Below are 113,599 nucleotides of genomic sequence, written 5' to 3'. Positions count from 1 at the left end.
TTTCCCGGATTTTCATTTGCTCTTTACCGACCGTTAACCCTAACGGATCGATAACGACAGCAGTGTCCTTCCCTTTCTAATGAGCGCGAAATGCCCTTCGCAAAGCCAAAGATTGTCCTTGCACTCGGCATGGCTGCCGTGAGCGCCGCGCTCACCGGCTGCAACACCTATCAACCGGCTCCCAAGGCCTTCAATGAGGCCACGATCCAGCCCTATACCCTTGATAGCGGCGACCGGTTGCGCGTGACCGTGTTCGACCAAGCCGGCTTGACCAACACCTATACTGTCGACCAAGCCGGCTATATCGCCTTCCCGCTGATCGGCCAGGTCGCTGCCCGCGGTCGCACGCTGCAGCAGCTCTCCGGCCAGATCGCGCAGAAACTTCGCCAGGGGTATATTCGCGATCCCGACGTCACCATCGATATCGACCGCTATCGCTCCGTCTACATCATGGGTGAAGTCGGCCAGCCGGGCCAATATTCCTATGTGCCGGGCATGACCATCCAGAATGCCATCGCGGTCGCAGGCGGGTTCACCAGCCGGGCCAACCAATCCAACGCGGATGTCACCCGCAAGATCAACGGTCATGTCATGACTGGACGGGTCGGCATTTCCGATCCGGTGCTAGCGGGCGACACCATCTATGTCAGAGAGCGGTTGTTCTAACCGCGACCGCTCATGACCCGACCGCTTCGAATCCTTCATTGCTTTAGGTCGCCGGTCGGCGGGGTCTTCCGCCATGTCCGGGATCTGGCGGAGGAACAGAGCAAGGCGGGGCATGAGGTTGGCATACTTTGCGACAGCCTGACGGGCGGTGAGCATGAGGATCGCCTGTTCGACGACATAGCACCCTTCCTCGCTCTCGGCATCGTTCGCCTGCCGATCCGGCGGCAAATTACCCTTACGGATGCCACGACACTTTGGAGCAGCTACAAGGAAATCAAGAGTTTGCGGCCAGATGTGCTGCACGGGCACGGCGCCAAGGGCGGCCTGCTTGCGCGCGTTCTCGGCTCGATCCTGCGGGTCAACAGGTATCGCGTAGCCCGCCTTTACACCGCGCATGGCGGAAGCCTGCATTTTCCCCGTCGCTCCTTCCAGGGCGTACTTGTCCATAGTCTGGAACGGATGCTGGAATTTTTGACCGACGGGCTAATCTTCATTTGCGATTTCGAACGCCGCACCTATGAAGCAAAGATCGGCAAACCGCGCACCCGCTCGGTTATGATCTATAACGGCATCAGCGAAAGAGATTTCCGCATCATACCGACACGATCGGACTCCGTGCACTTCGTCTATATCGGCATGCTGCGGGACCTCAAAGGTCCCGATCTGTTCGTTGACGCCTTTGCGAAAACGGAACGGCGGATCGGCAGGCCGCTTTCCGCTCTGATGATCGGCGACGGGCCGGACAGAGACAAATATCACCGGATGATGGTGGAGCGGGGGCTTGGTCACCGAATTGGAATGCTGCCGGCCATGCGCGTGCAGGAAGCCTTTGCGGTGTCCCAGAATGTCGTGGTTCCCTCGCGCGCCGAAGCCATGCCTTATATCGTTCTGGAAGCACTCGCAGCCGGGAAGACCGTGATTGCTTCGCGGGTCGGCGGCGTTGCGGAAGCGCTTGGCGATAACAGTCCCGCACTCGCCAAACCGGAAGATGCCGACGACCTCTCACGCATCATGGCTGAAGCGATCACAGAACCGCTATGGGGCGCTCGCAACATGCCCGATATCGGGACGATCCGATCGATTTTTTCCGCCTCAGCCATGGCACGGGATACTTTGCACCTGTATCAAAATATACTTGGCCTGGATAGCGACGGTTAGAATACAGCTAAGTGTTGTAAGTGTTTCTTAGCTGATATCTGGTAGGCCTTGTCCGATAACGATCGGATAAGCTGTCATGAACACTACCGAAAAGTCCGAGCAGCTCAACTTGGACAATCTTCGCAAGCAGGTTTCGGAAATCCGCACGCGCGGTGCCGGCGAAACGCCGGGCGATCGTCCCGGCGGAATGAATATCTATGCGCGCCAAATCGCCGAACAGTTTCGCGAAACCAACCAGTCCCCGTCCATCATCGTCGGACAATACCGGTTGTTCGAATTTCTATCGCTGCTCGCATTCGGGCTTGCAATTCTCCTTTTCGGCACATCGGGCAATCATCCCTTCCTCTCCAAGGGTGTGGTGACGCTCGCACTCTGCGGCCTCGCCATTGCCTTCCTGCAGATTGCGGATGCCTATCAGATCCCGGTTCTGCGCTCGCCTCACCATTATCTGCACAGGATTCTCGGGGCTTGGGCGGCGGCCTTTGCGGTCATGGTCATCGCCCTGATCCCGTTCGACATCAATAATATCTATTCTCTCCCCCTCCTCGGTCTGTGGTTCGCAGCCGGCGCAGGGTTCCTTCTCGTGGCACGCCTGCTTTTCGCCTATGGCATTCGCCACTGGGCCCGCAACGGCGTCATGGAACGGCGCGCCGTCATCGTCGGCGGCGGTGAACCGGCAAAGGAGCTCATTCGCGCCCTCGAACATCAGCCTGATAACGATATCCGTATTTGCGGCATCTTCGACGATCGCGGCGAAAAGCGTTCTCCCGTTATGGTGGCCGGCTATCCGAAACTCGGCACGGTAGCGGAATTGGTCGAGTTCGCGCGGCTCGTGCGCATCGACATGCTGATCATCGCGCTGCCAATCAGCGCCGAAGACCGCATTCTGCAATTGCTGAAAATGCTTTGGGTGCTGCCCGTCGACATCAGACTGGCGGCGCATGCCAACAAGCTGCGCTTCCGCCCCCGCGCCTATTCGCATGTCGGCGCCGTGCCGATGCTCGACATCTTCAACAAGCCGATCCGGGACTGGGATGGCGTTGCCAAGCGCATCTTCGACATCTTCTTCAGCGTGGTCGCGCTCGCCCTTGTCTGGCCGATCATGCTGGGGGCTGCGATTGCCGTGAAGGCGACATCGAGGGGACCAGTGTTCTTCATGCAGAAGCGCCACGGGTTCAACAACGAGATCATCAACGTGTTCAAGTTCCGCTCGATGTACACGCATATGAGCGATCCGTCGGCTCGCAATGCCGTGACCAAGAACGACCCGCGCGTGACCCCCGTCGGCCGCTTCATCCGCAAGACGTCGATCGACGAGTTGCCGCAGCTCTTCAACGTGCTGCTCGGAAGCCTCTCGCTCGTCGGCCCGCGGCCGCATGCCGTGCTTGCCGCCAGCCATAACCGCACCTATGCCGACGTGGTCGAAGGTTACTTCGCGCGCCATCGCGTAAAGCCGGGCGTGACTGGCTGGGCGCAGATCAACGGCTGGCGTGGCGAGATCGACAGCGACGACAAGATCAAGTTCCGCACGGCCTACGATCTCTACTATATCGAGAACTGGTCGCTGCTGTTCGATCTGAAAATCCTGTTCCTGACGCCATTCCGTCTGCTCAATACGGAAAATGCATATTGAGCGCGATCGACCTGCCATCACCCCGCGTCGCGCAGCCGCAGCTTGTTGCATTGCGACTGATAGGCACGGCGAGCGTTGCTGTGGGCGTATTCCTGTCGGGCTTCGTCATCGCGGAACCCGCGCCCTACGAGCTGTGGCTCGCCTTTTTGATCGGCACATGGTTCATTCTCGGGCTGAAAATCTCGCGCAGCGTCGCGCCGCTTCTGGCCTTGTTCCTGACGTTCAATGTCGGCGGGATGCTCTCGATCACGCAGATGCATGACCTCGCCGCCGGTAACCATCTCGGTGGCCCCATCTACATTGCCGTTTCCACCTTCCTCGCGTTGAGCTCAATCTTCTACGCGGCCATCATCGAAGATAGCGAACGACGGCTGAAGCTGATTTTCAATACGTGGGTGGTGGCGGCGCTGATCACTGCCAGCCTCGGTATCCTCGGCTATTTTCATGCCGTTCCGGGCTTCGACATCTTTACCCTCTATGATCGTGCCAAGGGCGCCTTCCAGGATCCGAATGTCTTCGGGCCCTATCTGGCAGCACCTAGTCTCTATCTGGTCCACGGCCTTTTGATCGGCGATTTGAAAAAGGCCCCCATCAAGGCGGCATGCCTTCTCGTCCTGGCCTTCGGCATCTTCCTGTCCTTTTCGCGCGCAGCCTGGGCTCTGTTTGCCTTCTCCTCGGCGATGCTGATCTTCTGCATGCTGTTGAAGCACCGCAGCAACAAGTTCCGGCTGCGCATCCTGGTGATGTCGCTGACGGCGATCATCCTCATGGTCGTCCTGCTCGTCATTGCGCTGCAGTTTCCGCAGGTCAGCGACCTGTTTTCCACGCGCCTGCAGCTGGTGCAGGAATATGACGGCGGACATCTCGGCCGCTTCGAGCGCCATAGTCTGGGCTTCTCTCTGTCGATGGAGCGGCCGTTCGGCATAGGGCCGCTGGTTTTCGGCCAGATGTTCGAAGAAGACGAGCACAATACTTGGCTGAAGACGCTGACGACCTATGGCTGGCTCGGCTTCTTCTGCTGGGTCAGCATGATCTGCTGGACCATCTATATCGGCTTCCGCAACCTGCTGAGGGAGCGTCCCTGGCAGCCCTACCTGATGATCGCCTGGATCGTCATTCTCGGCCATGTCGGCATCGGCAACGTCATCGATACCGACCATTGGCGCCATCTTTACATGCTGATCGGCATCGTCTGGGGCTGCGGCGCCCTGGAGCAGAAATATCAGCGTGACTTGAGCAGAAGGGAAGCTGCGCGGTGAACATTCGCACCAACGTCAAACGCCTGTCGTTGCTGCAGGTTCTCGAACCGAGCGGCGGCGGCTCCGGGCGACATTTTCTCGATCTGTGCCGGGCCATGCAGCATCGCGGCCATTTCTTGACCGCCATCTATTCCCCGGTGCGTGCCGAGCCCGCCTTCGTCGCTGAGCTGGAAAATATGGGCCTGGACAATGTCATTCCGCTTGCCATGCGGCGCGCTCCCGGCCCCTGGGACCTGACGGCATGGTGGCAGCTCCGCAAGCTCGCCGCCATTCACGGGCCGTTCGATCTGATCCACGGTCACAGTTCCAAGGCCGGCGCTCTCACGCGCTTGCGGCTGCCGGGGCGGCATGTGCCTGTTCTTTACACACCGCATGCCTTTCGTACCATGGACCCGACGCTAGGTTCGAAAGGCCGCCTGATCTATGGCGGCATCGAGCGTCTTCTCGGGACTTTTTTGACGGATCGGCTGATCTGCGTTTCCCAGGACGAATATGATCATGCCCTGTCGCTCGGCATCCCGGAAAAACGACTGCGCGTCGTCGTCAACGGCGTAAATGCGCGGCCCATCAGCCAGCGGACGGCCATCCGCAGACGCTATGGCATTCCACAGGACGCCCTGCTCTTCGGCTTTGTCGGACGGATGACGCGACAGAAGGCGCCGGAGCGCCTAGTCGAAGCTTTTGCGCGGATAGCACCCCACTTACCGCAAGCGCATCTGCTGATGATCGGGATCGGCGAGCTCGCCGATACAACAAGAGAGATGATCCGGGCAGCCGGGCTTGAAGATCGTGCCCGCATCGATGGCAGCGTACGTGGTGTGACCGCCATAGACGCCGTCGATGTCGTCGTCATGCCCAGCCGCTATGAAGCTATGTCCTATGTGATGCTGGAAGCGGCTGCCGCAGGCAAGCCGCTGTTGCTCGCCGATGTCGGGGGCGCGCGCACGGTGCTGGAACACGGCAGAAACGGGTATATCGTGCCAAACAGCGATGATCCTGAAGCATTGGCGGCCGCGATGGCGAGGCTTGCTGACCCGGCACGGCTTGCAAGTTTTACCGCTGAAGCCCGTCGCCGCAAGGATGGCTATACGCTTGCCGGCATGGCCCATGCGACCGAGAAGATCTATTACGACCTGCTCGGTCAACCCTTCCCCGCCCCGCTGGAACTGGCAAGTTCCCACTTTAGCGATGCAATCAAAGGCCGGAAGAAAAGCGCGTCGGCCCTCTAAACTCGCATCGGATTTTCGTGCGAAATCGGTTCCGCTTTTCGAGCCGATGCGATAGACTTAACTCATGATTACTTCAGCACAATTGCGCGGCGCGCGCGCCATGCTCGGACTGACGGTGGAGACGCTTGCCAGTGAGAGCAAACTACCGGCTTCGACGATCGAAGCCTTGGAAACAGAGGGCAGTTCGGCGGACATGAGAGCGCTTGCGGCAATCCGCTCCGTCCTCGAGAACCATGGCGTGATTTTCCTCGCTGGTGGCAGCGACGGCCCGGGCGGCCCCGGCATTCGCTTCAAGCACTGGTCCGACGATGATGGCATTCGGCCTGAGAACCTGAATGCCACCAATGACGATTGAGGGCTGAGGCACGTTGCGACCTCCAGAGCGGATCAGCTTTTCGCGCAGGCTCCGAACCGCTTGACCTCTTTGTTTCTAGCAATTCCAGACGTAAGGCAGCTGCACGATTTCGCTTATCTGCCTCAGGCTCCAAGCTTCCAGCTTTTGACAAGCTCTTCAGGCGCCGACAGAGCAGCCGGCAAGATGTAGCGTTCAGTATCGTTGGCCGGTTCCCAACCTTCAACGATCGAGCCGACGGGCAGGCCATGCCCGAGGTCGGTCAGCGTCACCAGTTCCAAAATCAGATGACCGTAATCGTCGCGCCACTCGCGCCGTTCGCCGCCCTCGAAGAGACGCAGTCGACCCTTGGTGCGCGGACGCTCGCGTGCGGCAAGCCATTGCGCCACGGAGGCCTCCGCATTGGCAAAAGATACCACCTCGTCGGCGTCGCCATGCCAGATGGAAACGACCGGAAAGCGAGCGGCATCGGGCGACACTTCGCTCACAAGCTCGCCCCACTTTTCGGCCGGGCGGCTTGAGCCGCGCTTCATAACGTCGAGCGCGGACATGGCGTCCCGGGCAGCGCCGAAAGGCAGACCGCCGATGATGGCACCCGCGGCAAACAGCTCCGGATAGGTCGCGAGCAATGCGGCGGCCATAGCACCCCCAGCCGAGAGGCCCATGACGAAAACCCTGCTGTCGTCGATCGCATGCAGACGGCGGCTGAAATCGATCATTTCTTTGATAGAGCCAAGTTCACCGCGATCGCGCGTGACCAGGCTCGGGCGAAACCAGTTGAAACAGAGATTGGGATTGTTCGAAGCCTTTTGCTCTGCAAAAAGCACCGCAAACCCATGCTGACGGGCAAGTGCCGTCCAGCCGCTCGCGCGATCGAAATCCTCTGCATTCTGATGGCAGCCGTGCAGAACGACAACGAGCGGCATCGGCCCCTTCACACCAGGCGGCACATATTCGAGCATGCGCAGATTGCCGGGATTGCGGCCGAACCACAGAACTTCGGTCAGCCGCTGGGCGGAAGGACGTGTGGAAACACGACGGCGTGCCGGCTGAGATTGCGGCTGCGTCATCGGAAACTGGAGCCGCGGCAGCTCAGCGGAATCGACAAGCAGGCGGCGAAGCCGGCTCGGAACTTTAAAATTCATCATGGACCTTTCCATCCACGTCAGCCGCGATCGGTATTATCCCGCTGCCGGCTGACGCGCACTGTTCCTTTCCAGAATCAGTGATATCGAGAAATCGAATCTCTTTGTGCAATGCAGCAAATATAAGGAACCTTGTCCGCCTAGAACAGGCACAATGCATCATTGCAGCTATGTGAAATCAGCTTAAATCGATTAGATTTTCGGCCATAAAAAACCGCAGCTGTGTCAGAAATAAGCCCGCGCAAGGGCGAGCAGCTTTGCGTCATCCTTCACGCCCTGGCGATAGAGCTGGATGATCAGCGCGCCGAGGCGCTCTGCCTCAAGGCTGCGAGGGTTCATGCCACGGTCCTTGCAGACGGTGTCCAGTACCTTCTCGAGACGGTCCAGATCGTCTGAAAACAGCGGCAGATCTCGTGGATGTATAGGTGTGTCCAGCATTTGCGCGTCTCGTTGTCCGTTCGGGCAAAAGCACGCAGTACTTCGCCGGCACCCGTTTCACTTCCGACGATAAGGCTGGACTATGCGCCTTGCGTATTGGGTTGGCAAGGAAGCATTTCGGCGCGAAGTATTTCTGATTCGCAAATTTTACGGAAAGTCGAGCGAAGGTACAATTTTAAGTTATGGCATCACCGAGCCTTTATCTGCTTATGCGACAAGCGGAAAAACGGAGGCACAATGATGACCAAATTTCTGATTCGGACCGCTCTCGGCGCGACGCTGGCAACGATGGCCCTGCCCGCCGTCGCACAAAACTTCTCAAACCTTCCCCTACGCAATCCTCGCCAGCCGCCCGAAGGATATATTTCCGTTCAATCCGGAATATCGATTTCCTATCCGGTGGCGGATGGAGACAGCGAGGAGCAGCAGGAGAAGGCCTTGAAATCCTTCTACAAGATTGCGGCCGGCAGCTGCGCCACCCTGCTCGACACCATTGCGGATGCCTGCGAGATCAGTGCTCTGTCGAGCAATAGCGCGGTCAACAATCTCGACAATCGCGGCACGAGACTTTCCATCAATGGACAGGTGACGATGTCGGTGAAACTGAAGGCGCCGACAGCGGCCGCGAAGTAGCCTTGCCCATCGCAGTTCATGATCTCCGCCAAAGCCAACGGATCGGTAAGAAATGGCGGCGATAATCCCCCTCGCAATTGAGGGACGATACCATGGCGAAAGCGAAACGACGCACGCGGCGCAAGCCGCAGTCCAAGGCGGGCAATTCGATGTGGCTATGGGGCGTTGTCGGCCTGGCAACGGTAGCCGGCCTCTACGCCTATGAGCATCGCAAGGATATGCCGTCGATGCTGGCGCATGCCGGAGCAGTTGCCGGCATGCCTCATATGGCTAGGGACGCGCCGGTGCCGGCTGCGAAGCCGCAGATAAAGACGGCAGCGATCACACCCGAGCCTCGAGCCGAATCTTCCCTGCCAGTGCCGCCCGCCGCCATTCCGGTGGCGATGCTGGTCAACAAGATACCGGTCGAACGGCCCATACCCAGCTTGCGAGCCCAGTCCGGCGGCCGCTTCGTGCTTTGCGGCGCCGGCTCCGGGACCAATTGCGTCGTTGACGGCAATACTTTCTGGCAGGACGGCATCAGAATCCAGCTGGCCGATATCGACGTCCCGGATGCCGGTACCGCGCGCTGCCCCAGCGAAAAGCAGCGAGGCGTGGCCGCAAGGCTTCGCCTGCAGGCCATTCTCAACGATGGAAATTTCGTGCTTTCCGGCAGCAACCGCCGCGACGACCCGAATGGCGGCAAGCTGCGCATTGCCATGCGCGCAGGGCGCTCGCTCGGGGACCAGATGGTGTCGGAAGGCTTCGCACGCCGCTGGACCGGCCAGGCGACATCCTGGTGTAGCTGATTTTCAAAAATTCGATTGGGAGTTCAAGGAGATAAATGGTCGGGGCGACTGGACTCGAACCAGCGACCCCTTGACCCCCAGTCAAGTGCGCTACCGGGCTGCGCTACGCCCCGACCTGCCGAAACGGCTTGTTTCGTTTAGAGTTTAGCGTTTCCCGACGCAAGCGAAAAGTAGCGGCCTGCTCAGAAAAAGTTGCCGTTCAGCGGCACAGCCGCCTCGGTCCATGGCTTGGCTGATAAGTGTTATCCGAGGCGCGATAGGAGCGGTAGCGGCTTGCGCAGTCACGCGTATAGGCACCGTAATAGCTCTGCGAGCGCTGGCCGTTAAACAGAGTGCCGGTCACGAACGATTTGAAAAGCACGCCGCTGTCCGAATCGTCGTCATAATAGCTGTCCGAGCCGTGCAGCCGGTGGCCGCTGCGCCAACGATTATGGTGGTGATGATGCCCATGACCGTGGCCGTGATCGCGAACTTGGATGATCTCAGGCTGTTCGGTTGCAAGGACGGTTAGGGCCGGCATGGTGATGGCATTCGCCGGCATGACGGCGCCAGCCGCCAGTAAAAGACCAAAGCCAGCGGCAGTTATCGATCTGGCAATCGTAAACATATGCGACTCCTTCGAAATTCGGCGGCGCTGCGAAGTAAATCTGCATGCAAACCTTGCTGCGGAGCACGCCGTCATTATGTCTATATAGTGATTTGAAGCCACTCTCATAGATGCCCTTCCGCCTTTGTTGCGCGACAGATTGCGCAAGGTGGGAAGTGCGCGGAAAGTCAAGGCAATGAAGCCCCTCTTAGCTCTCATCATATGCGCACCGCTGCTTGCCGCGTGCAACACAACGGACACGGTGCAGCCCATTCCAGGCAGCATCACCTACGGCGGCCAACCGCATATGAAGCTGACACTTTCACCCCCCGGCTCGCAATTCCAGCACCATTTCACCAACCAGTGGGGCCAGGATGTGCTTGAAACCTACATCGTCCAGCCGGACCGAAGCGTGAAGCTCGTCAACCGCCAGGAAATGAGCCCGCCAGACTAACCGCCCGCTGTGACCCGGACGTGAAAACTCCGTCAGCGCGAGCTGACGGAGCTTGGCATGGTGCGGATAAAGATCACACTTACCAGCAGCGATAGCAGCGGCGATAATAGGGACGGCCGTAATAGCCGCGATGGTGGTGATTGTCGCTGACGGCGGCGCCGACGAGAACGCCGCCGATGATGCCGGCGGCAGCCAAAGCGGCGGCCTGGTTTTCAGCCTGTTGCGCCTGGGCGCGATTGGATTGATAAGTCGCGCCGACACAGCGATTGTAACGCTGCGTTCCCGGACGGAACCCTTGCGACTGGCAGGTCATTTCCGCATTCATCGCCGATTCCTGCGGTGTCTGACAGCTCGATAGAATGGTCGATATAGCGACGAGACTCGCCGCCATTGTGGCACGTATGCGCATGTTCCCTCCGGCAATTTTAGATACAACCCTAGGGAAAGCGAAATACAGCTAAAGGTAAGCTTTAGCAAGCCGACCCCACCAAGCATAAGATGAAAATCCGCCGAATGATGGTAAAACTGCACGCAGAGATCGTATCGTGCTTAACAGCGGGATAGCGGGTTAGCACAAAATGAAAAGGCCTCGCTGGATGACGAGGCCCATCTCCGATTAGCAGGCCCGCACTATCCAGGCCGGGGAGCGTTTTCGATCAGAAGTTCCGCTCGAAACGAAGGATGCCGGCGACCGTGTCATCCTTGATGTAGTCGTAATGCACATAGGTGAGTTCCGGCTCGACCAGGAAATCCTTCACCGGATAGATCTTGAGGTTCGTGGTCGCCTCGAACATCTTGGACTCGGTATAGGCAAGCTGGAGGTTCCACTTCAGCTTGTCGTTGATCGGGACGCCGACGCCGCCCCATACTGCCCAGTCACCCCAGCCACATTTGGCGGCATTGACGGTGCCGTTGGATTTCGTGCAGGCCGAGATATCCTGGTTGGTGCCGGCATATTTGTTCAGCTTGTCGCCGTCCGTATTCCAGCCCCCCATCAGGAAGGCTTCCACGCCACCGAATTTGGCGTCAAGACGAGCCTTGATGGCACCTTCCTCGACGATCGAGTCATAGCCGCCGACAACCTTGATGCCCCAGTTGCCTGCCTTGTAACCAAGGCCGGCAACGACGTCGGGAGCATAGTGGTTGGATTTGTCATCCGTCCACCAGCCGGCACCGTAAGAGGCCTCACCGTCGGAGGTGGAATTGGAATCTTCCAGGGAGATCACAGCCGAGAAGCCATTGTCTGGCTCGTATTTATAGGTCAACTGATTGAGCTCGTACGGGCCGTCATAAATCACGTCGTCGTTGACGACGTCACCGGCATAGCCCACGTAAAGATTGTATTGAGAGTCGAGCTTGCCGACCGTGAAGCCGCCGAGGCTGATATTGGCGAACAGCAGCTTGGAGTTGGTTGCGCCTCCATCGTTCCACTCCCAGCGGAAAATGGTGTTGGTCTTCAGCGGACCGTATTCGGTGTCGGTCGCGGTATCGACATTGAGCTCGACACGCTCGTGCCAGAGGGTGCCGACCCTGCTGCGCGGATTGTAAGCGTCATACCACTCGCCCTCGGTGCGAACCTTGCCGCCGATCTTCAGGCAGGTTTCCGTGCCGGGAATATAGAAATAGCCTGTGCCGTATCCATCGCAGATGCGGACATATTCAAGCGGTTCGGGTTGAGCGGCGACAATGGCGTCTGCGGCATGGCCAGCGCCTGCTGCGGCGACAGCAGCGGCGGAGCCAAGAAGAAGGCTCTTGATGTTCATGATATCTCCATTCGACTATTCGTCAGAGATGGAGTCTCCCGGCATACAACAACGTGCCCCTCCATGGCCTGACTGTTCCCTCAAAACAGGGCGAAGCCATAAGCTTCGCCGCCAAACTGGACCTGTGATCTCCACTCATCAAGTTAATAAGGTTTACGAACTAATTTTTACGGCGCAGAAGGGGGAGTGATGTGACAATAATGTCACTCAGCCTTCGCGATAAGAAAACCACCGGCTTGCGCGCATCCAATGCGTGCATGAACTCCATCGCCACAGTTCTCGAATGTCATTTGGAAGAGGCAATATGCTTCAGCAGCAATCCAGCGTAGCTGCCAGCCTCATCGCACCTGGTCAAGAAGGCGCTTGCATTCCAGAAGATCGTAAAGCGTCTCCTGAAGCAAAGCGCGATCTTCCTTGCCGACACTCGATTTTCCGATGGAAACATCCGGCACGCCGTCGTCCCCGCTGACGAAATTGAAGAAGCGGCGGCTGATCGGCGCCTTGGCGCGGCCGACGATCTGATCTTCCTCGGAATTGGCAGAGGCAACGCGGGGCTCGACGGCGGCGGGCTCCTGCGCAGCGGCAAGCGCTTCCACACTGGCGAGATCGCCATGCCCGACGGCGATTACGAACTTGTTGCCATTGGTCTTCAGGAGCTTCTGGACGCCCTTGATCGTATAGCCGTGATCGTAGAGCAGATGGCGGATACCATTCAGCAGGTCGACATCCTCGGGGCGATAATAGCGCCTGCCGCCGCCCCGCTTCATCGGCTTTATCTGCGGAAACCGAGTCTCCCAGAACCGTAGGACATGCTGCGGCAGATCAAGGTCTTCCGCGACTTCGCTGATCGTGCGGAACGCATCCGGGCTCTTGTCCATCATCATACTCCCACACTGCACATGCGGTGCCGTTTAGCCGGATCACACATAAGCGGATTTCGGCATTCGTATCGCTCGATGATACGACTCACCATATTTCAACGGTTTGGCGGAGGAAATTCAAGTCAGATATTCAGCCGTTACACAAGCTTGCGACAAATCGGCAAGCAGATCGGCCTAAAACGACGGCGTCACAAGGCATGTAGCCGGCCGAAATCGAAATCGCGAGGATAATCAGGAGGCGGGATTTGCCGGCTTGGTCTTTGCCTTGCGGCTCGTATGAGCCTTCAGGATACGGGTCTTCAGAACGTTCGACGCCTTGAAGGTCATGACACGCCGCGGGGAAATCGGCACTTCTTCACCGGTCTTCGGATTGCGGCCGATGCGCTCATTCTTGTCGCGCACCTGAAATGTCGCGAACGAGGAGAGCTTTACCGTTTCTCCACGCACGATGGCGTTGCAAATTTCATCGATCACAGTCTCGACGAGTTCCGCCGACTCCGTTCTGGAGAGACCGACTTTCCGGAATACCGACTCCGCCAGGTCTGCGCGCGTCACTGTCTTGCCCGTCATAGCTCCCCGCCCATTTTGCTGCGTAATCTTCTTCAAGTTTTGCGAGACTATTGCCGTTGCGCCGAACGGTCAAGCTCTTGTTCGGAACGGCTTTTAGAGATGCGGCGCTACCAGCGCAGCAGGACCGCGCCCCAGGTGAAGCCACCTCCCATGGCCTCCAGCATCACCAGATCGCCTTTCTTGATCCGTCCGTCACCAGCGGCCACGGCAAGCGCAAGCGGGATGGATGCAGCCGACGTGTTGCCGTGAAGGTCCACGGTGACCACAACCTTCTCGGGAGCAATTCCGAGCTTCTTGGCGGAACCATCGATGATGCGGCGATTGGCCTGATGCGGCACGAGCCAATCGAGATCGTCGGGCGTGGTACCCGTCGCATCGAATGCGGCCTGAATGACGTCGGTGATCATGCCGACGGCGTGCTTGAAGACTTCGCGGCCCGCCATATGGAGAACGCCGACCGTTCCCGTTGTCGACGGGCCGCCATCGACATAGAGCTTGTCCTTGTGCGAACCGTCGGAGCGCAGGCTTGCCGTCAGCACGCCGCGATCGGTATTGGCGCCAGTCCCCTCGCCGGCTTCCAGGATCAGCGCACCGGCACCGTCGCCGAAGAGAACGCAGGTCGTACGATCGGTCCAATTGAGGATGCGGGAAAATGTCTCGGCGCCGATGACGAGCACGCGCTTGGCAAGCCCGCCGCGAATATAGGCGTCGGCCGTGGTTACGGCATAGACGAAGCCGGTGCAGACGGCCTGAACATCGAAGGCAAAGCCATGATGCATGCCGAGCCGGTTCTGGATATTCACCGCCGTCGCGGGAAAAGTATTATCCGGCGTCGAGGTGGCAACGATGATCAGATCGAGATCATCCGGCGTCATGCCGGCATTGGCAAGGGCAGCACGCGCCGCCTGCTCGCCGAGCGAAGCCGTGGTTTCACCTTCGCCGGCGATATAGCGCTGACGGATGCCCGAGCGCTGGACGATCCAGTCGTCGCTGGTATCGACGACCTGCTCCATCTCGGCATTGGTCATGACGCGCTTGGGGAGCGCCGCCCCAAAACCGCGAACAACTGAACGGATCATTCTGCTTGTACCCCGTCTCTCATGCCGCTTCCGGCCCGATAGGGGGCAGCCGTTTGGCATGATATCTCTTCAAATCGTTTTCGATTTTCTGCGTGAGCCCATTCTTGGCCATATCATAGCCGACATCAATGGCGGCTGCGAAGGCTTCTGCATTGGCTCCGCCATGGCTCTTGATGACGATACCGTTAAGGCCGAGGAATACGCCGCCATTGACCTTGCTGGGATCGAGCTTCTCGCGCAGCAGGTCGAAGGCCCCCTTGGCTAATACATAGCCGATACGTGCAAGCAGCGTGCGCGACATCGCGGCGCGCAGATAAGCGCCGATCTGCTTTGCCGTGCCTTCGGCCGCCTTCAGCGCGATATTGCCGGAAAACCCTTCCGTGACGACGACATCGACGGTGCCTTTGCCGATATCGTCGCCTTCGACGAAGCCGTAATATTCAAGCGATTCGAGATTGGCTTCGCGGATCAGGCGCCCGGCGTCCTTGACCTCTTCCTGACCCTTGATTTCCTCGACGCCGACATTCAGCAGGCCGACCGTCGGCCGTTCAATCTCAAAGAGCGCGCGTGCCATGGCGCCGCCCATCAGGGCGAAATCAAGCAATTGCTGGGCATCGGCGCCGATCGTAGCGCCGACATCGAGCACGATGCTTTCGCCGCGCAGCGTCGGCCAGATCGCCGCAATTGCCGGGCGTTCGATATTGGCCATGGTGCGGAGGCAGAATTTCGCCATCGCCATCAGCGCGCCGGTGTTTCCGGCGGATACGACGACATCGGCGTCGCCCGTCTTTACCGCCTCGATCGAGCGCCACATGCTGGAGACGTAGCGACCGCGGCGAAGCGCTTGGCTCGGCTTCTCATCCATACTGATGGCAACTTCGCATTCGTGAAAGACCGATTTCTCGCGAAGCTTGGGATATTTGGCGAGGACCGCCTCGCAGCGTTCCTTCTGTCCGTACATCACGAACGTGATATCGGGATGCCTATCCAGCGCCTTGGCCGCGCCGGGAACAACAACCTCAGGGCCGAAGTCGCCACCCATTAGGTCAAGAGAAATTCTGATCACGCGTCCCTAGTCCTTTTTCTCCGCCGCGACGGGCGAATTTGGCGTCAAAATACCGTTTTCTCCCCCGGTGACAACTGAATTGTGCTCGAACGGCACCGGGGCCTATTCCTTTTTCCAATCTTTCAGAACGGCAAAGGGCGAAGGCTTTCTGTCGTCTTCACCGGTATCTTCAATATGCGCTTCGAACTCGACGCCAGGCTTGCGCGGATAAGGGTCGATGGCCAGGGCGGCAAATTCCGCAACGGCCGCGCCAGCGTCTATCGTATCGCCGGTGAAGGTCTCCGGAAGATCCGGACCATCGGGATCAAGTATCATTTCTCCGGCATCCACAGAAGGCGCACGCGCCAGTTTGGAATCCTCGGGCACGAAGATGTGCTCGAAGTCCTCATCGATATCAGATTCGACCGGCTCGAGTGTGACAACGCAAGCCTGAACGATCTTTGCCTTCACGTTGCCCTTGATGCGCACGCCGTCGCGCTTCCAGCGCGAAATCTTGAGATCGGCTTCGAGCTTGCTGACCAAGAGAACATCCCAAAGGGCTGCGAGCCCAACCAGTTCGCGGTCATCAGCCTCGATGTGCACATCCACCGGATTGGCCGAGATATGCCCTACCTTCACGGGATAGGATAACGGCGTTTCATCGGAGTCGTGTCTTTTCATTTTTATCTCCTAACCGGCCTGTTGACCGACTTTGTCTGGCACCGGCAGCGTCGCCGAGCCCGTGGCGATCTGATCTTCCGTGACGGTCGCCAGATGCGCTTCCGCGATCATCATCCAATCGGCCAATGCACTCATGGAAGCCGCGGCCTCATTCGCCCTGGGATAGATGTTGCGCTGTAACGCCACGGCGAGCGCGGCGCGATCATCGACATCCATGGCGCTCGCATAGCTTTCGAGGCGTCCATAGAACATGCCGGCCAGCTTCTTCATGCGCTTTGGCACGCTATTGTCGCCTATACCAAGCTCGCGGATCGAATAATCGATATCCTCGAAGAAAGCATCCACAATTTCCTGCGCCAGTTCCTGACCGCTTGTCGCCGAAGACCGCGTGCGTCGAAAGAACAGGATCATCATGACAGACAGTAACTCGAAACGCCCCATCACCGTATCCGGCACGTTGTAATCGGTATAAAAAACCGGCTGCCGCGCCACGGAGGTCAAGGTTTCGTACTGCCTGACGACGATGATCTGATTGTGATTTCTTTTGCGGAAGAGCCCAAAAATCATGAAAATTCCCGGAATTGGCTCCCTCGGAGCGCCCCGTTTTTGCTTGGCCTTGTTGCATCCACGCAAAAGCTGGTTTACCGAAGCAGGCGCGAATTGCAATGCCGTTTGTGCCCGCTTCGAGGCTCCAGCCCTTACCGTCGTCACGTTGTGCATGATCGGTGACGAAGAGTGCCGAACAACATGATTGTGCCTTTTGCCATCGCGGAAAGGACACAATGATGTGTACAGCAAGGTCATACCGGCCGTCCGGCCATCGGATTGATTCATTAGGGGAGATGAGATGTCGTTGACCAGACGGTATTTCAAGTCTGACATTACTTTCAGCAGCACTGCCGCCATCGCCCTGGTGATTGCGACCATGGGCCTTTCCGGTTGCAAGACCAGCGAGGTCATGAACAACGGCTACATCTTCGATCCGCAGTCGCTGGCGCTTGCGCCGGTCGGTTCGAGCCGCGAGCAGGTTCTGCTTTCGCTCGGTACGCCCTCGACCACAGCGACCTTTGACGGTGAAGTCTTCTATTATATCTCCCAGAAGCGCACGCGTGCCGCCGCCTTCATGAAGCCGAAGCTGGTAGACCAGAACATTCTTGCGATCTATTTCGACAAGGACGGCGTGGTGAAGCAGGAAGCCAACTATACGCTTAAGGACGGCAGGGTCTTCGACATGATCAGCCGCACGACCCCAACCGGCGGCCGCGACATCACCTTCCTGCAGCAGATCCTCCAGGGCAGCGGCAGCGGCGTCAACGGCGCGAGGAACTTCCTCAACAACCTCAACCCGGGCCAATAAGCCGGGATACCGCTTCAACGAAAAACCCGCGAGGCATAGCGTCTCGCGGGTTTTCTTTTGCATTCAGTTTGCTTAGCCGGCGAGAATAGCAAGCAGAAGCAGGGCCACGATATTCGTGATCTTGATCGCCGGATTGACTGCCGGGCCTGCCGTGTCCTTGTAGGGATCGCCGACGGTGTCACCCGTGACTGAAGCCTTGTGGGCTTCCGAGCCCTTCATATGACGCGTGCCGTCCTTGTCGACGAAACCGTCCTCGAAGCTCTTCTTGGCGTTGTCCCAGGCACCGCCGCCCGACGTCATCGAAATGGCGACAAAGAGGCCGTTGATGATTACGCCGAGCAAGGAAGCGCCGAGAGCCGCAAAGGCCGATGCCTTGGAGCCGGAAAGCAGCAGGACACCAAAATAGACGACGACCGGCGCCAGAACCGGCAGCAGCGACGGGATGATCATTTCCCGAATAGCGGCCTTGGTCAGAAGGTCGACGGCGCGGCCGTAATCGGGACGCTCCGTGCCCTGCATGATGCCGGGTTTCTCACGAAACTGCCGGCGCACCTCCTCCACGATCGAACCGGCGGCGCGGCCGACGGCCGTCATTGCAATCCCGCCGAAGAGATAGGGAATGAGGCCGCCGAACAGCAGACCGGCAACGACATAGGGGTTCGAAAGCTCGAACGAGATCGTGCCGATATTGGCGAAGTACGGATATTTGTCACCGTGAGCCGCGAAATACTGCAGGTCGTTCGAATAGGCAGCGAACAGCACGAGCGCGCCGAGGCCGGCCGAGCCGATGGCGTAACCCTTGGTAACGGCCTTGGTGGTATTGCCGACCGCGTCCAGTGCGTCGGTGGATTTGCGCACCTCCGGCGGAAGATGCGACATTTCCGCGATGCCGCCGGCATTGTCCGTGACCGGGCCGAAGGCATCGAGAGCGACGATCATGCCGGCAAGGCCGAGCATGGCGGTAACCGCAATACCTGTGCCGAATAGACCGCCAAGCTGGTAGGTGGCGATGATGCCGCCAACGATGACGATCGCCGGCAGTGCCGTCGATTCCAGCGAGACGGCAAGGCCCTGGATGACGTTGGTGCCGTGACCGGTGACCGACGCCTGGGCGATGGAATTGACCGGCCGCTTGTTCGTGCCGGTGTAGTATTCGGTGATGACGACGATCAGCGCCGTAACGATCAGGCCGACGATGCCGCAAGCGAACAGCTTTGTCCCGGTGACGTCGAAGCCGGCCACCGTGCCGACAGAACCCCAACCGATGGTCAATGACGTCGCTGCGGCCAGACCGACGATCGACAAGACGCCGGTTGCGATAAGCCCCTTGTAGAGGGCACCCATGATCGAGCCATTGACACCGAGCTTCACGAAGAAGGTGCCGATGATCGAGGTGATGATGCAGGCGCCGCAGATTGCCAGCGGATAGATCATGGCCGAACCGAGGAGCGGCGAGCCGGCGAAGAAGATCGAGGCGAGAACCATGGTCGCGACAACCGAAACCGCGTAAGTCTCGAACAGGTCGGCCGCCATGCCGGCGCAATCGCCGACATTGTCGCCGACATTGTCGGCGATGGTGGCGGGATTGCGCGGATCGTCTTCCGGAATACCGGCCTCGACCTTGCCGACCAGGTCGCCGCCGACATCCGCACCCTTGGTGAAAATGCCGCCGCCGAGACGGGCGAAGATCGAGATCAGCGAAGCGCCGAAACCAAGGGCGACGAGCGCATCGATCACGTCACGCGAACCGGCTTCATGACCGAGGATGCCGGTCAGGACGTAGAAGTAGATGGAAACGCCGAGCAAAGCGAGACCCGCAACCAGCATGCCGGTGATGGCACCCGACTTGAAGGCGATATCGAGGCCTGCGGATAGGCTCTGCGACGAGGCTTGCGCGGTGCGGACATTGGCGCGCACGGAGACATGCATGCCGATGAAACCTGCGGCGCCCGAGAGGATTGCGCCGATCAGGAAGCCGAAAGCGGCTTCGGCCGACAAGAGGAGCCAGGCCGCGATGAAAACGATGATCCCGACGATGGCGATGGTTCTATATTGGCGCGCCAGATAGGCTTGCGCTCCTTCACGAATATACCCGGCAATCTCCTGCATGCGGGCGTTGCCCTGATCGGCAGCGAGCACCGACCGGGTTGCCCATACGGCGTAAATCACCGAGAGCAGTCCGCATGCGATTACTCCTAAAAGAATCGACATTTCGCTTTTTCCCTCCAAAAAAGCCGGCGGTTCACTCCTCCCCCGGCCGCCTGCGACAACGGTCGATCCCCTCCTCCAGGAGATCGGCTGATGTGCAGTTGCGAGATTGATGGTGGGAAAACGTCGCGTCAAGACCGTCCGCGGGTAAAACACCCGCAGAAGGTTCAAAAGAATATTCGAAGATGAAATCAGGCGCGAACGAAGGAAACGAAAATGCGTTATGCCGCGATCCCAGCGTCCGGCGCGGTTTTATTTCTTCGCTTCGCCGCGAATCTGCTTGGCGATTCGGTCGAGCACGGCATTCACGAGCTTGGGCTCGTCCTCCTCGAAGAAGGCATGCGCGATCTCGACATATTCGGTGACGATGACCGGGACCGGCACGTCCTTGCGGTCGATAAGCTCGAAGGTGCCGGCGCGCAGGATGGCGCGCACTGTGCTGTCGAGACGCGACAGTGCCCAGTCGTCCTGAAGCGCGGAGCCGATCAGCGGATCAAGCCGCGTCTGCTCACGCACGACACCCGATACGATAGAGCGGAACCAGGATGCATCGGCCTTCAGATAGGTCTCGCCATCCAGCTCCTGCCCCAAGCGGTGCGCCTCGTATTCAGCCACAACCTCCAGAACGCCGGTTCCGCCGATATCCATCTGATAGAGCGCCTGAACCGCCGCTAGACGTGCGGCACCTCGCTGATTGGCGGGCTTGGCCGGTCGCTCGTTATCCTGATTGCTCATGTATTATGCACCCAACTTCTCTTTCAGCGCGATCATGGTCAGCGCCGCACGGGCGGCAAAGCCGCCCTTGTCCTTGTCCGAACGGCGCACACGCGCCCATGCCTGTTCATCGTTCTCGACGGTAAGAATACCATTGCCGATCGCGAGGGATTCGCTGACCGCCAGATCCATCAGTGCCCGCGAGGATTCATTGGCAACGATATCGAAATGATAAGTCTCGCCGCGGATAACCATACCGAGAGCCACATAGCCGTCATAAACAACATTACCATTGTCCCCGCCATCAAGCGCCATGGCAATTGCCGCCGGAATCTCCAGCGCGCCGGGCACTGTCACGATATCGTAGGTCGCCCCAGCCGCGTCGAGGGCTGCCTTGGCGCCATCGAGCAGGGCATCGGCCATATCGTCATAGAAGCGGGCTTCGACGATAAGGATATGAGCGTTGGAAGAGCTGGTCATACATCACCTGCGATTTGAGAGGGCGCGGCACCTTGTTAGGCCCGGGTCAAACCACGGCAGGCCTCGCTTGGCAAGTGTTTTTCAATGGCCCGCGCCGATTCCGACCCTATTTGGAAATGATCGGCACACCGCGGAAATTGTGGCTTCCGCACACGCAACCGCTTCGATAATAATTTGGAGCCTGCAAGGGGGAGGTTCATGACGAAGAAATCCGCACCCGCCGTCAACGTCGGCGAACTCGAGCTGGAACACTGGCAGCAAGGCAGCTTCTTTGCCGGCAGCGACACCTCCTTCGGGGCGAAGCTCGGGCTGAGGCAGCTCGGCATCAGCTACAACGAAGTGCCTCCGGGCAAATCCGGCTGTCCGTTTCACAATCATCACGTCGAGGAGGAGATGTTCGTCATTCTCGACGGCGAAGGCGAATATCGCTTCGGCGACCAGCGCATCGCGGTCAGCAAAGGCGATGTTCTTGGAGCTCCGGCCGGCGGCCCCGAAACAGCGCATCAGCTGATCAATGTCGGCCCCGGCGTGCTCACCTACCTAGCCATTTCCACCAAGGCTCGAACCGAGATCGTCGAATATCCCGATTCCGGCAAGTTCCTGGCCAAAACCTATAGCGACGGCAAGACGGCGTTCCGTGCCATCGGCCGCGCCGCTGCCACCAACCTCGACTACTGGGACGGCGAGCCCGGCGCCTCGAACAACTGACCATCACCAAAACCATTTTCAGCAAAGATTTAATCCGATGACCCATATACCGACACTGACGACCGACCGGCTTCTGCTGCGCGGCCATACGCTTGATGATTTCGACGAATTCCTCGAGCTCTGGAAACACAAGGAGATCGTGCGCTTCATCGGCGGCGAGATGCCGACACGCGAGCAGGTTTGGGCCCGCCTGTTACGCTATGCCGGCCTGTGGCATCATCTCGGCTTCGGTTTCTTTGCCGTCGAGGAGCGTCAAAGCGGCCGGCTGATCGGCGAAGTGGGATTTCTGGATCTGCATCGCGACATGACGCCGATGACGGAAGGCACGCTGGAAGCCGGCTGGGGCATTACGCCGCCGATGCAGGGCAAGGGCTATGCGACGGAGGCCATGAACGCGGCCATCGCCTGGGCGGACAGACAGTTCGCAGGACGGCGCATGACCTGCATCGTAGACCTTGAGAACCTACCGTCGTTGCGGGTTGCCGAAAAGATCGGCTTCCGGCGTATCGATAAGCTCATGCTCAAGGACAGATCCAACGCCATCTTCGAACGTTAGCCGTTGCAGGGGTGAACCATCGTGCCGGTTTCGCAGAAAAGGTTTTCTGTCAAACGCTACGAACCAAGCGACGCCCGAGCCACAATCGAGATTTTCCTGCGGGCCGTTCGTGAGGTCGCATCGAAAGACTACAGTCCGGAGCAGGTCGCTGCTTGGGGCAAAGGTCGATGATGCCGGAGTCTGGGCACAGTATCGGGCAAGCCGACCGACCTGGCTTGCTGTCGATGGTTCTACACCCATCGGTTTTACCGATCTACAATCGGATGGATGCCTGGATATGATGTTCGTTTCGCCGGATTATCAGGGAAAGGGCGTCGCCAGCCTTTTACTAGAGACGGTCGAAAGGGCCGCTCGCGAACAGGGCTTGCAACGGATTTTCACCGAAGCAAGCTTGACCGCCCGCCCATTCTTCGAGCGCAGAGGCTTTATCACCTTAGCTGCGCAGCAGGTGGAAAAGCGCGGCCAGATATTGTCGAATTTTCTTATGGAAAAAACACTTGCTTAGGCCGGAAAGGCGCCGATCGACGCCTTCTTGCGGCGAGCTTACGAAACTCAGGATTCGCGGACCGCGGGGAATTCCGCCAGACGAGCGGCGTAGCGTGCCATGGTGTCGACTTCGAAATTGACAAAGTCGCCAGCCTTACGCTCGCCCCAGGTCGTGACCTCCAGGGAATGGCGGATCAGCAGCACGTCGAACTCCGTACCCTCGACGGCATTGACGGTCAGCGAGGTGCCATCGAGCGCGACCGAACCCTTCGGCGCGACGAACCTGGCAAGATGTTTCGGCGCGCGCAGACGGAAGCGCGTGGCCTCACCCTCTGATGTTACCGACAGGATTTCCGCCTTGCCATCGATATGGCCGGACACGATGTGACCGCCGAGTTCGTCGCCGATCTTCAGCGAGCGTTCAAGATTGATCTTGGCGCCTGCTTCCCAGGTGCCGATGGTCGTCAGGCGGAGAGCCTCTTCCCAGGCCTCGACCTCGAACCATCGTCCGTTGCTGCCCTGTTCAGGCAGACCCGTAACCGTCAGGCAGACGCCGGCGTGCGAGATAGATGCGCCCATATCGATCGTCGCGGGATCGTAATTGGTGGCAACGCGCAGCTTGATGCCTTCCTTCAACGGGGAAATGGATTCGACCGTGCCGACGTCGGTGATAATTCCGGTAAACATCAAAAACCTCTTTCGTATTCGTCGCAGAGATCGTCGCCGAAGCGGCTCTGGCCAACATGAATAAAATCAGCTGGGATATTGGATTTCAGAACCGGCGATTCAATACCACCCTCGCCGATCTCGGCAGGACCTTGAAACAGCAGGATACGGTCGACCATTCCAGCGTCGAGGAAGCGCCGTGCCGTCTTGGCGCCTCCCTCCACCAGCAGCGACGAGATACCACGGGTGCCTAATGCCTCCAGTAGCTCGCCCGGCTCGCGCGAATTGGATTGCAAGACCTCGACGCCGGCGGCATCCAGCGCTGCGCGGCGTCCGAGGAATGCGGCGTCGGTATTCTCGTCAAACGGCGGCGGATGGCCGGCGACCGCGATCACCGGATATTGCCGGGCCGTGCGGACCAGCTTGCTGCCAAGGGGAAGCCGCAGCTCGTCGTCAATGACGATGCGCAGCGGCGTGCGATCCTCCAGGCCGGGGAGCCGACAGGTCAATTCCGGATCATCTGCTATCGCCGTACCTATGCCGACAAGAATGGCATCGCTTTCCGCCCGCAGCATCTGCACCTCAGCGCGTGCGGCATCGCCGGTGATGCGAACCTGCCCCGCACCCCTCTTGCCAATCATGCCATCGGCGGAAATCGCAAGCTTGAGAGTCACATAGGGGCGGTTTCTCGTCTGGCGCATGAGATAACCGGCGAGAGATCGCCTGCCTTCCGTCTCCAGAACACCGGTGTCGACCTCAATGCCAGCCTCGCGCAGCATGGTGATGCCGCGCCCGGAGACGCGCTGGTCGGGATCGGTGACGCTGATGACGACGCGTGCAACGCCGTAAGCGATCAGCGCCTCGGCGCATGGCGGCGTCTTGCCGTAGTGCGAGCAAGGCTCAAGCGTCACGTAGGCGGTGGCACCTCTGGCCCCCTCACCTGCCTCGGCCAGCGCCTGAGGCTCGGCATGCGGGCGCCCGCCAAGCGCGGTCACACCGCTGCCGATAATTACGCCATCCTTGACGATAAGGCAGCCGACGGATGGATTGGTGGAAGTCAACCCCAGATGCCGGCGCGACAGTCGGATGGCCGCGGCCATGAAATGCTCGTCCTCGGGCCGCAGCGCCATGGTTCAAGGGTCCAGCGGATCGCGAGCGATCTTGGCGTTGATCTCGTCGATCACGTGCTCGAAATCCTCCGCATGCGAAAAATCGCGGTAGACGGAGGCGTAGCGTACAAAGGCGACGTCATCGAGGCTCTTCAGCGCTTCCAGCACCTGCAGACCGATCTGCTCGGAGCTGATTTCGGTCTCGCCCGAGCTTTCGAGGCGGCGCACGATGCCCGATACGGCCCGCTCGATCCGGTCACGATCGACCGGGCGCTTGCGCAGCGCGATCTCGAAGGAGCGCACCAGCTTGTCGCGATCGAACAGCACCTTGCGGCCCGTCTTCTTGATAACCATGAGCTCGCGCAACTGCACGCGCTCGAAGGTGGTGAAGCGGCCGCCGCAATCCGGACAAATGCGCCGACGGCGGATGGACGTATTGTCCTCCGCCGGGCGCGAATCCTTGACCTGGGTGTCTTCTGAGCCGCAATAGGGGCAGCGCATGCGCTCTCCTTAGCCCATGTAGCCGTACATCGGGAAGCGGTCGGTGAGCTTGACCACTTTCTCGCGCACGGCAGCTTCGACGGCAGCATTGCCTTCGTCGGAATTGGCGACCTTCAAGCCATCGAGCACTTCGATGATCAGATTGCCGATTTCACGGAATTCGGCTTCCTTGAAGCCGCGCGTCGTGCCAGCCGGCGTGCCGAGACGGACACCCGAGGTGACGAAGGGCTTCTCGGGGTCGAAGGGAATGCCGTTCTTATTGCAAGTGACGTAGGCGCGGCCGAGGGCGGCTTCCGCGCGCTTGCCGGTGGCGTTCTTCTTGCGCAGATCGACCAGCATCAAGTGGTTGTCGGTGCCGCCGGAGACGACATCGACGCCGCCGGAGATCAGCGTTTCGGCAAGCGCCTTGGCGTTCTTGACGATCTGGGCAGCGTAGTCCTTGAACTCCGGCTGCAGCGCTTCACCGAGCGCAACCGCCTTGGCGGCGATGACATGCATCAGCGGGCCGCCCTGGAGGCCGGGGAAGACGGCCGAGTTGAACTTCTTCGCCAGATCCTCATCGTTGGTGAGGATCATGCCACCGCGCGGGCCACGCAGCGACTTGTGCGTGGTCGTCGTGGCAACATGGCAATGCGGGAACGGCGACGGATGCTGACCACCGGCAACCAGACCGGCAATGTGGGCCATATCGACCATCAGATAGGCACCGACGCTGTCGGCGATCTCGCGGAAGCGCTTCCAGTCCCAGATGCGGGAATAGGCCGTGCCGCCGGCGATGATGAGCTTCGGCTTGGTTTCCTCGGCCTTGCGCTGCACCTCGTCCATATCGAGCAGGTTGTCGCCTTCGCGCACGCCGTAGGACACGACGTTGAACCACTTGCCGGACATATTGACCGGCGAACCATGCGTCAGGTGACCGCCCGAATTCAGGTCGAGACCCATGAAGGTGTCGCCGGGCTGCAAGAGCGCCAGGAACACGGCCTGGTTCATCTGCGAACCGGAATTCGGCTGAACGTTGGCGAAGTTGACGCCGAACAGCTTCTTGGCGCGCTCGATGGCGAGTTCCTCGGCGATATCGACATACTGGCAGCCGCCATAATAGCGCTTGCCTGGATATCCCTCGGCGTATTTGTTGGTCATGATCGAGCCCTGCGCTTCCAGCACGGCGCGCGAGACGATGTTTTCCGAGGCGATCAGTTCGATTTCGTGCCGCTGGCGACCGAGTTCCTTGCCGATCGCACCAAAGATTTCCGGATCGGTATCGGCAAGCGAGCGATTGAAGAAGGGTTCGGTGGACGCGTTGGTCATCGTGAAAGCTCCTGAACGGGCCGGAAGGGCAATGCAAACGGTATTAACGTCAGGGTCGCCGGAGAGCAATACGACCAGCGACATTTGCGCGCATAATCCCGAAATCCTGCTGGATTTCGGAAAAGATTATGCGCCATTTCAAAGCGTTACTGCGTCCTTTGCGCGTCCAGGGACGCGCGGCGCAGTAAGCATTCTACGCAGAGCGACCCCGGCAAACGAAAAAGCCGCATCCTGAGATGCGGCTTCCATGCAGATGGGATCCGAACAATGCCGATTATTGAACCGGCTGCTCCATGCCCTGGGTTGTATTGAGCGCCAACTGGGAATTGCCGTCGAGATTATAGATGTCGTCGCGGAACTGGACGATGCCGTCGCGGGCGCTCCAGGCCGAAATATAGACGAAATAGACAGGCACTTCCGACGCCAAGGTGATCGGCGTATTGACGCGGGTGGAGATGACCTGCTCGATATGCTGACGCGGCCAGCCGGGCGTTTCGGCCAGCAGCCAGGTCGCGAGGTCGCGCACGTTCTGAACGCGCACGCAGCCTGAGCTATCGAAACGCATCAACTTGTTGAACAGGCCCTGTTCCGGCGTGTCGTGCATGTATTCGTTGTTGGGGTTGTGGAAATTGATCTTCGTGGACGCCATAGCGTTGGTCTTGCCCGGGTCCTGACGGAACATCAGGTCTGGCGCCTTGTCCGAATTCCAGTCGATCGTTTCGGGTGCCACTTCCTGGCCCTTGCCGTCAATAAGGCGAATGTTGTTCTTCGTCAGGTAGGTCGGATCCTTGCGCATCAAGGGCACGATGTCCTTGACGACGATGGAGCGCGGTGCCGTCCAGTATGGATTGAGGATGACCTCGTAGATCTTTGAATTGATGATATGCGTCGGCCGCGATTCCCGGCCGACGATCGCCTGGTGGCGCAGCGCCACCTGACCGTCCTCGACGGCTTCGACACGTGTCGCCGGGATATTGACCATGACGTGACGACGGCCGAGGTCGGACGGGAACGTCTGGAGGCGGACGAGATTGGTGTTGAGCTGCTGCAGACGGACATTGGCGGGAATGTTCATCGCCTTCAGCGTGAAATCTCCGAGAACGCCATCTGCCGGCAGTCCGTGACGGGCCTGGAAACGCTTGACCGCACCGTCGACATAGGAGTCGAAGGCGGAAGATATACCCGCCTCACGCGGCAGGTCGCCGGTAATCATCAAATGCTGACGCAGCGACTGTACGGCCGGATCGGTCGCACCGAGCTGCAGCGCCTGCTGGCTTGTCGGATTGATCTGCGGCCATCCGCCGTTGGCGGCAATGTTCTGATATTGCGCGATCGCCTGCTGAATGTTCGGTACGGAATCCGGCCCGAGGATTGGCGCGTTCGACTGGACAGCAGCGGCGGTGCGCGCCGCAGCCTTGGCGTCGAACTGGTCGTCCCAATTGCCACGGGAGCGATCGTTGATCAACGCCTCAAGCGGAGTTGCGTTTTGCGCAAGGGCCGGAGCAGCCAGTGCGGCAGCGCCAAGAGTTGCGGCCGACCGCAGGAAAGAGCGGCGCGAAAAGGGTTCAATTCCGTTTTTCTTCGACATATCCCAACCGTTCAACACTGCGATCCAAATCATGCGCAGCCAAGAGAGGAAGCAGTAAATAGCGCTAGCTCGCGCCAAGTAACGCCGCTCAGTATCAATCCGCAGCCTTAACGCACCACCAAAAACTTCGCCATGAACTATCACAATATTGCGAAGCGAAGACTTTCAGGCCTTAAGATCGAAATTCGAGAACGCCGCTTGCCGTCAGTTTCCGCTGTCATAGCAATATGGCCAATTCGTGTCGTCCGGCACGGAACTTGCGCTGCCGAGCGACCTTGAGGAAAAGCCAAACCGCATTTGCTAAAATACCACAACTGCGCGTGGTTCATAGCGCGTCTTGAACCGGCGTCAATGGCTTAGCTACTCTGGACGTTACATGTGACGAAAGGTGACGCACGGACGTGGCAAAAAACGCACAACAGCCGCGCCGGTAACGCATTAAAGCCGGACACGCAGGGAACGTGTCCAGCTTGCTTTTACCGGAAGGTCTTATGATGGATCCGCCACCGCTACTTACATGCGGTAAGCGATGCTGTCGTTCCAGAAGCGGTCGAGGCGCTGCAGGAGCTTGTTCATCTGGGTGAACTCGTCGGTGCCGATGCCGCCGACCTTGTCGATCGAGCCAATGTGGCGCTCATAGAGCTTGGCAACGGTTTCGGCGATATCCTGGCCGGTTTCCGTCAGGCTGATGCGGACCGAGCGGCGGTCGATGCGCGAGCGCTGATGGTTGATGAAGCCGAGATCGACCAGCTTCTTGACGTTGTAGGAAACGTTGGAGCCGAGGTAGAAACCGCGCGAGCGCAGTTCGCCGGCCGTCAGCTCGGAGTTGCCAATATTGAAAAGGAGCAGCGCCTGGACGGCGTTGACGTCGTCGCGACCCTGACGGTCGAACTCGTCCTTGATAACATCAAGCAGGCGGCGGTGCAGACGCTCGACCAGGTGAAGGGATTCCATGTAGAGAGCCCGGATGTCATCAACCTGCTGATCCCGAGCGTTTGCAACTGCCTGCGGCTTGATTTTCGTGTTCATCATGACTTGGCCTCACTCTGTTTTGTTTGGCGGTGTCGTTTTCTTCCCGCCTTGAGTGAGACCCTATCGAATACACATAAAATTCTACTTAAACTGCAGGCTTAACAGCATCTTACCAGGAAGTGTTGCTGTCTCAGGGTAAATCAACCATTACCTGCTGCTGCCGACGCCGGCGTTTCTCCTGCCATAAGAGAATGCGGAAAAGGCAATAGATCACGGCGACGCAGGCATGCAAGATCATGATCAGCGGATTGGATCCAAATATCTCCGGCCATACGCCATACATCAGTGCCTGCCCACCTGCCGCCACCACCCACATGACCGGCCCCCATGAGACGGTGAGCCATAAGCCTAGGGCGGCCACCGGGAAAACCACCGCAAGCCCGGCGCCCGCGACCTTCCAAGGGAGAGCGAGTAGATCGAAGCGGGCATGACCTTCCAGGGAGTAGCCGACCAGCATGGCCCAATATTGCAGCCCGAGCCAGAAGCAGGCGATCGCGATCAGCCGCAGGAACAGCACGAACAGGATGTCCGTCAGCGTATTCTTGGGTACGGTCGAAGAATCAGGTTCCATGCGCGAACAATACGTAGGAGGCACGTGCCTCGCCAGAATATAATGGCTGCGGCCTTTCGCCTGGTTTTGAATCCTGGGGACGGCATGATAGGTACGCCCCCAATATAGAATGCCATAAATAGACGAAGAAGGATGGCGGCATCATGGAGAACAAGACGCATCTCGTTGACGAGATCACCGGCCATCGGCGCATGCGGCGTAACCGCAAGGCCGATTGGACGCGCCGTCTCGTGCAGGAAAACCGGCTGACGGTCGACGATCTCATCTGGCCGATCTTCGTGATCCCGGGCACCGGCATCGTCGAGCCGATCCCTGCCATGCCTGGCGTCAACCGCATGACCGTGGACATGGCGGTAGAAGCGGCGAAGGAAGCGGCCGATCTCGGCATACCCGCGCTTGCCACCTTCCCCAACATCGAAATGGAGCTGCGCGACGAGACCGGCTCCAACAGCCTCGAGAAGAACAATCTCATCAATCTCACCACTGCCGCAATCAAGAAGGCCGTGCCGAACATTGGCGTCATCACCGATGTCGCTCTCGACCCTTTCACCAGCCACGGCCATGACGGCATCCTGCGCGGCAATGAAATCGTCAATGATGAAACGGTCGAACAGGTGGCGCGTGCCGCGGTCTACCAGGCGGATGCCGGCGCAGACATCATCGCGCCTTCGGAAATGATGGACGGTCGCATCGGCGCGATCCGCCAGGCGCTCGATGCTGCCGGACACCAGAGCGTGGGCATCATGAGCTACGCGACGAAATTCAGCTCGGCCTTCTACGGCCCCTATCGGGAGGCCATCTCGACCGGCGGCCTGCTGAAGGGCGACAAGAAGACCTATTACATCGATCCGGCGAACGGCACCGAAGCCGTGCGCGACGCCACGCTCGACGTCGAAGAAGGCGCCGATATGCTGATGGTCAAGCCTGGCCTGCCCTATCTCGACATCTGCTGGCGGCTGAAGGAAGCCTTCGGTCTTCCGACCTTCGCCTATCAGGTCTCCGGAGAATACGCGATGATCAAGGCTGCCACCGCCAACGGCTGGATCGACGGCGAGAAGGTAATGCTCGAAACCCTGCTCGCCTTCAAGCGCGCCGGCTGCGACGGCATCCTCACCTATTTCGCTGTCGACGTGGCGAGACATCTGGCGAAGAAATAGCTTCGGGCTGCCGGCTTATTGTATTTGCCGCACCTGATACCATATCTTCGGCGAATGTTTCCCAAGGAGGAAAGCAATGAGCCTAAACCCCAGCCCGCTCTATGCAGCACCGGACGACTGGCGCGCCTATAGTGGCGTGCTGAGCCGGCGCATCTTTGCGTTCATCGTCGATTACATCATCGTCGCGCTGCTGTGCATTCCCGCGGCCGTACTGCTGTTTTTCGTTTCGATCCTGACGCTGGGGCTCGGCTTCTTCCTTTATCCGGTGCTGTTCGTTCTCGTTGCGGGCCTCTATTTCGGCTGGACGCTCGGCGGTCCCTACCAGGCTTCGCTCGGCATGCGCGCCATGGGCCTCACCATGGTTCGTGTCGATGGCCGGCGCATGGATTTCCTGACGGCGATCGTCCATCTGGCACTGTTCTGGATTCTGAACTCCGTCCTGACGCCGCTGATCCTGCTGGTGGGCCTTTTCACCGACCGCAGCCGGCTGGTGCATGACCTGCTGCTTGGCACGGTCATCGCACGGACGGCCTAAAACAACGCATAAGCATAGGAGACCCTATGATTTCCCGCGCGCCTGATGGCCCGCGGGAGATATTTCTGTGCATGGTCCATTAGGAAACTTCGATCTTTACCGAAGGACGTAGTTGACGTTTTCTAAACTTGGGCCATGCTTGTAGAAAACGGGTGCCGAAAGAAAGGTCAATCAACGGCAGATGAACACGCAGTCGACGCCATCTCCGCAGTTTTATCTGACGGCACCGGCTTCCTGCCCGTACTTGCCGCATGAGATGGAACGCAAGGTCTTCACGCACCTTGTGGGGCCTCGTGCCGCCGAGATGAACGATATACTGACGCAGGGCGGCTTCAGGCGTTCTCAGAACATCGCCTATCGTCCCGCCTGCGAATCGTGCCGAGCCTGCATATCGGTCCGCATCCTGGCGCAAGAGTTCGAGCCCACCCGATCGATGAAACGGGTGCTCACGGCCAACAGCGATATCATCGCCACCGAATTTCCGGCGCAGCCCTCCAGCGAGCAATATTCGCTCTTCCGCCGCTATCTCGACTATCGTCATCAGCAAGGCGGCATGTCCGACATGACCGTGCTCGACTATGCGATCATGGTCGAGGACACGCATGTGAACACGCGCATCATCGAATATCGCCGTCGCGAGGAAGGTTCAGGGCTGGAGCAGCGTCCGAAGGGCGAACTGCTGGCTGCGGCTCTGACCGATGTGATGAGCGACGGGCTGTCCATGGTCTATTCCTACTTCAATCCCGATCTTGACGAGCGATCACTCGGCACCTTCATGATCCTCGATCATATCAAGCGGACGAAGGCGCTGGGGTTGCCGCACGTCTATCTCGGCTATTGGGTCAAGGGCTCGCGCAAGATGGACTACAAGACCCGCTTTCAGCCGCAGGAACATCTGACGCCGCGCGGCTGGGAACGTTTCGACCCCGCAGCCGACGGCGACAAAGATACCTTCCGCTGAATGTTTTCCCATCTCTCGGACCATAAGAAGGGCCTGCTGCTGACGACGCTCGGCGGTCTGGCGCTGTCGATGGATATCCCGCTGATACGGCTTTCCAGCGGTGAAGTCTGGTCGGTGCTGTCGGCTCGCAGCCTTGCGACCATCGTCGTGGCGCTGGCCGCCCTTTTCGTCATCCACCGGGTCACTGGCTCGCTGAAGAGTGTGCTGCCGGGCTGGCTCGGAATTCCCGTTGGCTTCTTCTATGGGCTGACCACCATCACCTTTCTTCTCGCCGTCTATTATACCAAGGCGGCAAATGTGGTCTTCATCATCGCGCTCAACCCGATGTTCACCGCCCTGCTCTCGTGGATCTTCCTCAAGGAGCGCCCTGCCCTTTCCACATTAATTACCATGGCTGTCATGATCCTCGGAGTTGGTCTGATCGTGGGAGATGGTATGGAGAGCGGCCATCTGCTTGGCGACGCACTTTCCGTGCTCGCATCGCTTTCCATCGCCTGTGCCATCACGATCAGTCGCGCCTCGGGCCGGGACATGGGTTTTGCTTCCTTGCTGGCGGCCGTCATTCCGGCGGCAGTCGGGCTCTATCATGTGGTGCCCTCGGGCTTTTCCATCGACCATCCCGGCTGGATCCTTTTCGACGGCGCCGTGCTGATGCCGCTTTCCTTCTGGTGCCTTGCGACGGGCACGCGTTTTCTTTCGGCACCGGAAGTGGCGATGTTCTACCTCCTGGAAACGATCTTGGCGCCGATCTGGGTCTGGCTGATCTTCTCGGAGGCCCCGACCAACATGACGCTAGCCGGCGGGGCGATACTGATCCTGGCACTGGCCGCGCACTCGCTATGGCAAGCTCGGGTCAAGGCGAGAGCGGCAATCATCGCGCAAACTCTCGCGCCCTGAAGCAACGCCCATCCAATGTTATAACCAGGTTATTACATTGGAGCTGCAATATGAACGTCACCATCCGCAAGATCGGCAATTCCGAAGGCGTTATCATTCCGAAAGAAGTCCTGGATCAGCTCGGTCTCGGAGACGGTGACAGCTTGGAACTCAGTTTGAAAGATGGCGGATTGCTGATGCAGCCGGCTGACGCGGATTTTGCACGCCAGATGGAGCATGCGCAGCGCTTCATGGATCAATACAAAGTTGCGCTGAAGAAGCTGGCAGAATAATGCCCTTTATCTTCCTGACTAGGCCGCTCATTGAGCAATTGCATAAGATGCAAATCAAAAGGTTCGGCGGCTCCTATGGTCTACGAGACGAGGGCTCCCTTGAATCCGCCTTGGCACGCTCGATTAACAAAGCTCAATACGGCAGTGATGATATCATCGAACTAGCGGCCGCTTATCTATTCGAGCTCGCGAAAAACCACGCTTTCATAGATGGCAACAAGCGCATCGCCATCGTGGCGACAGCAGTTTTTCTTATGGAAAACGGCCACCGTATTCAAACGACAGACGCCAATCTTTACAGCTTCGTCGTAGCAGTGGCCGCCGGAGAAATCGATGAAGAGGGAGCGACACGTTTCCTGCGAGACGTCTGCGTTCCCTACACAGATTGAAGCCCTCAGGCGTCGATCCGCCCTCGTCAAGGTTCCGCCCAGACGCAGTCGAGACGACGCACCACTCGGCCCTTCGCTAGGGCTCAGGGCGTTCATCGCTACAATCGACCCACTGGGCCGATTGCTCGGGCTTTGCCCGACTGCTCCTCACCCCGAAAACCGGCCACTTCTGGGGAAGCCCTTCGGCACGGCACGGCCGGCGCCGGCGCGATCGCCCAGCCATTCCACCAACTCGTCCTTGGTCTTGGTGAAGGTGCGGCCGGCACTGTCTTCCCATGTCAGGCCATCGACAATCGCGAAGCACCTGACATCGGCGATGCCGCCATCCTTGTATTTCTGAAGGCGCACGCCCTTGCCGCGTGACATTTCCGGCACCTGCGCTAGTGGGAAGATGAGCATCTTGCGGTTCTCGCCGACCACGGCAACGTGATCGCCTGATATCGGGACGAGAAGCTTGGTCTCGTCGGGATAGGAGACGTTCATGATCTGCTTGCCCTTGCGGGTATTGGCGACCAGTTCCGCCTCGGCAACGATGAAGCCGTTGCCCGCCGTCGATGCGATCATCTGCTTGCGCTGGGGATCGTGGACGAAGGCGGTCAGCACATCCTGATCGTTTTCCATGTCGACCATGATGCGCAGCGGTTCGCCATGACCGCGGCCGCCGGGCAGCTTGTCGCCGCCGAGCGTATAGGCCTTGCCGCCCGTCGTGATGATGAGGATCTTGTCCGTGGTCTGCGCCGGGAACGCAACCTTGAGACCGTCGCCCTCCTTGAAGGTCAGCGAGGACGTATCGGAAATGTGGCCCTTGAGGGCACGGATCCACCCTTTTTCCGAGACGACGACGGTGATCGGCTCCTTCTCGATCATCGCCTGCTGGATAGCCTCATCATCAGCTTCAGGCGCTTCGGCAAACTGCGTGCGGCGGCGACCGATCTCGGTGGCCTTGGCGAATTTTTTCTTCACCTCGCCAATTTCCCATGACACCGTCTGCCACTGCTTTTCTTCCGAAGCCAGCAGTGCCTCGATGTCGGCCTTCTCCTTCGTCAGGCCGTCGAATTCCTTGCGAATCTCGAACTCTTCCAGCTTGCGCAAGGAGCGCAGGCGCATGTTGAGGATAGCTTCGACCTGATTGTCAGTAAGGCCAAATCGCTCCATCATCACAGTCTTCGGCTCATCCTCCTCGCGGATGATGGCAATGACCTCATCGATGTTGAGATACGCGACCAGCAAGCCGCCGAGAATTTCGAGCCGCTTTTCGATGGCGGCCAGACGGAAGCGGGAGCGGCGCAGCAACACCTCGCGGCGATGATCAAGCCACTCCTTCAACACTTCGTTCAGCGCCATGACCTTTGGGATTCGGCCCATGGACAGAACGTTCATATTGAGCGGGAACCGGCTTTCCAGCTCCGTCAGCTTGAACATCGATTCCATCAGGATCGTCGCGTCGACGGTGCGGCTCTTCGGCACGAGAACGACGCGGATATCCTCAGCGGATTCGTCGCGAACATCCTCGAGCAACGGCAGCTTGCGCGCCAGCAGTAGTTCGGCGATCTTTTCGATCAGCCGCGACTTCTGCACCTGGAACGGAATTTCGGTGACAACGATCTGATAACCGCCGCGACCGAGATCCTCGATCTCCCATTTGGACCGGACACGGAAGCCGCCACGACCGGTCTTGTAACTTTCTATAATGCTCTGGCGATCATCGATAATGATGCCGCCGGTCGGGAAGTCCGGCCCGGGAATATAGAGTTCCACCAGCTTCTCGACCGTCGTATCGCGATCCTTGATCAGATGCAGCGCGGCGTCGCAAAGCTCGTGAGCATTGTGCGGCGGGATAGAGGTCGCCATGCCGACAGCGATACCCGAAGAGCCGTTGGCGAGCAGATTGGGAAAAGCTCCAGGCAGAACGATCGGTTCAGAATTCGACTCGTCATAGGTGTCGCGGAAATCGACCGCGTCCTGATCGATACCCTCGAGCAGCAGTTCGGAAACCGCCGTCATCTTGGATTCGGTGTAACGCATCGCGGCCGGGCTATCGCCGTCGATGTTGCCGAAATTGCCCTGGCCGTTGACCAGCGTGTAGCGCTGCGAGAAATCCTGAGCCAGGCGCGCCAGCGCATCATAGATCGATTGGTCGCCATGCGGGTGATAGTTACCCATCACCTCGCCGACGATCTTGGCGCATTTGCGGAAAGCTGCATTGGGGCGAAGCCCCATCTCGCTCATCGCATAGACGATGCGGCGATGCACCGGCTTCAGCCCATCGCGAACGTCCGGAAGCGCGCGTTGCGTAATCGTCGACAAGGCATAGGCCAGGTAGCGCTCTTCGAGCGCCGCCTTCAGATCGACCGGAAGGATATTGTCGTCGCCGTCACCGGGCGGCGGAGTCAGATTTTTTCCCATGGCTCTTGACTATAAGAGATGGCGATTCACAGCAAGAAATCGGTGGAAAGCACCTGTGGATGAAGGCGTTTCAGCACCCTTGCAAGATGACAACCGAGACATTTTTGCCGCGCCTGCCTTCAACGTTCATTGTCATTGGATTTTCAGAGAAAGATCAATATAAGTCAGCGCAGCACACGCTCAATCTGTATGCTCCCGCCCATACCACCGGCTTAAAGAGGAAACGCCATAATGACTTTCTACCGGACTACGCGGCTGATGCTTTGCAGCGCCGCCATGCTGTCTTTCGCCAGCTCCGCTTTCGCGCTCGACGGCAATGATCTGCTGAAGAAGATCAACGACCTCTACGGCCAGCAGGGCGGTTCGATTGCCGCTACCGGCATCGATGTCGACGGCAGCACAGTGACGCTGAAGGGCGCAAGCTTCAAGGCAGCCGGCATGGACGACAGCATTCCGCTCGGCGACATCACCCTTGATGGCGTCGAGGAAAACAATGGTGGCTACACGATCGAGGAAATCGATTTTGCGGATGTCGATTTCACCAAGGACGGCGCCTCTGTTTCCGCTACCGACCTCAAGCTGACCGGTGTCGAGATTCCAGCCGACGCGAGCAAGGGTGACGTAAGCTCACTGTTCTACTACCAAAGTGCCCATGCCGGCGCCGTTTCCGTGACCAAGGATGATGTCGAGGTATTCTCGATCGAGGGCGCCGACGCCAACACGAAGAAGCGCGATGACAAATCAGGCCTCGATTTCGATGCCAAGATCAACGGCATCAAGGCGGATCTCAGCAAGGTCGACGATGCGAAGACCAAGGAAGCCATCGAGGCGCTGAAGCTGCAGCAGATCGACGGCACTGTCTCCATGAAGGGCAGCTGGGACATGGGACCCGGCACGATCAACATCAGCGAATATTCCTTCGACTTCAGGGACATCGGCAAGCTGAACCTCGCCTTCAGCATTTCCGGCTACACGCCCGCCTTCGCCAAGTCGCTGCAGGATGCGTTGAAGACGGTTCGCTCCAATCCGAACCAGCAGGAAGCACAGCAGTCCGCCGGCCTCGCCATGCTTGGCCTGCTGCAGCAGCTCACCTTCAACAGCGCCCAGATCCGCTTCGACGATGCGTCGATTACGGCACGCGCGCTTGACTTCGCCGGCAAACAGCAGGGTGTCACGGGCAAGCAGCTCGCCGACACACTGAAGGCAATGACGCCGATCATGATGGCGCAGCTCAACATTCCGGAACTGCAGAACGCCGTCTCATCGGCAGTCAATGCCTATCTCGACAATCCGAAGAGCCTGACCGTCACCGCCGCCCCCGGCAAGCCGGTGCCGGTGCCGATGATCATCGGCGCTGCCATGGGCGCGCCGACGACGATCCCGCAGGTTATCGGCCTCAAGGTTTCCTCGAACGACTAAGCCGTCGTTCGTTCCCGATACTATCGAGAAACCCGGCGATCTCGGTCGCCGGGTTTTTCTTTGCCTTGGCTCAGGCTTCCTGCCGCATCTGATAGGTTTTCAGTTCGCTGAGCGCATGAGACAAGAGGGCGAGCAATTCGTCCGTGGTCGCGCCGTCGCGCGCCTGAACGGACATGCCCTGCACGATTGCTCCCAGAAAGCGCGCAAGCGACCGGGGATTGGCCTCCGGCCGAATATCGCCCTCCGCAATACCGCGCTCGATGCGGGCGGTGAATATATCCAGCGTCTGCAGGCGCATCGATGCGACATGATGGGCGATCGGCTCGTTCTCCTCCGCACAATTCAGCACCGCCGTGGATATCATGCAGCCCTTTGGATGCTCCGGCGCCGTGAAGATTTTGGCGGAGTTCGTCAGAAAGCGCTCAAAGGCTGTCACCGTATCGATCTTGTCTTGAAAGGGATTGCCGGGTTCCGGACGAGGCATGCGCCGATATTGATCAAGCGTCTCGCGATAGAGCTCGGCCTTAGAACCAAAGGCGGCATAGAGGCTTTGCGGCGTGATGCCCATCGCCGCCGTCAGATCGGCAATGGAGGAACCGTCATAGCCATGCTGCCAGAAAGTATCCCGCGCGGCGGCAAGAACCGTTTCGCGATCGAAGGCAGGGGGGCGCCCACGCTTGCGCGGCGAAGAATTTTTCTTCTCTTCAATATTTTTCACAATGGTCACTCTAGAATTATTTCCCGATCTGGCTTATTCAGGAATGGTCATTGTGATTATAGAAGGTTTTGCGCCATGAGTCTTCCCCTGGAAAATTCCGTTCCTCTCGGCAACGGCAGCCTTGCTGAAGGCGTCGATGCTGCAATCGATTCCGCCCTCGCGGACAAAAGGCTGGTCGGAACCGTCGTTCTGATCGCTCAGGATGGAGAATTGGTCTACGCTCGCTCCGCCGGTCTGGCGGATCGCGAAAACAAGGTAGCAATGCGGGAAGATGCCATCTTCCGTCTCGCCTCCGTCACTAAGCCGATCGTCACCATTGCCGCCATGCGGCTCGTCGAACAAGGCCGCATCGGTCTCGACGATCCGATCACCAAGTGGCTGCCGGATTTCCGGCCGCGCCTGCCCGATGGCGGCGAAGCCGTTATCCGCATCCGGCATCTGCTCACCCATACCTCCGGGTTGGGCTACACATTCGCCGAGCCGCAGGACGGCCCTTATCAACGCGCAGGCGTATCCGACGGTCTGGACACGCCGGGCCGATCATTGGCAGACAACCTCCAGCGCCTTGCCAGCGCGCCCCTTCTCTTCGCGCCCGGTGAAAGCTGGCAGTATTCCCTGGCGATGGATGTCCTCGGCGGCATCATCGAGAAGGAAACAGGCGGACCGCTCGGCGATGCGGTTGCCGATCTTGTCATGAAGCCGCTCGGCCTTTCCGACACCGGTTTCTACGTGCGCGACCGCAGCCGCCTGGCGGCCGCCTATATGAACGGTGCTCCCGAGCCGCGGAGGATGGGAGACGAGGCGCTCGTTCCGATATTCGACGGCACGATCCGCTTTGCACCCGACAGGATATTCGATCCTGCTTCCTACCACTCCGGCGGCGCCGGCATGGCCGGAACGGCAAGCGACATCCTTGCCATTCTGGACACGATCAGGAAGGGCGGTGCACCGCTGCTATCGGCCGATACGGTGAAAACCATGATGGCCGATCAGGCGGGCGGGCATATGCAGGCGCAGCAGGCCGGTTTCGGGTTCGGCTACGGCTGGTCCATTGTCCTCGATCCCGTGGTCGCGCAGGTTCCCTTCTCGGCTGGCACGATCAAATGGGGAGGCGTCTACGGGCATAGCTGGTTCGTCGACGCCGAAAAGGGCCTGACGGTGGTCGCCCTGACCAATACGACCCTTGAGGGCATGTGGGGTCAGTTCACCACGGATCTGGCAAAAGCGGTCTATGCCGCAATCTAGCTGAGATCAGCTTCTCAAACAAAAACCCGGCGATTTCGGTCGCCGGGTTTTGCGTTTTGACAAACCTTGGAGGACTTAGTCCTTCTTGACCGGCGGCACAGGGCGGATCGCCAGTTCGCGCAGCTGCGTCGGCGTTGCGGCCGAGGGAGCACCCATCAGGAGATCCTGCGCCTGCTGGTTCATCGGGAACAGCGAGATCTCGCGCAGGTTCTTGGCGCCGACCAGCAGCATGACGATACGGTCGATACCGAAGGCAGCGCCGCCGTGCGGAGGCGCACCATACTGGAAAGCGCGGTAAAGGCCGCCGAAGCGCTCTTCGACGTCTGCCTGGCTGAGGCCCACCTTTTCGAAGGCGGCGACCATGGTCTCCGGCGACTGGTTACGGATCGAGCCCGAAGCGATTTCGAAGCCGTTGCAGACGGCGTCGTACTGGAACGCCTTGATCGTCAGCGGGTCCTGGGTCTGCAGCGCCTCGAGGCCGCCCTGCGGCATCGAGAACGGGTTATGGGCGAAGTCGACCTTCTTTTCTTCCTCGCTCCATTCGAAGAACGGGAAGTCGACGATCCAGCAAAGCTCGAAACGGTCGCGGTCGACCAGGTTCAGCTCTTCGCCAGCCTTCGTGCGAGCCTCGCCGGCAAACTTGTAGAACTTGGCGGGATCGCCGGCGACGAAGAAGCAGGCGTCGCCGTCATCGAGGCCGAGCTGGATGCGGATCGCATCCGTGCGCTCTTCGCCGATGTTCTTGGCAAGCGGACCTGCGCCTTCGAGCTTCTCGCCTTCCTTGCGCCAGAAGATGTAGCCGAGGCCCGGCTGGCCCTGGCTCTGCGCCCAAGCGTTCATGCGATCGCAGAAAGCACGCGAACCGCCGGTCTTGGCCGGGATGGCCCAGACTTCGACCTTCGGGTTGGAGGCGATCATGTTGGCGAAGACCTTGAAGCCGGAGCCGGCGAAATGCTCGGTTACGGCTTCCATGACGATCGGGTTGCGCAGGTCCGGCTTGTCGGAGCCATACTTGCGGATGGCGACGTCATAGGGGATGCGCGGCCATTCCTTGGTGACCGGCTTGCCCTCGGCAAACTCTTCGAACACCTGGGTCATCAGCGGCCCCATCGTGTTCCAGACGTCTTCCTGGGTCACGAAGCTCATTTCGAGGTCGAGCTGATAGAATTCGCCCGGCAAACGATCAGCGCGCGGGTCTTCATCGCGGAAGCACGGGGCGATCTGGAAGTAGCGGTCGAAACCGGCAACCATCAGCAGCTGCTTGTACTGCTGCGGCGCCTGCGGCAGCGCGTAGAAGGTGCCGGGGTGGATACGGCTGGGCACGAGGAAGTCGCGCGCACCTTCCGGCGACGAGGCCGTCAGGATAGGGGTCGTGTATTCGGTGAAACCGACTTCGCCCATGTGGCGACGCATGGAGGAGATGATCTGCGTGCGCTTGACGATGTTCTTGTGCAGCGTTTCGCGGCGAAGATCGAGGAAGCGATACTTCAGGCGAACGTCTTCCGGATAGTCCGGCTCACCGAAAACGGGCAGCGGCAACTCTTTGGCGGCGGAGAGCACTTCGATCTCCTGAGCGTAAAGCTCGATCTCGCCGGTCGGCATGTTCTTGTTGATCGTGTCTTCGGTACGCGCCTTCACCAGGCCGTCGATGCGGATGACCCACTCGCCGCGAACGGTTTCGGCGAGCTTGAAGGCCGGAGAATCGGGGTCGGCAACGACCTGGGTGATGCCGTAATGATCGCGCAGGTCGATGAACAGCACGCCGCCATGATCTCGGACGCGATGAACCCAGCCGGCAATACGGACGGTCGAACCGACGTCGGACTTGCGCAGGGCGGCGCATGTGTGGCTGCGATAGCGATGCATAGTATATATCCTGGACTTGGCGGGCCGCGGCGAAAGGACATGCAAGCCCCTCGCCTGCCGACGAGAAAATCGGGCGGAAAAGCGCATGGCGCGCCCGATTTGTCAAGGCTCGAACACCGGAAGTCAGCTTAAAGCTGTTTCAGTCGCTATCCAATACACTACGCGCAAGTAGCCGCTGCGGCGGTTTGGCTACTTCGATGCTATTGCTGAACGCTCCAGTCAACTTTAAACAGGCACTCATATATCTTCGCCCCCGGAGCCCGACATGCCAATCCTCACCCGCCGCAATCTCCTGAAAGCTTCAGCCGTTGCCGGCGCCTATGGCGTCGGCCTCGGGATCGCCGGTAAGTTTGCGGGCAAGGCAGCGGCGGCCGAGCCACTCACGCTGAAGACTGCCAAGATCGAGGCCAGCCTCGCCGACGGCGGCAAGACCAGGAATGTGCTCACTTATGGCGATGCCGGCATGCCGCCGGTCGTGCGCATGAAGAAGGGCGAGCCCTTCGCGGCGAGACTGATCAACGGTATAGACGATCCGACGACTATCCACTGGCACGGCATTCGTCTGCCCAACAATATGGACGGCGTGCCGTTCCTCACCCAGCCCTATGTCTATACCGGCGATCATTTCGATTATGCCTTTACGCCCCCGGATGCCGGTACTTTCTGGTATCATCCGCATTGCAATACGCTGGAGCAGATGGGCCATGGCATGACCGGCGTCATCGTGGTCGAAAACCCCAAAGATCCGGCGTTCGATTCGGAAGTCGTGCTCAATTTGCGTGACTGGCGACTGGGGGGAGACGGACAGTTCATTGCGCAATTCAGGCCGCGGGATGCCGCGAAATCCGGCACCTACGGCACCGTCCGGACCGCCAACTGGCAACAGGAGCCGCGATATGACGCGCCTTCCGGTGGGCTGGTGCGGCTGCGCATTGCCATTACCGATGTCACGCGCATCTATTCCTTCCGCATGGACGGCGCCGAGGCGACAGTGATCGCGATCGACGGCAATCCCGTGCCACAGCGCTTTCCGCTCGATCTTCTGCAGCTTGGGCCGGGGCAGCGGCTGGAGCTTGCCGTACGCATGCCCGACAGCGAAGGCGCAGTCGTCAAGCTCGAAGACATCAAGGGCACCAATCCGAAAGTGCTGGCGACGCTGCGCGCCGTGGGCGCATCATTGAAGCGCGACGTGCGCGATCTGGCGCCGCTCGAAGATAATCCCGTGCTGAAGGCAGACCTCGGTTCCGCCACCCATATTCCGCTGATCCTGAGCTCGACGGCGGAGAACACCGCCGACAACAGCATATGCGGCTCGCTCGGCTACAGCTTCTGGGCTATCAACAAGGTGCCTTGGCCGGGCGATACGCCCGATCCCACGGCGCCGCTTGCCGAGCTCAAACTCGGCAAGAGCTATGTCATCGACATGGAAAACGTCACGCCGCATAGCCACCCGATCCACCTGCACGGGATGAGCTTTACGGTCCTCTCCTCTTCGACTCGGCAGGTGCAGCCCTTTGTCTCCGATACCTATCTGATCCAGCCGGACGAAAAGGTGCAGCTGGCCTTCGTTGCCGACAATCCCGGCGATTGGCTGCTGCATTGCCATATCATCGAGCACCAAAAGACTGGCATGACGAGTTACGTGCGGGTGGCATAGCCGATCGTAAGCCACCCCAATTGCATGCGGTTTCAATGGAAGCTGCCGCAGTCCCCGGCAATTTCAGCGAAAAGCGAAATGCGGCGAGGGCTTTGTCCGCGAAAGTATTGACATATCGGGCTGAAAGGAGAAGGAAGTTAAGGAAGTATTTTACCATTGAATGTGTTGATATGATCGAAACTACCGCCCAATTGGAGGCGGCCTGCCAAGAGCTGGCCAAGTCGGAATTCATTACCATCGATACGGAATTCCTGCGAGAAACGACCTTCTGGCCGGAGCTGTGTTTGATACAGATGGCAAGCCCCACCACCGAAGTGCTGGTGGACCCGCTGGCCAAGGGGCTGGATCTGGCACCCTTCTTCGAACTGATGGCCAACTCATCGGTTTTGAAGGTGTTTCATGCTGCCCGCCAGGATATCGAAATCATCTTCCATCGCGGCAATCTCATTCCGCATCCGATCTTCGATACGCAAGTTGCGGCAATGGTTTGCGGCTTCGGTGATTCGGTTTCCTACGATCAGCTCGTCAGCCGCATCAAGAACGTCCATATCGATAAATCCTCGCGATTTACCGACTGGAGCCGGCGGCCGCTTTCGGAAAAGCAGCTGGACTACGCGCTTGCCGACGTGACGCATCTGCGCGACGTCTATCTCTCGCTCCAGGAGCAATTGCAGCGCGAAGGACGCGCCTCCTGGCTGCAGGAGGAGATGGCGATCCTGGAGGCGCGCGAGACCTACGACCTGCACCCCGACGATGCCTGGCAGCGGCTGAAGATGCGGCTGCGCAAGCCGCAGGAACTGGCCGTCCTTAAATTTGTGGCCGCCTGGCGCGAGCGCGAGGCCCGCGCACGCAATGTCCCGCGGGCACGCGTACTGAAAGATGATGCGATCTATGAGATCGCGCAGCAGCAACCGAAGGACACCGAGGCGCTTGCGCGGCTGCGCACCATCCCGAAGGGGTGGGAGCGCTCTGCCGCCGGTACGGCGGTGCTTGAAGCGATCAATGCGGCGCTGGCGCTGCCGAAGGCCGAAATGCCGCATCCGCCGCGCCACCAGCAGGCTCCCGAGGGCACGGCAGCGGCTTCCGAACTGTTGAAGGTCCTTTTGAAGCTGATTGCCGAAAAGCACGGCGTTGCGCCGAAGGTCATCGCCAACAGCGACGATCTCGACAAGATCGCCGCCGAGGGGGAGAAGGCCGATGTCGCGGCTCTGACCGGCTGGCGTCGAGATCTCTTCGGCGAGACGGCCCTGCAACTGATCCAAGGCCAGGTGGCCCTGCGCTTCGTCGGCAAGCGGATCGAGACCATCGCCCTCTAGCCGCGATTCCCCTTTCCCGGCGCGTTGCGATTGCGTATGATTCGCGAACCGAGAGGCCCGCCGCGATCACGATTGCGCCGCAAATCTCGTGGAATGAACGTCCTGTGTAATCGTTCTATTCGATGACGTTCCAGTTTGCTGGCGCAATCCCGCGTCGATGACAGGCGTCGTTTCTCGGCGGAAAAGTGAATGGGCATCTTCCATTCGATACGCAACTGGATCCTGATATCGCTCCTTGTCGCTTCGACTGGCGTCATCTACGGCAAGATATTCTTCCCGCAAGCGCCAATGTATATCGGTGCGATCTTCGCTCTGTTCTGCGGCATGCCGCTACTGGCCTTTGAGCGTCGAATGATCCTGCCGCGGCTGAACGTCTGGATGCATCTCCTGCCAACGCCGGCCTTCATCCCTTCGGCTCTCATCGTCGATTTCCTGCTGATGAGCGTTGGCTATGCCACGGCGGGCAGCCTCATGAAACTGCTGGGCCTGGTCGACGGCTCCTGGGAAGATCTCACGCTGCTGAAGATCGACGTCTATCTCTACGCTGTCGTTGTGACCGCCATCATCATCTTCATCGGCCGTGTGCGGGAACTGCTCGGCCGCGACGTCTTTCTCAGCCTGCTGACCGGCCGGTACCGCAATCCGGTACAGGAAGAGCGCGTGTTCCTCTTCGTCGATCTCGTCGGCTCGACTGCCTTCGCCGAGGAGCATGGCGACCTGAAAACACAGGAATTCCTGGGCGCGGTGTTCGCCGCCATGGCTGAACCCGTACGGCGGCACAAGGGCGCGATAGACGATTATATCGGCGATGCCGCGATCATCACCTGGCCGCTTCGACGCGGGGTCAAGAATGCCAATTGCGTCCGCTGCGTCTTCAATATCCTCGACGATATCGAAAGAAACGCCGAAGCATGGCTGAAATCTTACGGCAGGGTGCCGCGTCTTAGAGCCGCTCTCCATGGCGGCAGCATCGTGACGGCGGAAATCGGCGTCGAGCACCACAAGATCGCCTATTTCGGCGATACGGTGAATACGACCGCAAGGCTGGAGTCTCTCTGCAAAACGCTGGAGCGCCAGGTGCTGATTTCCAGCGACCTTGCCAGACGGATGGAGCTTCCCGAAGGGATCATCAAGGAAGAGCTCGGCGAACATGCCGTTCGCGGCCGCGATCAGCACCTTGGCGTCATCGCCCTTCATACGCAGGACCGGCAAGCGTTGAAGACCGTTCGCGGCAGATCGTAAGCAATACGAATTTTAGGCTGCATTTCGCTATTGATGCACGCCTGGGCTTCACAGCCTATGGGTTGTCCACAGTCACCAAATCTTCACCTAAGCGTTAATTTGCAGATATGGGTCGCCTGTTAAGCGGAGTTGTTTTTGCCACTCTCCACCACAAGGTGACACGATGACTCGAATCCTTTCCGCTTCCACGGCACTCTTCATTCTGCTTGCCGGCTCGGCCCTAGCAGACGAGCAGCAGTTCAAGGCAAAGCTCGTCGGCCAGGCGATCCTGCCGGCCAACACCATCACTGCCGCTCCTGCCGATGCACCAGATTTCCTGAAGACTTCAGGCAAGTTCACCACGCCGGATCGCAAGCGCACGGACGCTCTCGGCACCGTGCCGGGCAAGGATGGCGCCCGCGTCACCGACCTGAAGCTGCCCTTCGCGGGCCAGCCGATCCAGGGGTTCTCTGGCATCAAGACCATGCCCGACGGCACATTCTGGACACTCTCCGACAACGGCTTCGGCTCCAAGCAGAACTCGTCGGACGCGATGCTCTTCCTGCATCAGCTGAAATTCAACTGGGACAGCGGCAAAGTCGAGGTCGTCAAGAACCTGTTCCTGTCCGACCCGAACAAGAAGGCTCCCTTTCCGATCGTTATGGAAGGCGCCGAAAAGCGTTACCTGACGGGCGCCGACTTCGACATCGAATCGGTTCAGCCGGTTGCCGACGGCTTCTGGATCGGCGACGAGTTCGGTCCTTACCTGCTGAAATTCGACACGGATGGCCAACTGACCGACGTCTTCGCAACGACGCTCGACGGCAAGCCGGTCATGTCGCCCGACAATCCGCTGATCCAGCTGCCGGGTAACCCCACACAGAAGATGCCGGCCTTCAATCTGAAGCGCTCGGGCGGCTTCGAAGGTCTCGCCATGTCGAAGGACGGCTCCAAGCTCTACGGCCTGCTGGAGGGCCCGATCTACAAGGATGACGGCCAGATGGAGAGCGTCGATGGCAAGACGGCCATCCGCGTCATCGAATTCGACGTCACCTCGAAGAGCTGGACCGGCCGCAGCTGGCTCTATCCCTTCGCGGACAAGGGTGTGTCGATCGGCGATTTCAACATGCTCGATGAAAAGACTGCCCTCGTCATCGAACGCGACAATGGCGCCGGCACGAAGGACAAGGCTTGCGCCGATCCCAAGCAGCCGAAGCCGGATTGCTTCGAGGCCCCGGCAGAGCTGAAGCGCGTCTACAAGATCGAATTCAGCGACGCCAATGTCGGCAAGTCCGTTCGCAAGATCGGCTATATCGATCTGATGCGCATCGAAGATCCGGACCATAAGCGTCGCCAGGGCGGCGGTGAAGGCTTCTACGACATGCCGTTCGTCACCATCGAGAATGTCGATCGGGTCGATGCCACGCATATCGTCATCGGCAACGACAATAACCTGCCCTTCTCCGCCGGCCGCGCCGTCGACAAGGCTGACGACAACGAATTCAGCCTGCTGGAAGTCGGCGATTTCCTGAACGCGAAGTAAGCACAATGAAACCGCCTCTCCCTGCCGTGCAGGGGGAGGCTTCAATCCCATGCAACACAAAGCTTATTCGAAGCAGAAAGCCAGGCGGCGATTGGTGAGCTTGCCGAGCTGCTGCAGGCGGCCGTCCAGCCTCTCGCCGGCAAAGTCGTGATATTCAGAGGGAACGACGAATTCGAGATCGAGATCAGGCTTTGTCGAACGGCGGAACGACAGATTGCGCACGATACCGGGCATCGACGCCGAGAAGAGATAGACGACGCGCAGCAGGCCGCCGAGCAGCTTGGCGCGTTCGATGTAGAGCGGCGTTGCGATCGTCGCCAGTGGCTCGGTCGCTCCGTCGTCGTTCAAGCCCTCGAAACGGTAGTAGTTGGCAAGCGCGATGAAGGCGCGGCCGGCATGGGTAATGCCGACAAAGGAGGTATGCGCGATGATGTTCAGCGCCTGCAGGCCGCGATAATCCGGATGGGCGCGCCAGCTGATATCGGCAAGCAGACAGGCTGCCTGACGATAGCGGCTTTCCTCGTCCGTCTCGGTGATGCCGAAGAAGGGCATCATTCGTCCGGTCCAATCGGCAAGCTCGCGAGCATGTTCCGGGGAGCGCGCACGCAGGATGGCAAGCTCGCCGGCGGCGGTGAGCAGCGGGTCGCTGTTGCGCTCGGCCTCGGTCAGCAGCGAATAGAGATAACCTTCACGAACGCCCTGAGCGGAGAAGGAGATGACGGACGGCTTCATGGCCGTCAGCACTTCGCGCATGGCGACTGCGCCGAAAGGCAGCAGCGAACGGCGATGCTTGGACACCGCCTGAAATGCCGGATCCTTCGAATCCTTCGCTTCGACGATCTGATCCAGGAACCGCAGCATCTCATCGAGCGGCACTTCATAGCCCTGCATCATGTGGAGCGGATATTTGCGGATTTCCATGTGCAGCTTGGCGACGCTTCGCCATGTGCCGCCGACCGCATAGAACGTGCGGCCCTCGCCCTTGCTCAATAGTTTCGCGGTCTTGACATGCTTGCGCGCGAAGCTGCGCGCCTTATCGATCGAGCCGCCGGCATATTCGGACAGGCGCAGGCCGCCGAGCGGCAGCGTGATGCCCTTGCCGATCTCGTGGTCCTTGATGTCGATCAGCTCCAGCGAGCCGCCGCCAAGATCCCCGGCAATGCCATCGGGATGGAAAAAACCGCTGATGATGCCGAGCGCGGAGAAGCGTGCTTCCTCTTCGCCAGACAGCACGCGCACTTTGCGCTGGAGGATGGCTTCGGCCTGATGGATGAACTGCGGACCGTTGCTGGCTTCGCGTGCCGCGGCCGTTGCCAGGACGTATATGGTGGAGGCACGCGCCTGATCCGACAGCGCCTTGAAGCGATGCAGGGCTGCAAGCGCCCGCGCCACGCTTTCCTCGTCCATCTTCCCCGTCAGTGCTATGCCTTTGCCGAGGCCGCACAGCACTTTTTCGTTGAAGAGGATTGTTGGCGACCGCGAGTGGCCTTCATAGACGACAAGACGGACCGAGTTCGACCCGATATCGACAACGGAGACAGGGGCGATGCCCGGAAGACGCCCCTGGGCTTCTGATTCAACCATGCAGGTCCAATTTATTTGTTGCGGCCCGACAGCAGTCCAGCGATGAGTTTCGGAGCACTGGATTTCAAGGCTTCACCACGGCCAGACAGGCTGGGATTGGTCATGAAATATTGCTGCGCATTGAACGGCTCTTTTCCCTGACGCACTTCCATGCGCCGTGAAGTCCCGTCCGGCAATATCTCGTAGCTTTGCTGATTGTCAATGATATTGCCCAGCATGATCTGTGAAAGCACCTGTTCATGCACGGTCTTGTTGGTGAGCGGCACGAGCGTTTCGACGCGGCGGTCGAGGTTTCTCGGCATCATGTCGGCGGAGCCGATATAGACCAGCGCCTTGTCCGACGGCAGGCCCTGACCGTTGCCGAAGCAGAAGATGCGGCTGTGCTCGAGGAAGCGGCCGATGATCGACTTGACGCGGATATTTTCCGATAGACCCGGTACCTGCGGACGCAGGCAGCAGATGCCGCGCACCACCAGATCGATCTCGACGCCTGCATTGCTGGCGCGATAGAGCGCGTCGATGATGTCGGGATCGACAAGCGAGTTCATCTTCATCCAGATCGCGGCAGGATGGCCGTTCTTGGCGTGCTCGATCTCGCCTTCGATATGCTGGAGGATGCGGGGACGCAGCGTATAGGGCGAGACCGCGATCTTCATGTCGTGTTCCGGCTCGCCATAGCCGGTGATGAAGTTGAAGATATTCGCCATGTCGTGGGCGATCTTCGGATCGCAGGTGAAGTAGGAAAGATCGGTGTAGATCTTGGCGGTGACCGGATGGTAGTTGCCGGTGCCGAGATGGCAATAGGTGCGCAGCTTGCCGTCCTCTCGGCGCACGACCATGGACATCTTCGAATGGGTCTTCAGCTCGATGAAGCCGAAGACGACCTGCACACCGGCGCGCTCCAGATCGCGCGCCCAGCGGATGTTCGCCTCTTCGTCGAAGCGGGCCTTCAATTCCACCAGCGCCGTAACCGATTTGCCGAGATCGGCTGCATCGATCAGCGCGCGGACGATCGGGCTGTCGTTGGAGGTGCGGTAAAGCGTCTGCTTTATCGCCAGAACATCAGGATCCCTAGCAGCCTGGAGAAGGAACTGGACCACCACGTCGAAGGATTCATAGGGGTGGTGGACGACCATGTCCTTTTCACGGATCGCGGCGAAGCAATCGCCGGCATGTTCGCGGACGCGCTCAGGAAATCGGGCATTGTAGGGCTCGAAACGAAGATCGTCGCGCGGCGCCTTGCAGATTTCCGACAGTGTGTTGAGCGCTAGTAGGCCCGGCAGAACCGCGATGCGGTTTCCCGGCACGTTCAGCGACTCCACCACGAACTGGCGAAGCTCGAGCGGCATTTCGGAGTCGGTCTCGATGCGGATCACCGAACCGCGGCGGCGGCGCTTCAGCGCGGTTTCGAAGAAGCGCACCAGGTCTTCGGCCTCTTCCTCGACTTCGATATCGCTGTCACGGATGATGCGGAAGGTACCCGAGCCCTGAACCTCGTAGCCCGGATAGAGCCGATGGATGAAGATGTTCACCACATCTTCCAGCGTGATGTATCGGATGACGTTGCTGGCGTCCGGCAGGCGCACGAAGCGGTCCAGCGCCGGCGGCAGGCGCAGCAGCGCCGTCATCGGTTCGCGGCCGTTCATGCTTTTGAGCTGCAGCGCAATCGAGAAACCCAGGTTCGGAATGAACGGGAACGGATGGGCCGGGTCGATGGAGAGCGGCGTCAGGACCGGGAAGATCGCCTGCTCGAATTCGGTGTGCAGCCACTGGCGATCGGCATCGGAAAGGGCAGCCGGCCGGACGATCAGAATATCTTCCTTGGCGAGATATTGCTGCAGGACCGCCAGCGAGGCCTGCTGCTCCATCTGCAGGTTGTCGATCTCGCGCAGGATATCGTCAAGCTGTTCGGCGGGTGTCTTGCCGTCTGGAGTGCGCACGAGGATCTTCTGGCGCACCTGGCCTTCGAGGCCGGCGACGCGCACCATGAAGAATTCATCGAGGTTGGCGGCGGAAATCGAGAGAAAGCGGACACGTTCCAGCAGCGGGTGAGCGGTGTTCAGCGTCTCCTCAAGGACGCGGCGGTTGAACTGCAGCCAGGAAAATTCGCGGTTGATGAAGCGCTCGGGGCTGGTCATCAATTCGCTGACCGCAGGTGCCGCCTCCGGATTTTCCTGGTTGGCGTCCTGATGTTCCGTGAGTGCCGAGTCCATGTTCCACCTACCCTCTTTCCAATCTTGTGCCACCTATATCAGTTTGACGACGGAACTGTGACAGTCGCAGCCAACTCAATCCGACTGGCCGGAACTGCCCAACTCGTTCAGGACCTCGGCGGCCAACAGGCGCGTGATCCTTGTTCCCCGTCCAAGCGCCAGCCGGTCCAGCCTGTCGACGATCAGCTGCGCCGCGTTCAGGGAACGCTCCATACGATTGACGATATAAAGGACGAGTTTGTCATCGATATAAAGCTGGCGGTCGGCGAAGAGCTTGACGATCACCTGCGACAGCAATTCCTCGTCCGGCTCGCCGATCTCGACCACCGTTGCCGCCTTCAGGCGGGAGCGCAGGTCGGGCAGTGTCACCGGCCAGGACATCGGCCAAAGCCTGCTCGTCATCAAAAGACTGGTGCCGTTTTCGCGAACGCTGTTGATGACATGGAAGAGTTCGGTATCGTCAAAGCCGATGCGATCCACGTCTTCGAAGATGACGGGGCCGTTCGCCGCTGCGACTGCCGCATCGGAGCCGGCGACAGGATGAATGTGGACGGCGCCGCACCGCTCGGTCCAGATGCTGGCGAGATGCGATTTGCCCGAACCGACAGGCCCCGCCAGTATCACCACCGGCGACGGCCAGTGTGGCCAGGAATCGATGATCCTCACCGCCGCGCTCAAGGGATCGGCGACGAGTAGATCGTCGCGCCCGTTTGCGGGGTCATGCGTAAAGGCCAAGGGCAGCTGCTCGGCGGCCTTGCGCCTTAGATCAGCGTTCTTTGCGTCGGTCATGTCTAGCTATTCTCGATCTTGCCGGCCTTGGCTCTGCGCGCCTTGCCCGCTTCCGAGCGTCCGTAATAGAGATCGCTCTGAAGGTAGCGCGAAAGGGCGAAGCGGACAAGGACGCCACAGGCGGCAGCGGCCGGAACCGCGATCAGCAGCCCGACGAAGCCGAAGAGCGCGCCAAAGGCGAAAAGCGCGAACATCAGCCAGACCGGATGCAGGCCGACGCTTTCGCCGACGAGCTTCGGCTGCAGCACATTGCCTTCCAAGAACTGGCCGGTGAAGAAGACGACGAGCGTCAGACCGACCCAGAGATAGTCCGGCCAGAACTGAACGAGCGCGACGCCGACGGCCAGAACGAGGCCAACCATCGAGCCGACATAGGGAATGAAGCTGATCATGCCGGCAAACAGGCCGATCAGCAGGCCAAAGTTCAGGCCGACCAGCGACAGACCGACGCCGTAGTAGACGCCGAGAATGATGCAGAGCGAGCCCTGCCCGCGGATGAAGCCGGCGATCGCCTGATCGATCTCGCGGGCGATTTCGCGAACGGTGGCAACATGATCGCGCGGGATCCAGTCGTCTACCTTGGCGACCATCCGATCCCAGTCGAGCAGCATATAGAAAGCGACGACGGGAGTAACGACCATCAGCGAGAGGATGTTGACCAGCGCCTTGCCGGAGCTCCAGAGCTGCGCGAACAGACCGCCGACAAAGCTTAAACCTTCGGACATGATGCTGGAGAAATTGTCCTTGATCGCGCCGAGCTGGTTGCGAATCCAATCCGGCAGCACCATGGTCTGCGCCTTGGCGATCAGCTGCTGGATCTGCTGCACATAGGTCGGAATGTGCTGGATGAAATCGTTGAACTGATTGACGATGATCGGGATGAAGATCGTCAGAGCCAGTGCGAAGACCAGCACGAAGGAGACGAGGATCACCACCGTTGCCATAAGGCGGCTGAGGCCGATCCGTTCCAGCCGGTCGGCGACCGGATCGAGGAAATAGGCGACCGCCATGCCGGCGATGAACGGCAGCAGGATCGTGCTGAAGATATAGATAAAGGCGATGAAAACGACGAGCACGATCACCCAGAAGGTGACTTGACGCTTGAGGCTCGCCCCGCTGACCTTTTGCTCCATCGTCTTCCCCGTTACTCCGCGCCCGTTTGCCGTGTGCTTAGGACATAGGATGATGCCGCAATTATGGTCAAGTCTGCGGCCGGAAATCTGCCCTGAGCAATGGGAAGCGGGGAAAATCGAAGGGTTTGCGGCGCTTGCGCCTTGCATAAAGGCCCCTATCATGCAATGGCGACCCGATCAAAGCCCTGTCATAATGGACGGGCGGCCATCGGAGGCGGAAGCATGAGCCAGTCTGGAAAAAACGGTCTGACCTATAGCGACGCGGGTGTCGATATCGACGCCGGCAACCTGCTGGTCGAGAAGATCAAGCCTGCCGTCCGTTCGACGCGCCGGCCGGGTGCCGATGGCGAGATCGGCGGCTTCGGCGGCCTGTTCGACCTCAAGGCCGCCGGCTTTACTGATCCGGTGCTGGTCGCCGCCAATGACGGCGTCGGCACCAAGCTGAAGATCGCGATCGATGCCAATCATCACGACACCGTCGGCATCGACCTCGTTGCCATGTGCGTGAACGATTTGGTCGTCCAGGGTGCCGAGCCGCTCTTCTTCCTCGATTACTTCGCCACCGGCAAGCTCGACCCCGACCAGGGAGCGGCGATCGTCGGCGGCATCGCGGCCGGCTGCCGCGATGCAGGCTGTGCGCTGATCGGCGGCGAGACTGCGGAAATGCCGGGCATGTATTCCCACGGCGATTACGATCTGGCCGGCTTTGCCGTCGGTGCGGCCGAACGCGGTCAGCTGCTGCCGTCCGGCGATATTGCCGAAGGCGACATCATTCTTGGCCTCGCCTCATCAGGCGTTCATTCCAACGGCTTCTCGCTGGTGCGCAAGATCGTCGAGCTTTCCGGCCTCGGCTGGGATGCGCCGGCTCCCTTCGCCGAAGGCAAGGCGCTGGGTGAAGCGCTGCTGACGCCGACGCGCATCTATGTGAAGCCGCTGCTGAAAGCCATCCGCGAAACCCATGCCCTGAAGGCTCTCGCCCATATCACCGGCGGCGGGTTCCCGGAGAATATTCCGCGCGTACTGCCGAAGCATCTCGCCGCCGAGATCGATCTGGCCGCCGTCAAGGTGCCGCCGGTCTTCTCCTGGCTTGCCAAGACGGGCGGCGTCGAGGCCAAGGAAATGTTGCGCACCTTCAACTGCGGCATCGGCATGATCGTGGTCGTCGCTCAGGAAAATGTCGACGCCGTGAAGGCCGCGCTTGAAGCTGAAGACGAAGCGGTCGTTACCCTTGGCCGCATGATTGCCCGCGAAGAAGGCGCTCCCGGCACCGTCTACAAGGGCACGCTCGCTCTATGACCACGCCGCGCAAACGCGTCGTCGTCTTCATCTCGGGCGGCGGCTCCAACATGCTGGCTCTTCTGAAAGCCACCAAGGCAGCGGATTATCCAGCGGAGATCGTCGGCGTCATCTCCGACAAGGCGGATGCGGGCGGGTTGGCAAAAGCCGCGGCTGAAGGCATTGCGACCTTCGCTTTCGTGCGCAAGGAATTTGTCAGCAAGGAAGCCCATGAAGAGGCGATCCTTTCGCAGCTGGAAGCCCTCTCCCCCGACATCATCTGCCTTGCCGGTTATATGCGGCTGCTCTCGAGCCGCTTCATCCAGGCCTATGAGGGCCGGATCATCAATATCCATCCGTCGCTGCTGCCGCTTTTTCCCGGCCTGCACACGCATCAGCGCGCGATCGACGCCGGCATGCGCATCGCCGGCTGCACCGTGCATTTCGTCACCGAGGGCATGGACGAAGGTCCCGTCGTCGGCCAGGCTGCCGTGCCTGTCTTGACCGACGATACCGCCGACAGCCTTGCCGCCCGCGTACTTACAGTCGAGCATCAGATTTATCCGCAATCGCTGCGGCTTCTGGCGGAAGGCAAGGTCAGGATGGAAGGTGGCAAGGCCATAAGCCTCGGCAAAACACCTGCTGTCGATGGACGGCAGATTTTGTCACTACTTGGGGACGCGGAGTAATTGCGGAGCTCTGGCGTCGAACAGCCCCCTCATCCGCCCTTCGGGCACCTTCTCCCCAAGGGGAGAAGGAGGGAGCGCTTCGGATGCTACCATTTCAATAACGAAGCTGATCCCGTCCGGAGCTGTGTAACTTCATTGGAAGGTGGAAACGTCACCCTCTCAGTGAGATACTTCTGCCGAGCTGGTGCGGCTAGCAAAAACACCTTCTCCCCTCGGGGAGAAGGTGCCCGAAGGGCGGATGAAGGGGGTCGCGGGACGCCTCAATTCGCCTTTCAACCGCCTTCCTCAAGCTGCAATTGCCATCAGCGGATGCAGCGTGCCGTCGCTATAGACGATGCGGCCGCCGCGGAAGGTGGCGCGGATGCGGTGAACCGAGCCGGGCTCGACAGCGACCAGATCGGCAAGCTGACCGACAGCAATCTCACCGCGATCCGTCAGACCGGCCGAACGGGCAGCGGTGGAGGTTGCCGTCGCAACCGCCGCCGGCAGACCGCCGGCAACAACATCGGCGATCTTAAAGATCGCCGGCACAAAGGCCGCCGGGTGATAATCAGCCGCGATGATGCCGAGCAAGCCGGAGCGCGCCGCATCCAGGGCGCTGAGATTGCCGGACATGGACTGGCCGCGCAGTGCGTTCGGCGCGCCCATCAGGGTCCAGAGACCGCGACGGCAGGCTTCCTCCGCGGCAGGTCCCGTCACCGGAAATTCGCTGATCGTCACGCCGAGATCGTGCATCGCGGCGACTTTTTCGGCACTGTCGTCGTCATGCGAGGCGAGCGATAGCTTGTGCTTCAGCGCAAGTTCAACCACGTCATGCAGCTTGCGTTCGATCTCAGGGTCCCCGCGCTGTGCGATGCGCTTTGCCACGACCTCCTCGGCCGCCTCGCGCGACATGGACCGACGCTCGGACATGCTGCGGATATAGCTTTCGATGTCGTTATACTGCCCCTGCCCCGGCGTGTGGTCGGTGAGCGAAATCATATCGACGGAGCCTTCTTCCAGCAGCCGCTCCAGGGTCGGCGCCGCGCCGAGATTGGTGATTTCGTAGCGTGCATGGACACGGTGGTCGATCAGGAGCTCATCGCGCAGGCTGCCGATGCCGCGGATCACCGCCGAGGTGGTTTCGAGCGAACGGACATGGCCGTAGACGCTTTCGGTCGCAAAGGAGAGCGCTGCAAAGGCCGTGGTGACGCCAGCCGCCGCCAGCTTCTTGTCCAGCTCGTGAATGCCGAAATCGATCGGCATCATCGCATTCGGCCGCGGCGCGATCTCGCGCTCCACCATGTCACAATGCAGATCGACGAAGCCCGGCATCAGCAAGCGGCCGCCGCCATCGAACGTTGGCTGCGCCACCGGCTCCGAGCAGATTTCGGCAATCACGCCGTCCTCGATGCGCACTGCGCCCTTCTCGACGACTTCATGAGGAAGAACGAGCGTGAAATTGCTGAGCCACATCGGCTTTCTCCTGAAACATCCATAAGCGAAGGAAGGGCGGAAGCATTCGAGTGTCTTCGGCCGCATGCCCCGGTAAGCTCGATTCGTGACAATGTGATGAATGGGAGAGCAAGCTCCCACCCACGCAGCCGCCTATTTCAGGCTGGCGACATTCAAGGTCGCCCATTGCAGCAGCATGATCGTCTTGGCGTCACAGATATCGCCCTTCTCGATCATGACAATCGCATCGGGCAGGCGAACTTCCAGCACCTCTATATCCTCATGCTCTTCCGCAAGCCCGCCGCCATCGGCAACACGGTCGGACGTGTCGATTACGGCGGCGAAGAAATGAATGACCTCCGTCGATGAGCCGGGCGAGGTCATCGCCTTGAACAGGAAGCGGACGTCGCGCACACGAAAGCCGGTCTCCTCCATGGCCTCGCGGCGGATCGCGGCTTCCGGCTGGTCGCCGTCGAGCAATCCGGCGGGCACTTCGATCATCCAGGACGTCTCGCCGACCAGCCGGGCCGGCAGACGGTATTGCCGAACGAGCACCACGGTTTCGCGCTTGGGATCATAGAGGAGGATGCAGGCCGCCGGCGTGCGATGATAGACCTCGCGCTTCAGGCGATGTCTTTCGCCTCGTGAATCCGTGTAATCGACCTCAAAGGTACTCAGCCGCGTCCATTGGTCCGCCAGCGTCTTTTCGCTGACGATCTCGGCTTTCGCGTTTTCGAATTTACTCATGCCACGTCCTTGCGAAGCCATACCTTGTTGTCGTGGACAGCCGCGCCGCCATAGGGCGCGACCGGGTCCGCGCCGGTGAGCACATTGATCCCCTCGCCGTCGACATGAGCCTTGTTCGGCCAGAGCCCCTCGGCGATCAGCACACCGGGCTTCACTTCCGTCGTCACGCGGGCGTGGAGGCGGATATCGCCGCGGCCATTGCCGATGCGGATCAACTCGCCATTGACGATATCGAGCCGCTCGGCGTCGGCCGGATTGATCATCACCTCTGGACGGCCTTCCTTCTGCCGTGACGTCTTCGTTTCCGCGAAACTCGAATTCAGGAAATTGCGCGAGGGCGAGGTGGCAAGCCGGAAAGGATGCTCGGGGTCGGCCACCTCGATCACATCGACCTGGTCCGGAAACTCCGGCAGCTCGACATGAGGGCCGAGCAGACCGACGGATGCTGGCGGGCGGTTCGGCGCCGGCTGATTGGTCCAATTGGGGCGAAAGCGGAACTTGCCGTCGGGATGAGCGAAGCCGTTGACGAAATGTGCCTCCTCGAAATCCGGCTGGCGGTCGAACCATTTGTGTTCGAGGAAGTAATCGTAATCCGGCAGACCGCTCCTCGACAAAATCCTGTCGATCATCTCGCGGGCGGAGAAGCCGAAGCCGGGGCGATCCGCGACGCCGAGGCGTTTGGCGAGCTCCTCGATGACGAAGAGATTGCTGCGAACGGTCGGCGGCGGCTCGACAAGCTTGGGACCGAGCAGGATGTGGTTCTGCCCGCCGGCGCGGTAGATGTCGTCATGCTCGACGAACATGGTGGCGGGGATGACGATATCGGCCATCTCGGCCGTATCGGTCATGAACTGCTCGTGTACAGCCACGAAGAGGTCGGAGCGGGCAAAACCACGCTTCACCAGCCGCTGCTCCGGTGCGATATTCACCGGATTGGTGTTCTGGACAAGCATCGCAGTCACCGGGCCGCGATGGCGCAGCGCCACGGCATCGCCGGTCAAAGCGCGGCCGATCTGCGACTGATCGATCATGCGGATATCCTGATCCTTCATGGCGCGACCGGTGAGTTCGCTCGCGTCCATGCGGAAGATATCGCTGTTCGAATGAAAGGCGCCGCCGCCTTCATATTGCCAGGAACCGAGAACTGCGGCGATCGAGGCTGCCGCGTGCATGGCGATCGCGCCGTTGCGCTGACGGGTAAAGCCGTAGCCGAGGCGGAAGTAGGTCTTCTTCGTCGTTCCCACGAGCTTGGCGAAAGCTTCGATCTCATCAACCGAAAGGCCGGTGATGCCAGCAGCCCATGCCGGGGTCTTCGACTTCAAATGCTCTTCGAGGCCGGCGGGATCGTCGGCATATTTGGCCATGTAGTCGCGGTCGGCATAGCCATCGCGGAAGGCGATGTGCATGACGGCGCACGCAAGGGCCGCATCCGTGCCCGGCTTGACGATCAGGGCCATGTCGGCCTGCTTCATTGTCGGGTTGTCGTAGATATCGACGACGACGATCTTGGCGCCGCGCTCCTTGCGGGACTTCACCGCATGGGTCATGACATTGACCTGCGTCGCCACGGCATTCGTGCCCCATATGACGACGCAATCCGTGCGGCCCATTTCCCGCGGATCGGGGCCGCGCAGCACGCCTGTCGCCATGGTGAAGCCGGTCCAGGCCGGATTGGTGCAGATCGACGAGAAGAAGCCGGAATAGCGCTTGGCGTGGCGGAGCCGCTCGATGGAGTCGCGCTGCACCCAGCCCATCGTTCCCGCATAGAAATAAGGCCAGATCGCCTCGCTGCCGTCTTTCGCTTCCGCCTTCACGAAGGCCTCGGCGATTTCATCCAGCGCCGCGTCCCAGGAAAGCTCCTGCCAGCGCCCCTCGCCCTTGGCGCCGGCGCGGCGAAGCGGCTTCATCAGGCGATCAGGATGGTAAAGCCGCTCGGCATAGCGCGCGACCTTGGCGCAAATGACGCCCGAGGTATAGGAATGGTCGTTGGCCCCGCGAACCCGGCCGATCCTGCCGTCTTCAGTCAGATCGACCTCCAACGCGCAGGTGGAAGGACAGTCATGCGGACAGGCCGTGTGGCCGACGCGCGATTTGGCTTGGATGGGGGTCGCAATGTTCATGAGGTTTGTATATTTCAAGCAGGGACCGGCCACTAGAGACAATCCGGCCCATCTCAACAATTCATGCGGACTTCACCGACAATGAACTATCGGCACATCTACCACGCGGGCAATTTTGCCGATGTCTTGAAACACGCAATCCTCGCGCGCCTCGTCCGCTACATGCAGAACAAGGACAAGGCGTTCCGCGTCCTCGACACGCATGCCGGCATCGGGCTCTACGATCTCTCCTCCGAGGAAGCGCAGAAGACCGGCGAGTGGCGCGATGGCATCGGCAGGGTGTTGGAGGCGGAACTCGTGCCGCAGGTCGCCGAGCTTCTGGAGCCCTATCTTGCCGCCATCCGGGAATTGAACCCCGAAGGCGGCGTCAGGCTCTATCCCGGCTCGCCGAAACTCGCCCGCATGCTGTTTCGCCCGCAGGACCGGCTTTCGGCGATGGAACTGCATCCGGACGATTTCCAGCGGTTGCACCGGCTGTTTGAGGGCGATCACCACGCCCGCATTACCGAGCTCGACGGCTGGCTGGCGCTCGGCGCGCATCTGCCGCCGAAGGAAAAGCGCGGCATCGTGCTCGTCGACCCGCCTTTCGAGGAAGAAGGCGAATATGAGCGGCTGATCGATGGGCTCGCAAAGGCCTCGCGCCGCTTTCCCGGTGGCACCTATTGCCTCTGGTATCCGATCAAGAAGGACGCGCCGATCAAGCCATTTCACGAGGCGCTGCAGGCACTGGAAATTCCGAAGATGCTCTGCGCCGAGCTGAGCGTCAAAAGCGACCGCGGCTTCACCGGGCTTACCGGCTCCGGCCTCATCATCGTCAATCCGCCCTTCACGCTCAAGGACGAGCTGCATGCACTGCTGCCGGCCTTGAAGGATATTCTGGCGCAGGACCGCTTCGCCTCGCAGCGCGCCTTCTGGCTGCGTGGCGAACATTGAGACTTTTCACACATATATCCGACAGGTGATTTCATGAGACTTCTTTGCTCGCCCACCTCCCCCTTCTCCAGCAAGGTGCGCATGGCCGCACGCCATCTCGGCATCAAGCTCGAGGAAATCCACGTCGATACGAATGCCGGTCCAACACTGCTGATCGACAACAATCCGCTCGGCAAGATCCCGACATTGCTGACCGGCGACGGTGAGGCCATTTTCGACAGCCGCGCCATCATGCATTATTTCGACCGGCGCGAGGGTGGGCTCTATCCTTCGAAGAGGGGTAAACGCACCGAAATCGAGGTTCTGGAAGCGCTGATCGACGGCACCAACGAGTGCCTGCTGTCGATCGTCTACGAGCGGCGCCTTCGCGAACCCGAGAAGCAGCATCAGCCCTGGATCGACCGCCAGTGGACAAAGGTCAGCCGCGCCCTCACCCATCTCGACGCCGAGCCGCCGAAGATCGGCAAGAAGCTGCATGCGGGTCACTTCGCGCTTGCCTCCCTCATCGGCTATCTGCAGCTCCGCTTCGAAGGGCAATGGGAAGGGGACTATGCGGGATTGACGGACTGGGCACGCAAGTTCGAGAAGCATTTCCCCGATTTTCCGGCGATGAAGCCGCAAGTCTGATGCCGTCGACTCAGCCCTGGCGGGCAGCGTCGGCCTTTACGAAATCGACGAAGGCGCGCAGAGCCGTCGGCAACTGCCTGCGGCTCGGATAATAGAGAAAGAATCCGGGATAATAAGGACACCAGTCCTCAAGCACGCGGATCAGCCGGCCATCCCGCAAGGCCGGTAGCGCGTGATCTTCAAATACGAAGGCAAGACCGGAGCCATTGATAGCGGCATCCAGCATGATATCGAGATCGCCAAGCGTGAGCGGCCCCTGCACCTCGATCTCCAGCTCGATGCCCCCGCGCTCGAACTCCCAGCGATAATAGGTGCCGCTCGCGAAACGGTAGCGGATGCAGGGGTGATCCTTCAGATCGTGGGGCGTGAGCGGTTTGGGAAAACGCTGAAAATGTTCGGGCGAGCCGACGATCGCCGTCCGCTGGCGAGGCCCGATTGGGACAGCGATCATGTCGGCGGCGATGCGTTCGCCGAACCGTATGCCGGCGTCGAAACCGGAGGCAACCGTATCCACGAGCGCATCGTCCACTACGATTTCGACTTCGATGGCGGGGTAAGTCCTCAGGAACCGCGACACGATCGGCAGCAATACCATCCTGGCTGCAGGACGCGGGGCATTGATGCGCAGCTTGCCATAGGGCTGGCCGCGGAATTTATCGAGATCCTCCAGCGCATCGTCGATATCGAGAAACGCCGGGCGGATGCGATCGAACAGGCGTTCGCCGGCTTCCGTCAAGCCGACGCCACGGGTGGTGCGATTGACCAGCCGCACATCCAGCCGCTCCTCGATGGCGCGCAACGAATGGCTGAGCGCGGAGGGAGTCACCCCCAATTCCACCGCCGCTTTGCGAAAGCTACGGTGTTCGGCAATTGCAAGGAAGATCGCCAGATCTATCGAACGGATGCGTCGCATTGGTGAGATTTTCTCAGCTCTTCATGGAAGAGAAAGTAGATTATCTCAGCGATACCATCAAGCTACCTTTCTCCTGCAAGCGAATTCCACCTATGGAATTGCAAACTCACGAAGGAGAAAGCCATGCGTGTTTGGTTCATTACGGGTGCATCCCGCGGGTTCGGTGCCCTTATCACTCAAGAAGCCCTCACCGCCGGCGACGCCGTTGTCGCTACAGCTCGCAATCCCGTTGGGCTGGCGGAGAAGTTCGGCAATCACCCGAACCTCCTATCCGTCGCCCTCGACGTATGGAGCGAGGCGCAGGCCCATGAAGCCGCCGAGATCGCCGTCAAGCGTTTCGGCAAGATCGACGTCCTTGTCAATAATGCCGGCTACGGGCTTCTGGGTGCAGTGGAGGAAGCAACTGCCGAGGAAATCGAAAAGCTCTATGCGACCAACGTCTTCGGCCTGCTGAAGGTCACGCGCGCCGTCCTGCCGCACATGCGCCGGCAGCGTTCGGGCCATGTCATCAACATGTCCTCGGTCGGCGGTTATCAGAGCTTTGCCGGCTGGGGCGTCTATTGCTCGACAAAGTTCGCCATCGAAGGCCTCTCCGAAGCGATGGCAGCGGAGTTGCAGCCGCTCGGCATCCAGGTCACCGTTGTCGAACCCGGCTTTTTCCGCACCGACTTCCTCGATGAAAGCTCGCTTGCAGTCAGCCCGAGTTCGATTGCCGACTACAGGGACACTCCGGCCGGAGCGATGCGCGATTTCGCGGCCGACCATAATCACGCTCAGCCCGGCGATCCCAAACGTCTTGCAAAATCGATGATCACGCTTGCTCATTCGGCGAACCCGCCTCTGCGCATGCCTTTCGGCTCGGATACGGTCGGCGCGATCGAGACCAAGAACGAATATGTCGCCAGAGAGCTGGCCGATTGGCGCGAACTGGCCGTCTCGACTGACTTCCCGAAGGAAGCCGCCTAAACATTCCGAGGCGTAATGCAAAAAAGCCGGGGTTTTCACCCCGGCCTTTTCTTCAGGCTATGCCTTCAGATGATTAGAACTTGACGCCGATACCGACCTTTACGCTCTGCTCGTCGTAACCGCGAGAGAAGCGACCGGAGTCGAGGTCGAAATTCTTCTTGCCGTAGTCCGTGTAGCGGTACTCAAGGCGAGCGGTGATGTTGTTGGTGATGAAGGTTTCAGCACCTGCACCAACCGTGTAACCAACAGCCGTCTTGCTGTCGGACGAGGTAGCGTCTTCAAGCTTGTTCTGAGCGAGCGCCAGACCGGCCGTGCCGTACAGCATGAACGGGTTAAAGTCGTAGCCGATACGACCGCGAACCGAACCATTGACGCCATTCTTGGCGGTCAGACCGTTGCGGGTGCTGTCAATGCCGGCGTAGCCGAGGTCTGCTTCAACGCCGTATACGATCTGGCCCTGCTGCCAGTTGTATCCGGTGAAGGCCTGACCGCCGAAGCCATAGCCATTGCCATTGTGGCTGAAATGACCTTTGCTCCAGTCGCCTGCACCACCGATGTAGAAGCCGGACCAGTTGTTGACGGCCGGAGCTGCTTCCTGAGCGACGGGCGGCTGCGGAATCTGCTCGACAGCGTCAGCGGCGTGAGCTGCGGTGTAGCCACCGAGGGCGAGAGTGGAGACCATGAGGGTCTTGATAAGAGTACGCATACTTTTCTCCTTTCAGGCCCGTGTGCTTCGCTTACTGTCTTCGACTGTGAAGCGCCACGAGCAATTAAACATATCCCTCCCGGATCGAGGTTGAAATTGGAATGCAAATGAGGAATTGGAAGAGCCAAAATATGATATCATTGTGGCACAGAGGTGGCTGAATTTCGATGTTGCTTCATCGCAACAGAGGAATTATTAACCATAACCAATGGTTAAAGCATGTATACTTATTTTAAACTAAATATATCGCAAGTTTTACATAAGAAATTCCGAAGCGTGTCATTTGCTCGCACATCTTTTCATATGGTGTATCGACGCCCTATATGAACATCGATCGGGTAACGACGAGCAGAAGGCGATCTCTTGAGCCAGGAAAAACTACGCACGGCGCTGATAACCGGCGCGTCCAAAAGAATAGGTCTGGCAATTGCCGAGGATTTATCGGCTCATGGCTTCGCGGTGGCGTTGCATGCCCATCAGTCCCTTGCCGAGGCGGAAGAAATTGCGGCGAAACTGCGGCAAACGGGCCGAAAGGCGATTGCGATCAAGGCCGATCTGCGAGATTTGGCCGAGACGTCAACCCTTGTCGAAAGGGCCGCGGATGCTCTTGGTCCGCTCGATCTTCTGGTCAACAACGCCTCGGCTTTCCTCGGTGATTCCGCCGATCATTTCGACGCCGAAGCCTTCGAGGCGCACTTCGCCGTGCACGTGCGCGCGCCATCCATTCTGGCTGCCGATTTCGTCCGGCAGCTTCCCGAACCCTATCCGGGCCTGATCGTCAACATGGTCGATCAGCGGGTCTGGGCGCTTAATCCCCGCTTCTATTCCTATACGCTGTCGAAAGCTGCTCTCTGGACCGCAACCCAGACGATGGCGCAGAGCTTTGCGCCGCGCATCCGCGTCAACGCGATCGGCCCAGGCCCGACGGTGCGAAGCGTGCGGCAGAGCGAGGAGGACTTTCAAGCGCAGATCGAGGGCCTCATATTAAAGGCGGCGCCGAGGCTCGAAGAATTCGGCCGGACCATCCGCTTTCTTTTTGACACGCCCTCGATCACGGGCCAAATGATAGCGCTCGATGGCGGCCAGCACCTTGCCTGGGAAACGCCAGACGTGTCGGAGAGTGCGGAATGAATGGAAGAAAGCTGCCCGATGGCGGCGTTCTCTATGACGAATCAGAGGATATCGAAGACGACATCGAGGTGGAGGGCGATGCCGCCGCCTCCCCTGTTGTGCCTGTCGATTGGAATGAAGGCGGTAAGAACGAGACCGGGCTTCGCGGCGCCGAGCTGATCGCCGAATTCGTCAAGCGGCTGCCGAACAATCCCGGCGTTTATCGCATGTTCAACGAAGCCGGCGACGTACTCTACGTCGGCAAGGCGCGAAACCTGAAGAAGCGCGTTTCCAACTACGCGCTGGGCAAGGTGCACTCCAACCGCATCGCCCGTATGGTGCGCGAAACCGCCAATATGGAATTCGTCACCACGCGCACGGAAACGGAAGCGCTACTGCTGGAAGCGAATCTCATCAAACGCTTGCGCCCGCGCTTTAACGTGCTGCTGCGGGACGACAAATCCTTCCCCTATATTCTGATCACGGGCGATCATCGCGCGCCGGCGATCTTCAAGCATCGCGGCGCCCGCGCTCGCAAGGGCGACTATTTCGGGCCCTTCGCATCGGCCGGCGCGGTCGGCCGCACCATCAATTCGCTGCAGCGCGCCTTCCTCATCCGCACCTGTACCGATAGCGTCTTCGAGACGCGCACGCGGCCCTGTCTGCTCTATCAGATCAAGCGCTGTTCCGGCCCCTGCACCCATGAGATCAGCGATGCAGGCTATGCGGAACTGGTGCAGGAAGCGAAGGACTTCCTTTCCGGCAAGAGCCAGAACGTCAAGGCGCATATGGCCGAGGCGATGAATGCCGCCGCCGAAGATCTGGATTTCGAGCGCGCCGCGATCTTTCGCGATCGGCTTGCCGCGCTCTCGCATGTGCAGAGCCATCAAGGCATCAATCCGGCCGGAGTGGAGGAAGCAGATGTCTTCGCCATCCATCACGAGGGCGGCATTTCCTGCATCCAGGTCTTCTTCTTCCGCACCGGGCAGAACTGGGGCAATCGCGCTTATTTCCCCAAGGCCGATCCATCGCTCTCGGGCGCCGAAGTGCTGAACGCGTTCCTTGCGCAATTCTATGATGACAAGCCCGTGCCGCGGCAGATCCTGCTGTCGGAGACCATCGAGGAAATGGAACTCTTGGCGGCAGCGCTTACCGAGAAAGCCGGCCACAAGGTCGCGATCCTCGTGCCGCAGCGCGGCGAAAAGCGCGATTTGGTCGAGCATGTCATCGCCAATGCACGCGAGGCGCATGGCCGCAAGCTGGCGGAAACCGCCTCGCAATCGAGGCTGCTCGAAGGTTTCAAAGAAACATTCAAGCTTCCCTACACACCGCAACGCATCGAGATCTACGACAACTCCCACATCATGGGCACGAATGCGGTCGGCGGGATGGTGGTCGCCGGGCCGGAAGGCTTCGTCAAAAACCAATACCGCAAATTCAACATCAAATCGACCGACATCACGCCGGGCGACGACTTCGGCATGATGCGCGAGGTGATGACCCGCCGCTTCTCGCGCCTCCTGAAGGAGGAAGGAAAGCCTGATCGGACAGCTGCCGCAGAAGCATCCGGCACCGATGCAGCCGACCAGCCCTTCCCGGCCTGGCCAGATGTCATCCTCATTGATGGCGGCCAGGGGCAGATGACCGCCGTACGCGCCATTCTCGAGGAGCTCGGGATCACCGACAGCGTCATCGCCATCGGCGTCGCCAAGGGCGTCGACCGCGAGGCCGGGCGCGAGCGCTTCTTCGCTCCACCGCGCGAAAGTTTCTCGCTGCCGCCGCGCGATCCCGTGCTCTATTTCATCCAGCGCATGCGCGACGAGGCTCACCGCTTCGCGATCGGCTCGCATCGTGCCCGGCGCAAGAAGGAGATGGTTAGAAATCCGCTGGACGAGATCGGCGGCATCGGCCCTTCGCGCAAGCGCGCGCTGCTGCAGCATTTCGGCACCGCCAAAGCCGTGTCGCGGGCAGCGCTATCGGATCTGATGGCAGTCGATGGCATATCGGAAACCGTGGCGCGGCAGGTCTACAACCATTTCCACGAGGACGCCGCGAAATAAGCAATGCCGGTCGCAAATTCCACGCAATGGCGGTGAAAAAACAGAAACAATATTGACGATAAGGTCGCCAAACCATCATCTATGACTTGATCCCAAAAAGTGCGAAGCGGTTTTTGGAGAAGATCAAGAAAATCAAATGCTCGGAGCGCGATGAAACCCGAAATCGAGGCTCATCGCGATCCGCCGAGACAACCGAAACGAAACGATTTCCATGGCTTCGCGCGCTTACAGCATCCCCAACCTGCTCACCTACGGCCGCATCCTTTGCGTTCCTCTGATCGTTCTTTGCTTCTTCGTCGAAGGCAAGCTGGAGGGTTCCGATTTCGCCCGCTGGGTCGCGCTCTGGATCTTCGTCATCGCCTCGATCACCGATTTCCTCGATGGTTATCTTGCACGCATCTGGAATCAGACCTCCAATATCGGCCGCATGCTCGATCCGATTGCCGACAAACTGCTGGTCTCGGCGATCCTGCTTCTGGTCGCTGCCGACGGCACCATTGCCGGCTGGTCGCTCTGGGCCGCCATCATCATTCTCTGCCGCGAAATCCTCGTCTCCGGCCTGCGCGAATATCTGGCGGCGCTAAAGGTCAGCGTTCCCGTGACGCGCATCGCGAAGTGGAAGACGACGGCCCAACTCGTGGCTATCGCTTTCCTTCTGGCTGGGCCGGCAGGCGACAAGGTGCTACCCTATACGACGGAAATTGGCATCGTCCTGCTCTGGGTCGCAGCGCTTTTGACCATCTATACCGGCTACGATTATTTCCGGGCCGGGCTGAAGCATGTCGTGGATGAGGAATGATGACGAAGCTCGTCTATTTCGCCTGGGTGCGCGAGCGGATCGGCAAAGCGGAGGAAGAGATTTCCCTGCCCGCCGATGTCGTTACCGTCGGCGATCTCCTGAGTCATTTGAAGGGCTTGGGCGAAGAATACGAGGCGGCACTTCAATTCCCCCAGGCGATCCGCGTCGCGATCAATATGGAGCACGCCGAGCACGATGAGCCGATCGCCGGAGCGCGGGAGATCGGGCTCTTTCCGCCGATGACAGGGGGATAAGCCGATGGCTATTCAGCCGGTAGTCCGCGTTCAGCGCGAGGATTTCGATCTCCAGGCGGAGATCGATCGGCTGACCGACGGGCGGCGCGATATCGGCGCTGTCGTGACCTTCTCGGGCCTCTGTCGTGACGAAGGGGGCGCGCTCGGTGCCCTCGAACTCGAACATTATCCCGGCATGGCGGAAGCGGAGATCACTCGCATCGCCAAGCTCGCCATCGAGCGTTTCGAACTTCTCGGCCTCACCGCTATCCATCGCTACGGCAAGATTGCGCCCGGCGAGAACATCGTGCTCGTCATTGCCGCAGCGCCGCATCGCCAGGCCGCCTTCGACGGCGCCAATTTCGTCATGGATTTCCTGAAAACCTCCGCGCCGTTCTGGAAGAAGGAACACGGCAAAGATGGCACGCAAGGCGATTGGGTTTCCGCCAAGGATGCCGACGATGCCGCGCGGGCCAAGTGGGCTGGTAACAAGTAGGCTTCAGGGCACCACTCGTTCACGGCGGCTCAACACCAGCAGCAGCACCAGCAACGAGAAGATGACGAAATCGCGCCAAAGGAACGGACCGTAAGCTCCCCACATCGTCTCCGTCAGGCCGAGGAGCGCAGCGCCGCCGGCCGACTTCAGCGGCTCGGAATAGCCGCCGACCGCCGCGATCATCAGCACCTTCAGCCCGAACATCAGCCCTGCCCCGAAATCCATGGTTCCGTAGTAGGAAGTAGCTAGCAGACCGCAGATGGTCGCGACCATAGCGGAGGCGACATAGGCCGTCAGAAAGACACGGCTGGCGCTGGCGCCGCACAGTTCGGCTGCAAGCGCGTCATCTGTAACGGCCCGCCAGATGCGGCCCCATCCGGTGCATTTCAGGACATAGGCACCTATAAAGATAACGAGGATCATCAGCACGGTGTTAAGCAGCTGGATCTCGGTCAGTGTAACGCGGAAACTACCGCTGTCCCAGAAGACGACGGCATCATTCAGGAAAGGCGGCAGCCAGATGCCGCGCGTATTCGAGGCAAGGCGCGCCGTTTCCATCAGGATGATCATCATGCCGAGTGCTGCGACTATGACCGTGTTCGGCGACTTGCGCGATAGCGGCAGCATGATCGCGCGGCCGATCAGAAAACTGGTGCCGATCGTATAGCCGACGGCGATCACGGCCCCGAAAGCAAAGGCAGCCGGCAGGATGAGATACATCTTCGTATAACCGACGTCCGTGAAGAGCACGAGCATCTGGCCGGCAAAGGCGAAGAGCGCGCCATAGGTGATATCGGCCCGCTTCATGACCCCGAAGGCAATGGAATAGCCGAAGGCCAGCGTCGCATAAAGTGCAGCGAGCGGAACGGCATTCGCCAATTGCTGCAGAAGATAGGCCATTCCACCTCTCCGAAGAACGAGCAAATAGTAACTGGCAAAATTCATTTTACCAGTTATAATTTTTGTTATGAGTTTTACCTGGACCCCACATCGCTTTTCCGGTGGCGCGCTTGCGCTCGATGTCGCCAACAGCGTGATCCTGCGCCATGACGACGAGCGCCGGATCGACCGTTTCGAGGCGGCAGGACAGATGGATAGCTTTCCGAAGGCGGCAGCCAATTTCTGCGCCGAACGGGCTCTCTTCGGCGATATCCTGCCGGTGAAGCGGGAAAACCGAACCGATTTCATCGCACTCCGCGAATTGATCGATCGTTATTTCCGGGCACGCGTCATTGGGGAGGCTGCCGATCTGCTGCTCGCCGATCTGCTTGCGGCATTGGCTGGGGTCCTGAAGCGCGCTTCCTCCGATGGGCTCGATGCCGCAACCGTGCATTCGACGCTGCGCCTCATCGCCATGCCCGATCCGGAACGAATGAAGATATGCCGCAACTGCGGCTGGCTTTTTATCGACCGCAGCAAGAACAAGAGCCGCGCCTGGTGCGACATGGCGGTCTGCGGCAACCGGGCCAAAGCCAGCCGGCATTACCGGCGCAAGAAAGAGGAGACTGCGCCATGACGATGCGAAAGATCATGCTGACGATGATAGGTGCCGGGATCGTTGCCGGCCTGGCATTGGCCAGCTGCCAGCGGAAGGATGATGAGGGCCCGACCCAGCTCACCGGCCGTCTCTTCATCTTCAACTACCGGGTGGCGAGCGCGAGCTACATGATCACGCTCAAGAAGATCGCCCCGATCCCCGAGGGAACAAAGGCGATCGCGGAATTCGAAAATCCGGCCGGCGGCGATCCGCTTGTCGTCAACCAGAAGATCTATACATTCTGGGACAAGATCACGCTGGAAAGTCCGGATCTCCATTGCGTCCGCAAGGACCGCCCTTACTCCGTCTCGATCAAGCTGGTCGATGCCAGCGACAAGACGATCCAGACGATCAAGACCGAGGTCAAATCCGATCTCGACCAGACCGTGCTGCCGACGAAGCCACTGGTCGTCGGCCCGGTCTATACCGCCAATCCAGATGTCTTCAAGGGCGATGGCAGCGCCGATTATGGACATGATGCCGCCTGCCCGGCGTGAAGGGTGCGGTGGGGTAGTCCCCTCTCCCCGCCCGCGGAGAGAGGGAGTCTAATTTGCTGAAATGAAAAAAGCCGAGACGCAAGGTCCCGGCTTTCATGAGTCATTTCAAATCGTTCAGCGCTGAAGCTGAAAGGCTGATTCAGCCGACGATTTCGGTTTCGGAGAACCAGTAGGCGATTTCGACGGCAGCCGTTTCCGGAGCGTCCGAGCCATGAACGGAATTTTCGCCGATCGACAGAGCGAAGGTCTTGCGGATCGTGCCCTCGTCAGCGTTGGCAGGGTTGGTCGCGCCCATGATTTCGCGGTTCTTCAGGATGGCGTTTTCGCCTTCGAGAACCTGAACGATGGTCGGGCCGGAGGTCATGCCTTCAACGAGTTCGCCGAAGAACGGACGTTCCTTGTGAACGGCGTAGAAGCCTTCAGCTTCGCGCTTGCTCATCCAGACACGCTTGGAGGCGATGACGCGCAGGCCGTTGTCTTCGAAAACCTTGGTGATGGCGCCGGTCAGGTTGCGCTTCGTCGCGTCCGGCTTGATCATCGAGAAAGTACGTTCAATCGCCATGGGTCCATTCCTTGTAATCAGAGAAAAGTGGGCGGTCTTTACCTGCCCCAAGGCCCGAAAACAAGGGGGATCGGCCAATTTCACGCCGCTGTCACAGTCCGGGCATCCGATTCGCAATCGACCGATGGCATTGCGACGGTTTATTCGCAAACTCGGCGGCAACATCGCCGCACCATTGAGGAGAGGTCATATGCTCAAACATTTCAGGATGCTTGCCGACTACAATCGTTGGGCCAATGTTCAGGTCTACAACGCCGCGGCAGACCTCAGCGACGCGGAATTCCACGAGGATCGCGGCGCGTTCTTCGGTTCGCTCCACGGAACGCTGAACCATCTGCTTGTCACGGATCGGCTGTGGATGCACCGTTTCAACGGCACCGGCGGGGTGCCGGCGTCACTCGAGACCGTCCTTCACGACACGCTTAAAGGACTCTACAGCTTACGGGAGGTGGAAGATCGAAATATCATCACCTGGCTGGAAACACTCGATGCCGACGCGCTTGCCGTCAATCTCACCTATACCTCGATCCTTCGACCGGGCGCCATCACCGTTCCCCTCCATGCGGCGGTAGCACATATGTTCAACCACCACACTCACCACCGCGGCCAGTGCCATACCATCCTCACATCCATGGGCAAGCCGTCGCTGGTGCTGGACCTGCTGAACTTCCTGCGCAGTGAAGGAACACGCTGGATGTGAACGGAAAGCGAATTGCTGTTTTCCGCTTTCGCCAAAGCGTTGAGCACCTGCCTCATTTTATTGCGACGCAGCGTGAATAAGGCATTTTGTTCATGTTCCCTTAACCTGCCGACCTGCAGATTGATAAGATATATCAGCTCACGGTCAGAAGCAGGCATGAAGAACTCGCAAACAAGCGTTTCGGCATATTCCATCGATAATGATGAAACGGAAACCGAGCTTGAGATCATCGGCCGCTTCATGACGCGGCTGAAGGTCAAGAACCTGCCGCGCAACTATCAGCTCTTTCACGAGGCGCTTTACGGGCAGGATCGACGTCTTGCCGAAGAAATCGAGGCGCTTGGCCCCCTTCCCTCACAAAGCGGGCTCGACGAAATCGGCCTGAAGTATCGTCTCGTCAGCCATTGCGGGCTGGTGGCGCGCAAATCGGAAAGCGATGCTGCCGAAATGCTCCGCGAAGTCGCAGATCAGCTCGCCAAGGGGCTGATGAAGAAACAGCGATTTAGCCGCGAGACCGAAACGGCAGCGAATGCGAACCCCGCCCTCGACAGCCTCAATGCCTCTCTCAGCAATCTCATGCTCTACGAAACTGAGCTGACCGAGCGGCTGCGCAACTGCGCCAACCTCGCGAAGCCCTCGCAAAAGGCTGGCGCCTAAGCGACTTCGCGCTCTTGCCTTCGGCGTCGAGTTCGGCCAAAACCGCGCCATGATTTCGATTTCAGACCTTTCCGCCCGCATTGCCGGCCGCCTTCTCATCGATCATGCCAGCGTGGCGCTTCCGGCGGGCACGAAGGCTGGCCTCGTCGGCAAGAACGGTGCTGGCAAATCCACGCTGTTCAGGATCATCACCGGCGATTTTGCTGCCGAAAGCGGCTCGGTCTCGATCCCGCGCAATGCCCGCATCGGCCAGGTTGCGCAGGAGGCCCCCGGCACCGAGGAACCCCTTATCGATATCGTCCTCGCGGCGGACAAGGAGCGCTCCGCACTGCTCGCGGAAGCCGAAACCGCGACCGATCCGCACCGCATCGCCGATATCCAGACGCGGCTTGCCGATATCGATGCGCATTCGGCCGAAGCGCGTGCCGCCAGCATCCTCGCCGGCCTCGGCTTCGACCACAAGGCGCAGAAGCGTCCCGCCTCCTCGTTCTCCGGCGGCTGGCGCATGCGCGTGGCTCTTGCGGCCGTGTTGTTTTCCGAGCCGGATCTGCTGCTGCTCGACGAGCCGACGAACTACCTCGACCTTGAAGGCACGCTCTGGCTTGAGGACTATATCCGCCGCTACCCTCACACGGTCATCATCATCTCGCACGACCGCGATCTCTTGAACACGGCCGTCAACTCCATCGTGCATCTCGACCAGAAGAAACTCACCTTCTATCGCGGCTCCTATGACCAGTTCGAGCGGCAGAAGGCTGAAGCCGACGAGCTGCAGATGAAGGCGAAGGCGAAGAACGATGCGGCGCGCAAGCATCTGCAGAGCTTCATCGATCGCTTCAAGGCCAAGGCCTCGAAGGCACGGCAGGCGCAATCGCGCATCAAGGCGCTGGAGCGCATGGGCACCGTCGCCGCCGTCATCGAAGACCATGTGATGGGCTTCAGCTTTCCGGAGCCGGAGAAGCAGCCCGCCTCACCGATCATCGCGATCAGCGGCGGCGCTGTCGGCTATGAGCCCGGCAAGCCGATCCTCAAGCGCCTGAACCTGCGCATCGATGCCGACGACCGCATCGCGCTGCTCGGCTCCAACGGCAACGGCAAATCGACCTTCGCGAAGTTCATTTCAGGCCGGCTGGGCGCGGAGAGCGGCGAAGTCAGGCTCGCACCGAACCTGAAGATCGGCTTCTTTGCCCAGCATCAGCTCGATGATCTCATTCCGAACCAGACAGCCGTCGAGCATGTCCGCCGCCGGATGCCGGAGACACTGGAGGCGAAGGTGCGCGCCCGCGTCGCGCAGATGGGCTTGGCGACGGAGAAGATGGACACGCAGGTCAAGGATCTCTCCGGCGGTGAAAAGGCGCGGCTGCTCATGGGCCTTGCCGCCTTCGACGCACCGAACCTGCTGATCCTCGACGAACCGACCAACCATCTCGATATCGACAGCCGCAATGCGCTGATCCAGGCGCTGAACGATTATTCCGGCGCCGTCATCCTGATCTCACACGACCGCCATCTGATCGAAGCCACCGTCGACCGGCTCTGGCTGGTGCGCGACGGCACGGTCACGACCTTCGACGGCGACCTGGAAGAATACCGCAGCCTCGTCGTCGCCAACCCGAAGTCGAAGGACGAGAAGGCCAAGACGAACGGCATCGATGATTCCGTTTCCAAGGCCGACCAGCGCAAGCTCAACGCCGATCGGCGCGCGTCGCTGGCGCCGCTCAAGAAGAAGATCAACGAAATCGAATCCTTGACCGGCAAGCTTGAGAAACTGATTCAGGTCCTTGATGCAGAACTTGCGGATCCCGCCCTCTACGAGAAGGCACCAGCAAAGGCTGCGGAAAAGGCAAAGCAGCGCGCCGATGCCGCCGAGAAGCTTGCGGCAGCCGAGGAGCAGTGGCTGGAACTTTCATCGGAATATGAAAGCGGCATGGCCGGCTGAAGCTGACTGCTTGTTAAGGAATTCGCGGTCGCTCCTAACCGATCATTAACCATAACTGCAGAATATGCGCTCAACTTTCATAGACATAGTGTTGAGCGATTCTGATGAACTACCGTCTGTTGCTGGCTGGCCTTGCCGTGTCCCTGGCTCTCGGAGGATGCGCCACGAAGCCAGGCAATGAAGCGTCGCTGAAGAGCAGCTATGCCGCCGAGGAGCCGCGCCACAAGTCTCTGAAAGCCAACGATCCCATCGAGATGGAGCCAAAGAAATGGCTCGTTGCCGATCTCGAAACCCGCGATGACCTGGCCGGCATGAACGGTCCGCACAATCTCGCCGGCCGTACCCTGGAAGTGTCGTCGCTCAAGGATATCAGGCTCGCCGACAAGGAGGTCATTCTGACCTTCGACGATGGCCCGGCTCCCGGCAAGACGGAACGCATTCTCGCCACGCTTGACAAATTCGGCGTCAAGGCCGCCTTCATGATGGTTGGCGAAATGGCGCAGGCTCATCCAGCGACGGCACGCGAAGTGCTTGCACACGGCGATGCGATCGGCAGCCACACCTTCCGCCACCCCGATCTCGACAAGATGACCTTCGACGCGGCGATGACCGAGATCGCCCGCGGCAAGGATGCCGTCACCAAGGCGATCGGCTCGGATGTTCCTTTCTTCCGCTTCCCCTATCTCGCTGACTCCAAGCGCCTGCGCTCCGCCATCGCGGCCCGCGACATGATCGTCATGGACGTGGATATCGACAGCAAGGATTACTTCACCTCGACGCCCGCCTCGGTGGTCGATCGCACCATGAAGCAGCTCCATCAGCGCGGCCGCGGTATCGTCCTGATGCACGACATTCATCAGCGTACTGTCAGGATGCTGCCTGCTCTCCTGAGCAGGCTGGAGAACGAGGGCTACAAGGTCGTCACGCTCAAATACAAGCGCGAACGGGGTCCGGCGACCAATCTCGTCGCGCAGGCCAGCACCAAGATGGTCCGCTGAGCCGGGTCAATACCGAAAATCTATGCCCAATACGGCGCGGAAGCACGGTTGCTTCAGCGCCCGTATTTTGGTTTGTTGACGCCTCATCACCATCAGCAATAGAATCCGGAGCCGCCATGCACCTCCACCTCGAACGCGACGACGATCCGCAAACCTTGCAATTCGTCGCCAAAATGGATGCGGACTCCGAGCGGCTGCTGAAAACGCCGGAATTCGAGGCGGATTGCATCGCGATCAAGGACATGATCGAGCGCGAGGACCGGCTGATCACCACCACTCGGCGCGGCAACTGGCTGTTCGATTTTCATCGCAGCGCCGATCATCCGCTCGGTCGCTGGTATCGGCTGCCGGCCGATCGCACACCCCTGCCCGATGCGCCGTGGGAACCGATCTTCGATCTCGATGCTTTCTGTGCACAGGAAGACAGGAAATGGCTCTGGCGCGGCGCCATCACCTGCCCGTGGGAGCCAACGCGGGTGCTGCTTTGCCTTTCCGATGGCGGCTCCGATCCCATTCGCATGCTCGAATTCGATTGCGAGACTAAGAGCATCGTCGAAGGCGGCTTCGACACGCCGGCCGTGCGCAGTCACGCGACCTGGCTCAGCCACGACGAAATCGCCTATTTCGGCTCCATCGACCGCGAATCCTCGACGCGTTCCGGCTGGCCGCGCGTCGGCCGCCGCCTGAAACGCGGCCAGTCGCCGGTGGATGCGCCCGTGCTCTATGCCGCCGATGACAGCGACATCTATGGCTCCTGTTCGATCTTCAATCCGCAGCTCGCCGGTCTTGCGACGGGAGAGGCGGCCAAGCCGATCCGGATCTTCAGCGCAGGTCACGAAATCGGCAGCGCCAGCCATTTCATCGAGGATGGGGACGGTTCGCTGCGACGGATCGACCTGCCGAAGGATGCCGAGTTCGGGTTCAACCACTCCCATCTGATCTGGCTTGCCAAGACCGATGAACGGCTTCCGGCAGGCAGCCTGACCCTGCAGCCCCTACCGCGGGAGCCCGGCAAGAGCGATGCTGAAGAAAGACGCATCCTGTTTTCGCCCAATGAGCGGCAATCGGTTTCGCAATTCCTGCTGCTGCGCGAATGGTGCGTCTTCATCGTCTCGGACAATATGCAACCGCATCTCTTCGTTCTCGATCTGACCAGAACCGATGCCGAAATCCGCGAAATCGCGCTGCCGGCGGATGTTCAGACGGTGTCGGTCGCACCGCTCTATTCCGATCTGCATCTCGGCGACGATACGCTGCAGGTCTATGGCGCGGGCTTTCTGCAGCCGCCCTCCTCCTACCGGCTGGATCTTGGCGATCGCCAGAACCCGCTTGAACTCAAGCACATTGCCAGCTCCCCAACCTATTTCGACAGCGAAGGCATGACTTCCGTTCTGCTGGAAGCCACTTCCGAAGACGGCACGAAAGTTCCCTATCATATCGTCCTGCCGAGAAGCTGGACCAAGGGTGAACTGCCGGTGCTGATGTATGGCTATGGCGGCTTCGACGTCTCGCTTGGCCCCTATTATTCCGGCGTCATTGGCCGCTGGCTGGTGCAAGGCAACGCCTATGTCATGGCCTATATTCGCGGCGGCGGCGAATTCGGACCGAACTGGCACCGTGCCGCCAAAGGGCACGGACGCCACAAGGCATTCGCGGACTTTGCCGCCGTCGCCCGCGATCTCGTCGCCCGCGGCTATACCAAGCCGTCGCGCATTGCCGGCAATGGCGGCAGCAATGGTGGGCTTTTGACTGGCGTCATGACGACACGCTACCCAAAGGATTTCGGTGCCATCTGGTGCCAGGTGCCTGTCCTGGATATGACCCGCTTCCATGTCTTCCCGGCCGGAAAAGCCTGGATCGACGAATATGGCGATCCCGACAATCCGGCGGACCGCGATTACCTGCTGAGCTATTCCCCACTGCACAATGTCAAGCCTACCTCCGAGATCACTTATCCGTCGATCTACATCGAAAGCTCGAGCAATGACGACCGGGTTCACCCCTCTCATGCCCGGCGTTTTGCGGCGCAATTGGAAGCGCTCGGCCATCACCCGCTGTTCCACGAATTCGGCTCGGGCGGCCATGGCGGCGACGGCGCTTCGACGGAACGCGCGACACGTACCGCGCTGGGCTACAGCTTCCTGCGGGAAACGATCGTGAAAGGCAAAAACCTCTAGGCCGCCCCTCTTCCGGGTTCGAGCAAAAATCAATGGTTGCACGAGCTTCCGATACGCTTGAAACGCGTCGAGGGGCGTGATTAGCTGCAGCCGTGATCACGAAGAGCGGGCGAGCCCGCCCGCTCGTATCCGGGGGGAGTAATAGATGGATCGTCGTTCATTTCTGCGCAAGGCCGGCGTCGCCGGTGCGGGTTCGGTGGCAGCTGCCGCAACGCTTGCTGCTCCGGCCATTGCCCAGAGCAATCCGAAGATCAATTGGCGTCTGACATCGTCGTTTCCGAAATCGCTCGATACGATCTATGGCGGCGGCGAAGTGCTGTCGAAATATGTGTCGGAGGCCACAGACGGTAATTTCAACATCCAGGTGTTTGCGGCCGGCGAAATCGTGCCTGGTCTGCAGGCGGCCGACGCGACCTCGGCCGGAACCGTCGAGGCCTGCCATTCGGTCGCCTATTATTATTGGGGCAAGGATCCGGTCTGGGCCTTGGGAGCTGCCGTTCCTTTCGCGCTCAACGCCCGCGGCATGAATGCCTGGCAATATCACGGCGGCGGCATCGACATGTTCAACGAATTCCTGGCGACGCAGGGGCTGATCGGCTTCCCGGCCGGTAATACCGGTGTGCAGATGGGCGGCTGGTTCCGCAAGGAAATCAACACGCTTGCCGATCTCAAGGGCCTGAAGATGCGCATCGGCGGCTTTGCCGGCAAGGTGGTCGAACGCCTCGGTGTCGTGCCGCAGCAGATCGCCGGCGGCGACATCTATCCGGCGCTCGAAAAAGGCACGATCGATGCGGCCGAATGGGTCGGCCCCTATGACGACGAGAAGCTCGGCTTCTACAAGGTTGCGCCCTATTACTATTATCCCGGCTGGTGGGAAGGCGGCCCGACGGTGCACGTCATGTTCAACAAGGCGGCTTATGAGGGCCTGCCGAAGGCCTATCAATCGCTTCTGCGCACGGCCGCGCAGGCGACCGATGCCAACATGCTGCAGAAATACGATCACCTGAACCCGGCTGCCATCAAGCGGGTCGTTGCCGAAGGGGCGAAGCTCAGACCCTTCAGCACCGAGATCATGAATGCCTGCTTCGACAAGGCCAACGAGGTTTATGCCGAGATGGAAGCCAACAACCCGACCTTCAAGAAGATCTGGGAATCGATCAAGGGCTTCCGCGGCCAGCACTATCTCTATACCCAGGTCGCCGAATACAGCTACGACGTCTACATGATGACGCTGCAGCGCTCTGGGAAGATTTGATCGAATAGCCGATCTCAAAAGAGGAAACCCCGGAGCGATGTTCCGGGGTTTTTCGTTGTGTTAGATCGACAAGCAGGCCGATGCGCGCCGTGTGCATCAATTGAACGACGGAGGCTGGCTGAGATCGTTGGCCGGGGGCTTCGGCTGATCGCCGGCGCCCCGATCCGCCGGCTTGCCGTCAAGCGGATTGCCGCCTGGAAGCTGCAGCCCCGGCAGACCGAGGCCGCCGCCATTGTCCTGGCCGGGTGCGCCGAAGCCGGGGACCTCGATCTTGATCGTGTTGGGATCGACACCCGTTCCCGCTCCCTTGTAGTGCATGACCATCTGCGGGAACATGATCGTCAATGCCACCATCAGGATCTGGATGCCGACGAAGGGCACGGATCCCCAGTAGATCTGGCCGGTCGTGACGGGCGCGATCTGCTTGCCCGTCACCCTGTCGAGATAGGGCACGCGGGCAGCGACCGAGCGGAGATAGAACAGCGCGAAACCGAAGGGCGGGTGCATGAAGCTCGTCTGCATGTTGACGCCGAGCAGAACACCGAACCAGATGAGATCGATGCCGAGTTTGTCGGCCGCAGGTGCCAGCAGCGGCACGATGATGAAGGCAAGCTCGAAGAAGTCGAGGAAGAAGGCCAGCACAAAGACGAGGAGGTTGACGGCGATCAGGAAGCCTACCTCGCCGCCGGGCAGCGACACCAGCAGATGCTCGACCCAGACATGGCCGTTGACACCATAGAAGGTCAGCGAAAAGACGCGCGAGCCGATCAGGATGAACAGTACGAAGGCCGAAAGCCGCGTGGTCGAGGTCAGTGCCGAACGCATAACCTCCATGTTCAGCCGCCCCTTGGCAGCCGCCATTATGAGCGCGCCCACCGCTCCCATCGCGCCGCCTTCCGTCGGCGTCGCGATGCCGAGAAAGATCGTGCCGAGAACGAGGAAGATCAGCGCCAATGGCGGGATGAGGACGATGATGACCTGCTGGGCCAACCGGGACATCACGTTGAGCTTCAGCCCCTTGTCCAGGACTGCAATGGCATAGATGAAGGCAACGCCGACGGTGGCACCGATAATATCCGCATCCCCGCCATAGGTCGAGGTCAGATAGATGTGGGCGGCATAGGCCACGCCGGCACACACCAGCAATGCGATCAGCAAGGATGTGACGCCCGAGCCGAGCGAGCGGGCCTCCTTCGGCAATGCCGGCATAGAGTTCGGCTTCACGATCGACATGATCAATACATAGAGCATGTAGAGACCGGTCAGCACGAGGCCGGGAATGAGGGCGCCGGCATACATGTCACCAACGGAACGACCGAGCTGGTCGGCAAGCACGATCAGGACGAGCGATGGCGGAATGATCTGTGCCAGCGTGCCGGAAGCGGCGATGACGCCGGAGGCGACCCGCCGATCATAGCCATAGCGCAGCATGATCGGCAGCGAGATCAGCCCCATGGCGATGACCGAAGCCGCGACGACGCCGGTGGTGGCCGCCAGCAGCGCTCCGACGAAAATCACCGCATAGGCAAGACCGCCGCGAATAGGGCCGAAGAGCTGGCCGATCGTATCGAGCAGGTCTTCGGCCATGCCGGATCGCTCCAGCACGATGCCCATGAAGGTGAAAAACGGGATCGCCAGCAGCGTGTCGTTCGACATGACGCCCCAGAAGCGATCGGGAAGAGCATTGAGGAGCGGCCATGAGAGGTTGATGGTACCGCCCGAATAGGGCGCGAGCTCCACGCCGATCCAGAAGAACAGCAGGCCGTTGGCGGCGAGCGCAAAGGCGACGGGATAACCCAGAAGCAGGAAAATGATCAGCGAGGCGAACATGATCGGCGCCATGTTCACGGCGATGAATTCGATCATCAGCGCGCCTCCCCGGCCGGGGTTTCGATATCGAGCGGCGCATGCGTCGGTACATAGGGCGTCGGATCATCCGTATCGCCGCGCATGACGGCGATCTTCTTGATGATCTCGGAGATCCCCTGCAGCGCCAGCAGGAAAAACCCAACCAGCAGCAGCGCCTTGCCCGGCCAGATGATCAGGCCGCCGGCGCTGGAAGACACCTCTCCGGACAGGAAAGATGTGCGGACATAAGGCACCAGATCATAGACCATCAGGAGCACGAAGGGCATGAGGAACAGACAATGACCGAGCAGATCGATCCAGTGCTGCACCCGGCGCGGCAGCGAGCCGTAGACGATGTCGATGCGGATATGCTCGTTCTGCCGGAGCGTGTATGCGGCGGCGAGCATGAAAGCTGCGCCGAACAGATACCATTGCGCTTCCAGCCACGCATTGGACGAGGTGTTGAAGACCTTACGGACGACCGCGTTTCCGGCGCTCACCAAGACGGCGACCAAAATAAGCCATGAGACTGATTTTCCAATGATCTCAGTCACATAGTCGACGATTCGGCTGAAGCCGAGCAATGTTTTCATGATTTCCCCCCGCAGCGATTCTTCCCGGATCTTTTGGCCGCGCAGTGGAAGAGTGCCGATTTCAAGCTGTGAATCAAGAGCCCGCACCCGTTTTCCAAGCATGATGACGCCTGGGCACGATGGTCCAAGATTGGACCTGACTCCTGCATTTGCGATTTGCCGCCCTTGCCCACATGCGGCATTCTGATAAAGATCGCATCAATAATCATACTAATCGAGAGACACCCATGTCCCCCATCAACCTCGCTATCGTCGGTGTCGGCAAGATCGTCCGCGACCAGCATCTTCCGTCCATCGCGAACAATGCGGATTTCAAACTGATCGCCACGGCAAGCCGCCACGGCACCGTTGAAGGTATCCCCGCCTTCACGACCATCGAAGCCATGCTCGATGCCGTACCTGACATCGATGCAGTTTCTCTCTGCATGCCGCCGCAATATCGTTATGAAGCCGCATACAAGGCGCTTTCGGCCGGCAAGCATGTTTTCATGGAAAAGCCGCCGGGTGCGACGCTGAGTGAAGTCGCCGACCTCGAAAACCTCGCCAAGGCCAAGGGCGTGTCGCTCTTTGCAAGCTGGCACTCGCGCTATGCGCCGGCCGTGGAGGCTGCAAAGAGCTTCCTCGCCAGCACCAATATCCGTAGCGCTCACGTAATCTGGAAGGAAGACGTGCGCCACTGGCATCCGAACCAGGAATGGATCTGGCAGGCCGGCGGACTCGGCGTCTTCGATCCGGGCATCAATGCGCTGTCGATCGTCACCCATATCCTGCCGCCGCTTTTCCTGACCGGCGCGACACTCGAATTCCCGGAAAATCGCGATTCGCCGATCGCCGCCGACCTGCATTTCAAGAGCGGGACCGGCCTTCCGGTCCACGCCGAATTCGACTGGCGCCAGACCGGCAAGCAGAGCTGGGATATCGTCGCCGAGACGGATGCAGGCCAGATGGTTCTCGCCGAAGGCGGCTCCAAGCTTTCCGTCAACGGCGAGCTGACATTCTCCGCGCCCGAAGCCGAATATCCATCGCTCTATCGCCGTTTTGCCGAGATCGTCAAAGCCGGTACATCCGACGTCGATCTTTCGCCGCTGCGCCACGTCGCCGATGCCTTCATGCTGGGCAAGCGCAAATTTGTTGAAGCATTTTACGATTGATGAGGCTTTCCCGGTGAAGACAATGCCGCCCGCGGCGTGCTAGCGTGGCGCATCGTCTTCACTGGAGAGATGCCTATGGCATCGGAGCATGAACAATCTTTTGGCCTCGGCGTCGGCAACAAATCCGTCAAGCTCGCCGACCCGAACCAGAGCTGGCATGAAGCCTATTTGCTGGAGGAAGCTGCCATTCGCAAGGCTCTCGGAGACCTTGCCGTCGATGTCCAGCATTTCGGCAGCACCTCGATCCCAACGATAAAGGCCAAGCCGATCATCGATATTGCCGTCGGCGTGCGGCGTTTCGAAGATGGGCTTGCCTGTGTCGAGCCGATGGCGTCTATCGGCTACGTCTATGCCGGCAGCAATATCGTGCCGGACGACCATATTTTCGGTCGTGACATTCAAGGGGATACCCGCACGCACCTCGTGCATGTGGTCGAATATGGCGGCCCTACCTGGCGCAACTTCCTGATCTTTCGCGACCGATTGCGCAGGGAGCCGGATTTGGCGCATGCCTATGAGGCACTGAAAGTCGAGCTTGCGGCAAAATATGCCAATGATCGCGCGTCCTATACGGCGGCGAAGAAGGATTTCATCCAGAAGATCCTGTCGGAAGGCGCGTAAAGCACCTTCCCGCCAATCGGAAGAAAGATCAGGCCTTCTTCTCCCAGCGGCCATCCTGCGTCTGCTGCCAATAGGTTAGGCTATGCCCCTCGCCTTTCAGGCGCTTCCATTGGGCACGCGCGCTTTCCAACTGTTCCTGATCGTAGCCGTCGAACATCAGCACGACGCGCTGATAGGCTCCGACATCCGTTGCCTCGGCGCCGTCGATGAAGAAACGCACCGAAGCATTATTTATGTTCTCAGAGGAAATGGTCAGCAGCACCGGCTGCTTGTCTGCCATGTCGCCTTCATCCGTGCCATGCGGCAGAAAGCTGTCCTCGCGATAGGTCCATAGATGGCTATCGAGGAGATCGCGCCGGGCTGGCTCGCGCATCTGCACGGCGACCTGCCAGCCACGTTCGACACTCTTGTCGATCAGCGGCGGCAGGGCGTCTTCAAGCTTCGATTCCGTCAGATGATAGAAGAGAACGTCGGTCATGGCGCCCCTTCTATCTTACAAAATCCGGCTGGTCACGATTCGTAATTGGCACGGACCAGTTCATCGAGCAGGCGCACGCCGAAGCCGGAACCCCAGGACTGATTGATCTCGTCCTGAACCGAGCCCATCGCCGTGCCGGCAATATCGAGATGCGCCCAGGGCGTGTCGCCGACGAAGCGCTTCAGGAACTGGGCGGCTGTGGTCGAGCCGGCATGGCGTCCGCCGGTATTCTTCATATCGGCGAACTTGCTGTCGATCATCTTGTCGTAGTCCTTGCCAAGCGGCATGCGCCAGAGACGCTCGTCGGTCGCAAGACCCGCCGCCGTCAGTTCGCCCGCCAGCTTGTCGTCATTGCTGAAGAGGCCGGCCTGCAGATTGCCGAGCGCCACGAGGATCGCGCCGGTCAAGGTCGCCAGATCGATCATGAACTGCGGCTTGAAGCGGTCGTTCGTGTACCAGAGTGCATCGCAGAGAACGAGCCGGCCTTCGGCGTCGGTATTGATGATCTCGATCGTTTGGCCGGACATGGAGGTGACGATATCGCCCGGACGCTGCGCATTGCCGTCGGGCATGTTTTCCACAAGACCGATGACGCCGATGGCGTTGACCTTGGCTTCGCGTGCGGCAAGCGTATGCATGAGGCCGGTAACGGCCGCAGCCCCTCCCATGTCGCCCTTCATCTCCTCCATGCCAGCAGCCGGCTTGATGGAAATGCCGCCGGTGTCGAAGACGACGCCCTTGCCGATGAAGGCGATCGGCTTGTCCTTCGCCTTGCCGCCCTTCCATTGCATGATCACGAGCCGCGGCGGCCGGGCCGAACCCTGCGCGACCCCAAGCAGAGCCGCCATGCCGAGCCGGCGCATTTCACGTTCCGTCAGGATCTCGATCTCGACGCCAAGCTTTTCCAATTCCTTGGCCTTGGCCGCAAATTCCACGGGACCGAGGACATTCGGCGGCTCGTTCACGAGATCGCGCGCGAGAATCACGCCACCGGCCACGGCTTCGGAGGTCGCGTAGAGCTTCTTGGCGGCTGCCGCTTCCTGGGTGACGATCGTGACCTTCATCACCTTGCGGGAAGCGTTCTTCTCGTCATCATCGCCCTTCTTGGTCTTGTAGGTATCGAAACTGTAGGCGCGCAAAAGCATGCCCAGGGCAAAATCGGCCGCTTCCTTAGCGCCGACTTCGATGTTGGATGCATCGAGGAAGATCGCGACCTTCTCCGTGTTGCGGATTTTTGCAGCTGCGGTGCCGCCGAGCTTCAGCCAGTCGTGCGCTGTCAGGTCCTTGGCCTTGCCGGCACCGATGACGATGATCCGATCGACAGGCGAGGCCTCGGGGGCGATAATATCCAGACTGCTCAACGCTTTGCTCTTGAAGCCGGATACCGGCGCCGCCTTGGCGAAAACGTTCGCGGGATCCGCGCTTTCGGCGCCAGCCGGCAGCTCACTGTCCGTGTCTTTCAGGAGAATGGCCAGACCGCCGCTGAGACGAGCCGACTTGGCGAAGGAAATCTCGAATTTCACAGACATTTCTGCTCCGATAAATATACGTCGTAGTGAGAGAATTTTGCGCAACCATCATTCAAGGTCTCCCTAAGGAATACAAGCTTTCGACGCGGTATTCTCTTCATAAGAGATGTCCGGCCTCTTCAAATCCCTGTCATTCAGCGGGATTAGGCTGGCGCGATGGTGTCTAACCGCCTCGGCGGTTCAATTCTCGCCGGGAAGCCGCCTTGATCATAGATTTCAACAGCATCAACCGCGAAGATCGTTTTCCGGAGGTTCTGCGACCGCGCACGGCAGGCGATGCCTTCATTGCCCTCTTCTGTCTCTGGTGGGCTTTGCTGGGTCTGTTTTCCCTTTTTCCACAGATCGATCTCAGCATCGCGAACATGTTCTTCCAACGGCAGCAATGCTTTGGAAGCACAAGGCCTGACCAGATCTGTGGCATTTTTCCTTTTAGCAGCGATCAGCACATGCGCCTGCTGAGGGAAATCTTCTTTCAACTGCCCTATGTCGTCGCCTTCATGCTGCTCTGGATGCTGCTCAGATGCTGGCGGGATCACGGCGCGACCTTCAATGCGCCCAGAGCCCGAAATCTCAAGGTCGCGCTCGGCTCCCTGCTCGTCGGTCCGGTGCTGATCGTCAATCTGTGGCTGAAAGCGTTCTCGGGCCGCCCGCGGCCCCGGCAGACCGATCTCTTCGGCGGCACGCTCGATTTCGTGCATGCCGGGTCCTTCGCCGGCAAATGTGTCAGCAACTGTTCGTTTATCTCCGGTGAGGCCGCGGCGGCCGGCTGGTTATTTTGCCTCATCCTCATCATCCCGCAGCCGTTCCGATCGGCCGCGGCTCTGCCGATCGCGGCGGTTTCACTGCTGATCCCTGCGCTGAGAGTGGCTTTTGGCGCGCATTATCTCTCCGATGTCGTCCTCGGCTGGCTTTCTTCGCCTGTCATATTCGCCGCTCTGCTGGCTTTATCCCAAACGACACACGACAAAAAAATCTCGGAAAATTAACGAATTTTTTTCGAGTTGGTTGTCGCCAAAAAAACGCAAACAGCGTAGAGGAGGGTGAATCTCTGTCGGCTTGCACGGCAGCTGTTGCGTTTAAGGGCCGGCATGAAGTTATTCGAGACATATATCGTACGGCGTGTCGGTATGATGTTCCTGGTGGCACTGCTGCCAGTGCTCGCTATTATCTGGACCACCCAGGTTCTGCAGCGCATCAACCTCGTGACCGATAGTGGTCAGTCCATGGGCTCCTTCGCAAAGCTCGCGACGCTCATTCTGCCGACGATTATCCCGATCGTTCTGCCTTTCGCATTGGTCATCGGCATCACGCAAACCTTGACCGCGATGAACAGCGATTCCGAGCTGACCGTCATGGAAGCTGCCGGCGCGAAGCGCAGCATCATCATCCGCCCGATCATGATTCTCGCCATTGCGATTAGCGTGTTCTCCTTTTTCGTCGACAATGTCGTCGAGCCGAGAGCCCGCGTCGCTGCCCGTCAGATGGTGGCCGAGGCCTATGCGGACCTTTTGTCCACAGTGATCGAAGAGAAGAACTTCCGGCGCATCGAGGACGGGCTCTATGTCCAGATTTCGCAGCGTCTGTCGGGACGCATCCTCAAGGGATTGTTTGTGGTCGATTCGCGCGATCCCGCCTTCGATCTCATCTATTATGCGAAGGAAGGGGCGGTCGACCCAAGCGGTACGTCGCTGCTCATGAAGGACGGTGAAGTTCACCGCAAAACACCCGACGGCACCGTCTCGGTCATCAAGTTCGATTCCTACTCTTTCGACCTCTCGGACATGACGCAAAGTCGCGGCCAGCCAAATGCGCGAGCCAGCGATCGCAGCCTCGGTTTCCTACTCAATCCGGACACGAACGATCCGGACTATAAGCAAAGGCCTGGCGATTATCGGGCCGAGTTGCATCGGCGGCTCAACGACTGGGCACTGCCGGCAATCTTCGCGTTGATATCTCTGGTGATTGCGGGCGATGCGCGGTCACATCGCGAGGCGCGGCTGCATCCGATGGTGTCGGCGCTGGGCATAGCGTTCGCGCTACGCTGGGCCGACTTCTACGCCGCCAACCAGATTGACCATTCGACCAAATTCATTGGCGTTCTCTACGGCATCAATATCATCGCAGCACTTATCGCGATTGTCCTCTTGCTGCGAAGCCGGAAGATGGCGATGCCCGTCTCGATCCGCAACCGCCTCAACAACTGGAGACAAAAAATCCAGGACCGCATGCCGACCGCACCGGGCAGCTCGAACGGGGGCGGTGCATGATTTTCGGCACGCTCTGGCGCTACTTCTTCACGCGTTACATCGTAACGACGTTCTGGTTCTTCCTTGGCGTCGTCTCGATCGTCTATCTCGTCGACTTCAGCGAGACCGCCGGGCGTCTTGCCGGACTGCCCGGATACACCGTGTCCGTCGGTTTGCTGATGACGGCGGTCAGGCTGCCGTTCATACTGCAGCAGACAGTACCGTTCATCGCGCTCTTCGTGGGCATGACGGTGCTGATCGCCCTCAACCGCCGCCGCGAACTGGTTATCGCGCGCGCGGCTGGCATCTCCGTATGGCAATTCATGACGCCCTTCGTGATGGGCGCTTTCTGCGTCGGTCTCATGACCATGCTCGCGCTTAATCCGATTGCGGCATGGGGTCAGCGACATGCTGAAACAATCGAAGCCGACCTGCGCGGAGACCCGTCCTATCGCAATACGCTTTCTGTTCCGTGGCTGCGCCAATCCAGCGGAAAAGACGACACGATCATCGGTGCCAAGGCCATTCTGAACAATGGAACGACGTTGACCGGTGTCGTGTTTATCCACTTTGATTCACAGGGGAATATCGTCCTGCGGCAGGATGCCGACTCGGCTAAGTTGCAAGATGGTTACTGGCTTCTTAACAATGTCGTCGAGCGGCGGCCTGGTGAAATTCCCGACCACAAGAGTTCGGTACAGGTTCGTACGAATCTGAAACAGGATTTCGTTTCGCAACGCTTGGCTCAACCGGAAACCATTGCTTTTTATGATCTTTCTAATCGAATAAGGGTCGCACGCTCCTTCGGCATATCGACCAACGCACTTGAGACACAGTTTTATTCGCTTCTGTCACAGCCATTCCTTCTGGTGGCAATGACGCTGATTGCGGCAACCGTGTCCCTAAAATTCAGTAGATTCAATCAATCGCGCTCTGTGATTCTGGGTGGAATCCTCTCCGGCTTCGTGCTTTATGTTGTCACCGTGCTTGTAAAGGCATTCGGGAGCAGCGGAGTGGTTCCTCCCTATGTAGCGACATGGATACCCGTGATCGTCGCATTGGCATTCGGAGCAACGATCCTGCTTCATCAGGAGGACGGCTAAGTGGCGGCAGGCAACCGCAAGAGTATCAGAAAGTTTGTGGCTGCCCTGGTTACGGGCACGGCCGCATGTGCATATATTTTGAGCCCGGTCGTCGCTTACGCCCAGGTCAACAATAATAATGCCAGCAATAACAATGGCGGTGCCGGCACTGCGACCTCCCCTATCAAGGTGAAGGTGCCGGACGGTGCAAAGCTAGTCCTTTCGTCCAACGAACTGGTCTATAACAAGGATACGCAGATCGTCACCGCAAGCGGTGCGGTCCAGATCAACTATGGCGGCTACAGGATGGTCGCTCAGCGGGTCGAATATAATCAGAAGTCCGGACGAATGACGGCGCTCGGCAATGTCGAGCTGATCACTCCGGACGGCAATCGCATGTACGGTGACAAAATGGACGTCACCGACAGCTTCTCCGACGGGTTCGTGAACGCCCTTCGCATTGAAATGCCTGACAACACCCGAATGGTCGCCGAAAAGGGCGAGCGTGTCGGCGGCAATCAGCTGATTCTTACAAAGGGCGTTTACACCGCCTGCATGGCCTGCTCTGAACAGGGACGTGCGCCGCTGTGGCAGGTCAAAGCACAACGCGTCGTCCAGAATGGCGTGACCCATACCATTCGTCTCGAGCACGCTCGCTTCGAATTGTTCGGCCTGCCGATCGCCTATATTCCGTGGGTCACGGTTCCCGACAATACGGTTAAGCGCAAGTCCGGCTTCCTGTTTCCGTCGGTCACCGTTGCTGAGCGTCTCGGCGTCGGTGTAACGGTTCCTTATTATTACGTCATCTCACCGAGCATGGATGCGACGGTCACCGCAACTGGCTACACCAATCAGGGCCTGTTGCTCCAAGGTGAGTTCCGCCAGCGCTTCGAGAACGGCACACACACCCTGCGTGTTGCCGGCATCAGCCAGATGAATCCGGGCGCCTTCACGGCTGGTACGACCGACGCCGAGCACAAAACGCGAGGCATGATCAGCTCCAAGGCGGATTTCAGGATCAATCCTCGCTGGACTTTCGGCTGGGATGTCATGGCGCAGAGCGATAATAACTTCTCGCGCACCTATGGTCTGGATGGTCTCAACCAGAGCACCCATACGAACCAGGCCTATCTGACAGGTATCGGAAAGCGCAATTTCTTCGATATGCGCGCCTTCTACTATAACGTGCAGGACACAGACGATAACGCCACGGCGCAGAAGCAACAGGCATACGTCTATCCGAGCGTCGACTACCACTATGTCGACCCGAAGTCGGTTTATGGAGGCGAGCTGTCGGCAACGATGAATTTCACGCATCTGTCGCGTGATAAGACATCCTTCCTTGACGCCACGAGCTCTCTTGGTGACTCCAGCCTGAATGACCGCTACCTGGGTCTTTCCGGCGATTATACGCGTCTGAGCACCGAGCTACAGTGGCAGCGTACCTTCACCACGGATCAGGGCCTGGTTTTGACGCCGCTGGCAGCACTTCGCGGCGACGTCTACGGCCTGGACATGAACGGGCCGGCGGCCAACACCTACTCCGGCAATTATGACAATAGCGACTATGCCGCGCGTGGCATGGCGACCCTGGGTTTCGAAGCCAAATATCCGTTCCTCATCACGACAAGCAACAGCACACATATCTTCGAGCCGATCGCGCAGATTTATGTGCGGCCGGACGAGCAGCTTGCTGGTCGGTTGCCGAACGAAGATGCACAGAGCTTCGTTTTCGACGCCACCAATCTCTTCGATCGTGACAAGTTCTCGGGCTTCGATCGCATCGAGGGTGGTACACGCGCGAATGTCGGGTGGCGTTATACGGCCAGCTTCGACAGCGGTTACAAGCTTCAGCATATCTTCGGACAGTCCTATCAGCTCGCGGGCCGCAACTCGTTTGCGACCGACGATCTGGCTGGCGTCGGTTCGGATTCGGGGCTTGAAACGACCCGTTCCGACTACGTCACCATGTTCGGCCTGACGACACCGCAAGGTATCTCGCTCGCGACATCCTATCGCTTCGACCAGAAGGATTTCGCTTTCAAGCGCGGCGATACATCTGTCGGCTTCTCGAACGATGTGTTCCAGACATCCTTGATCTACACGCATATTGCGGCCCAGCCGCAATATGGTTTCACCAGCAATCAGGATGAAATCCAGTCGCGCGCGCAGATCAAGTTCAAGGAATACTGGTCCGTCTTCGGCACAGTCAGCTATGATCTCAACAGCAATGAGATCACCCGCCAGGGCGTGGGTCTTTCCTACGAGGACGAATGCACGATCTTTACCGTGTCCTTCCTCGACAAGAAGGATTCGACGGCCAGCTCGGCAAGCAATTGGTCGATCGGCGCTCGCCTGACCTTCCGTACGCTTGGCGATGTCAACCTTGGCAGCGTCCAGGACGCGACATTCTGATATGAATCGAAACTGCAAAAGAGCCGGCTTCACCGCCGGCTCTTTTGCATGGATGCGGCTTGCTGTTTCCGACGTCATTGTTTCGCCGCAAGGATTTTGCAATTCATCGCGCTTGATGTAGACATGTGGCGCAAAGTTGCCGTATTGCGCGACAGGCGCACCAAAACGGCGCAATGCTGGCAGGAAATACCTTTGGGAAGGGGTAATTGATGTTTTCTGGAAATGCACCGATGCGCGCTCTGGTGTTTGGAGCGGCGGCCTTGGTTATGGCGAGCTTCGCCGTGCCGAGCAGCGATGTTGCTTTCGCAGCAAGCGAAGTGAAAGTTCTCGTCAATAGCCAGGTGATCACATCCGGTGACATCGCCAAACGCGTCGCCTTTCTCAAATTGCAGCGTCAGAAGGGCGATCTGAACAAGCTCGCCAAGGAGCAGCTCGTCGACGAAACGTTGAAGCGCGCGGAGATTTCCCGCCTGCGCATGTCTGTTTCAACGACGGACGTCGATGCCGCTTTCGGCCGCTTCGCCTCCAGCAACAAGATGACACCGGCGCAGCTCAGCCAGATTCTGGAAAAGGCCGGCGTCGGCGTTGATCATTTCAAGTCCTATATTGCCGTTTCCATGAGCTGGCCCCGGGTTGTCAATGCACGTTTCGGCGCACGAAGCCGGATGTCGAACGACGATCTCGTGACGCGCATGACGGAAAACAAGACAAAGCCCGTTACGACCGAGTATTTCCTGAAGCAGATCATTTTCGTCGTACCGGCAGCAAAGCGCAACGCGATCCTGAATGCGCGCAAGGCAGAAGCCGAGGCGTCACGGTCGAAGTTCCCTGGCTGCGATCAGGCGAAGGTCTTTGCCGCTACGATGCGCGATGTCTCCGTCCAGGATCTCGGCCGTGTGCTCGCACCGGAAGTCCCGGAAATGTGGAAGCCGATGCTGGAGAAGGCTTCCAGCAATACAACCGCTCCCATCGTGACCGATCGTGGCGTCGAATATGTGGCCATTTGTTCGCAACGCCAGGTGAACGATGACGTCGCCGCTGCCGCCGTGTTCCGCGCCGAGGATATCGGCAAAGATAAGGCCGCAGGCGTCAGCGCCAACGATAAGAAGTACATGGATGAACTGCGCTCCAAGGCGCAGATCGTCTATCGCTGATTTGACGATGCCGCCGCGCTCCTCCCTCCCCCTTGCGCTCACGCAGGGGGATCCGGCTGGCATAGGCCCCGACATTACGCTCGCCGCCTGGCTGCGCCGTGGCGAGTTGAATTTGCCGCCCTTTCTGTTCCTCGGCGATGCTGCCGTGCTTGCGGCGCGTGCCTCGCAGCTCGGCTTGACCGTACCCCTGAAGGTGGCCGACCCGGCGACTGCCTGCGACATCTTTCGGGATGCGCTGCCGGTCCTGCCGATCGAGGCCGGGATGGATGTCATCGCCGGCGAACCGCATGTCGCCACCGCCAAGGGTACGATCGCCGCCATAGAGATGGCTGTTTCTCTCAGTATGAGCGGCCAGACATCCGCCGTCGTCACCAATCCGATCGCCAAATCCGTGCTCTATGATGCCGGTTTCGGCTTTCCCGGCCATACGGAATTCCTGGCGGATCTTGCAACGCGCGCCACTGGAAAGCCGGTCATGCCGGTCATGATGCTTGCCGGGCCGAAGCTTCGCGCGATCCCAGTCACCATCCATATTCCGTTGAAGGAAGTGCCGGAAGCGCTGACCTCCGACCTGATCGCCGAGACATGCCGGATCACCGATCACGACCTCCACGTCCGTTTCGGCATCTCCAAGCCGCGCCTTGCCGTGGCAGGCCTCAATCCGCATGCTGGAGAGAATGGCGCGCTCGGCAAGGAAGACGACGAAATCGTGCGGCCTGCAATCGACAAGCTCCGCTCCGAGGGCATCGATGCATTCGGCCCCCTGCCCGCCGACACCATGTTCCATGACGACGCCCGTCGACGTTACGACGTCGCCATCTGCATGTATCACGATCAGGCCTTAATCCCAGCCAAGGCGCTCGGCTTTGACGATTCCGTCAATGTCACGCTCGGCTTACCCTTTGTCCGCACGTCTCCGGATCACGGCACGGCCTTCGGCATCGCCGGCAAGGGCATTGCCAAGGAAGACAGCCTGGTTGCCGCCCTGAAGCTGGCGAGCGAGATCAGCAGCAAGACCGGAAACAATCCCTGATGGCCGCTCTCGATGGCTTGCCGCCCCTTCGCGATGTAATCCAGCGCCATGGCCTCGATGCGCGCAAGGCGCTTGGCCAGAACTTCCTTCTCGATCTCAATTTGACTCAGAAGGTCGCGCGCACAGCGGGATCACTCGAGGGTGTTACCGTTTTCGAGGTCGGGCCCGGACCGGGCGGTCTTACGCGCGCCATCCTGGCGCTCGGGGCGGCCAAGGTTATCGCCGTCGAACGCGATGCGCGCTGCCTGCCGGCGCTGGCCGAAATCGCCGATCACTATCCGGGCCGGCTCGAGGTGATCGAAGGCGACGCGCTGAAGACGGATTTCGCCGCCCTTGCCCCGCAAGGGCCAGTCAAAATCATCGCCAATCTGCCGTATAATGTCGGAACGCAGCTTTTGGTGAACTGGCTGCTGCCGGCGCAATGGCCGCCTTTCTGGCAATCCCTGACGCTGATGTTCCAGAAGGAGGTCGGTCAGCGGATCGTGGCGCAGGAGGATGATGACCATTACGGCCGGCTTGGCGTGCTCTGCGGCTGGCGGACATTGGCTCATATGGCGTTCGACATATCTCCGCAGGCCTTCACGCCCCCGCCGAAGGTGACCTCGACGGTTGTGCATCTGACACCAAGGGAAAACCCCATTCCCTGCTCAGTCGACAAGCTCGAGAAGGTGACACAGGCCGCGTTCGGCCAGCGCCGCAAGATGCTGCGCCAGAGCCTGAAGCCAATTGGTGGCGAAGCCCTGCTTCTAAAGGCCGATATCGACCCACAGCGCCGCGCAGAAACGCTTTCGGTAGAAGAATTCTGCCGGCTGGCAAACTGTCTGTAACCGGCTTTACAGCTTCGGCGTCTCTTCCAGCAGATCGCGAACGAAATCGAACATGCCATGCCGGCGGTCGCGGCGCAGGCGCTCGGCCTTGACGATCGACTGAACGGCGTCGAAAGCAACGTTCAGATCGTCATTGACGATGACATAGTCGTATTCGCGCCAGTGAGCGATCTCGGCCCGGGAATTGGCGAGACGCATGGCGATGACCTCTTCGGAATCCTCAGCACGGCGATGCAGGCGCGACTGCAGCTCCGTCATGGTCGGTGGCAGCACGAAGATGGAGACGACATCGGCCGGCATCTTCTCCTGCAACTGTTGCGCACCCTGCCAGTCGATATCGAAAAGCATGTCGCGGCCCTCTGCCATGGCAGTCTCCACGGGCTCGCGCGGTGTGCCATAGAAATTGCCATGCACCTCGGCCCATTCCAGCAGGGAGTCTGAATCGCGAAGGCGCTCGAACTCGCGCTGTGAGACGAAATGGTAGTGCACGCCCTCGATTTCGCTCGGCCTGCGCTGCCGCGTCGTGACGCTGACGGAGAGGCTCACCTGCTTGTCCTTATCGAGCAGTGTGCGCGCGATCGTCGACTTGCCGGCACCTGACGGCGAGGAGATGGCTAGCATCAGCCCTCGGCGGGCGATTGGAATGGATGTGGATGTCGCCGGCTTCATGGCCTACTCCAAATTCTGGACCTGTTCGCGGAACTGGTCGATAACCACCTTCAGCTCGATGCCGGCGGCAGTAACCGCCGCTGCATTCGACTTCGAACAGATGGTATTCGATTCCCGGTTAAATTCCTGTGCAAGAAAATCGAGCTTTCGTCCGACAGGGCCGCCCTTGGAGATGAGATCGCGCGCCGCCGCCACATGCGCTTTGAGACGATCGATTTCCTCGCGCAGATCGGCCTTGGTGGCGAGAAGGGCCGCTTCCGCATGCAGTCTGTCGCGGTCGAGGCCGGACGAGCCATCGAGAAGCATCGACACCTGCGTGGCTAGCCTTGCAGCAATTTGCTGCGGCGAACGAGTGGGATCACGCTCGACCGTCGTCGTCAGTGCCTCGATCGTTGCCACATGGCCGAGCAGCACCTTGCCGAGTGCATCGCCTTCTTGCCGGCGCATGTCGCTGAGATCACCGAGCGCGGCCTCAAGGCCGATCATGATATCGGCATCTCGGGCAGCGACCGTATCTTCATTTTCTTCGGCTTCCTTGAATTCCACCAAGCCGCGCACGGCCATCAGGCTTTCCAGTCGCAACGGCGCGGGATCGACGATGCCGGCCAGCTGATCGCGCAGCGCCAGGACCGCCGCCAGCGCATCCTGATTCACGACGACCTCGACGCGGCTCTCTTCGATGGAAAGGGAAAGGTTGACCTGCAGGTTGCCGCGCGTGAGCCGATCCGCAATCGACTTGCGGACATCAGCCTCAAGGCGCTCCAGGCCTGGCGGCAGACGCAGACGGACATCCAATCCCTTGCCGTTCACGGAGCGCAGCTCCCATGCCCAACGGCCACGACCGCTCGTTCCCTCACGCCGGGCAAAACCGGTCATGGACTGCAATGCCATGCAAGCCTCCGATAATTCTATCCCCATCCAACGAAAGTCTTCGCATTATGGGTCAATGTAAAGTGAATCCGCGCCGCGCTTCCTATGCAAGCCGCGGCGCAGTGAGGATCAGTTGGTTTTCTTCTTCTGCTGTGCGCCTGAGCCGGGAGCGACGGCAGCATCGTCGGGCTGACCGTCCACGGCAATGGCGCTGGGATCTTCACCCTTTTCGGCAACCAGCTTGCGCCAGCGCCTGACATTGGCGTTGTGCTCGTCAAGCGTTGCGGCGAAGACGTGTCCGCCCGTGCCGTCAGCGACGAAATAAAGGTCCTGCGTCTTCCACGGATTGGCGACAGCCTCCAGAGCGTCCCTCCCAGGATTTGCGATCGGTGTCGGCGGCAAACCCTTGATGAGGTAAGTATTATAAGGCGTGTCCTTCTTCAGGTCAGACTGATAGATCGGACGATCGGCCGGCTTCCCTTCGCCGCCGAAGAGGCCGTAAATGACGGTAGGGTCAGATTGCAGACGCATACCCTTGCCGAGGCGGTTCAGGAAGACGGATGCGACGTGCGCACGCTCATCGGCAAGACCGGTTTCCTTTTCCACAATGGAGGCCAGCGTGACGAAATCCTGCTTATTCGCCAACTGCACGCTTGAGTCGCGCTTTTCCCAGATCTGCTCGACCAGCTTCGTCTGCGCGGCCTCCATCTGCTGAATGATTTCCGTGCGTTTGGTGCCACGCGTGAACTTATAGGTGTCAGGCCTCAGGCTGCCCTCCGGCGGCAGCGCCGACGGCAGATCGCCTTCCAGCACGGTATCGGCCTGCAGCTTATTGAACATCTGCCGAATCGTCAGGCCCTCAGGTAGGGTAACGGAATAGAGGATCGACTTGCCGGACTTCAGCAGTTCCATGATATCCTTCATGGAAGCACCAGCCTTGATCTCATATTCGCCGGCCCGAAGAGTTTCGCCGTCATGGAGATAGGTGGCCGTCAGCCAGCGGAAAATGCGCTGATCGCTGATGATGTTATTGGATTCAAGGCGATTGGCGATCTCGCCGAGACCGGCACCATTCCGAACGATGAAATTCGTATTGGTCGTCAGCGGACCGGGGCCTTGATAGATCGAAAACGCGTAATAGGCGCCGCCGATCGCAACGACGGCAACAAAAACTGCCAGCGTCATCAGGAAGTTCAGAAAGATGACCATCTGGCTGCGGGCTTTGCGCGAACGCTTCGGCGGGTCCGGAACACGCTCCGGACGCAAGGCTTCATTGGCCGACTTCGGGATGATCGGCCCTTTCTGCCCGTTCGGAGTTCCATTGCTCTGGTTCGTATCGCTCACCGGCAATCCCTTCCCTTTTGTGATTGCCTGCTCTTTGGCCAAGCAATGCGGCAAAAAACAGGTTCAGAAGATAAGGCGGAACCGAGGCTCCGACTTCGACCGATCAGGCGTTCCCGCACCGCATTCCCGAAAAAGACGAAGGCGCAGCAACAATGAAGAATGCGGGCGAGGTTGCCGAAAGACATCCCCGCTGTCACCGTTATGCGTTGTTATTAAGCCTCATAGCGACGCAGAACAAGCGATGCATTCGTGCCGCCGAAGCCGAAGGAGTTCGATAGCGCGACGTTGATTTCGCGCTTGCGGGCCTTGTGCGGAACGAGATCGATGGCGGTTTCGCGTTCCGGATTGTCCAGATTGAGCGTCGGCGGGGCGATATTGTCGCGGATGGCGAGCGTGGCGAAGATCGCTTCGATCGCACCAGCGGCGCCGAGCAGATGGCCAGTGGCCGACTTGGTGGACGACATGGAGATCTTCGACGCGGCATTGCCGACCAGCCGCTCGACTGCGGCAAGCTCGATCGTATCCGCCATGGTGGAGGTACCGTGTGCATTGATGTAGTCGACATCATCAGGCGTCAGACCTGCGCGCTTCAAAGCCGATGTCATACAGCGGAATGCGCCTTCGCCATCCTCGGACGGAGCAGTGATGTGGTGCGCATCGCCCGAGAGGCCGTAGCCTACCACTTCGGCATAGATCTTGGCGCCACGTGCCTTGGCGTGTTCGAGCTCTTCAAGCACGACGATCCCGGCGCCCTCGCCCATGACGAAGCCGTCACGGTCGCGATCATAGGGGCGCGAGGCCTTCTGCGGCGTATCGTTGAAGTCCGTCGACAGCGCCTTGCAGGCGGCAAAGCCGGCAAGCGAAATGCGGCAGACCGGAGCTTCGGCACCGCCGGCAACCATGACATCGGCATCGCCGAGCATGATGAGGCGGGCGGCATCGCCGATCGCGTGCGCACCGGTCGAACATGCCGTGACGACGGCATGGTTCGGGCCGCGGAGCTTATGGCGGATCGAGACCTGCCCCGAAACGAGATTGATGAGACGCCCTGGGATGAAGAAGGGCGAGATGCGGCGCGGACCCTTGTCGCGCAGCGTATAGCCGGCTTCGACAATGCCTTCGAGGCCACCGATGCCCGAGCCGATCATCACGCCCGTTGCAATCTGATCCTCGTCCGTTTCCGGATGCCAGCCGGCATCGGCCAGCGCCATATCGGCGGCCGCCATGCCATAGATGATGAAGGGATCGACCTTGCGCTGCTCTTTCGGCTCCATCCAATCGTCAGCATTGAACGTGCCGTCGGTGCCGTCGCCTACGGGAATTCGGCAGGCAATCTTTGCCGCAAGATCCTCGACCTCGAATTCAGTTACGAGGCGGGCGCCATTGTGCCCAGCGAGCAACCGCGTCCAAGACACCTCAGTGCCACAGCCCAAAGGTGATACCATGCCGGTACCCGTGATAACGACACGTCTCATCGCCCGCAGACCCCCGTCTTTTTATGATGATATGCGTATAAATAGGTTTCGGCCGGCATCGCCGGACGAAATAGGGCGGACTCTTCAGCCCGCCCTGTCAAAAAGCGCGAATGATTAGGCCTGGGCCTTCTCAATGAACTTTACCGCGTCGCCGACCGTCAGGATCGAGTCGGCAGCGTCGTCCGGAATTTCAACGCCGAATTCTTCTTCGAAGGCCATGACCAGTTCGACGGTGTCGAGCGAGTCCGCACCCAGATCGTCGATAAAGCTTGCGCTTTCAACAACCTTGTCGGCGTCAACGCCAAGATGATCAACAACAATTTTCTTTACGCGTTCTGCGATATCGCTCATGTCGGTTTCCTCGACCTTATATCCTGATGAGAATGCCTTGTGACATCCCTACCCTAATTCAAACCTGCAGCATCTGTTCCGACGCCGCTGGCAAACCCGTTCAACCCGGCATTGAGATCCGGTCCAGCGCCTTGAATACGGCCCAGTCCGCCTGAATTTTCCGGACGACTGTTCACAGTCATGGCCCGCTTAACACGGTTTAAGTCTGTCGCAAAGCCAGAAAATAGCCGGCTCCGGGTTGCTCAACATGCTATTGGCGGGAAAGTACCCTCCAACAGCAATTCCTTTAGATCATTGCCATGCCGCCATTGACGTGGATCGTCTGACCCGTGACGTAGCTGGCTTCCGAAGATGCAAGATAGGCGACGGCGGAAGCGACTTCCGCGCCAGTGCCCATGCGCTTCATGGGAATGGCACCCATGATGGCTTCTTTCTGCTTGTCGTTCAGCTTGCCCGTCATCGCGCTTTCGATGAAACCCGGGGCAACGCAGTTGACCGTAACGTTGCGCGTCGCGATTTCCTGGGCTAGCGACTTGGTGAAGCCGATCATGCCGGCCTTGGAGGCGCAATAGTTCGCCTGGCCCGGATTGCCGGTCACGCCGACGACCGAAGTGATGTTGATGATGCGGCCATAGCGGCGGCGCATCATCGGATGGGTGAGCTCCCGCGTCAGGCGGAAGACGGCTGTCAGATTGACTTCCAGCACGGCGTCCCAGTCCTCGTCACTCATGCGAACGAACAGGCCGTCCTTGGTGATGCCGGCATTGTTCACGAGAATATCGACGCCGCCGAGCTCTTCCTCAGCCTTGGCGCCGAGCGCCTTGACCTCGTCGCGGTCCGACAGGTTGGCCGGGAAAATCTTGACGCGATCGCCGAGTTCGGAGGCCAGCGTCTCGAGCTTTTCGACGCGCGTGCCGTGCAGGCCGACGATTGCGCCCTGCTTGTGCAGGAGCCGGGCAATTTCTTCGCCGATGCCACCGGATGCACCGGTTACCAGGGCCTTGCGGCCGGTCAAATCAAGCATGTGTGTCCCTCGTTCCTTGAATATATCAGGCAAGCAATGCGGCAAGCGCCGTATCTATATCTGCAGCATTGTTGACGGCGATGCCGTTGACCGATTTGTCGATGCGGCGGGCAAGACCCGTCAGCACCTTGCCGGCGCCAATTTCATACAATGTCGTCACGTTGTTGGCGGCAAACCATTCCACCGTCTCGCGCCAGCGCACCTGTCCGGTGACCTGCTCGACGAGCAACCGCGCGATCTCATCGGCGTCGGTAACCGGAGCCGCCTTCACATTGGCGATAACAGGCACGACCGGTTTGGTCTTGGCGACGCCGGCAAGCGCTTCCCGCATGGCGTCCGCAGCAGGCGCCATCAATGCGGAATGGAACGGCGCGGAGACCGGCAACAGGATCGCGCGTTTCGCGCCCTTGCCGGTCGCAAGTTCCGCCGCCTTTTCGACCGGGGCTTTCTCGCCGGAGATAACGATCTGGCCGCCGCCATTGTCATTGGCGATCTGGCAGGCGCCGAGCACGGAAGCTTCTTCGCAAACCGCGATGACATCGGCATGTTCAAGGCCGATGATCGCAGCCATCGCGCCGACGCCGACCGGAACAGCCGCCTGCATGGCATTGCCGCGGATGCGCAGCAGGCGCGCCGTGTCGGCAAGCGAGAAGGTGCCGACGGCACAGAGAGCGGAATATTCGCCGAGCGAATGACCAGCCACATAGGCGACCTTGCTCTTCAGATCGAGGCCACGCGCCTGCAGTACACGGATAACTGCCATCGACACTGCCATTAGCGCAGGTTGCGCATTGGCCGTCAGGGTCAGCTTATCTTCCGGGCCGTTGAAGACAACGTCGGAGAGCTTTTCACCGAGCGCATCATCGACTTCCTCGAAGACGGCGCGCGCCTCGGCGAAATTGTCGGCAAGGTCCTTGCCCATGCCGACGGCTTGGCTGCCCTGGCCGGGAAATGTGAAAGCAACAGTCATTATAAAGCGTCCTTTTGGGGGTCGTTTTGCTTCCCAATGACATTGTTTGCAGCGGAGTCAATAGTGCAAGTCCCGCAGCCGCGCGCTTTTGCGGCTGCGAAGTGCAATGATTTTTTTCTTGCGCTCGCTCAGATCGAGCCTAAATTTGCGCGACCTCATTCATTTTGACCTTCTCCCATCCCCAAGGTTTTCCCATGAAATATAAGAGATTAGGCCGCACCGATATTTCCGTTTCGCAGATCTGCCTGGGCACGATGACTTGGGGCACGCAGAACAGCGAAGCCGAAGCCCATGAACAGATGGACTATTCCGTTCAGAAGGGCATCAATTTCTTTGACACCGCCGAAATGTATCCGACGACACCGGTGGGACCGGAGACTCAAGGCCGCACCGAAGAATATATCGGTACCTGGTTCGAGAAGAGCGGCAAGCGCAAGGATGTCGTGCTCGCCACCAAGGTCGCCGGTCCCGGCCGCGAATATCTGCGCGGCGGACAAGGTCCGGACGCAGCCAATATCAACGCAGCTGTTGATGCCAGCCTGAAGCGGCTGAAGACCGACTACATCGATCTCTATCAGGTCCACTGGCCGAACCGCGGCCATTTCCATTTCCGTCAGAACTGGCGCTATAACCCCTTCAACCAGGATCGCGAGAAAGCGATCGCCGATATCACCGAAATCCTGGAGACGATGGGCGAGCTGGTGAAGGCCGGCAAGATCCGCGCCGTCGGCCTCTCGAACGAGACGACCTGGGGCATTCAGAAATATCTGACGATTGCCGAGCAGAAGGGCCTGCCGCGCGTCGCCACGACCCAGAACGAATACAACCTGCTCTATCGCCATTTCGACCTCGATCTGGCCGAACTGTCGCATCACGAAGATGTTGGGCTGCTCGCCTATTCGCCGCTCGCCGGCGGTATCCTCACCGGCAAATATGTCGGCGGCGCAAGGCCGGCCGGCTCGCGCGGCTCGATCAATCTCGATATCGGTGGCCGCCTGCAGCCGCTGCAGGAACCGCCGGTGAAGGCCTATCTCGAAATCGCCGCCAAATACGGCATCGATCCTTCGAAACTGGCGCTAGCCTACTGCCTCACCAAGCCGTTCATGACCTCGGTTATCATCGGCGCGACGACGATGGCGCAACTCGAGACCGATGTGGCCGCTGCTTATGTGACGCTGCCGGAAGAGGCACTTGCCGAGATCGAGCAGGTGCATCGCAAGTATCCGATGCCGATGTGAGGAAGCCTGCCGGTAGGATTCTAAACGGATAAGCGGGCAAGTTTGTCCGTTTATTCGGCCGTCGTGGTGGAAGCACGGCAGCAGATTTCGCGAACGTAGTTGTTGCCATAAGTAACGAAGGCGGTCGGAGGGATACTTTTGGTATTAATCAAAGGCTGAAATACAAGGGAATTAACATCTCCCTCGTACGTCCCAACAATCGTGACGGCGTAACTCCCCTGTGCGGTTAAATGAACTGCCATTGGAATAAATGACTGCTTGGCGAAAACCATTGCGGGCTCTAAAAATTTTTCAGTGGTTATTTCAATGTATCGCCTCCCAAGCTGTTTTTCTTCAAATTCACGCACCCATACCGACGTTTGGGGCATATAACCGGCTTTTTTGCCGATCAACACGCGATACCAGTCGCCGGTGCTCTTGATGATCTGTAACTCGCTTCCATTCGCAAAAGCCGCAATCGTCTTGGAGCGGATATCCCGCCCGGCTTTTAATAAAGCCGAACCACTATCATCTTGAACAATACCGTTTCTTGGGACAGGAACTTGCAGAAGCGGCGGCTTCTTGCTCAGCGTCTTTGACGTTCTGCGTCCGTCAGCAGTCGGTGCCTGAGCTTTGTCGGACGACGATTTGACCTCAGATTCATGAACTTCTTGAAACGAGACCGTCGTAACGCGAAACTGTGTCATTTCGCTCGATGACAAATAACGAATATCATCGCTGTCGTATTTTAGGGCAAGCTGCAGCAAACTAGGATCGACGCCCATTTCGTTCATATAGGAAATCACGTCGGCGGTTTGCTGTTGAACGGCCGCAACGGCATCCTCGACATTCATTCCACTGGTATCGCTGAACGAAGATTTATGAACGCCGATCGCACCCGGCTCGGCATAACGAATTACGCCGCCAAGAAATGACAAGGAGCAAGCCGAGGCACATTCCGAGCCCCGGGAAGCCACGGTTTGAAGGCCAAGAGAGCGGATCAGACGGCCGAACTCCATGGCCTTGTATACGTTTCCGCCGCCACTGAAGAAACTAACGGAAAACGCATGGCTGGAAAGAACTTTGTTGCGGAATATGGTCAAGTCATCGTCAGCTTCGAACTGACCAGTCACCATGATAAACTTAGAACCATCTTTCAGGCTATAGGCTTCATAGCTTAATCTCGCTATTGCATCCTGAGCGAGAAGGATGAAGCCCAAAACAAGACCTGCCAAAGCAAAGTTTTTTCTCATTACTTTCACAACCCAGCCCCCGATATCAGCCAAGTCATGAATTCCACAGGTTCTATCATTTCACAAGTCTTGATTGCAGTGCATATTTCAAGAGTTGCTCGGCTCCAAGGTTGACATGGAACAAGCCTCCAATACCGCTATTAATGTCCTGCCGACTGCCGCAAGCAACTATTACTCCGCCTTCGGCGCAATCGCCAATTCGGAACCATAAGCCTCCTTCAATTCTTCCTCCCCTTTCACACGGTCCGTGGACTTGTGAAGCAGGATCGACCGATAACCCTCCGAACTCCGTCCCTCGATCAAGGTGACATCGGCATTTCCGGGATTGTCCGAGCGCTCGAACCAATCGACCGGGTGATGCAGGAAGTTCATCTCGAAGGCGCGGTTGGTAACGCCGTGGCCGACGATGACGACATTGTTTCTGCCGTTTTCGGCGTCGTGCATAACGGTCTGCAGGAACAGACGGACGCGCTGGGCGACATCGGCGCGGCTTTCGCCATCCGGCGGACGCGCGTAGAACTTGCCGTTATTGTTGCGCAGCCTGGCCCATTTCTCGAACTCGTCGGGGAATTTCCGCTTCTGTTCGGCGTGATCGTAGATTTCGGTGAAGAGCCCGAAATCCTGCTCACGCAGCAGATAATCCTCTCTGACATCCCCGATGAGCTCGGCAGACAGAACCTCCAGCAGGGCATCCTTGCTCTGCCGCGTCCTCAGGAAAGGCGAGTACCAGACGCACAGCTTGCGCAATTCGGCTGATGGCAATGCCTTCAGATAGGCTGATATCGCCTCCCCCGCCTCCAGCACCTGTCGATAGCCCCATTCGGTCAAGGGCACATTATGATCGCCGAACTGCCGATAGGCTCGGTCGTCTATATTGCCGAGGGATTCGCCGTGCCGAACGAGAAAGATGCGCATGAACCATCCCTGTTGCTGCAATTCGCATCCCATCATATGTGAGAGCGCGGCGGGTGCAACGCTGCGGCGGATGGGAGCTCACGATTTGGCCCGAGCATCAACGCCGCTCACGGGCAAACGGCATAATTTCGCCCGCACCCTTGCCTTTCGGAGAAAAATCCGTATAAGCCGCCCTGTTCGCAACCCGGTCTTCTGGCTGGTGGCTGAACGGAGGGCCGGTTTTCCGCAAGGGGAATCGTTCGGAACGGAAGCGTTCCAGCCTCCCGTGTCTCCGCTCTCGACCGTCTCGGAAACGCTTTTCTTGCTTGGGTTTACCCTCTCAGGAGCAGTCGTTGAGGCTTAGCCGCCGAATATCGGGTTCAGACCAACGCAAGAAAGGCAAAGCTATCCATGGCTCTTTACGAACATGTATTCCTTGCCCGGCAGGATATTTCCGCTCAGCAGGTCGACGCCCTCGTAGAACAATACAAGGGTGTCATCGAAGCTCACGGCGGTAAAGTCGGGCGTATCGAGAACTGGGGCCTCAAGTCCCTTACCTACCGCATCAAGAAGAACCGCAAGGCTCACTACGCCCTGATGGACATCGATGCTCCGGCCGCTGCGATCCAGGAAATGGAACGCCAGATGCGCATCAGCGAAGACGTCCTGCGTTACATGACGATCGCTGTCGAGAAGCACGAAGACGGCCCGTCGGCCATGATGCAGAAGCGCGACCGTGACGACCGTCCGCGCCGCGATGGCGACCGTCCGGAGCGCAGCTTCGGCGATCGTGGTCCGCGCCCGGATCGTGGTGACCGCGAAGACCGTCCGCGCCGTCCGCGCGAAGACCGCGTATAAGGAGATTTGAGAATGTCTGAAGTTTCCTCCGCACCGGTCCGTCGTCCGTTCCATCGCCGCCGCAAGACCTGCCCGTTCTCGGGCGCCAATGCGCCGCGCATCGACTACAAGGACGTTCGTCTCCTGCAGCGCTACATTTCCGAGCGCGGCAAGATCGTTCCGTCCCGCATCACGGCCGTTTCCCAGAAGAAGCAGCGCGAACTCGCCCAGGCGATCAAGCGTGCGCGTTTCCTCGGCCTGCTGCCCTACGTCGTCGCTTAATATAAGCTGACGCCGACTGAATTAGAGGGAAGGCAGCGATGCCTTCCCTTCTCCCTTTCGCGATGGGCGCGGATCGGAACCTTGAAACCCCATGTTGGGGATAAGCTTTCACGCCCGCGTGGCGAAGGCATCCTCTAACTGCTCGATACGAAGCAGGACAGCGACGTGAAAAAGTTGAACGTAAAAGAGCTTGGCATCGGCGCGCTCGCCGGTCTGACCGCCGCCCTACTCGTGTATGGCGCGACCCTTCAGCCATTGTTGTTCATCCTGTTCGGCGCGCTTTCCGCTCTCCCGATTCTGATCGTCGGCCTCGGCTGGGGCAATATCGCCGTCATCGTTGCCGTCGTGGTCGCCGGCATCGTCGGCACGATCATCGCACCCTCGGTCTATTTCGGGCTCTTCGTCGTTCTCTTGACGCTGATACCCGCATGGCTCAGCCATCTCGCCAATCTGGCGCGTCCTGCCTCTGAACTTGGTGGGCCGGATAATCTGATGGCCTGGTATCCGCTCTCCGACATCATGCTGCATCTGTGCGGCCTTGCAGCCGTCGTCATCATCGTCGCCGGCGCGGTCATGGGTTACGGTGCCGATTTAGTGGGACAAGTCGTCGACGCCTACATGGCCGCGGTGAACCAGCAGTCTCCCGATCTTCAGCTCAATCCGGTTGCGATCGCGAAGATGAAGTCGCTGATGCTCTACATGATTCCGATCGCCTGGGGCATGATCTGGGTCATGATGCTGCTGGCCGCCTATTATGTAGCGACCCGCATTGTCGCGGCCTCGAGCCACAATCTGCGTCCGCGCGACGATATCCCCTCGTCGCTGCGCATGAACCGCAATGCGATCTTCGTCTTTCTCGTGGCGATCGTCGCGATCTTCTTCAGTGGCGTTCTCGGCCTCATCGCCGCCGCCGTGCTTGGCGCCTTCGGCGCGGGCTTCATCGTTTCCGGCTTTGCTTCGCTGCACTACCGGACGCGGGGCAAGGACTGGCGTCTGCCGGTTCTGATCATCTGCTACCTGGTATGCTTCTTTGTGACGCTGCCGCTCTTCATCATCCTTGTTCTCGGCCTCTACGATACTCGCAAGGCGATATCGCTCACCCCGAACAAGAATGCCGACACACCCAAACAAGACACGAAAATCTGACATCGAAAGGAACAAGAAAATGGAAGTCATTCTTCTCGAACGCATCTCCAAGCTCGGCCAGATGGGCGAAACCGTTAAGGTTCGCGACGGCTTTGCCCGTAACTACCTGCTGCCGCTCGGCAAGGCGCTGCGCGCCAACGCCGCCAACAAGGCTCGTTTCGAAGCCGAGCGCGCAACGCTCGAAGCCCGCAACCTCGAGCGCAAGAGCGAAGCCCAGAAGGTTGCCGACGTTCTCGGCGGCAAGTCCTTCATCGTCGTTCGCTCGGCTGGCGAAACCGGCCAGCTCTACGGTTCGGTCGCTGCTCGTGACGTCGTCGAAATCCTCGCCGCCGAAGGCTTCAACATCGGCCGCAGCCAGGTTCACATGAACACGCCGATCAAGGCTATCGGCCTGCACGATGTTGCCATCGGGCTTCACGCCGAAGTCGAAATCAAGGTTGAACTCAACGTCGCCCGTTCCGCTGAAGAAGCCGAGCGTCAGGCCAAGGGCGAAACCCTCACCTCCGCAGACGCCATCTACGGCGTTGACGAAGACGCGCTGCGTCCGGAAGATTTCTTCGATCCGGAAGCTGACCGCGACGGCGAAGAAGAAGCTTGATCCTCAAGCCTTCTCCAAAACTGTGAATGAAAGAAAGCCTGGGTCCTCGACCCAGGCTTTTTGGTTATTGGCAGACGATAAAGCGAACGCCTCTGTCAGTCGTTATTCCTGGGCTCCGGCAGTGGAGCCGAATCCTTGTCAATCGAAACGACGACGGACATGCCAGGCGCCAACTGGTCGGCGAGTGGCTGTCCATCCTCGATCTTGATCCTTACACCGAGACGCTGGGCGACCTTGGTGAAATTGCCCGTGGCGTTGTCGGGCCTGATGACGGCAAATTCGGAACCCGCTGCCGGAGAGAAACGCTGGATGCGGCCCTTGATCTCGCGACGCCCGAGCGCATCCACGGAAATCGTGGCGGGCTGGTCGAGCTTCATGCCATCGAGCTGCGTTTCCTTGAAATTGGCTATGACCCAGACGTCCTTCGGCACCAGGTTCATCAGCTGCGTACCTGGTGTCACATATTGGCCGAGGCGTACGCCAACTTCCCCAATGCGGCCGTCCTGCGGCGCCCTGATGGTCGTGTTGTCGAGATCGATATCGGCAAGCTGCACGGCAGCCTCCGCGCCGCTGACACCGGCTTCCAGGGAGGCGCGGTTGACGATGATCGTCGTCAGGTTCTGCTCAGAGACGTCGAGAGCGGCCTTTGCCTGATTGACCGATGCCTGAGCCTGCTGCAGCGTCGCCTGCGCCTGTTCGGAATCGCTCGTGGTCGAGACACCTCTGGAGACCAGTGTCGTGACGCGATCGAAGGCAAGCTGGGCACGCTTCAACGCTGCATTGGCGCTATCGATCTGCGCCTGGCTGGAGACGATGCCGGCCTTGGCGGCCTGCTCCTGCTGCTGCGAATTGGCAAGTGCCGCCTTCTGCCCGTCCAGCGTCGCGTGGGCTTGCGCCACCTTCTGCTTGTAGATGCGGTCGTCGATCTGGGCGAGCACATCGCCCTCCTTGACGAGCTTATAGTCCTTGATCGGCACGTCGGTGATATAGCCGCTGACCTGCGGGCTGATCGTGGTGACATAGCCTTTGACATAGGCGTCGTCCGTGGTCTCGACGGAGGTTTTGAACGGCGGCAGATGCCAGGCATAAAGTATCAGCATGACGCCGCCGACACCGGCGAGCACGGCGATGACTTCGATTGGAGAGCGAACGAGCCTCGACATGGAGCTATTTCATATCCTCATGGGTTGGATGTCACGACCTCAGCCCGACCGTCGGCCAGGCGAGCCCTGACGAATCGGAAGAAGACATGGATTGAGAGGCCGGCAAGCGACAGGAAAGCGATTACGGCGGCAGTGAAGAAGGCATCTCCATAGGCGAGCATATTGGCCTCGCGGCTGACCTGCGCACCGAGCAGCGCCAGCCCCTCCCCCTTCAGGAGCGCGCTATCCCCGATCACCTTGCCATAGGAGGATGAAAGCTGGCTGACGCGTGTGGCCACATGCGGATCGGTCAGAAGCACGCGCTCGGTCAGGACGGCAGAATGGAACTTCTCGCGAATGGTGATCAGCGTGCCATAGAAGGCTGAGCCGATCAGGCCGCCGATGCTTTGCGTGAAGGTGAAGACGACAAAGAAGGTCACCAGATAGGGGGGACCCTTGGATATAGCCTCCTTGAAGCCTTGCGACATGGAGGGCGGCAGGAACAGGGCCGCGCCGGCTGCGACCAGCGCCTGGCTGAAATACATCTGCTCAGGACGGGTCAGGTTCGTCACCTGCGAATCCATCAGCGAGCCCACCCCCATCAGGATAAGCGCGACGAACTGGATCTGCCACGTGTAGCCGTAGCTCATGAACACGGTGCAGATGAGCCCGCCTATGATGGAGAAGGCCAGGATGATCCAGTACAGAATGGAAAGCTGATCATAGAGGAGCCCGACCGCGTTCTGATAAAAGGTCATGATGACCGAGGTCTGCTCGGCGGCAATGATGCGGAAGACCAGCAGGATCGCCGTCAGATGTAGAATTTCCGGCCGAAGCAGCCAGCGAACGTCGATCAAAGGCGTCGACCGCCTCAGCTCGACGACAATGGCAACGGTCAGGGACGCGATGGCAATCACCAGGACGACCCCGAGCCATGGCACCTCCAGCCACCAGTAGAGGCGCCCGACCGACAGGGCGACGGCCAGACAGCCGAAACCGATCGCCACGAGAAGGTAGCTGAAGATATCGCCCAGCACGATGACTTTTACACGCGGCGGCGGTGTCAGCGGCAGCAGATAGATGATCGGCATGACGAGGAGCGCCAACGCCATCTCGAGCGTGTACAGGCCACGCCATTCGCCATAGTCCAGCAGCGAGGGTGACACGAGGCGCGTGATGGGAGCGGCAAGCAGCGTGTTCATCATCGCCAGGCTGACGCCAACAGTCATCTTCTTCGCCGGCTCGAAGGCCTCCAGCATATAAAGGAAGCCGAGTGTCGATAGCGGCGCGCCGGCAATTCCGCTCAGGAAGCGGACGACGATCGCAGAATGCAGGTCGGAGACGAAGAGATTGAGCAGCGAGGCGAGCACGAAGCCGAGAATGCTGACCTCGGCGAAATTGCGCACGCCATATTGAAGGCGAATCTTCACTAGAGCGATGGCGAGGCTGACATTGGGTGCCATGTAGGCGGCAGAAAGCCACGCCGATTCTGTGGTGGTCGCCGCAATGGTTCCCTGAATCTGCGTAAGGTTGGCGAAGGCAAGATTAAGACCCAGACCCTGGGTCAGGAAGAACAGAACGGATGCCGCAATATAGAGCGGCACTTTCCAGCCCGGCATAGGCGGTGGAGCGGGCGGGACGGCGTTGGCTTGCGCATTGGCGACCGGGCCCGGATCCCCGCTCATGCATTACCTCATGATTTGCCGATATTCTGAAGATTGGCAGTCATGGCGCGAATAACCTTCAGCGCCATGCCGACATCCTCGTCCGAAATCCCCTCCAAGATATCCGCGCGCACACCGGTGGCAAGAGCTTCGACCTCCGCAGCAACGACTTTTCCGGATTCCGTTATGAAGATTTGCTTGGCGCGGCGATCGGATACGGCGGCCCGACGTTCGATGAAATTCTGCGCCTCCATCGCATCAAGGATGCGTACGAGCGTCGGCGTTTCCAGCTCCAGCTCGTCGGCAAGCTCCCTCTGGTTTATCCCATCCCGGCGGGAGAGCTTGCGAAAAACCCTCGCACGGGAAAGGGTCATGCCGTGCTCGCGAACGAGGGCGTCAAAAGCCGCCCTCAGCTTGCGATTGAACGAAGAGAGGTCGTCGAAGAGTTCTTGTCTTGATGGCGCACCTGGCATTATTGCAGCTTTATATAATTAGCATCCTACCCTAATTAAAGGGAATACCCGGATTTCCCCAGCTTTTCAAGCATGATAGCCGCAACAATTGATGTACACGGCGAAAGACCCGGCTAAAATATCCCCACGGATGATTTGCATATGTGATTCGTGTGTCGATCTTTTCGTTGCAAAGTGGTCACAAGAGATTTTTTACATCCCGGCAATCTGCGCCTGTGGACGAGTGGAAAAACGTTGATAGGCCGGACCTATTCGCCCCACTTCGCGTGGACGCTCATTTGCACGGTTGACCATGACATCGGATCGTCGCAAACCAGTCGACACCCTAAAGCATGAAGAGATGGAAAATGAACGAAGCTGCGCGCAAGCTCGCCGCCATTGCTCCCGCCGACCAGCATTATCGTGAAGCGCCCAATAACATTGAGGCGGAACAGGCTCTGCTCGGCGCCATCCTTGTCAATAATGATGCCTATTACCGCGTCTCCGACTTCCTGAAGCCGATTCATCTTTACGAACCGCTGCACCGCAAGATCTTCGAGGTCGCCGGCGACATCATCCGCATGGGCAAGACCGCCAACCCCGTCACCATCAAGAGCTTTGTGCCGGCGGACGAGAAGGTCGGCGACATGACGGTTGCGCAATATCTAGCGCGGCTTGCCGTCGAAGCCGTGTCGATCATCAATGCGGAAGATTATGGCCGCGCCATCTATGATCTGGCGCTGCGCCGCGCGCTGATCACTATCGGCGAGGACATGGTCAACATCGCTTATGACGCACCGCTCGACATGCCTCCGCAGACGCAGATTGAGGATACGGAGCGCCGGCTGTTCGAGCTTGCCGAGAATGGCCGCTACGACGGCGGTTTCCAGTCCTTCAACGATGCCGTGGCGCTCGCAATCGACATGGCGGCCGTCGCCAAGGAGCGTGACGGCGGCCTCTCCGGCATCTCCACGGGCATCCACTCGCTTGATAGCAAGATGGGCGGCCTGCAGCGCTCCGACTTGATCGTCCTTGCCGGTCGCCCCGGCATGGGTAAGACCTCGCTTGCGACCAACATCGCCTACAATATCGCCGCCGCTTACGAGGGCGAAGTCCAAGCGGATGGCTCGATGAAGGCGAAGAACGGAGGCGTTGTCGGCTTCTACTCGCTGGAAATGTCGTCCGAACAGCTCGCCACGCGTATCATCTCCGAGCAGACGGAAGTCTCCTCGTCGAAGATCCGACGCGGCGACATCAATGACGCCGATTTCGAAAAGCTCGTCGCCTGCTCTATGATGATGCAGAAGGTGCCGCTCTATATCGACCAGACCGGCGGCATCTCCATCGCCCAGCTTTCCGCGCGTGCCCGACGCCTGAAACGCCAGCGCGGCCTCGACGTTCTAGTGGTCGACTACGTGCAGCTGATGACCGGCTCCGGCAAATCGAACGAGAACCGTGTTCAGGAAATTACCCAGATCACCACCGGACTGAAGGCGCTCGGCAAAGAATTGAACGTTCCGATCATCGCGCTCTCCCAGCTCTCGCGTGCGGTCGAAAGCCGCGACGACAAGCGACCTCAGCTTTCCGACCTGCGTGAATCCGGTTCGATCGAGCAGGACGCCGACGTGGTACTCTTCGTGTTCCGCGAGGAATATTACGTCAAGAACCAGGAGCCGCGCGATCCGAACGACCCGAAATATGGGGAATGGGAAGCCCTGTTCGACCGCGTCAAAGGCACGGCCGACGTCATCATCGCCAAGCAGCGCCACGGACCGACGGGCACGGTGAAGCTCGCCTTCCAGTCGGAATTCACCCGCTTTGCCGATCTCGCCGACCCGTCTTTCACGCAGTATGAGGAACATTGACACGAAGCTTGACGCGTCAATGTTCCGCTGGGACGGAGAAACGCTTCGCACTTTTCCCGGAGACGCTTCACAGTCCCGCAGCTCGCAGCAAAGCCACCGTCGCGACACCGACAACAACGCTTGCCAGCATCGGCAAGCGGCGTGAGACGATTGCGGTGGCCGCGCAGGCCAGCGCCTCCGCCCAGCCGGTAGCAAAAGCCGTCGGAGCAATGACGGCCATCAGCACGGCCGGTGGAATAGCTTCGATTGCGGTTCGCCGGCGCTCGTCGATCTTCACGTAGCGAATCAAGACGAGACCGCCAACACGGGTGAAGATCGTTGCGGCAGCCATGGCGAGGATGGCGAGCAGTGTGTTGAGATCAAGCGTCATGCCCCCTGCTCCCGCGCCCTGCCTTTCCAGAAAGCCATTGCCAGCCCCGCCAGCGCACCGGCTGCAATATGCCAGACACCGGGCACGAACTGGTGGACAGCAACGGCTGCAATTCCGCTTGCGGCAAGCACCGCGCCGGTTTCCGGTCCTTTCCAAAAGCCCATGACCAGCACGATGAAGACAGCGGGAAAGGCGAAGTCGAGACCAATGACGGCGGGATCGCCGAGAAAGGCGCCAAGCAGAGCACCCGCAAGCGACGAGCCGACCCAAGCCAAGTAGAAGGGCGTGACGATGCCCGCATACCAGGCGGGTGTGAGCCGCAACGTGCCGGCGCGGAATTCCGCCATGGCCCAAATCTCATCGGCGAGAAACAGCATGGCGATGTAACGTTTGGTGCCGGAGAAAGACTGCATCTTCGTGCCGATCGAAGCGCTCATCAGTAAGTGCCTGACATTGACGAGCAAGGCCGCGAAGCCGGCGCCAATCCAGCTTGCGGGATGTGTCCAGATATCCATCGCCACGAATTGCGAGCCGCCGGCGAAGACGAGCGCGCTCATCAGTGTGGTCTCAAGCGGCGAAAGCCCCTTGGTCGCCGAAACCGCGCCGAACACGAGGCCGATCGGCAGAACGGCGACGATCAGCGGAAAAATGGCACGCATCCCGGCTTTGAATTCGCCGGCCGGCCGGCTTTGCTGCAACATTGGCAACCTCCACTTTAACAATGACGAAGAGGTAGCCGACGGCATCTGGCGCTGTATTGAACGAAAGTGACTAGAGCTCCATCCAGAATCGGCAAAGCGTTTTCAACATTCGCAGAAAAGCGAAATGCTCTATGTTCTTATTTCCCAGCGCATTCCGGATGGAAAACCGCTGCGCACTTTTCCTGGGAATGCTTTAGCCGACGCGGAATTGACCGGGGGTGACGCCGGTGCGCGATTTGAAGTGGCGCGTGAAATGCGCCTGATCGGCGAAACCGCATTCCACGGCGACATCGGCCGGCATGCGGCCTTCCCTGAGCAATCGGCGGGCAACGATGACGCGCCGGTCGGTCAGAAAGGCGTGGGGCGTAATATGATACTCCCGGCGGAAAGCGCGGATCAGGTGCGCGCGGCTCAGCCCCGCGACCTTGGCCAACTCCTCCAATCCGATATCGCTGTCGAAATTCTCACTGAGGTAGTCGCGGGCGCGCGCGACGGCGCTACGCTCCTTCGTATCGACGGGAAGGATGATAGTGCTGCCGTAGCGCGCAAAGAGCGCCGCCAGCACCGAGAACATGCCTTCATCGGATTCCAGCGCGCCGGCGCCGCTCTCGAGTGTGCGATGCGCCTTGTGGAAGGCGTCGGCAAGCTGCGGATCGCGCAACAACGAACTGGCGAAAGATGGCGTCGCGTTGAAGGCTTTGCCCGTGACGTCTTCCAGAATGTCGACGAAGAGCTTCGCGTCCGGGTAGATCATGCGGTAGCGATAGCCTTCGCCGCCCGGAGCGCCGTCATGTACTACTCCAGGATTGATCATATAGAGATCGCCCGGTCCGGCTTCTTCCCGACTGCCGAGCAGCGTGGTGATCTGGCTGCCTCTTTCAATCGTCCCGATGCTGAAGGTGTCGTGCGCATGCGGCGCATATTCATGCGTCACGAAGCTTGCGCTCAGGCATTCCATGCCGCGAAAACGACCGTCCCGCCAGAAGCGGGTCGATTCCACCTTGGCAAGCGGCATGGCGTCAGCCGCCTCTTTCTGCGAAACGTTCTGCATGTCAGCACATTATCGAGCCGGCTGCCGCGCGTCTTGAACAAAAGTGATCGCA

At 59.5% G+C, this 113,599-nt stretch carries 110 protein-coding genes, 1 tRNA gene and 2 pseudogenes; 58 read left to right on the top strand and 55 right to left on the bottom strand.

Translation table 11 applies throughout. The features are described from left to right. Positions 1-90 precede the first annotated feature (90 nt). The 6 genes from FHX05_RS13665 (at position 91) to FHX05_RS13640 (ending at position 6,300) form a co-directional block, all read left to right on the top strand. The gene (locus FHX05_RS13665) at positions 91-666 is read left to right on the top strand and encodes a polysaccharide biosynthesis/export family protein (RefSeq protein WP_112337566.1); all 576 of its coding nucleotides are present in this window, start codon (positions 91-93) and stop codon (positions 664-666) included. A gap of 12 nt (positions 667-678) precedes the next feature. Further along, on the top strand, positions 679-1,824 hold the full coding sequence (locus tag FHX05_RS13660; RefSeq protein ID WP_112410622.1) for a glycosyltransferase family 4 protein: 1,146 nt from the start codon (positions 679-681) through the stop codon (positions 1,822-1,824). Positions 1,825-1,900: 76 nt separating this feature from the next. Beyond that, positions 1,901-3,457: an undecaprenyl-phosphate glucose phosphotransferase gene (locus tag FHX05_RS13655; protein ID WP_183872227.1), complete on the top strand. Its 1,557-nt coding sequence runs from the start codon at positions 1,901-1,903 to the stop codon at positions 3,455-3,457. Then, entirely contained in the window at positions 3,454-4,716 is a 1,263-nt protein-coding gene (locus FHX05_RS13650) for an O-antigen ligase family protein (RefSeq protein ID WP_183872225.1), read from the top strand. The genes FHX05_RS13655 and FHX05_RS13650 overlap by 4 nt, the downstream gene beginning before the upstream one ends. Beyond that, complete coding sequence (locus FHX05_RS13645; RefSeq protein WP_183872223.1) at positions 4,713-5,945, top strand: glycosyltransferase; 1,233 nt, start codon at positions 4,713-4,715, stop codon at positions 5,943-5,945. Before FHX05_RS13650 ends, FHX05_RS13645 begins: the two co-directional genes overlap by 4 nt. Before the next feature lie 64 nt (positions 5,946-6,009). Further along, a complete protein-coding gene (locus FHX05_RS13640; protein ID WP_015339449.1) occupies positions 6,010-6,300 on the top strand; it encodes a helix-turn-helix domain-containing protein in 291 nt (96 codons plus the stop codon). A 122-nt stretch (positions 6,301-6,422) separates the two neighbouring features. Here the strand turns inward: FHX05_RS13640 and FHX05_RS13635 are convergent, their stop codons facing one another. Together FHX05_RS13635 and FHX05_RS13630 are read right to left on the bottom strand one after the other, a co-directional pair. After that, positions 6,423-7,445, bottom strand: a complete 1,023-nt coding sequence (locus FHX05_RS13635) for a PHB depolymerase family esterase (RefSeq protein ID WP_246698909.1) — start codon at positions 7,443-7,445, stop codon at positions 6,423-6,425. 222 nt (positions 7,446-7,667) lie between these two features. Next, on the bottom strand, positions 7,668-7,880 hold the full coding sequence (locus tag FHX05_RS13630) for a hypothetical protein (RefSeq protein ID WP_015339447.1): 213 nt from the start codon (positions 7,878-7,880) through the stop codon (positions 7,668-7,670). A gap of 240 nt (positions 7,881-8,120) precedes the next feature. Here FHX05_RS13630 and FHX05_RS13625 point away from each other — a divergent pair, with 240 nt between their 5' ends. Together FHX05_RS13625 and FHX05_RS13620 are read left to right on the top strand one after the other, a co-directional pair. Further along, the gene (locus FHX05_RS13625) at positions 8,121-8,513 is read left to right on the top strand and encodes a hypothetical protein (RefSeq protein ID WP_246698908.1); all 393 of its coding nucleotides are present in this window, start codon (positions 8,121-8,123) and stop codon (positions 8,511-8,513) included. Between the two features lie 92 nt (positions 8,514-8,605). Beyond that, entirely contained in the window at positions 8,606-9,301 is a 696-nt protein-coding gene (locus FHX05_RS13620; protein ID WP_183872219.1) for a thermonuclease family protein, read from the top strand. 36 nt (positions 9,302-9,337) lie between these two features. Here FHX05_RS13620 and FHX05_RS13615 read toward each other — a convergent pair. Then, positions 9,338-9,414: transfer RNA gene (locus tag FHX05_RS13615), tRNA-Pro, on the bottom strand. Between the two features lie 86 nt (positions 9,415-9,500). After that, positions 9,501-9,908 (bottom strand): BA14K family protein, encoded by a 408-nt coding sequence (locus FHX05_RS13610; protein WP_183872217.1) that lies wholly within the window; start codon positions 9,906-9,908, stop codon positions 9,501-9,503. Between the two features lie 175 nt (positions 9,909-10,083). Between FHX05_RS13610 and FHX05_RS13605 the strand changes: the two genes are divergently transcribed. Beyond that, entirely contained in the window at positions 10,084-10,341 is a 258-nt protein-coding gene (locus tag FHX05_RS13605) for a hypothetical protein (RefSeq protein ID WP_112337853.1), read from the top strand. Positions 10,342-10,420: 79 nt separating this feature from the next. Here FHX05_RS13605 and FHX05_RS13600 read toward each other — a convergent pair whose 3' ends face one another. The 8 genes and pseudogenes from FHX05_RS13600 to FHX05_RS30345 form a co-directional block, all read right to left on the bottom strand. Then, positions 10,421-10,750: a hypothetical protein gene (locus FHX05_RS13600; protein ID WP_069616257.1), complete on the bottom strand. Its 330-nt coding sequence runs from the start codon at positions 10,748-10,750 to the stop codon at positions 10,421-10,423. 247 nt (positions 10,751-10,997) lie between these two features. Next, positions 10,998-12,104 (bottom strand): porin, encoded by a 1,107-nt coding sequence (locus FHX05_RS13595; RefSeq protein WP_112607227.1) that lies wholly within the window; start codon positions 12,102-12,104, stop codon positions 10,998-11,000. Positions 12,105-12,442: 338 nt separating this feature from the next. Then, the gene (locus FHX05_RS13590; protein WP_106997502.1) at positions 12,443-12,988 is read right to left on the bottom strand and encodes a MerR family transcriptional regulator; all 546 of its coding nucleotides are present in this window, start codon (positions 12,986-12,988) and stop codon (positions 12,443-12,445) included. Positions 12,989-13,216: 228 nt separating this feature from the next. Continuing rightward, complete coding sequence (locus FHX05_RS13585) at positions 13,217-13,555, bottom strand: integration host factor subunit alpha (protein WP_041677339.1); 339 nt, start codon at positions 13,553-13,555, stop codon at positions 13,217-13,219. Between the two features lie 107 nt (positions 13,556-13,662). Then, entirely contained in the window at positions 13,663-14,634 is a 972-nt protein-coding gene (locus FHX05_RS13580) for a beta-ketoacyl-ACP synthase III (protein ID WP_041677338.1), read from the bottom strand. 19 nt (positions 14,635-14,653) lie between these two features. Next, the gene (gene plsX / locus FHX05_RS13575) at positions 14,654-15,700 is read right to left on the bottom strand and encodes a phosphate acyltransferase PlsX (protein WP_112337857.1); all 1,047 of its coding nucleotides are present in this window, start codon (positions 15,698-15,700) and stop codon (positions 14,654-14,656) included. A gap of 102 nt (positions 15,701-15,802) precedes the next feature. After that, the gene (locus FHX05_RS13570) at positions 15,803-16,360 is read right to left on the bottom strand and encodes a YceD family protein (RefSeq protein WP_183872215.1); all 558 of its coding nucleotides are present in this window, start codon (positions 16,358-16,360) and stop codon (positions 15,803-15,805) included. 9 nt (positions 16,361-16,369) lie between these two features. After that, positions 16,370-16,985 (bottom strand): annotated as a pseudogene (locus FHX05_RS30345) (ubiquinol-cytochrome C chaperone family protein). Between the two features lie 222 nt (positions 16,986-17,207). Here FHX05_RS30345 and FHX05_RS13560 point away from each other — a divergent pair. Beyond that, positions 17,208-17,717, top strand: coding sequence for an outer membrane protein assembly factor BamE (locus FHX05_RS13560; RefSeq protein ID WP_015339434.1), 510 nt, complete (start codon positions 17,208-17,210; stop codon positions 17,715-17,717). A gap of 72 nt (positions 17,718-17,789) precedes the next feature. On the opposite strand, the gene FHX05_RS13555 is transcribed toward FHX05_RS13560, so the two are convergent. The 3 genes from FHX05_RS13555 to ribH form a co-directional block, all read right to left on the bottom strand. Beyond that, positions 17,790-19,928 (bottom strand): sodium-translocating pyrophosphatase, encoded by a 2,139-nt coding sequence (locus FHX05_RS13555; RefSeq protein WP_112337860.1) that lies wholly within the window; start codon positions 19,926-19,928, stop codon positions 17,790-17,792. 249 nt (positions 19,929-20,177) lie between these two features. Then, positions 20,178-20,660 (bottom strand): transcription antitermination factor NusB, encoded by a 483-nt coding sequence (gene nusB / locus FHX05_RS13550; protein WP_015339432.1) that lies wholly within the window; start codon positions 20,658-20,660, stop codon positions 20,178-20,180. A 3-nt stretch (positions 20,661-20,663) separates the two neighbouring features. Next, positions 20,664-21,119 (bottom strand): 6,7-dimethyl-8-ribityllumazine synthase, encoded by a 456-nt coding sequence (ribH, locus tag FHX05_RS13545; protein WP_183710412.1) that lies wholly within the window; start codon positions 21,117-21,119, stop codon positions 20,664-20,666. 198 nt (positions 21,120-21,317) lie between these two features. Between ribH and FHX05_RS13540 the strand changes: the two genes are divergently transcribed. The 3 genes and pseudogenes from FHX05_RS13540 (at position 21,318) to FHX05_RS13530 (ending at position 22,888) form a co-directional block, all read left to right on the top strand. Next, positions 21,318-21,827, top strand: coding sequence for a cupin domain-containing protein (locus FHX05_RS13540; protein ID WP_183872213.1), 510 nt, complete (start codon positions 21,318-21,320; stop codon positions 21,825-21,827). Between the two features lie 37 nt (positions 21,828-21,864). Next, positions 21,865-22,383: a GNAT family N-acetyltransferase gene (locus FHX05_RS13535; RefSeq protein WP_183872211.1), complete on the top strand. Its 519-nt coding sequence runs from the start codon at positions 21,865-21,867 to the stop codon at positions 22,381-22,383. A 21-nt stretch (positions 22,384-22,404) separates the two neighbouring features. Further along, a pseudogene (locus FHX05_RS13530) lies at positions 22,405-22,888 on the top strand (GNAT family N-acetyltransferase). A 47-nt stretch (positions 22,889-22,935) separates the two neighbouring features. On the opposite strand, the gene FHX05_RS13525 reads toward FHX05_RS13530, so the two are convergent. The 7 genes from FHX05_RS13525 to FHX05_RS13495 form a co-directional block, all read right to left on the bottom strand. Then, entirely contained in the window at positions 22,936-23,556 is a 621-nt protein-coding gene (locus tag FHX05_RS13525) for a riboflavin synthase (RefSeq protein ID WP_183710415.1), read from the bottom strand. Further along, entirely contained in the window at positions 23,556-24,665 is a 1,110-nt protein-coding gene (gene ribD, locus FHX05_RS13520; protein WP_183872209.1) for a bifunctional diaminohydroxyphosphoribosylaminopyrimidine deaminase/5-amino-6-(5-phosphoribosylamino)uracil reductase RibD, read from the bottom strand. Before ribD ends, FHX05_RS13525 begins: the two co-directional genes overlap by 1 nt. Before the next feature lie 3 nt (positions 24,666-24,668). Further along, positions 24,669-25,145: a transcriptional regulator NrdR gene (nrdR, locus tag FHX05_RS13515; RefSeq protein ID WP_047627126.1), complete on the bottom strand. Its 477-nt coding sequence runs from the start codon at positions 25,143-25,145 to the stop codon at positions 24,669-24,671. A 9-nt stretch (positions 25,146-25,154) separates the two neighbouring features. Further along, positions 25,155-26,453: a serine hydroxymethyltransferase gene (gene glyA / locus FHX05_RS13510; RefSeq protein ID WP_015339424.1), complete on the bottom strand. Its 1,299-nt coding sequence runs from the start codon at positions 26,451-26,453 to the stop codon at positions 25,155-25,157. 274 nt (positions 26,454-26,727) lie between these two features. Further along, on the bottom strand, positions 26,728-28,041 hold the full coding sequence (locus FHX05_RS13505; protein ID WP_112337867.1) for a L,D-transpeptidase family protein: 1,314 nt from the start codon (positions 28,039-28,041) through the stop codon (positions 26,728-26,730). A gap of 513 nt (positions 28,042-28,554) precedes the next feature. After that, positions 28,555-29,070: a MarR family winged helix-turn-helix transcriptional regulator gene (locus tag FHX05_RS13500; protein ID WP_041677845.1), complete on the bottom strand. Its 516-nt coding sequence runs from the start codon at positions 29,068-29,070 to the stop codon at positions 28,555-28,557. A gap of 133 nt (positions 29,071-29,203) precedes the next feature. Further along, positions 29,204-29,644 carry a DUF6163 family protein gene (locus tag FHX05_RS13495; RefSeq protein WP_113229599.1) on the bottom strand — a complete coding sequence of 147 codons (441 nt, stop codon included), beginning with the start codon at positions 29,642-29,644 and terminating at the stop codon, positions 29,204-29,206. Positions 29,645-29,787: 143 nt separating this feature from the next. Between FHX05_RS13495 and hemB the strand changes: the two genes are divergently transcribed. The 6 genes from hemB to FHX05_RS13465 all read left to right on the top strand — a co-directional run bounded on the left by hemB (position 29,788) and on the right by FHX05_RS13465 (position 33,855). Beyond that, the gene (hemB, locus tag FHX05_RS13490; protein ID WP_183872207.1) at positions 29,788-30,801 is read left to right on the top strand and encodes a porphobilinogen synthase; all 1,014 of its coding nucleotides are present in this window, start codon (positions 29,788-29,790) and stop codon (positions 30,799-30,801) included. A gap of 76 nt (positions 30,802-30,877) precedes the next feature. Beyond that, the gene (locus tag FHX05_RS13485) at positions 30,878-31,336 is read left to right on the top strand and encodes an RDD family protein (protein WP_075852219.1); all 459 of its coding nucleotides are present in this window, start codon (positions 30,878-30,880) and stop codon (positions 31,334-31,336) included. Between the two features lie 181 nt (positions 31,337-31,517). Next, a complete protein-coding gene (locus tag FHX05_RS13480; RefSeq protein ID WP_112337870.1) occupies positions 31,518-32,297 on the top strand; it encodes an arginyltransferase in 780 nt (259 codons plus the stop codon). Continuing rightward, positions 32,298-33,194, top strand: coding sequence for a DMT family transporter (locus FHX05_RS13475; RefSeq protein ID WP_183872205.1), 897 nt, complete (start codon positions 32,298-32,300; stop codon positions 33,192-33,194). 50 nt (positions 33,195-33,244) lie between these two features. Next, entirely contained in the window at positions 33,245-33,466 is a 222-nt protein-coding gene (locus FHX05_RS13470; protein ID WP_183872203.1) for an AbrB/MazE/SpoVT family DNA-binding domain-containing protein, read from the top strand. Further along, complete coding sequence (locus FHX05_RS13465; protein ID WP_183872201.1) at positions 33,466-33,855, top strand: type II toxin-antitoxin system death-on-curing family toxin; 390 nt, start codon at positions 33,466-33,468, stop codon at positions 33,853-33,855. Before FHX05_RS13470 ends, FHX05_RS13465 begins: the two co-directional genes overlap by 1 nt. Before the next feature lie 147 nt (positions 33,856-34,002). Here FHX05_RS13465 and parC read toward each other — a convergent pair whose 3' ends face one another. Continuing rightward, positions 34,003-36,261 (bottom strand): DNA topoisomerase IV subunit A, encoded by a 2,259-nt coding sequence (gene parC, locus FHX05_RS13460; protein WP_183872199.1) that lies wholly within the window; start codon positions 36,259-36,261, stop codon positions 34,003-34,005. A 231-nt stretch (positions 36,262-36,492) separates the two neighbouring features. Here parC and FHX05_RS13455 point away from each other — a divergent pair, with 231 nt between their 5' ends. Beyond that, positions 36,493-37,680 carry a hypothetical protein gene (locus tag FHX05_RS13455; protein WP_183872197.1) on the top strand — a complete coding sequence of 396 codons (1,188 nt, stop codon included), beginning with the start codon at positions 36,493-36,495 and terminating at the stop codon, positions 37,678-37,680. A gap of 70 nt (positions 37,681-37,750) precedes the next feature. Here FHX05_RS13455 and FHX05_RS13450 read toward each other — a convergent pair whose 3' ends face one another. After that, positions 37,751-38,407 carry a TetR/AcrR family transcriptional regulator gene (locus FHX05_RS13450; RefSeq protein ID WP_183872195.1) on the bottom strand — a complete coding sequence of 219 codons (657 nt, stop codon included), beginning with the start codon at positions 38,405-38,407 and terminating at the stop codon, positions 37,751-37,753. A 66-nt stretch (positions 38,408-38,473) separates the two neighbouring features. Here FHX05_RS13450 and FHX05_RS13445 point away from each other — a divergent pair, with 66 nt between their 5' ends. Then, the gene (locus FHX05_RS13445; RefSeq protein WP_183872193.1) at positions 38,474-39,643 is read left to right on the top strand and encodes a serine hydrolase domain-containing protein; all 1,170 of its coding nucleotides are present in this window, start codon (positions 38,474-38,476) and stop codon (positions 39,641-39,643) included. 75 nt (positions 39,644-39,718) lie between these two features. Here the strand turns inward: FHX05_RS13445 and aspS are convergent, their stop codons facing one another. Further along, positions 39,719-41,509 (bottom strand): aspartate--tRNA ligase, encoded by a 1,791-nt coding sequence (aspS, locus tag FHX05_RS13440; RefSeq protein ID WP_183872191.1) that lies wholly within the window; start codon positions 41,507-41,509, stop codon positions 39,719-39,721. A gap of 265 nt (positions 41,510-41,774) precedes the next feature. On the opposite strand from aspS, the gene FHX05_RS13435 reads away from it, so the two are divergent. From FHX05_RS13435 to FHX05_RS13420, 4 genes are all read left to right on the top strand, one after another. Beyond that, entirely contained in the window at positions 41,775-43,166 is a 1,392-nt protein-coding gene (locus FHX05_RS13435; RefSeq protein WP_183872189.1) for a multicopper oxidase family protein, read from the top strand. Positions 43,167-43,336: 170 nt separating this feature from the next. Beyond that, positions 43,337-44,482 (top strand): ribonuclease D, encoded by a 1,146-nt coding sequence (gene rnd, locus FHX05_RS13430; RefSeq protein WP_112607255.1) that lies wholly within the window; start codon positions 43,337-43,339, stop codon positions 44,480-44,482. A 189-nt stretch (positions 44,483-44,671) separates the two neighbouring features. Continuing rightward, complete coding sequence (locus FHX05_RS13425; protein ID WP_183872187.1) at positions 44,672-45,724, top strand: adenylate/guanylate cyclase domain-containing protein; 1,053 nt, start codon at positions 44,672-44,674, stop codon at positions 45,722-45,724. A gap of 163 nt (positions 45,725-45,887) precedes the next feature. Next, on the top strand, positions 45,888-47,246 hold the full coding sequence (locus FHX05_RS13420) for an esterase-like activity of phytase family protein (RefSeq protein WP_112607257.1): 1,359 nt from the start codon (positions 45,888-45,890) through the stop codon (positions 47,244-47,246). A 63-nt stretch (positions 47,247-47,309) separates the two neighbouring features. On the opposite strand, the gene ppx is transcribed toward FHX05_RS13420, so the two are convergent. The 4 genes from ppx to FHX05_RS13400 form a co-directional block, all read right to left on the bottom strand. Next, positions 47,310-48,830 (bottom strand): exopolyphosphatase, encoded by a 1,521-nt coding sequence (ppx, locus tag FHX05_RS13415; RefSeq protein WP_112337882.1) that lies wholly within the window; start codon positions 48,828-48,830, stop codon positions 47,310-47,312. Between the two features lie 11 nt (positions 48,831-48,841). Then, positions 48,842-51,043 (bottom strand): RNA degradosome polyphosphate kinase, encoded by a 2,202-nt coding sequence (locus FHX05_RS13410; protein ID WP_112337883.1) that lies wholly within the window; start codon positions 51,041-51,043, stop codon positions 48,842-48,844. Between the two features lie 75 nt (positions 51,044-51,118). Beyond that, positions 51,119-51,832 (bottom strand): DnaA regulatory inactivator HdaA, encoded by a 714-nt coding sequence (hdaA, locus tag FHX05_RS13405; RefSeq protein ID WP_183872185.1) that lies wholly within the window; start codon positions 51,830-51,832, stop codon positions 51,119-51,121. Between the two features lie 2 nt (positions 51,833-51,834). Beyond that, positions 51,835-52,965 carry an AI-2E family transporter gene (locus tag FHX05_RS13400; protein ID WP_112410647.1) on the bottom strand — a complete coding sequence of 377 codons (1,131 nt, stop codon included), beginning with the start codon at positions 52,963-52,965 and terminating at the stop codon, positions 51,835-51,837. 222 nt (positions 52,966-53,187) lie between these two features. Here FHX05_RS13400 and purM point away from each other — a divergent pair, with 222 nt between their 5' ends. Together purM and purN are read left to right on the top strand one after the other, a co-directional pair. Beyond that, complete coding sequence (gene purM / locus FHX05_RS13395) at positions 53,188-54,261, top strand: phosphoribosylformylglycinamidine cyclo-ligase (RefSeq protein WP_183872183.1); 1,074 nt, start codon at positions 53,188-53,190, stop codon at positions 54,259-54,261. Beyond that, complete coding sequence (gene purN, locus FHX05_RS13390) at positions 54,258-54,929, top strand: phosphoribosylglycinamide formyltransferase (RefSeq protein ID WP_183872181.1); 672 nt, start codon at positions 54,258-54,260, stop codon at positions 54,927-54,929. Before purM ends, purN begins: the two co-directional genes overlap by 4 nt. Before the next feature lie 285 nt (positions 54,930-55,214). On the opposite strand, the gene FHX05_RS13385 is transcribed toward purN, so the two are convergent. From FHX05_RS13385 to FHX05_RS13375, 3 genes are all read right to left on the bottom strand, one after another. Further along, the gene (locus FHX05_RS13385; RefSeq protein ID WP_183872179.1) at positions 55,215-56,384 is read right to left on the bottom strand and encodes an alpha-D-ribose 1-methylphosphonate 5-triphosphate diphosphatase; all 1,170 of its coding nucleotides are present in this window, start codon (positions 56,382-56,384) and stop codon (positions 55,215-55,217) included. A gap of 132 nt (positions 56,385-56,516) precedes the next feature. Continuing rightward, a complete protein-coding gene (locus FHX05_RS13380; protein ID WP_183872177.1) occupies positions 56,517-57,110 on the bottom strand; it encodes an NUDIX domain-containing protein in 594 nt (197 codons plus the stop codon). Beyond that, complete coding sequence (locus FHX05_RS13375; protein ID WP_246698906.1) at positions 57,107-59,230, bottom strand: molybdopterin oxidoreductase family protein; 2,124 nt, start codon at positions 59,228-59,230, stop codon at positions 57,107-57,109. Before FHX05_RS13375 ends, FHX05_RS13380 begins: the two co-directional genes overlap by 4 nt. Positions 59,231-59,311: 81 nt before the next feature. On the opposite strand from FHX05_RS13375, the gene FHX05_RS13370 reads away from it, so the two are divergent. Further along, positions 59,312-60,163 (top strand): 23S rRNA (adenine(2030)-N(6))-methyltransferase RlmJ, encoded by an 852-nt coding sequence (locus tag FHX05_RS13370; protein WP_112607273.1) that lies wholly within the window; start codon positions 59,312-59,314, stop codon positions 60,161-60,163. Positions 60,164-60,196: 33 nt separating this feature from the next. Beyond that, complete coding sequence (locus FHX05_RS13365; RefSeq protein WP_112337891.1) at positions 60,197-60,790, top strand: glutathione S-transferase; 594 nt, start codon at positions 60,197-60,199, stop codon at positions 60,788-60,790. A 10-nt stretch (positions 60,791-60,800) separates the two neighbouring features. Here the strand turns inward: FHX05_RS13365 and FHX05_RS13360 are convergent, their stop codons facing one another. Continuing rightward, positions 60,801-61,703 (bottom strand): LysR family transcriptional regulator, encoded by a 903-nt coding sequence (locus FHX05_RS13360; RefSeq protein WP_112337892.1) that lies wholly within the window; start codon positions 61,701-61,703, stop codon positions 60,801-60,803. 123 nt (positions 61,704-61,826) lie between these two features. Here FHX05_RS13360 and FHX05_RS13355 point away from each other — a divergent pair, with 123 nt between their 5' ends. Further along, entirely contained in the window at positions 61,827-62,669 is an 843-nt protein-coding gene (locus FHX05_RS13355) for an oxidoreductase (RefSeq protein ID WP_183872173.1), read from the top strand. Positions 62,670-62,742: 73 nt separating this feature from the next. Here the strand turns inward: FHX05_RS13355 and FHX05_RS13350 are convergent, their stop codons facing one another. Further along, positions 62,743-63,375, bottom strand: coding sequence for an outer membrane protein (locus tag FHX05_RS13350; RefSeq protein ID WP_015339392.1), 633 nt, complete (start codon positions 63,373-63,375; stop codon positions 62,743-62,745). A 363-nt stretch (positions 63,376-63,738) separates the two neighbouring features. Between FHX05_RS13350 and FHX05_RS13345 the strand changes: the two genes are divergently transcribed. From FHX05_RS13345 to FHX05_RS13325, 5 genes are all read left to right on the top strand, one after another. Next, positions 63,739-64,506 carry an SDR family oxidoreductase gene (locus FHX05_RS13345; protein ID WP_183872171.1) on the top strand — a complete coding sequence of 256 codons (768 nt, stop codon included), beginning with the start codon at positions 63,739-63,741 and terminating at the stop codon, positions 64,504-64,506. After that, positions 64,503-66,545 carry an excinuclease ABC subunit UvrC gene (uvrC, locus tag FHX05_RS13340; RefSeq protein ID WP_183872169.1) on the top strand — a complete coding sequence of 681 codons (2,043 nt, stop codon included), beginning with the start codon at positions 64,503-64,505 and terminating at the stop codon, positions 66,543-66,545. The genes FHX05_RS13345 and uvrC overlap by 4 nt, the downstream gene beginning before the upstream one ends. A 211-nt stretch (positions 66,546-66,756) precedes the next feature. Further along, entirely contained in the window at positions 66,757-67,344 is a 588-nt protein-coding gene (gene pgsA / locus FHX05_RS13335) for a CDP-diacylglycerol--glycerol-3-phosphate 3-phosphatidyltransferase (RefSeq protein ID WP_112410658.1), read from the top strand. Further along, positions 67,344-67,598: a molybdopterin converting factor subunit 1 gene (gene moaD / locus FHX05_RS13330; RefSeq protein ID WP_069616328.1), complete on the top strand. Its 255-nt coding sequence runs from the start codon at positions 67,344-67,346 to the stop codon at positions 67,596-67,598. The genes pgsA and moaD overlap by 1 nt, the downstream gene beginning before the upstream one ends. A 4-nt stretch (positions 67,599-67,602) precedes the next feature. Further along, entirely contained in the window at positions 67,603-68,073 is a 471-nt protein-coding gene (locus tag FHX05_RS13325; RefSeq protein ID WP_183872167.1) for a molybdenum cofactor biosynthesis protein MoaE, read from the top strand. A 3-nt stretch (positions 68,074-68,076) separates the two neighbouring features. On the opposite strand, the gene FHX05_RS13320 is transcribed toward FHX05_RS13325, so the two are convergent. After that, the gene (locus tag FHX05_RS13320; protein ID WP_183872165.1) at positions 68,077-68,973 is read right to left on the bottom strand and encodes a branched-chain amino acid ABC transporter permease; all 897 of its coding nucleotides are present in this window, start codon (positions 68,971-68,973) and stop codon (positions 68,077-68,079) included. Between the two features lie 67 nt (positions 68,974-69,040). Here FHX05_RS13320 and FHX05_RS13315 point away from each other — a divergent pair, with 67 nt between their 5' ends. Together FHX05_RS13315 and FHX05_RS13310 are read left to right on the top strand one after the other, a co-directional pair. Next, entirely contained in the window at positions 69,041-69,589 is a 549-nt protein-coding gene (locus tag FHX05_RS13315) for a CGNR zinc finger domain-containing protein (protein ID WP_183872163.1), read from the top strand. Continuing rightward, entirely contained in the window at positions 69,586-70,107 is a 522-nt protein-coding gene (locus FHX05_RS13310) for a hypothetical protein (protein WP_183872161.1), read from the top strand. Before FHX05_RS13315 ends, FHX05_RS13310 begins: the two co-directional genes overlap by 4 nt. A 139-nt stretch (positions 70,108-70,246) precedes the next feature. Here FHX05_RS13310 and ndk read toward each other — a convergent pair whose 3' ends face one another. Further along, positions 70,247-70,669, bottom strand: a complete 423-nt coding sequence (ndk, locus tag FHX05_RS13305; RefSeq protein ID WP_004122188.1) for a nucleoside-diphosphate kinase — start codon at positions 70,667-70,669, stop codon at positions 70,247-70,249. 190 nt (positions 70,670-70,859) lie between these two features. Between ndk and FHX05_RS13300 the strand changes: the two genes are divergently transcribed. The 6 genes from FHX05_RS13300 (at position 70,860) to FHX05_RS13275 (ending at position 78,395) form a co-directional block, all read left to right on the top strand. Then, positions 70,860-71,369 carry a DinB family protein gene (locus FHX05_RS13300; protein ID WP_183872159.1) on the top strand — a complete coding sequence of 170 codons (510 nt, stop codon included), beginning with the start codon at positions 70,860-70,862 and terminating at the stop codon, positions 71,367-71,369. Positions 71,370-71,525: 156 nt separating this feature from the next. Next, positions 71,526-72,026: a hypothetical protein gene (locus FHX05_RS13295; protein ID WP_112337902.1), complete on the top strand. Its 501-nt coding sequence runs from the start codon at positions 71,526-71,528 to the stop codon at positions 72,024-72,026. 49 nt (positions 72,027-72,075) lie between these two features. Next, the gene (locus FHX05_RS13290; RefSeq protein WP_183872157.1) at positions 72,076-73,965 is read left to right on the top strand and encodes an ATP-binding cassette domain-containing protein; all 1,890 of its coding nucleotides are present in this window, start codon (positions 72,076-72,078) and stop codon (positions 73,963-73,965) included. A 104-nt stretch (positions 73,966-74,069) separates the two neighbouring features. Continuing rightward, positions 74,070-74,963: a polysaccharide deacetylase family protein gene (locus FHX05_RS13285; RefSeq protein ID WP_183872154.1), complete on the top strand. Its 894-nt coding sequence runs from the start codon at positions 74,070-74,072 to the stop codon at positions 74,961-74,963. Positions 74,964-75,079: 116 nt separating this feature from the next. Continuing rightward, positions 75,080-77,140: a prolyl oligopeptidase family serine peptidase gene (locus FHX05_RS13280; protein ID WP_183872152.1), complete on the top strand. Its 2,061-nt coding sequence runs from the start codon at positions 75,080-75,082 to the stop codon at positions 77,138-77,140. A 145-nt stretch (positions 77,141-77,285) separates the two neighbouring features. Continuing rightward, positions 77,286-78,395 carry a TRAP transporter substrate-binding protein gene (locus FHX05_RS13275; protein ID WP_183872150.1) on the top strand — a complete coding sequence of 370 codons (1,110 nt, stop codon included), beginning with the start codon at positions 77,286-77,288 and terminating at the stop codon, positions 78,393-78,395. A gap of 96 nt (positions 78,396-78,491) precedes the next feature. Here FHX05_RS13275 and FHX05_RS13270 read toward each other — a convergent pair whose 3' ends face one another. Beyond that, the gene (locus tag FHX05_RS13270) at positions 78,492-80,261 is read right to left on the bottom strand and encodes a TRAP transporter large permease subunit (protein WP_183872147.1); all 1,770 of its coding nucleotides are present in this window, start codon (positions 80,259-80,261) and stop codon (positions 78,492-78,494) included. Further along, complete coding sequence (locus FHX05_RS13265) at positions 80,261-80,836, bottom strand: TRAP transporter small permease subunit (protein WP_183872145.1); 576 nt, start codon at positions 80,834-80,836, stop codon at positions 80,261-80,263. Before FHX05_RS13265 ends, FHX05_RS13270 begins: the two co-directional genes overlap by 1 nt. A 227-nt stretch (positions 80,837-81,063) precedes the next feature. Here FHX05_RS13265 and FHX05_RS13260 point away from each other — a divergent pair, with 227 nt between their 5' ends. Next, a complete protein-coding gene (locus FHX05_RS13260) occupies positions 81,064-81,987 on the top strand; it encodes a Gfo/Idh/MocA family oxidoreductase (protein WP_112410667.1) in 924 nt (307 codons plus the stop codon). A gap of 75 nt (positions 81,988-82,062) precedes the next feature. Further along, the gene (locus tag FHX05_RS13255) at positions 82,063-82,608 is read left to right on the top strand and encodes a GrpB family protein (RefSeq protein ID WP_112607297.1); all 546 of its coding nucleotides are present in this window, start codon (positions 82,063-82,065) and stop codon (positions 82,606-82,608) included. Positions 82,609-82,636: 28 nt separating this feature from the next. Here the strand turns inward: FHX05_RS13255 and FHX05_RS13250 are convergent, their stop codons facing one another. Further along, positions 82,637-83,086: a DNA polymerase III subunit chi gene (locus FHX05_RS13250; RefSeq protein ID WP_183872144.1), complete on the bottom strand. Its 450-nt coding sequence runs from the start codon at positions 83,084-83,086 to the stop codon at positions 82,637-82,639. Between the two features lie 32 nt (positions 83,087-83,118). Further along, positions 83,119-84,615: a leucyl aminopeptidase gene (locus FHX05_RS13245; protein ID WP_183872143.1), complete on the bottom strand. Its 1,497-nt coding sequence runs from the start codon at positions 84,613-84,615 to the stop codon at positions 83,119-83,121. Between the two features lie 203 nt (positions 84,616-84,818). Between FHX05_RS13245 and FHX05_RS13240 the strand changes: the two genes are divergently transcribed. The 7 genes from FHX05_RS13240 (at position 84,819) to rsmA (ending at position 93,372) form a co-directional block, all read left to right on the top strand. Continuing rightward, a complete protein-coding gene (locus tag FHX05_RS13240) occupies positions 84,819-85,601 on the top strand; it encodes a phosphatase PAP2 family protein (RefSeq protein WP_183872142.1) in 783 nt (260 codons plus the stop codon). A gap of 102 nt (positions 85,602-85,703) precedes the next feature. Further along, positions 85,704-86,882, top strand: coding sequence for an LptF/LptG family permease (locus FHX05_RS13235; RefSeq protein WP_112410671.1), 1,179 nt, complete (start codon positions 85,704-85,706; stop codon positions 86,880-86,882). Further along, on the top strand, positions 86,879-87,964 hold the full coding sequence (gene lptG, locus FHX05_RS13230) for an LPS export ABC transporter permease LptG (protein WP_112607303.1): 1,086 nt from the start codon (positions 86,879-86,881) through the stop codon (positions 87,962-87,964). Before FHX05_RS13235 ends, lptG begins: the two co-directional genes overlap by 4 nt. Further along, positions 87,965-90,358: an LPS-assembly protein LptD gene (locus FHX05_RS13225; protein ID WP_183872141.1), complete on the top strand. Its 2,394-nt coding sequence runs from the start codon at positions 87,965-87,967 to the stop codon at positions 90,356-90,358. A gap of 266 nt (positions 90,359-90,624) precedes the next feature. Next, positions 90,625-91,512 (top strand): peptidylprolyl isomerase, encoded by an 888-nt coding sequence (locus FHX05_RS13220; protein WP_246698944.1) that lies wholly within the window; start codon positions 90,625-90,627, stop codon positions 91,510-91,512. Between the two features lie 7 nt (positions 91,513-91,519). Next, entirely contained in the window at positions 91,520-92,545 is a 1,026-nt protein-coding gene (gene pdxA / locus FHX05_RS13215) for a 4-hydroxythreonine-4-phosphate dehydrogenase PdxA (RefSeq protein WP_183872139.1), read from the top strand. Then, positions 92,545-93,372 carry a 16S rRNA (adenine(1518)-N(6)/adenine(1519)-N(6))-dimethyltransferase RsmA gene (gene rsmA / locus FHX05_RS13210; RefSeq protein ID WP_183710486.1) on the top strand — a complete coding sequence of 276 codons (828 nt, stop codon included), beginning with the start codon at positions 92,545-92,547 and terminating at the stop codon, positions 93,370-93,372. The genes pdxA and rsmA overlap by 1 nt, the downstream gene beginning before the upstream one ends. 6 nt (positions 93,373-93,378) lie before the next feature. Here the strand turns inward: rsmA and gmk are convergent, their stop codons facing one another. From gmk to fabD, 7 genes are all read right to left on the bottom strand, one after another. Then, complete coding sequence (gmk, locus tag FHX05_RS13205; RefSeq protein ID WP_015339363.1) at positions 93,379-94,041, bottom strand: guanylate kinase; 663 nt, start codon at positions 94,039-94,041, stop codon at positions 93,379-93,381. A 3-nt stretch (positions 94,042-94,044) separates the two neighbouring features. After that, positions 94,045-94,932, bottom strand: a complete 888-nt coding sequence (locus FHX05_RS13200; protein ID WP_183872138.1) for a YicC/YloC family endoribonuclease — start codon at positions 94,930-94,932, stop codon at positions 94,045-94,047. Positions 94,933-95,040: 108 nt separating this feature from the next. After that, complete coding sequence (gene mltG / locus FHX05_RS13195; RefSeq protein ID WP_112410674.1) at positions 95,041-96,255, bottom strand: endolytic transglycosylase MltG; 1,215 nt, start codon at positions 96,253-96,255, stop codon at positions 95,041-95,043. A 212-nt stretch (positions 96,256-96,467) separates the two neighbouring features. Continuing rightward, positions 96,468-97,730 carry a beta-ketoacyl-ACP synthase II gene (fabF, locus tag FHX05_RS13190; RefSeq protein ID WP_183872136.1) on the bottom strand — a complete coding sequence of 421 codons (1,263 nt, stop codon included), beginning with the start codon at positions 97,728-97,730 and terminating at the stop codon, positions 96,468-96,470. 114 nt (positions 97,731-97,844) lie between these two features. Beyond that, on the bottom strand, positions 97,845-98,081 hold the full coding sequence (locus FHX05_RS13185; protein WP_004122114.1) for an acyl carrier protein: 237 nt from the start codon (positions 98,079-98,081) through the stop codon (positions 97,845-97,847). A gap of 286 nt (positions 98,082-98,367) precedes the next feature. Further along, complete coding sequence (gene fabG, locus FHX05_RS13180) at positions 98,368-99,105, bottom strand: 3-oxoacyl-[acyl-carrier-protein] reductase (protein ID WP_015339359.1); 738 nt, start codon at positions 99,103-99,105, stop codon at positions 98,368-98,370. 25 nt (positions 99,106-99,130) lie between these two features. Continuing rightward, on the bottom strand, positions 99,131-100,075 hold the full coding sequence (gene fabD, locus FHX05_RS13175; RefSeq protein ID WP_183872134.1) for an ACP S-malonyltransferase: 945 nt from the start codon (positions 100,073-100,075) through the stop codon (positions 99,131-99,133). 194 nt (positions 100,076-100,269) lie between these two features. On the opposite strand from fabD, the gene FHX05_RS13170 reads away from it, so the two are divergent. Continuing rightward, positions 100,270-101,313: an aldo/keto reductase gene (locus tag FHX05_RS13170; RefSeq protein ID WP_183872132.1), complete on the top strand. Its 1,044-nt coding sequence runs from the start codon at positions 100,270-100,272 to the stop codon at positions 101,311-101,313. Between the two features lie 50 nt (positions 101,314-101,363). Here FHX05_RS13170 and FHX05_RS13165 read toward each other — a convergent pair whose 3' ends face one another. Further along, the gene (locus tag FHX05_RS13165; protein ID WP_183872130.1) at positions 101,364-102,578 is read right to left on the bottom strand and encodes a hypothetical protein; all 1,215 of its coding nucleotides are present in this window, start codon (positions 102,576-102,578) and stop codon (positions 101,364-101,366) included. Between the two features lie 138 nt (positions 102,579-102,716). Then, entirely contained in the window at positions 102,717-103,460 is a 744-nt protein-coding gene (locus tag FHX05_RS13160) for a phosphoglycerate mutase family protein (protein ID WP_183872128.1), read from the bottom strand. A gap of 390 nt (positions 103,461-103,850) precedes the next feature. Between FHX05_RS13160 and rpsF the strand changes: the two genes are divergently transcribed. The 4 genes from rpsF to rplI all read left to right on the top strand — a co-directional run bounded on the left by rpsF (position 103,851) and on the right by rplI (position 106,302). Further along, positions 103,851-104,297 (top strand): 30S ribosomal protein S6, encoded by a 447-nt coding sequence (gene rpsF, locus FHX05_RS13155; protein WP_015339354.1) that lies wholly within the window; start codon positions 103,851-103,853, stop codon positions 104,295-104,297. 12 nt (positions 104,298-104,309) lie between these two features. After that, a complete protein-coding gene (gene rpsR, locus FHX05_RS13150; RefSeq protein WP_004122103.1) occupies positions 104,310-104,558 on the top strand; it encodes a 30S ribosomal protein S18 in 249 nt (82 codons plus the stop codon). Between the two features lie 165 nt (positions 104,559-104,723). Next, positions 104,724-105,704 (top strand): DUF2232 domain-containing protein, encoded by a 981-nt coding sequence (locus tag FHX05_RS13145; RefSeq protein WP_183872126.1) that lies wholly within the window; start codon positions 104,724-104,726, stop codon positions 105,702-105,704. A gap of 19 nt (positions 105,705-105,723) precedes the next feature. After that, positions 105,724-106,302 carry a 50S ribosomal protein L9 gene (rplI, locus tag FHX05_RS13140; RefSeq protein WP_015339352.1) on the top strand — a complete coding sequence of 193 codons (579 nt, stop codon included), beginning with the start codon at positions 105,724-105,726 and terminating at the stop codon, positions 106,300-106,302. A gap of 95 nt (positions 106,303-106,397) precedes the next feature. Here the strand turns inward: rplI and FHX05_RS13135 are convergent, their stop codons facing one another. Genes FHX05_RS13135 through FHX05_RS13125 form a run of 3 tightly spaced genes read right to left on the bottom strand, consistent with a single transcriptional unit; the run spans position 106,398 to position 109,581 of the window. Further along, entirely contained in the window at positions 106,398-107,465 is a 1,068-nt protein-coding gene (locus FHX05_RS13135) for an HlyD family secretion protein (RefSeq protein ID WP_183872125.1), read from the bottom strand. A 17-nt stretch (positions 107,466-107,482) separates the two neighbouring features. Next, entirely contained in the window at positions 107,483-109,129 is a 1,647-nt protein-coding gene (locus tag FHX05_RS13130) for an MFS transporter (RefSeq protein WP_183872123.1), read from the bottom strand. Between the two features lie 8 nt (positions 109,130-109,137). Further along, a complete protein-coding gene (locus tag FHX05_RS13125; RefSeq protein WP_112607325.1) occupies positions 109,138-109,581 on the bottom strand; it encodes a MarR family transcriptional regulator in 444 nt (147 codons plus the stop codon). 347 nt (positions 109,582-109,928) lie between these two features. Here FHX05_RS13125 and FHX05_RS13120 point away from each other — a divergent pair, with 347 nt between their 5' ends. Further along, positions 109,929-111,425 carry a replicative DNA helicase gene (locus FHX05_RS13120; protein ID WP_112337927.1) on the top strand — a complete coding sequence of 499 codons (1,497 nt, stop codon included), beginning with the start codon at positions 109,929-109,931 and terminating at the stop codon, positions 111,423-111,425. Positions 111,426-111,492: 67 nt separating this feature from the next. Here the strand turns inward: FHX05_RS13120 and FHX05_RS13115 are convergent, their stop codons facing one another. The 3 genes from FHX05_RS13115 to FHX05_RS13105 all read right to left on the bottom strand — a co-directional run bounded on the left by FHX05_RS13115 (position 111,493) and on the right by FHX05_RS13105 (position 113,511). Next, positions 111,493-111,795 (bottom strand): AzlD domain-containing protein, encoded by a 303-nt coding sequence (locus FHX05_RS13115; protein WP_183872121.1) that lies wholly within the window; start codon positions 111,793-111,795, stop codon positions 111,493-111,495. Next, positions 111,792-112,496, bottom strand: coding sequence for an AzlC family ABC transporter permease (locus FHX05_RS13110; RefSeq protein ID WP_183872119.1), 705 nt, complete (start codon positions 112,494-112,496; stop codon positions 111,792-111,794). Before FHX05_RS13110 ends, FHX05_RS13115 begins: the two co-directional genes overlap by 4 nt. Positions 112,497-112,689: 193 nt before the next feature. Further along, a complete protein-coding gene (locus FHX05_RS13105; protein ID WP_183872458.1) occupies positions 112,690-113,511 on the bottom strand; it encodes an AraC family transcriptional regulator in 822 nt (273 codons plus the stop codon). Positions 113,512-113,599 lie beyond the last annotated feature (88 nt).

It is taken from the genome of Rhizobium sp. BK491, from assembly GCF_014194925.1.
In the GTDB taxonomy this organism is placed as follows: Bacteria; Pseudomonadota; Alphaproteobacteria; order Rhizobiales; family Rhizobiaceae; genus Rhizobium.
This window is presented reverse-complemented; position numbering and strand designations above follow the sequence as displayed.

Coding starts and splice junctions, on each gene's coding strand:
- FHX05_RS13480 (WP_112337870.1), top strand. CDS start 31,518: ATGAACACGCAGTCGACGCCATCTCCGCAGTTTTATCTGACGGCACCG.
- pdxA (WP_183872139.1), top strand. CDS start 91,520: ATGCCGCCGCGCTCCTCCCTCCCCCTTGCGCTCACGCAGGGGGATCCG.
- FHX05_RS13115 (WP_183872121.1), bottom strand. CDS start 111,795: ATGACGCTTGATCTCAACACACTGCTCGCCATCCTCGCCATGGCTGCC.
- FHX05_RS13375 (WP_246698906.1), bottom strand. CDS start 59,230: ATGAACATTGCGACCCCCATCCAAGCCAAATCGCGCGTCGGCCACACG.
- rpsF (WP_015339354.1), top strand. CDS start 103,851: ATGGCTCTTTACGAACATGTATTCCTTGCCCGGCAGGATATTTCCGCT.
- FHX05_RS13525 (WP_183710415.1), bottom strand. CDS start 23,556: ATGTTTACCGGAATTATCACCGACGTCGGCACGGTCGAATCCATTTCC.
- FHX05_RS13535 (WP_183872211.1), top strand. CDS start 21,865: ATGACCCATATACCGACACTGACGACCGACCGGCTTCTGCTGCGCGGC.
- FHX05_RS13185 (WP_004122114.1), bottom strand. CDS start 98,081: ATGAGCGATATCGCAGAACGCGTAAAGAAAATTGTTGTTGATCATCTT.
- FHX05_RS13270 (WP_183872147.1), bottom strand. CDS start 80,261: ATGATCGAATTCATCGCCGTGAACATGGCGCCGATCATGTTCGCCTCG.
- FHX05_RS13325 (WP_183872167.1), top strand. CDS start 67,603: ATGGCTATTCAGCCGGTAGTCCGCGTTCAGCGCGAGGATTTCGATCTC.
- FHX05_RS13300 (WP_183872159.1), top strand. CDS start 70,860: ATGCTCAAACATTTCAGGATGCTTGCCGACTACAATCGTTGGGCCAAT.
- FHX05_RS13540 (WP_183872213.1), top strand. CDS start 21,318: ATGACGAAGAAATCCGCACCCGCCGTCAACGTCGGCGAACTCGAGCTG.
- FHX05_RS13295 (WP_112337902.1), top strand. CDS start 71,526: ATGAAGAACTCGCAAACAAGCGTTTCGGCATATTCCATCGATAATGAT.
- FHX05_RS13465 (WP_183872201.1), top strand. CDS start 33,466: ATGCCCTTTATCTTCCTGACTAGGCCGCTCATTGAGCAATTGCATAAG.
- ndk (WP_004122188.1), bottom strand. CDS start 70,669: ATGGCGATTGAACGTACTTTCTCGATGATCAAGCCGGACGCGACGAAG.
- FHX05_RS13475 (WP_183872205.1), top strand. CDS start 32,298: ATGTTTTCCCATCTCTCGGACCATAAGAAGGGCCTGCTGCTGACGACG.
- FHX05_RS13640 (WP_015339449.1), top strand. CDS start 6,010: ATGATTACTTCAGCACAATTGCGCGGCGCGCGCGCCATGCTCGGACTG.
- FHX05_RS13455 (WP_183872197.1), top strand. CDS start 36,493: ATGACTTTCTACCGGACTACGCGGCTGATGCTTTGCAGCGCCGCCATG.
- nrdR (WP_047627126.1), bottom strand. CDS start 25,145: ATGCGCTGCCCCTATTGCGGCTCAGAAGACACCCAGGTCAAGGATTCG.
- FHX05_RS13105 (WP_183872458.1), bottom strand. CDS start 113,511: ATGCCGCTTGCCAAGGTGGAATCGACCCGCTTCTGGCGGGACGGTCGT.
- aspS (WP_183872191.1), bottom strand. CDS start 41,509: ATGCATCGCTATCGCAGCCACACATGCGCCGCCCTGCGCAAGTCCGAC.
- FHX05_RS13110 (WP_183872119.1), bottom strand. CDS start 112,496: ATGTTGCAGCAAAGCCGGCCGGCCGGCGAATTCAAAGCCGGGATGCGT.
- glyA (WP_015339424.1), bottom strand. CDS start 26,453: ATGACCAACGCGTCCACCGAACCCTTCTTCAATCGCTCGCTTGCCGAT.
- rnd (WP_112607255.1), top strand. CDS start 43,337: ATGATCGAAACTACCGCCCAATTGGAGGCGGCCTGCCAAGAGCTGGCC.
- FHX05_RS13590 (WP_106997502.1), bottom strand. CDS start 12,988: ATGATGATGGACAAGAGCCCGGATGCGTTCCGCACGATCAGCGAAGTC.
- FHX05_RS13255 (WP_112607297.1), top strand. CDS start 82,063: ATGGCATCGGAGCATGAACAATCTTTTGGCCTCGGCGTCGGCAACAAA.
- FHX05_RS13220 (WP_246698944.1), top strand. CDS start 90,625: ATGGCGAGCTTCGCCGTGCCGAGCAGCGATGTTGCTTTCGCAGCAAGC.
- FHX05_RS13125 (WP_112607325.1), bottom strand. CDS start 109,581: ATGCCAGGTGCGCCATCAAGACAAGAACTCTTCGACGACCTCTCTTCG.
- FHX05_RS13245 (WP_183872143.1), bottom strand. CDS start 84,615: ATGTCTGTGAAATTCGAGATTTCCTTCGCCAAGTCGGCTCGTCTCAGC.
- ppx (WP_112337882.1), bottom strand. CDS start 48,830: ATGGTTGAATCAGAAGCCCAGGGGCGTCTTCCGGGCATCGCCCCTGTC.
- FHX05_RS13285 (WP_183872154.1), top strand. CDS start 74,070: ATGAACTACCGTCTGTTGCTGGCTGGCCTTGCCGTGTCCCTGGCTCTC.
- FHX05_RS13665 (WP_112337566.1), top strand. CDS start 91: ATGCCCTTCGCAAAGCCAAAGATTGTCCTTGCACTCGGCATGGCTGCC.
- rsmA (WP_183710486.1), top strand. CDS start 92,545: ATGGCCGCTCTCGATGGCTTGCCGCCCCTTCGCGATGTAATCCAGCGC.
- FHX05_RS13410 (WP_112337883.1), bottom strand. CDS start 51,043: ATGGACTCGGCACTCACGGAACATCAGGACGCCAACCAGGAAAATCCG.
- FHX05_RS13265 (WP_183872145.1), bottom strand. CDS start 80,836: ATGAAAACATTGCTCGGCTTCAGCCGAATCGTCGACTATGTGACTGAG.
- ribD (WP_183872209.1), bottom strand. CDS start 24,665: ATGGCGCTGCGGCCCGAGGACGAGCATTTCATGGCCGCGGCCATCCGA.
- gmk (WP_015339363.1), bottom strand. CDS start 94,041: ATGAAGCCGGCGACATCCACATCCATTCCAATCGCCCGCCGAGGGCTG.
- parC (WP_183872199.1), bottom strand. CDS start 36,261: ATGGGAAAAAATCTGACTCCGCCGCCCGGTGACGGCGACGACAATATC.
- FHX05_RS13350 (WP_015339392.1), bottom strand. CDS start 63,375: ATGCGTACTCTTATCAAGACCCTCATGGTCTCCACTCTCGCCCTCGGT.
- FHX05_RS13355 (WP_183872173.1), top strand. CDS start 61,827: ATGCGTGTTTGGTTCATTACGGGTGCATCCCGCGGGTTCGGTGCCCTT.
- FHX05_RS13595 (WP_112607227.1), bottom strand. CDS start 12,104: ATGAACATCAAGAGCCTTCTTCTTGGCTCCGCCGCTGCTGTCGCCGCA.
- FHX05_RS13370 (WP_112607273.1), top strand. CDS start 59,312: ATGAACTATCGGCACATCTACCACGCGGGCAATTTTGCCGATGTCTTG.
- purN (WP_183872181.1), top strand. CDS start 54,258: ATGACCACGCCGCGCAAACGCGTCGTCGTCTTCATCTCGGGCGGCGGC.
- FHX05_RS13505 (WP_112337867.1), bottom strand. CDS start 28,041: ATGTCGAAGAAAAACGGAATTGAACCCTTTTCGCGCCGCTCTTTCCTG.
- FHX05_RS13280 (WP_183872152.1), top strand. CDS start 75,080: ATGCACCTCCACCTCGAACGCGACGACGATCCGCAAACCTTGCAATTC.
- purM (WP_183872183.1), top strand. CDS start 53,188: ATGAGCCAGTCTGGAAAAAACGGTCTGACCTATAGCGACGCGGGTGTC.
- hemB (WP_183872207.1), top strand. CDS start 29,788: ATGGAGAACAAGACGCATCTCGTTGACGAGATCACCGGCCATCGGCGC.
- moaD (WP_069616328.1), top strand. CDS start 67,344: ATGACGAAGCTCGTCTATTTCGCCTGGGTGCGCGAGCGGATCGGCAAA.
- FHX05_RS13605 (WP_112337853.1), top strand. CDS start 10,084: ATGAAGCCCCTCTTAGCTCTCATCATATGCGCACCGCTGCTTGCCGCG.
- FHX05_RS13655 (WP_183872227.1), top strand. CDS start 1,901: ATGAACACTACCGAAAAGTCCGAGCAGCTCAACTTGGACAATCTTCGC.
- FHX05_RS13570 (WP_183872215.1), bottom strand. CDS start 16,360: ATGAAAAGACACGACTCCGATGAAACGCCGTTATCCTATCCCGTGAAG.
- FHX05_RS13260 (WP_112410667.1), top strand. CDS start 81,064: ATGTCCCCCATCAACCTCGCTATCGTCGGTGTCGGCAAGATCGTCCGC.
- FHX05_RS13380 (WP_183872177.1), bottom strand. CDS start 57,110: ATGAGTAAATTCGAAAACGCGAAAGCCGAGATCGTCAGCGAAAAGACG.
- fabG (WP_015339359.1), bottom strand. CDS start 99,105: ATGCTTGATTTGACCGGCCGCAAGGCCCTGGTAACCGGTGCATCCGGT.
- FHX05_RS13290 (WP_183872157.1), top strand. CDS start 72,076: ATGATTTCGATTTCAGACCTTTCCGCCCGCATTGCCGGCCGCCTTCTC.
- FHX05_RS13620 (WP_183872219.1), top strand. CDS start 8,606: ATGGCGAAAGCGAAACGACGCACGCGGCGCAAGCCGCAGTCCAAGGCG.
- FHX05_RS13470 (WP_183872203.1), top strand. CDS start 33,245: ATGAACGTCACCATCCGCAAGATCGGCAATTCCGAAGGCGTTATCATT.
- hdaA (WP_183872185.1), bottom strand. CDS start 51,832: ATGACCGACGCAAAGAACGCTGATCTAAGGCGCAAGGCCGCCGAGCAG.
- lptG (WP_112607303.1), top strand. CDS start 86,879: ATGATTTTCGGCACGCTCTGGCGCTACTTCTTCACGCGTTACATCGTA.
- uvrC (WP_183872169.1), top strand. CDS start 64,503: ATGAATGGAAGAAAGCTGCCCGATGGCGGCGTTCTCTATGACGAATCA.
- fabF (WP_183872136.1), bottom strand. CDS start 97,730: ATGAGACGTGTCGTTATCACGGGTACCGGCATGGTATCACCTTTGGGC.
- FHX05_RS13420 (WP_112607257.1), top strand. CDS start 45,888: ATGACTCGAATCCTTTCCGCTTCCACGGCACTCTTCATTCTGCTTGCC.
- rplI (WP_015339352.1), top strand. CDS start 105,724: ATGGAAGTCATTCTTCTCGAACGCATCTCCAAGCTCGGCCAGATGGGC.
- FHX05_RS13160 (WP_183872128.1), bottom strand. CDS start 103,460: ATGCGCATCTTTCTCGTTCGGCACGGCGAATCCCTCGGCAATATAGAC.
- FHX05_RS13555 (WP_112337860.1), bottom strand. CDS start 19,928: ATGTCGATTCTTTTAGGAGTAATCGCATGCGGACTGCTCTCGGTGATT.
- FHX05_RS13385 (WP_183872179.1), bottom strand. CDS start 56,384: ATGTGGCTCAGCAATTTCACGCTCGTTCTTCCTCATGAAGTCGTCGAG.
- FHX05_RS13610 (WP_183872217.1), bottom strand. CDS start 9,908: ATGTTTACGATTGCCAGATCGATAACTGCCGCTGGCTTTGGTCTTTTA.
- FHX05_RS13315 (WP_183872163.1), top strand. CDS start 69,041: ATGAGTTTTACCTGGACCCCACATCGCTTTTCCGGTGGCGCGCTTGCG.
- FHX05_RS13200 (WP_183872138.1), bottom strand. CDS start 94,932: ATGGCATTGCAGTCCATGACCGGTTTTGCCCGGCGTGAGGGAACGAGC.
- FHX05_RS13635 (WP_246698909.1), bottom strand. CDS start 7,445: ATGATGAATTTTAAAGTTCCGAGCCGGCTTCGCCGCCTGCTTGTCGAT.
- FHX05_RS13365 (WP_112337891.1), top strand. CDS start 60,197: ATGAGACTTCTTTGCTCGCCCACCTCCCCCTTCTCCAGCAAGGTGCGC.
- FHX05_RS13560 (WP_015339434.1), top strand. CDS start 17,208: ATGTCGTTGACCAGACGGTATTTCAAGTCTGACATTACTTTCAGCAGC.
- rpsR (WP_004122103.1), top strand. CDS start 104,310: ATGTCTGAAGTTTCCTCCGCACCGGTCCGTCGTCCGTTCCATCGCCGC.
- FHX05_RS13485 (WP_075852219.1), top strand. CDS start 30,878: ATGAGCCTAAACCCCAGCCCGCTCTATGCAGCACCGGACGACTGGCGC.
- ribH (WP_183710412.1), bottom strand. CDS start 21,119: ATGACCAGCTCTTCCAACGCTCATATCCTTATCGTCGAAGCCCGCTTC.
- FHX05_RS13445 (WP_183872193.1), top strand. CDS start 38,474: ATGAGTCTTCCCCTGGAAAATTCCGTTCCTCTCGGCAACGGCAGCCTT.
- fabD (WP_183872134.1), bottom strand. CDS start 100,075: ATGACTGTTGCTTTCACATTTCCCGGCCAGGGCAGCCAAGCCGTCGGC.
- FHX05_RS13120 (WP_112337927.1), top strand. CDS start 109,929: ATGAACGAAGCTGCGCGCAAGCTCGCCGCCATTGCTCCCGCCGACCAG.
- nusB (WP_015339432.1), bottom strand. CDS start 20,660: ATGAGCAATCAGGATAACGAGCGACCGGCCAAGCCCGCCAATCAGCGA.
- FHX05_RS13435 (WP_183872189.1), top strand. CDS start 41,775: ATGCCAATCCTCACCCGCCGCAATCTCCTGAAAGCTTCAGCCGTTGCC.
- FHX05_RS13250 (WP_183872144.1), bottom strand. CDS start 83,086: ATGACCGACGTTCTCTTCTATCATCTGACGGAATCGAAGCTTGAAGAC.
- FHX05_RS13400 (WP_112410647.1), bottom strand. CDS start 52,965: ATGGAGCAAAAGGTCAGCGGGGCGAGCCTCAAGCGTCAAGTCACCTTC.
- FHX05_RS13170 (WP_183872132.1), top strand. CDS start 100,270: ATGAAATATAAGAGATTAGGCCGCACCGATATTTCCGTTTCGCAGATC.
- FHX05_RS13660 (WP_112410622.1), top strand. CDS start 679: ATGACCCGACCGCTTCGAATCCTTCATTGCTTTAGGTCGCCGGTCGGC.
- FHX05_RS13500 (WP_041677845.1), bottom strand. CDS start 29,070: ATGAACACGAAAATCAAGCCGCAGGCAGTTGCAAACGCTCGGGATCAG.
- pgsA (WP_112410658.1), top strand. CDS start 66,757: ATGGCTTCGCGCGCTTACAGCATCCCCAACCTGCTCACCTACGGCCGC.
- FHX05_RS13135 (WP_183872125.1), bottom strand. CDS start 107,465: ATGTCGAGGCTCGTTCGCTCTCCAATCGAAGTCATCGCCGTGCTCGCC.
- FHX05_RS13580 (WP_041677338.1), bottom strand. CDS start 14,634: ATGATCCGTTCAGTTGTTCGCGGTTTTGGGGCGGCGCTCCCCAAGCGC.
- FHX05_RS13235 (WP_112410671.1), top strand. CDS start 85,704: ATGAAGTTATTCGAGACATATATCGTACGGCGTGTCGGTATGATGTTC.
- FHX05_RS13130 (WP_183872123.1), bottom strand. CDS start 109,129: ATGAGCGGGGATCCGGGCCCGGTCGCCAATGCGCAAGCCAACGCCGTC.
- FHX05_RS13320 (WP_183872165.1), bottom strand. CDS start 68,973: ATGGCCTATCTTCTGCAGCAATTGGCGAATGCCGTTCCGCTCGCTGCA.
- FHX05_RS13600 (WP_069616257.1), bottom strand. CDS start 10,750: ATGCGCATACGTGCCACAATGGCGGCGAGTCTCGTCGCTATATCGACC.
- FHX05_RS13360 (WP_112337892.1), bottom strand. CDS start 61,703: ATGCGACGCATCCGTTCGATAGATCTGGCGATCTTCCTTGCAATTGCC.
- FHX05_RS13625 (WP_246698908.1), top strand. CDS start 8,121: ATGACCAAATTTCTGATTCGGACCGCTCTCGGCGCGACGCTGGCAACG.
- FHX05_RS13585 (WP_041677339.1), bottom strand. CDS start 13,555: ATGACGGGCAAGACAGTGACGCGCGCAGACCTGGCGGAGTCGGTATTC.
- FHX05_RS13630 (WP_015339447.1), bottom strand. CDS start 7,880: ATGCTGGACACACCTATACATCCACGAGATCTGCCGCTGTTTTCAGAC.
- FHX05_RS13310 (WP_183872161.1), top strand. CDS start 69,586: ATGACGATGCGAAAGATCATGCTGACGATGATAGGTGCCGGGATCGTT.
- FHX05_RS13495 (WP_113229599.1), bottom strand. CDS start 29,644: ATGGAACCTGATTCTTCGACCGTACCCAAGAATACGCTGACGGACATC.
- FHX05_RS13425 (WP_183872187.1), top strand. CDS start 44,672: ATGGGCATCTTCCATTCGATACGCAACTGGATCCTGATATCGCTCCTT.
- FHX05_RS13275 (WP_183872150.1), top strand. CDS start 77,286: ATGGATCGTCGTTCATTTCTGCGCAAGGCCGGCGTCGCCGGTGCGGGT.